General features: G+C 62.1%; 108 protein-coding genes, 2 other RNA genes and 5 pseudogenes (1 of these 115 running past the window's edge). 38 read left to right on the top strand and 77 right to left on the bottom strand.

The genetic code is table 11. From position 1 onward, the window contains the following. From hflC to NVV77_RS05720, 6 genes are all read right to left on the bottom strand, one after another. Positions 1-768: the 5' portion of a protease modulator HflC gene (hflC, locus tag NVV77_RS05745; RefSeq protein WP_295411525.1), read on the bottom strand. 300 nt of this gene lie to the left of the window's left edge; 768 of the gene's 1,068 nt are visible here — the first part of the coding sequence; the start codon lies at positions 766-768; its stop codon lies off the left edge, out of view. Positions 769-770: 2 nt separating this feature from the next. Further along, positions 771-1,868 (bottom strand): FtsH protease activity modulator HflK, encoded by a 1,098-nt coding sequence (gene hflK, locus NVV77_RS05740; protein ID WP_295411524.1) that lies wholly within the window; start codon positions 1,866-1,868, stop codon positions 771-773. A 64-nt stretch (positions 1,869-1,932) separates the two neighbouring features. Beyond that, on the bottom strand, positions 1,933-2,457 hold the full coding sequence (locus NVV77_RS05735; RefSeq protein WP_295411523.1) for a dihydrofolate reductase: 525 nt from the start codon (positions 2,455-2,457) through the stop codon (positions 1,933-1,935). 19 nt (positions 2,458-2,476) lie between these two features. Then, positions 2,477-3,523 carry a DUF4424 domain-containing protein gene (locus tag NVV77_RS05730; protein ID WP_295411522.1) on the bottom strand — a complete coding sequence of 349 codons (1,047 nt, stop codon included), beginning with the start codon at positions 3,521-3,523 and terminating at the stop codon, positions 2,477-2,479. A 34-nt stretch (positions 3,524-3,557) separates the two neighbouring features. Further along, on the bottom strand, positions 3,558-3,887 hold the full coding sequence (locus tag NVV77_RS05725; protein ID WP_295411521.1) for a phosphoribosyl-ATP pyrophosphohydrolase: 330 nt from the start codon (positions 3,885-3,887) through the stop codon (positions 3,558-3,560). Next, positions 3,884-4,678: a thymidylate synthase gene (locus NVV77_RS05720; protein ID WP_295411520.1), complete on the bottom strand. Its 795-nt coding sequence runs from the start codon at positions 4,676-4,678 to the stop codon at positions 3,884-3,886. The genes NVV77_RS05725 and NVV77_RS05720 overlap by 4 nt, the downstream gene beginning before the upstream one ends. Before the next feature lie 156 nt (positions 4,679-4,834). On the opposite strand from NVV77_RS05720, the gene NVV77_RS05715 reads away from it, so the two are divergent. Together NVV77_RS05715 and NVV77_RS05710 are read left to right on the top strand one after the other, a co-directional pair. Beyond that, the gene (locus NVV77_RS05715) at positions 4,835-5,233 is read left to right on the top strand and encodes a RidA family protein (protein WP_295411519.1); all 399 of its coding nucleotides are present in this window, start codon (positions 4,835-4,837) and stop codon (positions 5,231-5,233) included. Continuing rightward, entirely contained in the window at positions 5,230-5,469 is a 240-nt protein-coding gene (locus NVV77_RS05710; protein ID WP_295411518.1) for a YdeI/OmpD-associated family protein, read from the top strand. The genes NVV77_RS05715 and NVV77_RS05710 overlap by 4 nt, the downstream gene beginning before the upstream one ends. 3 nt (positions 5,470-5,472) lie before the next feature. Here NVV77_RS05710 and NVV77_RS05705 read toward each other — a convergent pair whose 3' ends face one another. Continuing rightward, entirely contained in the window at positions 5,473-6,021 is a 549-nt protein-coding gene (locus NVV77_RS05705; protein ID WP_295411517.1) for a thermonuclease family protein, read from the bottom strand. Between the two features lie 100 nt (positions 6,022-6,121). Here NVV77_RS05705 and ssrA point away from each other — a divergent pair. From ssrA to NVV77_RS05690, 3 genes are all read left to right on the top strand, one after another. After that, positions 6,122-6,476, top strand: a transfer-messenger RNA (tmRNA) gene (gene ssrA, locus NVV77_RS05700). A 113-nt stretch (positions 6,477-6,589) separates the two neighbouring features. Continuing rightward, positions 6,590-7,084, top strand: a complete 495-nt coding sequence (locus tag NVV77_RS05695) for an SspB family protein (RefSeq protein WP_295411516.1) — start codon at positions 6,590-6,592, stop codon at positions 7,082-7,084. Positions 7,085-7,099: 15 nt separating this feature from the next. Continuing rightward, entirely contained in the window at positions 7,100-7,330 is a 231-nt protein-coding gene (locus NVV77_RS05690) for a ribbon-helix-helix domain-containing protein (protein WP_295411515.1), read from the top strand. Here the strand turns inward: NVV77_RS05690 and NVV77_RS05685 are convergent. From NVV77_RS05685 to NVV77_RS05675, 3 genes are all read right to left on the bottom strand, one after another. After that, positions 7,311-8,195, bottom strand: coding sequence for an AsmA-like C-terminal region-containing protein (locus NVV77_RS05685; protein ID WP_367178594.1), 885 nt, complete (start codon positions 8,193-8,195; stop codon positions 7,311-7,313). The genes NVV77_RS05690 and NVV77_RS05685 overlap by 20 nt on opposite strands. Positions 8,196-8,218: 23 nt before the next feature. Continuing rightward, positions 8,219-10,939: an AsmA family protein gene (locus NVV77_RS05680; protein WP_295411513.1), complete on the bottom strand. Its 2,721-nt coding sequence runs from the start codon at positions 10,937-10,939 to the stop codon at positions 8,219-8,221. Positions 10,940-11,108: 169 nt separating this feature from the next. Next, positions 11,109-13,283: an esterase-like activity of phytase family protein gene (locus tag NVV77_RS05675; RefSeq protein ID WP_295411512.1), complete on the bottom strand. Its 2,175-nt coding sequence runs from the start codon at positions 13,281-13,283 to the stop codon at positions 11,109-11,111. A 199-nt stretch (positions 13,284-13,482) separates the two neighbouring features. On the opposite strand from NVV77_RS05675, the gene NVV77_RS05670 reads away from it, so the two are divergent. The 3 genes from NVV77_RS05670 to NVV77_RS05660 all read left to right on the top strand — a co-directional run bounded on the left by NVV77_RS05670 (position 13,483) and on the right by NVV77_RS05660 (position 18,633). Then, positions 13,483-15,819, top strand: a complete 2,337-nt coding sequence (locus tag NVV77_RS05670) for an ATP-dependent helicase (RefSeq protein WP_295411511.1) — start codon at positions 13,483-13,485, stop codon at positions 15,817-15,819. Positions 15,820-15,921: 102 nt separating this feature from the next. Continuing rightward, positions 15,922-17,667 (top strand): diguanylate cyclase, encoded by a 1,746-nt coding sequence (locus tag NVV77_RS05665; RefSeq protein WP_295411510.1) that lies wholly within the window; start codon positions 15,922-15,924, stop codon positions 17,665-17,667. A gap of 96 nt (positions 17,668-17,763) precedes the next feature. Further along, positions 17,764-18,633, top strand: coding sequence for a 50S ribosomal protein L11 methyltransferase (locus NVV77_RS05660; RefSeq protein WP_295411509.1), 870 nt, complete (start codon positions 17,764-17,766; stop codon positions 18,631-18,633). Between the two features lie 134 nt (positions 18,634-18,767). Here the strand turns inward: NVV77_RS05660 and NVV77_RS05655 are convergent, their stop codons facing one another. Together NVV77_RS05655 and NVV77_RS05650 are read right to left on the bottom strand one after the other, a co-directional pair. Beyond that, the gene (locus NVV77_RS05655) at positions 18,768-18,899 is read right to left on the bottom strand and encodes a hypothetical protein (protein ID WP_280114011.1); all 132 of its coding nucleotides are present in this window, start codon (positions 18,897-18,899) and stop codon (positions 18,768-18,770) included. Between the two features lie 119 nt (positions 18,900-19,018). Next, positions 19,019-19,153, bottom strand: coding sequence for a hypothetical protein (locus tag NVV77_RS05650; protein WP_295411508.1), 135 nt, complete (start codon positions 19,151-19,153; stop codon positions 19,019-19,021). A gap of 111 nt (positions 19,154-19,264) precedes the next feature. Between NVV77_RS05650 and NVV77_RS05645 the strand changes: the two genes are divergently transcribed. Then, positions 19,265-21,082, top strand: coding sequence for an aminopeptidase P family protein (locus NVV77_RS05645; RefSeq protein WP_295411507.1), 1,818 nt, complete (start codon positions 19,265-19,267; stop codon positions 21,080-21,082). A 122-nt stretch (positions 21,083-21,204) separates the two neighbouring features. Here the strand turns inward: NVV77_RS05645 and NVV77_RS05640 are convergent, their stop codons facing one another. From NVV77_RS05640 to ftsZ, 13 genes are all read right to left on the bottom strand, one after another. Continuing rightward, the gene (locus NVV77_RS05640) at positions 21,205-21,696 is read right to left on the bottom strand and encodes a hypothetical protein (protein ID WP_295411506.1); all 492 of its coding nucleotides are present in this window, start codon (positions 21,694-21,696) and stop codon (positions 21,205-21,207) included. Between the two features lie 251 nt (positions 21,697-21,947). After that, complete coding sequence (locus NVV77_RS05635) at positions 21,948-22,418, bottom strand: DUF3828 domain-containing protein (RefSeq protein ID WP_295411505.1); 471 nt, start codon at positions 22,416-22,418, stop codon at positions 21,948-21,950. A 64-nt stretch (positions 22,419-22,482) separates the two neighbouring features. Further along, positions 22,483-23,082, bottom strand: a complete 600-nt coding sequence (locus tag NVV77_RS05630) for a hypothetical protein (RefSeq protein ID WP_295411504.1) — start codon at positions 23,080-23,082, stop codon at positions 22,483-22,485. After that, a complete protein-coding gene (locus NVV77_RS05625; RefSeq protein ID WP_295411503.1) occupies positions 23,019-23,348 on the bottom strand; it encodes a hypothetical protein in 330 nt (109 codons plus the stop codon). Before NVV77_RS05625 ends, NVV77_RS05630 begins: the two co-directional genes overlap by 64 nt. Before the next feature lie 102 nt (positions 23,349-23,450). Next, entirely contained in the window at positions 23,451-23,972 is a 522-nt protein-coding gene (locus NVV77_RS05620) for a hypothetical protein (protein WP_295411502.1), read from the bottom strand. Next, the gene (locus NVV77_RS05615) at positions 23,972-25,258 is read right to left on the bottom strand and encodes a hypothetical protein (protein WP_295411501.1); all 1,287 of its coding nucleotides are present in this window, start codon (positions 25,256-25,258) and stop codon (positions 23,972-23,974) included. The genes NVV77_RS05620 and NVV77_RS05615 overlap by 1 nt, the downstream gene beginning before the upstream one ends. A 20-nt stretch (positions 25,259-25,278) precedes the next feature. Next, a complete protein-coding gene (ligA, locus tag NVV77_RS05610) occupies positions 25,279-27,480 on the bottom strand; it encodes an NAD-dependent DNA ligase LigA (protein WP_295412246.1) in 2,202 nt (733 codons plus the stop codon). Positions 27,481-27,629: 149 nt separating this feature from the next. Beyond that, entirely contained in the window at positions 27,630-29,300 is a 1,671-nt protein-coding gene (recN, locus tag NVV77_RS05605) for a DNA repair protein RecN (protein ID WP_295411500.1), read from the bottom strand. 263 nt (positions 29,301-29,563) lie between these two features. Beyond that, on the bottom strand, positions 29,564-30,241 hold the full coding sequence (locus NVV77_RS05600) for a class I SAM-dependent methyltransferase (RefSeq protein ID WP_295411499.1): 678 nt from the start codon (positions 30,239-30,241) through the stop codon (positions 29,564-29,566). 48 nt (positions 30,242-30,289) lie between these two features. Beyond that, positions 30,290-30,703, bottom strand: a complete 414-nt coding sequence (locus NVV77_RS05595) for a hypothetical protein (protein WP_295411498.1) — start codon at positions 30,701-30,703, stop codon at positions 30,290-30,292. A 226-nt stretch (positions 30,704-30,929) separates the two neighbouring features. Then, positions 30,930-31,775 carry an outer membrane protein assembly factor BamD gene (locus tag NVV77_RS05590; RefSeq protein WP_295411497.1) on the bottom strand — a complete coding sequence of 282 codons (846 nt, stop codon included), beginning with the start codon at positions 31,773-31,775 and terminating at the stop codon, positions 30,930-30,932. 88 nt (positions 31,776-31,863) lie between these two features. Further along, on the bottom strand, positions 31,864-32,820 hold the full coding sequence (lpxC, locus tag NVV77_RS05585; RefSeq protein WP_295411496.1) for a UDP-3-O-acyl-N-acetylglucosamine deacetylase: 957 nt from the start codon (positions 32,818-32,820) through the stop codon (positions 31,864-31,866). Between the two features lie 111 nt (positions 32,821-32,931). Then, positions 32,932-34,602 carry a cell division protein FtsZ gene (ftsZ, locus tag NVV77_RS05580; RefSeq protein ID WP_295411495.1) on the bottom strand — a complete coding sequence of 557 codons (1,671 nt, stop codon included), beginning with the start codon at positions 34,600-34,602 and terminating at the stop codon, positions 32,932-32,934. Positions 34,603-34,842: 240 nt separating this feature from the next. Here ftsZ and NVV77_RS05570 point away from each other — a divergent pair. Together NVV77_RS05570 and NVV77_RS05565 are read left to right on the top strand one after the other, a co-directional pair. Then, positions 34,843-35,305, top strand: a pseudogene (locus NVV77_RS05570) (VOC family protein). A 54-nt stretch (positions 35,306-35,359) separates the two neighbouring features. Next, positions 35,360-36,157, top strand: a complete 798-nt coding sequence (locus NVV77_RS05565) for an aminoglycoside 6-adenylyltransferase (RefSeq protein WP_295411492.1) — start codon at positions 35,360-35,362, stop codon at positions 36,155-36,157. Positions 36,158-36,273: 116 nt separating this feature from the next. Here the strand turns inward: NVV77_RS05565 and NVV77_RS05560 are convergent, their stop codons facing one another. The 25 genes and pseudogenes from NVV77_RS05560 to katG form a co-directional block, all read right to left on the bottom strand. Continuing rightward, the gene (locus NVV77_RS05560) at positions 36,274-36,852 is read right to left on the bottom strand and encodes an NADPH-dependent FMN reductase (RefSeq protein ID WP_295411491.1); all 579 of its coding nucleotides are present in this window, start codon (positions 36,850-36,852) and stop codon (positions 36,274-36,276) included. A gap of 106 nt (positions 36,853-36,958) precedes the next feature. Then, positions 36,959-37,342, bottom strand: coding sequence for a helix-turn-helix domain-containing protein (locus NVV77_RS05555; protein ID WP_295411490.1), 384 nt, complete (start codon positions 37,340-37,342; stop codon positions 36,959-36,961). Positions 37,343-37,371: 29 nt separating this feature from the next. Then, positions 37,372-38,670 (bottom strand): cell division protein FtsA, encoded by a 1,299-nt coding sequence (gene ftsA / locus NVV77_RS05550; protein WP_295411489.1) that lies wholly within the window; start codon positions 38,668-38,670, stop codon positions 37,372-37,374. A gap of 11 nt (positions 38,671-38,681) precedes the next feature. Beyond that, on the bottom strand, positions 38,682-39,563 hold the full coding sequence (locus tag NVV77_RS05545; protein ID WP_295411488.1) for an FtsQ-type POTRA domain-containing protein: 882 nt from the start codon (positions 39,561-39,563) through the stop codon (positions 38,682-38,684). Next, positions 39,551-40,471: a D-alanine--D-alanine ligase gene (locus NVV77_RS05540; protein ID WP_295411487.1), complete on the bottom strand. Its 921-nt coding sequence runs from the start codon at positions 40,469-40,471 to the stop codon at positions 39,551-39,553. Before NVV77_RS05540 ends, NVV77_RS05545 begins: the two co-directional genes overlap by 13 nt. Continuing rightward, positions 40,468-41,886, bottom strand: coding sequence for a UDP-N-acetylmuramate--L-alanine ligase (gene murC, locus NVV77_RS05535; protein WP_295411486.1), 1,419 nt, complete (start codon positions 41,884-41,886; stop codon positions 40,468-40,470). Before murC ends, NVV77_RS05540 begins: the two co-directional genes overlap by 4 nt. Then, positions 41,883-42,998, bottom strand: coding sequence for an undecaprenyldiphospho-muramoylpentapeptide beta-N-acetylglucosaminyltransferase (murG, locus tag NVV77_RS05530; protein ID WP_295411485.1), 1,116 nt, complete (start codon positions 42,996-42,998; stop codon positions 41,883-41,885). Before murG ends, murC begins: the two co-directional genes overlap by 4 nt. Further along, positions 42,995-43,150 carry a hypothetical protein gene (locus NVV77_RS21900; RefSeq protein WP_367178593.1) on the bottom strand — a complete coding sequence of 52 codons (156 nt, stop codon included), beginning with the start codon at positions 43,148-43,150 and terminating at the stop codon, positions 42,995-42,997. Before NVV77_RS21900 ends, murG begins: the two co-directional genes overlap by 4 nt. Next, positions 43,147-44,160, bottom strand: coding sequence for an FtsW/RodA/SpoVE family cell cycle protein (locus NVV77_RS05525; RefSeq protein ID WP_367178592.1), 1,014 nt, complete (start codon positions 44,158-44,160; stop codon positions 43,147-43,149). Before NVV77_RS05525 ends, NVV77_RS21900 begins: the two co-directional genes overlap by 4 nt. A 207-nt stretch (positions 44,161-44,367) precedes the next feature. Next, positions 44,368-45,453, bottom strand: coding sequence for a phospho-N-acetylmuramoyl-pentapeptide-transferase (gene mraY, locus NVV77_RS05520; RefSeq protein WP_295411484.1), 1,086 nt, complete (start codon positions 45,451-45,453; stop codon positions 44,368-44,370). Positions 45,454-45,626: 173 nt separating this feature from the next. After that, a complete protein-coding gene (gene murF / locus NVV77_RS05515) occupies positions 45,627-47,018 on the bottom strand; it encodes a UDP-N-acetylmuramoyl-tripeptide--D-alanyl-D-alanine ligase (protein ID WP_295411483.1) in 1,392 nt (463 codons plus the stop codon). 171 nt (positions 47,019-47,189) lie between these two features. Next, positions 47,190-48,632, bottom strand: a complete 1,443-nt coding sequence (locus tag NVV77_RS05510; protein ID WP_295411482.1) for a UDP-N-acetylmuramoyl-L-alanyl-D-glutamate--2,6-diaminopimelate ligase — start codon at positions 48,630-48,632, stop codon at positions 47,190-47,192. A gap of 3 nt (positions 48,633-48,635) precedes the next feature. Continuing rightward, the gene (locus tag NVV77_RS05505; protein WP_295411481.1) at positions 48,636-50,372 is read right to left on the bottom strand and encodes a penicillin-binding protein 2; all 1,737 of its coding nucleotides are present in this window, start codon (positions 50,370-50,372) and stop codon (positions 48,636-48,638) included. After that, on the bottom strand, positions 50,369-50,752 hold the full coding sequence (locus tag NVV77_RS05500) for a hypothetical protein (RefSeq protein WP_295411480.1): 384 nt from the start codon (positions 50,750-50,752) through the stop codon (positions 50,369-50,371). The genes NVV77_RS05505 and NVV77_RS05500 overlap by 4 nt, the downstream gene beginning before the upstream one ends. After that, positions 50,749-51,750 (bottom strand): 16S rRNA (cytosine(1402)-N(4))-methyltransferase RsmH, encoded by a 1,002-nt coding sequence (gene rsmH, locus NVV77_RS05495; RefSeq protein WP_295411479.1) that lies wholly within the window; start codon positions 51,748-51,750, stop codon positions 50,749-50,751. Before rsmH ends, NVV77_RS05500 begins: the two co-directional genes overlap by 4 nt. A 157-nt stretch (positions 51,751-51,907) precedes the next feature. Continuing rightward, positions 51,908-53,188 carry a saccharopine dehydrogenase family protein gene (locus NVV77_RS05490; protein WP_295411478.1) on the bottom strand — a complete coding sequence of 427 codons (1,281 nt, stop codon included), beginning with the start codon at positions 53,186-53,188 and terminating at the stop codon, positions 51,908-51,910. A gap of 45 nt (positions 53,189-53,233) precedes the next feature. Further along, entirely contained in the window at positions 53,234-54,334 is a 1,101-nt protein-coding gene (locus tag NVV77_RS05485) for a carboxynorspermidine decarboxylase (RefSeq protein ID WP_295411477.1), read from the bottom strand. A gap of 569 nt (positions 54,335-54,903) precedes the next feature. Then, on the bottom strand, positions 54,904-55,047 hold the full coding sequence (locus NVV77_RS05480) for a hypothetical protein (RefSeq protein ID WP_295411476.1): 144 nt from the start codon (positions 55,045-55,047) through the stop codon (positions 54,904-54,906). A gap of 190 nt (positions 55,048-55,237) precedes the next feature. Then, an RNA gene (gene rnpB / locus NVV77_RS05475) (RNase P RNA component class A) lies at positions 55,238-55,626 on the bottom strand. Between the two features lie 45 nt (positions 55,627-55,671). Beyond that, on the bottom strand, positions 55,672-56,418 hold the full coding sequence (locus NVV77_RS05470; protein WP_056309759.1) for a DnaJ family molecular chaperone: 747 nt from the start codon (positions 56,416-56,418) through the stop codon (positions 55,672-55,674). Positions 56,419-56,533: 115 nt separating this feature from the next. Next, a complete protein-coding gene (locus NVV77_RS05465; protein ID WP_295411475.1) occupies positions 56,534-57,328 on the bottom strand; it encodes a hypothetical protein in 795 nt (264 codons plus the stop codon). Between the two features lie 127 nt (positions 57,329-57,455). Continuing rightward, entirely contained in the window at positions 57,456-58,352 is an 897-nt protein-coding gene (gene metF / locus NVV77_RS05460) for a methylenetetrahydrofolate reductase [NAD(P)H] (RefSeq protein WP_295411474.1), read from the bottom strand. A 4-nt stretch (positions 58,353-58,356) separates the two neighbouring features. Beyond that, on the bottom strand, positions 58,357-59,307 hold the full coding sequence (locus NVV77_RS05455; protein ID WP_295411473.1) for a metalloregulator ArsR/SmtB family transcription factor: 951 nt from the start codon (positions 59,305-59,307) through the stop codon (positions 58,357-58,359). A 148-nt stretch (positions 59,308-59,455) separates the two neighbouring features. Then, positions 59,456-60,604, bottom strand: a complete 1,149-nt coding sequence (locus NVV77_RS05450; protein ID WP_295411472.1) for a DUF2336 domain-containing protein — start codon at positions 60,602-60,604, stop codon at positions 59,456-59,458. Between the two features lie 171 nt (positions 60,605-60,775). Then, a pseudogene (katG, locus tag NVV77_RS05445) lies at positions 60,776-62,972 on the bottom strand (catalase/peroxidase HPI). 94 nt (positions 62,973-63,066) lie between these two features. Between katG and NVV77_RS05440 the strand changes: the two are divergent. The 3 genes from NVV77_RS05440 to NVV77_RS05430 are packed head-to-tail and all read left to right on the top strand — an operon-like array spanning position 63,067 to position 67,211. Continuing rightward, a complete protein-coding gene (locus NVV77_RS05440) occupies positions 63,067-63,981 on the top strand; it encodes a hydrogen peroxide-inducible genes activator (RefSeq protein WP_295411471.1) in 915 nt (304 codons plus the stop codon). Between the two features lie 48 nt (positions 63,982-64,029). Then, a complete protein-coding gene (locus NVV77_RS05435) occupies positions 64,030-65,700 on the top strand; it encodes a tetratricopeptide repeat protein (protein ID WP_295411470.1) in 1,671 nt (556 codons plus the stop codon). Next, entirely contained in the window at positions 65,697-67,211 is a 1,515-nt protein-coding gene (locus tag NVV77_RS05430) for a tetratricopeptide repeat protein (protein WP_295411469.1), read from the top strand. Before NVV77_RS05435 ends, NVV77_RS05430 begins: the two co-directional genes overlap by 4 nt. Here the strand turns inward: NVV77_RS05430 and rarD are convergent. After that, positions 67,208-68,152, bottom strand: coding sequence for an EamA family transporter RarD (rarD, locus tag NVV77_RS05425; RefSeq protein ID WP_295411468.1), 945 nt, complete (start codon positions 68,150-68,152; stop codon positions 67,208-67,210). The two genes, NVV77_RS05430 and rarD, sit on opposite strands and share 4 nt — an antisense overlap. Before the next feature lie 191 nt (positions 68,153-68,343). Here rarD and NVV77_RS05420 point away from each other — a divergent pair, with 191 nt between their 5' ends. Continuing rightward, positions 68,344-68,793, top strand: a complete 450-nt coding sequence (locus NVV77_RS05420; protein WP_295411467.1) for a host attachment protein — start codon at positions 68,344-68,346, stop codon at positions 68,791-68,793. Positions 68,794-68,883: 90 nt separating this feature from the next. On the opposite strand, the gene NVV77_RS05415 is transcribed toward NVV77_RS05420, so the two are convergent. From NVV77_RS05415 to NVV77_RS05380, 8 genes are all read right to left on the bottom strand, one after another. Next, positions 68,884-69,720 carry an alpha/beta hydrolase gene (locus tag NVV77_RS05415; RefSeq protein WP_295412245.1) on the bottom strand — a complete coding sequence of 279 codons (837 nt, stop codon included), beginning with the start codon at positions 69,718-69,720 and terminating at the stop codon, positions 68,884-68,886. Continuing rightward, positions 69,720-70,052 carry a hypothetical protein gene (locus NVV77_RS05410; RefSeq protein ID WP_295411466.1) on the bottom strand — a complete coding sequence of 111 codons (333 nt, stop codon included), beginning with the start codon at positions 70,050-70,052 and terminating at the stop codon, positions 69,720-69,722. The genes NVV77_RS05415 and NVV77_RS05410 overlap by 1 nt, the downstream gene beginning before the upstream one ends. Next, positions 70,049-70,387 carry a hypothetical protein gene (locus NVV77_RS05405; RefSeq protein WP_295411465.1) on the bottom strand — a complete coding sequence of 113 codons (339 nt, stop codon included), beginning with the start codon at positions 70,385-70,387 and terminating at the stop codon, positions 70,049-70,051. Before NVV77_RS05405 ends, NVV77_RS05410 begins: the two co-directional genes overlap by 4 nt. A 137-nt stretch (positions 70,388-70,524) precedes the next feature. Continuing rightward, entirely contained in the window at positions 70,525-70,902 is a 378-nt protein-coding gene (locus tag NVV77_RS05400; protein ID WP_295411464.1) for a response regulator, read from the bottom strand. A gap of 73 nt (positions 70,903-70,975) precedes the next feature. After that, positions 70,976-71,569, bottom strand: coding sequence for a hypothetical protein (locus tag NVV77_RS05395; protein WP_295411463.1), 594 nt, complete (start codon positions 71,567-71,569; stop codon positions 70,976-70,978). Then, positions 71,569-71,970 (bottom strand): hypothetical protein, encoded by a 402-nt coding sequence (locus NVV77_RS05390; protein WP_295411462.1) that lies wholly within the window; start codon positions 71,968-71,970, stop codon positions 71,569-71,571. The genes NVV77_RS05395 and NVV77_RS05390 overlap by 1 nt, the downstream gene beginning before the upstream one ends. Beyond that, a complete protein-coding gene (locus tag NVV77_RS05385) occupies positions 71,967-73,181 on the bottom strand; it encodes a YeeE/YedE family protein (protein WP_295411461.1) in 1,215 nt (404 codons plus the stop codon). Before NVV77_RS05385 ends, NVV77_RS05390 begins: the two co-directional genes overlap by 4 nt. Positions 73,182-73,272: 91 nt before the next feature. Then, positions 73,273-74,178, bottom strand: coding sequence for a sulfurtransferase (locus tag NVV77_RS05380; RefSeq protein WP_295411460.1), 906 nt, complete (start codon positions 74,176-74,178; stop codon positions 73,273-73,275). 255 nt (positions 74,179-74,433) lie between these two features. Here NVV77_RS05380 and NVV77_RS05375 point away from each other — a divergent pair, with 255 nt between their 5' ends. Continuing rightward, positions 74,434-75,387, top strand: coding sequence for a tetratricopeptide repeat protein (locus NVV77_RS05375; protein ID WP_295411459.1), 954 nt, complete (start codon positions 74,434-74,436; stop codon positions 75,385-75,387). Here the strand turns inward: NVV77_RS05375 and ettA are convergent, their stop codons facing one another. The 9 genes from ettA to NVV77_RS05330 all read right to left on the bottom strand — a co-directional run bounded on the left by ettA (position 75,388) and on the right by NVV77_RS05330 (position 85,571). After that, positions 75,388-77,043, bottom strand: coding sequence for an energy-dependent translational throttle protein EttA (ettA, locus tag NVV77_RS05370; RefSeq protein ID WP_295411458.1), 1,656 nt, complete (start codon positions 77,041-77,043; stop codon positions 75,388-75,390). A 96-nt stretch (positions 77,044-77,139) separates the two neighbouring features. Beyond that, on the bottom strand, positions 77,140-79,311 hold the full coding sequence (locus NVV77_RS05365; protein WP_295411457.1) for an FdhF/YdeP family oxidoreductase: 2,172 nt from the start codon (positions 79,309-79,311) through the stop codon (positions 77,140-77,142). A gap of 70 nt (positions 79,312-79,381) precedes the next feature. Further along, positions 79,382-80,317, bottom strand: coding sequence for a polyphosphate kinase 2 (gene ppk2 / locus NVV77_RS05360; protein ID WP_295411456.1), 936 nt, complete (start codon positions 80,315-80,317; stop codon positions 79,382-79,384). A 60-nt stretch (positions 80,318-80,377) separates the two neighbouring features. Continuing rightward, positions 80,378-81,193: an ABC transporter permease gene (locus NVV77_RS05355; RefSeq protein WP_295411455.1), complete on the bottom strand. Its 816-nt coding sequence runs from the start codon at positions 81,191-81,193 to the stop codon at positions 80,378-80,380. Next, on the bottom strand, positions 81,190-81,981 hold the full coding sequence (locus NVV77_RS05350) for an ABC transporter ATP-binding protein (protein WP_295411454.1): 792 nt from the start codon (positions 81,979-81,981) through the stop codon (positions 81,190-81,192). Before NVV77_RS05350 ends, NVV77_RS05355 begins: the two co-directional genes overlap by 4 nt. Before the next feature lie 142 nt (positions 81,982-82,123). After that, entirely contained in the window at positions 82,124-83,143 is a 1,020-nt protein-coding gene (locus tag NVV77_RS05345; protein WP_295411453.1) for an ABC transporter substrate-binding protein, read from the bottom strand. A 165-nt stretch (positions 83,144-83,308) separates the two neighbouring features. Beyond that, positions 83,309-83,482, bottom strand: coding sequence for a hypothetical protein (locus tag NVV77_RS05340; RefSeq protein WP_295411452.1), 174 nt, complete (start codon positions 83,480-83,482; stop codon positions 83,309-83,311). 77 nt (positions 83,483-83,559) lie between these two features. Continuing rightward, entirely contained in the window at positions 83,560-84,060 is a 501-nt protein-coding gene (locus NVV77_RS05335) for a hypothetical protein (RefSeq protein WP_295411451.1), read from the bottom strand. 350 nt (positions 84,061-84,410) lie between these two features. Further along, positions 84,411-85,571 (bottom strand): hypothetical protein, encoded by a 1,161-nt coding sequence (locus NVV77_RS05330; RefSeq protein WP_295411450.1) that lies wholly within the window; start codon positions 85,569-85,571, stop codon positions 84,411-84,413. Between the two features lie 198 nt (positions 85,572-85,769). On the opposite strand from NVV77_RS05330, the gene NVV77_RS05325 reads away from it, so the two are divergent. Next, on the top strand, positions 85,770-86,408 hold the full coding sequence (locus NVV77_RS05325; protein ID WP_295411449.1) for a helix-turn-helix transcriptional regulator: 639 nt from the start codon (positions 85,770-85,772) through the stop codon (positions 86,406-86,408). 97 nt (positions 86,409-86,505) lie between these two features. Here NVV77_RS05325 and NVV77_RS05320 read toward each other — a convergent pair whose 3' ends face one another. The 3 genes from NVV77_RS05320 to NVV77_RS05310 all read right to left on the bottom strand — a co-directional run bounded on the left by NVV77_RS05320 (position 86,506) and on the right by NVV77_RS05310 (position 91,260). Continuing rightward, on the bottom strand, positions 86,506-86,832 hold the full coding sequence (locus NVV77_RS05320; RefSeq protein WP_295411448.1) for a hypothetical protein: 327 nt from the start codon (positions 86,830-86,832) through the stop codon (positions 86,506-86,508). 140 nt (positions 86,833-86,972) lie between these two features. Next, complete coding sequence (locus NVV77_RS05315; RefSeq protein ID WP_295411447.1) at positions 86,973-87,899, bottom strand: response regulator; 927 nt, start codon at positions 87,897-87,899, stop codon at positions 86,973-86,975. Next, positions 87,886-91,260 carry an ATP-binding protein gene (locus tag NVV77_RS05310; RefSeq protein ID WP_295412243.1) on the bottom strand — a complete coding sequence of 1,125 codons (3,375 nt, stop codon included), beginning with the start codon at positions 91,258-91,260 and terminating at the stop codon, positions 87,886-87,888. Before NVV77_RS05310 ends, NVV77_RS05315 begins: the two co-directional genes overlap by 14 nt. Positions 91,261-91,564: 304 nt before the next feature. On the opposite strand from NVV77_RS05310, the gene urtA reads away from it, so the two are divergent. The 5 genes from urtA to urtE all read left to right on the top strand — a co-directional run bounded on the left by urtA (position 91,565) and on the right by urtE (position 97,307). Continuing rightward, positions 91,565-92,806, top strand: coding sequence for an urea ABC transporter substrate-binding protein (gene urtA, locus NVV77_RS05305; protein ID WP_295412241.1), 1,242 nt, complete (start codon positions 91,565-91,567; stop codon positions 92,804-92,806). A gap of 77 nt (positions 92,807-92,883) precedes the next feature. Next, complete coding sequence (urtB, locus tag NVV77_RS05300) at positions 92,884-94,494, top strand: urea ABC transporter permease subunit UrtB (RefSeq protein ID WP_295411446.1); 1,611 nt, start codon at positions 92,884-92,886, stop codon at positions 94,492-94,494. A 157-nt stretch (positions 94,495-94,651) separates the two neighbouring features. Next, positions 94,652-95,851, top strand: coding sequence for an urea ABC transporter permease subunit UrtC (gene urtC, locus NVV77_RS05295; protein WP_295411445.1), 1,200 nt, complete (start codon positions 94,652-94,654; stop codon positions 95,849-95,851). A gap of 5 nt (positions 95,852-95,856) precedes the next feature. Continuing rightward, on the top strand, positions 95,857-96,606 hold the full coding sequence (gene urtD / locus NVV77_RS05290) for an urea ABC transporter ATP-binding protein UrtD (RefSeq protein WP_295411444.1): 750 nt from the start codon (positions 95,857-95,859) through the stop codon (positions 96,604-96,606). Next, positions 96,603-97,307, top strand: coding sequence for an urea ABC transporter ATP-binding subunit UrtE (urtE, locus tag NVV77_RS05285; protein WP_295411443.1), 705 nt, complete (start codon positions 96,603-96,605; stop codon positions 97,305-97,307). The genes urtD and urtE overlap by 4 nt, the downstream gene beginning before the upstream one ends. 54 nt (positions 97,308-97,361) lie before the next feature. Here urtE and NVV77_RS05280 read toward each other — a convergent pair whose 3' ends face one another. After that, on the bottom strand, positions 97,362-97,691 hold the full coding sequence (locus NVV77_RS05280) for a hypothetical protein (RefSeq protein ID WP_295411442.1): 330 nt from the start codon (positions 97,689-97,691) through the stop codon (positions 97,362-97,364). 77 nt (positions 97,692-97,768) lie between these two features. Here NVV77_RS05280 and NVV77_RS05275 point away from each other — a divergent pair, with 77 nt between their 5' ends. The 16 genes from NVV77_RS05275 to NVV77_RS05200 all read left to right on the top strand — a co-directional run bounded on the left by NVV77_RS05275 (position 97,769) and on the right by NVV77_RS05200 (position 109,044). Next, positions 97,769-98,623 (top strand): urease accessory protein UreD, encoded by an 855-nt coding sequence (locus NVV77_RS05275; protein WP_295411441.1) that lies wholly within the window; start codon positions 97,769-97,771, stop codon positions 98,621-98,623. A gap of 10 nt (positions 98,624-98,633) precedes the next feature. After that, complete coding sequence (locus tag NVV77_RS05270) at positions 98,634-98,936, top strand: urease subunit gamma (protein WP_061910895.1); 303 nt, start codon at positions 98,634-98,636, stop codon at positions 98,934-98,936. Between the two features lie 11 nt (positions 98,937-98,947). Beyond that, complete coding sequence (locus NVV77_RS05265) at positions 98,948-99,526, top strand: HupE/UreJ family protein (RefSeq protein ID WP_295411440.1); 579 nt, start codon at positions 98,948-98,950, stop codon at positions 99,524-99,526. 7 nt (positions 99,527-99,533) lie between these two features. After that, entirely contained in the window at positions 99,534-99,839 is a 306-nt protein-coding gene (locus NVV77_RS05260; RefSeq protein ID WP_295411439.1) for an urease subunit beta, read from the top strand. A gap of 102 nt (positions 99,840-99,941) precedes the next feature. Next, positions 99,942-100,361, top strand: a complete 420-nt coding sequence (locus NVV77_RS05255; RefSeq protein ID WP_295411438.1) for a hypothetical protein — start codon at positions 99,942-99,944, stop codon at positions 100,359-100,361. Positions 100,362-100,475: 114 nt separating this feature from the next. Next, positions 100,476-102,185: an urease subunit alpha gene (ureC, locus tag NVV77_RS05250; protein ID WP_295411437.1), complete on the top strand. Its 1,710-nt coding sequence runs from the start codon at positions 100,476-100,478 to the stop codon at positions 102,183-102,185. Further along, positions 102,185-103,318 (top strand): tetratricopeptide repeat protein, encoded by a 1,134-nt coding sequence (locus NVV77_RS05245; protein WP_295411436.1) that lies wholly within the window; start codon positions 102,185-102,187, stop codon positions 103,316-103,318. Before ureC ends, NVV77_RS05245 begins: the two co-directional genes overlap by 1 nt. 61 nt (positions 103,319-103,379) lie before the next feature. Next, on the top strand, positions 103,380-104,219 hold the full coding sequence (locus NVV77_RS05240; protein ID WP_295411435.1) for an SDR family NAD(P)-dependent oxidoreductase: 840 nt from the start codon (positions 103,380-103,382) through the stop codon (positions 104,217-104,219). Positions 104,220-104,321: 102 nt separating this feature from the next. Further along, positions 104,322-104,753, top strand: coding sequence for an MliC family protein (locus NVV77_RS05235; protein WP_295411434.1), 432 nt, complete (start codon positions 104,322-104,324; stop codon positions 104,751-104,753). A gap of 6 nt (positions 104,754-104,759) precedes the next feature. After that, on the top strand, positions 104,760-105,347 hold the full coding sequence (locus NVV77_RS05230; RefSeq protein WP_295411433.1) for a hypothetical protein: 588 nt from the start codon (positions 104,760-104,762) through the stop codon (positions 105,345-105,347). 20 nt (positions 105,348-105,367) lie between these two features. Continuing rightward, entirely contained in the window at positions 105,368-105,841 is a 474-nt protein-coding gene (locus NVV77_RS05225) for an urease accessory protein UreE (protein WP_295411432.1), read from the top strand. Next, entirely contained in the window at positions 105,838-106,494 is a 657-nt protein-coding gene (locus tag NVV77_RS05220; RefSeq protein WP_295411431.1) for an urease accessory protein UreF, read from the top strand. Before NVV77_RS05225 ends, NVV77_RS05220 begins: the two co-directional genes overlap by 4 nt. After that, entirely contained in the window at positions 106,491-106,922 is a 432-nt protein-coding gene (locus tag NVV77_RS05215) for a DUF3995 domain-containing protein (protein WP_295411430.1), read from the top strand. Before NVV77_RS05220 ends, NVV77_RS05215 begins: the two co-directional genes overlap by 4 nt. 15 nt (positions 106,923-106,937) lie before the next feature. Then, positions 106,938-107,570: an urease accessory protein UreG gene (ureG, locus tag NVV77_RS05210; protein ID WP_295411429.1), complete on the top strand. Its 633-nt coding sequence runs from the start codon at positions 106,938-106,940 to the stop codon at positions 107,568-107,570. Positions 107,571-107,572: 2 nt separating this feature from the next. Next, a complete protein-coding gene (locus tag NVV77_RS05205) occupies positions 107,573-108,037 on the top strand; it encodes a GNAT family N-acetyltransferase (protein ID WP_295411428.1) in 465 nt (154 codons plus the stop codon). A 152-nt stretch (positions 108,038-108,189) separates the two neighbouring features. Continuing rightward, positions 108,190-109,044: an alpha/beta hydrolase gene (locus NVV77_RS05200; RefSeq protein WP_295411427.1), complete on the top strand. Its 855-nt coding sequence runs from the start codon at positions 108,190-108,192 to the stop codon at positions 109,042-109,044. A gap of 39 nt (positions 109,045-109,083) precedes the next feature. Here NVV77_RS05200 and NVV77_RS05195 read toward each other — a convergent pair whose 3' ends face one another. From NVV77_RS05195 to NVV77_RS05175, 5 genes and pseudogenes are all read right to left on the bottom strand, one after another. Then, positions 109,084-109,812, bottom strand: coding sequence for a metallophosphoesterase (locus NVV77_RS05195; protein WP_295411426.1), 729 nt, complete (start codon positions 109,810-109,812; stop codon positions 109,084-109,086). Further along, a complete protein-coding gene (gene glgX, locus NVV77_RS05190) occupies positions 109,809-111,818 on the bottom strand; it encodes a glycogen debranching protein GlgX (protein WP_295411425.1) in 2,010 nt (669 codons plus the stop codon). Before glgX ends, NVV77_RS05195 begins: the two co-directional genes overlap by 4 nt. A 10-nt stretch (positions 111,819-111,828) precedes the next feature. Beyond that, positions 111,829-113,462: pseudogene (locus NVV77_RS05185) on the bottom strand (alpha-D-glucose phosphate-specific phosphoglucomutase). Then, positions 113,443-114,915: pseudogene (gene glgA / locus NVV77_RS05180) on the bottom strand (glycogen synthase GlgA). Before glgA ends, NVV77_RS05185 begins: the two co-directional pseudogenes overlap by 20 nt. Next, positions 114,915-115,343: pseudogene (locus tag NVV77_RS05175) on the bottom strand (glucose-1-phosphate adenylyltransferase); the annotation flags it as partial. The pseudogenes glgA and NVV77_RS05175, both read right to left, overlap by 1 nt.

Genomic DNA, 115,343 nt, shown 5'->3' with positions numbered 1-115,343 from the left:
GTAGAACTCGAAGAATTCAGCATCCTGGCCATAGGCGGCCGCGAAGATGCGGTTACGCTCGGCGTCACCGGTACCACGGATGATTTCCGCGTCGCGGGTAGCGGCAGCCACGATTTCGACGGCCTGACGATCGGCGATAGCGCGCAGGCTCTGGGCCTGTTCTTCACCGCGGGCGCGGAGGAGAGCGGCTTCGGCAAGACGTTCGGCGCGCATACGCTCGAAAGTCGTGGCCGAGACGTCTTCGTCAAGGTCGGTGCGCAGGATACGCACGTCGATGACGTCGATACCGAGGTTTGCCATTTCCGGACGGATCAGTTCGGCCGTTTCGCGCATCATCTGGGCGCGCTGGTCAGAAAGCGCCGCGCTGAACTCACGCAGACCATAAACTTCACGCAGCGCCGCATCGAGGCTGGCCCCGATACGAGCTTCGGCCACCGAGAGCTGGCCGGTTGCGCGTTCGCGGAAGAGACGCGCATCGGAGATGCGGTAGGTGAGGAAAGCGTCGACCTGATAGAAGGCGTTGCCCGAAACCTGCACGCGCATATTGGCGATGTCATAGCGCAGGAGCCGATCTTCGATGATCTGCACGCTGTCCACGATATCGGTCGGGATCTTGAAGTAAATGCCCGGTTCGGTGCGCACATCGGTGATGTCACCAAAGCGCGTGACGATGGCCTGTTCGCGCTCGTCTACGACATAGAGCGAGGAGAAGAGGACGTAGAGGGCCGCAACGATGACGGCGCCGATGATAAAGAGGCGGTTCGTCATGATCAGTTCCCCGTCGATGTCGTTGAGCCCGAGCGCAGCTCAGGCAGCGGCAGATAGGGTACGACACCGGAGCCAGCGGCACCGTTTTCGATCAGCACCTTTTCGGAGCCGCCCAGAACCTCTTCCATGGTTTCAAGGAACAGGCGCTTGCGGGTGACTTCCGGCGAGTTCACGTATTCGGCGTAAACGGCATTGAAGCGCTCGGCTTCACCGGTTGCTTCCTGAACGACGCGGTTCGTATAGGCCGCAGCGTCTTCGCGCAGCGCCGCGGCACGACCGCGGGCATCGCCGAGAAGCGTATTGGCATAAGAGCGCGCTTCTTCCTGAAGACGGGTTTCGTCCTGACGGGCACGCTGCACTTCGTTGAAGGCGTCGTAGACCTCGGACGGCGGACCGGCATTTTCGATCAGGATCTGATTGACCGAGACACCAAGGCCGTAGCTTTCGAGCGTTGCGAGCGTAATGCGCTGCACGTCGGCGGCAATACCGGAACGGTCGTCGCTATAGATGTCCTGCGCCGGGCGGCGGCCGACCACTTCGCGCATGGCGCTTTCAGCGGCGTAGCGAACCATGGATTCGGGATCGCGGACATTGAAGAGATAGGAAACCGGGTCGTTGATCGCCCAGAAGACCGAGAACTGGACGTTGACGATATTCTGGTCGCCCGACAGCATCAGGCCATCGCGGGCCGCAGCACGCGAGCCACCGCTGGCATTGGCAACGCCGATCTGGGTCTGATTGACCGTGGTGGTGGCGCGCTCGACGGTTTCGACCGGCCAGAACAGGAAGTGCAGGCCCGGGCCGGACAGTTCCGGCTTGGGCTGGCCGAAGCGAAGCTCGACGCCGACTTCCTGCGGATTGATGGTGTAGACGGAATTGACGCCCCAAAATGCCAGAAGCGCAATCACGCCGCCGACAATGGCCCAGCGGCCGCCGGGGACACCACCGCGAAACTGGTCGCGTCCTCGATTGAGGATGTCTTCGAGATTGGGAGTATTTCCACCGGGACGGCGCGGGCCGCCGCCACCTCCACCGGGTGCCTGGCCCCAGGGGCCGCCGTTATTGCGGCCGCCTCCGCCTCCATTATTCTCCCAAGGCATCTCGTTCCTTTCGGTTCCTGCGTATTTTTGGTTGCAAACTTATATAGGCAAGGCGCCGACGCGATCAATGCGTAGGGTGTTTGCGCCTTTCGTAGATTTTGATGCGATAGGGCGCAGCATCCTTTTCCGAGGGCGTTACCTCCGGCGTGTCGACAACCGCCCAGATTTCCGGGTCGATAGAAGGAAAACGGACGTCTCCATCGGGAGATAGCTCCACATGGCTGATATAGAGCCGGTCGGCCTTCATCATGGCCTGTGCGTAAATGTCGCCCCCGCCGATAACCATGATTTCATCGGCGCCAGCCTCGACGGCAAGGCGGGAGGCGAGCACATAGGCGGCATCGAGATCGTGGACGACATCGACGCCTTCGGCAGCATAGTCCTGCTGGCGAGTAACGACGATGTGTGGACGGCCGGCAAGCGGCTTTGGAAACGTCTCGAACTGCTTGCGGCCCATGATCATGGGCTTGCCCATCGTCGTGCGCTTGAACCAGGCGAAATCGGACGGGATGCGCCAAGGCATGTCACCGTCCTTGCCGATGACACTGTTTGCCCCTACCGCGGCGATGAGCGAAATGCGTGGGGTCATCCCCTGCCCTTTCTGCCGGTTATTCGGCTTCGACCTTCTTGAGCAGGAGGATTTCGAGCTCGCGATCATAGGGCGGCCACCAGTCGGTCGCCGTCATCTGGAAGGTCGTCGGGCCGATCTTCTTGACGTCCTCGCCACAGAAGGAGACGAAATTGTCGGTGCTACCCTTGTCGACGGTCAGGGTGAACTTGCCGATGGAGCCGGACCAGTTATTGCCGGTCGACCAGATGTAGGAAATCCAGTTTTCGTAATAGGGATAGTTCGTCCAGCCGTCCTGGGTGATACCCTGCTTGCGCACGGCCGAAACCAGATTGTCCTGGACACAATACTTCTTCACGTATTCGTCGTAGCGCTCCTGCGCGTAGTCGTCGCCTTCCTTGGGAATGAAGGTCGTGGCGACCGTCCCGCCGACGCTGGGGCGATAGGTGTGCACCACGTCAGAGACGCCCGGCTTGAAGGTCGCTTCCCAGCTATAGGTGGAGCGCAGGGTCCAGATCGGGACGACATCGACCTCCGTACCGTTGCCGCCGTCGAATTCGTACGAAAAGACGAGTCCCAGCCGGGTCAGGTTCTGGATGTCGTCGGCATCGAGCTTGGCCAGTGCGTCGGACGTCGCCTCACCGAAGGGCTCAAGCGGCACTCCGAGGTTTTTCAGGAGCTTGGTGTAGTCGATATTGTTGTTGAAGACATATTGGTGCAGCTCGGCCTCGACCGGCACGCCATTGAAGGTTGTGGCGAAGCCGAAAAGATTGTCGGGGTCATCGATCGGCTCAGCGCTGCCGTAGTTCGCGTTCTGGATCGGGACGTCGATCATGAAGTCGCCGCTGCCCTGAATGTCGGGCATGGGGAAGGCTACCAGAATGTGCTGGTCTTCCTCGGACGTGTTCTCGAACTCGTAGGTCACCCGCACTTCGGTGGGCGAAATATAGAGGTCTTCCGAGGCCATCTTGATCTGGTCATTGGTGACAAAGACCAGGCCACCCGTCCCCAACTGCGCCATCGTGTCGTTGCCGATTGCCGGCGCTGCAAGCATCAGTGCGATGGTCGCCGTTGCGAAAGCCCGCATGGCCTTACTCCCCTATCCCTCAATGTCGCTATTTCTAGCCGTTCTCTTTGTCGGCGCGAAGATAGGAGAACCATTTCCGATCGAGCGCCGCTTCAAGGTCGATGCCGTTTTGCCGGGCATAGAGCAGCAGGAAGGCGAGCAGATCAGCCGCCTCGTCGTCCCGCGCCTTGACAATCTCGGCATCGGAAAAATTCTTGCGGCGGCCGCGGCCGGAGAGGCGCAGGTGCTCGGCGATCAGCTCGCCCAGCTCTTCCTGCATTTTGAGCGCATACCAGTCGTCATTTCGCAACACGCCGGTCTCGCGCTCGTACATGTCCGAGACTTCTGCTGCGAGGGCAGTGAGATCGGCAAGGGTCCGGCTCATACCGAGACTTCGGCCTTGATATGCGGGTGCGGGTCGTAGCCTTCGAAGGAAAAGTCTTCGAAGACGAAATCTTCGAGCCGCTTTCGCTCGGGATTCATGATGAGACGCGGCAACGGGCGCGGCTCGCGGGTCAATTGCAGGCGAGCCTGCTCGAAATGATTGTTGTAGAGGTGCACATCACCGAACGAGTGCACGAAATCGCCGACCTGCAGCCCTGCTACCTGCGCCACCATGTGGGTGAGGAGCGCATAGGAGGCGATGTTGAAAGGCACGCCGAGGAAGGTGTCCGCGGAACGCTGATAGAGTTGGCAGCTGAGCTTGCCGTTGGCGACGTAGAACTGGAAAAGGCAATGGCACGGCGGCAGGGCCATGTCGTCGACCTCAGCCGGGTTCCAGGCGGTGACGATATGGCGGCGGGAGTCGGGCTTGTTGCGGATGGATTCCACCACCGCCGCAAGCTGGTCGATGTGGCGGCCATCGGGCGCGGGCCATGAGCGCCACTGCGAGCCGTAGACTGGGCCGAGGTCGCCGTTTTCGTCGGCCCATTCGTCCCAGATCTTTACCCCGTGCTCCTGCAGCCAGTGGACATTGGTCTCGCCGCGGATGAACCAGAGCAGTTCATAGATGATCGACTTGCGATGCACCTTCTTCGTCGTCATCAGCGGGAAGCCCTTCGAAAGATCGAAGCGCATCTGATAGCCAAAAAGGCTGCGCGTGCCGGTGCCGGTGCGGTCCGACTTGTCGGCGCCGTTTTCGAGAATATCGGAGAGAAGCTGAAGATAGGGCTGCATGGCCACACTCTATTCGATTCGCCGACAAATTGCCGCTAGGCTCGATTCCGTCAACAGGCCAACACATGCGGTAATAGAATACCGACAGACCTGCTGACAGGTGTCGGCAGCCGGTTCGCTTAGAACTGCGGCATCACCAGTAGCGAGGAGAAACTCATGGCCATCGAATATGTGAACCCGCAGGGAATGTATCAGAGCCCCGTCTTTTCTCAGGGCATCATCCTGCCGGCAAATGCACGCATCCTGCTCATTGGCGGGCAAAACAGCGTCAATGAAAAGGGCGAGGTCGTTCACAAGGGCGACGTCGTAAAGCAGACCGAACAGGCGCTGGCCAATATGCAGAAGGTGCTGGAGGCAGCCGGCGCGACGGTTGAAAATCTCGTGAAGACCACGATCATCATGCAGCAGGATATCGATTTGCGCGCTGCATTCGGCGCCTGGATGGCGGTCTGGGGCAATCGGCCCAATCCGCCGACGGTGACGGGCATACGCGTTGCGGGCCTCGCCAATCCCGATTTCCTTATCGAAATCGAAGCCCAGGCCGTCTTGCCGTGAGCCCGGTCCTGCGTCCCTTGCGCAAGCGCGAGGACATGCCCGAATTCGTGAAGGCCGCGCTCGAAGAGCGTGGTCTTCGCGAACAGTATGATGCGCGCCCGCCCTATCAGCGCAACGACTACCTGATGTGGATCAACAATGCCAAACAGGACGCGACCAAGCTCAAGCGCCTTGGCCAAATGCTTGAAGAGCTTGAGGATGGCTATGTCTATATGCGGATGAACTGGAACCGCTGAGGCCTAGCACCAGCTTTCCCGGCGGCCCCGCCATTCATGTGCGAGCCCTTCCGAGACGAGCATTTGTCCGACAGACCGCCCATCGCGCTCGACGATCCGCAGCTTGCGGCCATATTGGTCTTCGTCGCGGTCCGCAGCGCGCAGGTCGAGCGATGCGCCGCTGAGGAGTTCGGCGAGGCGAAGTGAGGCCTTGCGGCCCAGGGTAGCCTCGGCGGAGCACTGGGGCTGGCTTACTTCGGGGGTGTTGATATCGGCAACGCGGATTTTGGCGCCATCGAGCCAAAACGTGTCGCCATCAACGACGCAGGTGTGGCGTACCGGACCGGAGCAGAGGTCGAAATTGCGAGGCGAAACGCTACTGACGACGGTGGCCGGTGAATCGAGCAGGAAGGTCGACAGCCCGGTTTCCTTGACGCCAACGGTGGCAACGACGACCAGGATGCCGAACAGAAGCGGGGCCAGTGACCTGCTGCCAAGCCACGAACGCCTGCGGCGCCTGAGCCTGCCGCTCGTAAATTGCCTGCCAGTCCCCACGCCGAATCCATCCGCCATAGCCGGTGTCACGCTCTGGCAGATGACACCTGTGGCGTATATTCGGGGTTAATCCGGATGCTCGGGCTGGGAGGGCATCAAGCGGAATTAATTCCGCTTGATGTTTGCATCTGGGCCCACCCTCACCTATATAGAACCTGCCCTTCGGGGCTATGGCGATAAACTGTCATTGTAATAAACCCATCGGACCCGGGGGCGGTACCCGGCGTCTCCACCATCTCCCCTTCAGGGGGAGCCAATGGGGACGAAATAGGATCGACGAGGGCGTAAAGAGTGTGCTTTTGCTCGGTGAGGTACCACCGTTATCGGTCCAAAACTTATAGTTGCTAATGACAACCATAAGGCTCCGGTCGCTCTCGCCGCTTAAGCGGTGCTAGCACTGGGAATTCAAGTCCTCCGCTCCTAGCCGGGCGACAGGCGGGGTTCGCAGGCACCTGGCAACAGAAGCCTGCACTTTTCCTCTATTCCGCCCGACACTTGTGCCTTAGTCCTTGAAAAGTTCGGGAACGTAAGGCTGATATGGGCCGTTCGGGATTCTGCCGGGCAAAGCGACGACCAAGGAACTAAAATGGCCGAAGATCATCTGCGTTACGACATTCTCGCCCAGGAAGCCCTGCGCGGCGTCGTGCGCAAGGTTTTGGCCGAAGTGTCCCGCACTGGTCTTCCCGGCGAACATCACTTCTTCATTTCCTTCGCCACCCGCGCGCCCGGCGTGCGCCTGAGCGAGAAACTGCTGACGCAGTACGACAAGGAAATGACCATCGTGCTGCAAAACCAGTATTGGGACCTCAAGGTCAACGAGACCGGCTTCGAAGTCGGCCTCAGCTTTGACGGCATACCCGAAACGCTGGTGATCCCCTTTGCCGCCATCAAGGGCTTTTTCGACCCCTCCGTGCAGTTCGGCCTGCAGTTCGACCCGGCCACCGCTCCGCGCGAAGATGGCTCGGAAGAAGAAGCGGCCGACGCCAAGGCAGAACGCACCGAAAAGGGCGAAACTGCTGCTGATGGCGAACAGAGCGGCGAAAAAGTCGTCAGCCTCGACGCCTTCCGCAAGAAGCCCTGATTTCCGGGCCGCGTGATGCAGAAGCGGTCCTTTTCGATCGCCGGCCACCGCACCTCCGTAGCCCTTGAGCCCGAATTCTGGCTTGCGCTCGAAGAGATCGCTTCAGCGCGTGCGCTGAGCCTTGCGGGGCTGGTGCGCGAGATCGATGAGACGCGGGAAGCGGCCAACCTCTCTTCCGCCATTCGCCTCTCGATCCTCGCTTGGTATCGGGCGCAGGCGGCTGGACCTATCGAAAAAGCAGATTGACCGGACCCGTGGGCGAGTTGTTCACGCCGGGCTGAAAGCCCAGGTTAAGCGGCACGGTCGGTGTCGTGGGTGCCTGCGTTTCCGGTGTCTCGACCGGCGGGGTCGTGCCGGTGCCCTGCTGTTGCTCCAGCGCCTGACGGGCAGCCTCTTCGGCAGCGGCGCGAGCGGCAGCTTCCTCAGCGGCCTTCCGGCGCTGCTCCTCGATCAGCCGGTTGCGCTCGGCAGCAGCAGCACGTTGGCGTTCTTCATCTTCGATGCGCAGGGCTTCGAGCCTGTCGACCTCGAGTTCATTGGCGCGAACCTGGATGGCCGCGATAAGTTCGGTGGTGTCCAGTTCGACAACCGGCGCCAGGAACGTGCCACTGAGCCGCGCGACGATCCGCGCCGCGTCGTTTTCGATGAGGCCCGATGGATCGACATAGCTGAAGGGCGTCAGCACAAAGCTGCCATTGAGCCCCAGCGAGGAAAGGGCGAAATCAATGCCACCGGCCAGCCGGGCACCGCTGCCCTCGATGATCAGATTGGCCAGGCGCAAGGTGCCGCCGGCTATGGCAAAGGCGCCATTCGCCTTGGATGCCGTGAAAGGTCCCTGCCCCAGCGACTGGTCGATGAGAATATCGAGGGCCTCTGCGTCGATGTTGAGAACGTCCTGGAGCCCGGCCAGAGCGGGATAAACGCCCGGATTGAGTCGATCGAGCGACAGATCGGCAAGCGAGAAATTGCCTTCGCCCGCCAGGCTCGAAATGACCTCGGCAAGGGATGCACCCGTGCCCTCAAAGCTGCCGCTGCCGGTAAGGCGGGCCGAAAGGCCAGCGGCTGCCTCGGCGGTCACGAGGGCGGAAACCTGCACATTGTCGAGCGACACGCGACCGGCAATCGTCCGATCGGTCAGTGGACCGGCGCAGCAATGGCTGAGCGTAGCATTGAGACTCCCCCGCCTATCGAACCCTTGAGATTGGAAATGGCGAGGGATTGCTGGTCCCAAGTGAGATCAAAGGCTACATCCGTGAGCGTGGACGCACCTATTGCGATCTCGCCGGCCGTGACCTCGATTGTGCCGCGAGTAGTTCGGGTCGTGCTGCTGGTGGCGAGAGGACCTTCCGGCCACACTCCGTCACCGGGAACAAGGGCTGCCGGCGAGAGCAAGGCGCCAGCCAGGCCCTGGCCAGGCAGACGGTCGAAATGCAGCGCCCCCTGGACACTCGGGCGCTGCGCCACCTGATCCACGGCAATGTCGCCGGAAAAGGCGGTGCCGGAAGACCTGCCGGCGATGCCGGTGATAGCGATGGACTGGAGCCCGTAAAATTCGACGCCGGCGCTGGCCTCCAGCGAGCCAAGGCCGATGCCTGAACCACCGGCCAATGCGGCAAGGCCGGACCCGTCATCGAGTGCGATATCGAGAGTGCCGGTGCCTGCCAGTTCGCCACTTTCGAGCACCGACAGTTCGCCACCAAAGGCCAGAAGCTCGTTGCCCTGGCCGATGGAGAGGCGCGCATCGAAGCCGGCCGCTGCGTCGCCTTCGGCAAAAAGGCTAAGAAAGGCGGATTCATTGCCCGAGAACAGCGGCGTGTCCGACGCGTCCAGCTGGCGGACGAGATCGCCGCCATTGGCGGATTCGAGTGAACCGATAATCTGGACCCGGCCTTCTCCGACGCCGCTGAGGCCGCCTGCCATGTCGATGGCGAGGTCGAGATGCGCGATGCCCGCGGTGCCGTTGAGTGTAAAGCGCTGCGATCCGGGACTGTCGCCACCGAGGAGAGAAAAATCGAGCGAAGCCGGCACGGACCGGTCCAGCACCGGGCGCCAATTGGCGGGGACGCCAAGGAAGCCGTAGACCGCGCCGAGCGCCGGGGCATTGGCGGCGCCGACATCGACATGGCCAGAGCCGGTGAGCGCGGGCTTTGCCAGCGTTCCCGAAAGGTCGCCTGACGCATTGATGCCGATGCCGCCCCAATCGCTGCTGACGAGCTTGGAAAAGCGCAGGCCGGAGCCGGACCAGCTGCCCTCGGCTATGAGGTCCTGCGCTTCGAGGCCCAGAATGCGGATCGTCTGGCTGTTGAAGGAAAAGCTGCCTTCGGGAAAACTGGTGCCAAAAGTGCGGTCGCTGTTCGGATCAGGGAACATGGCCGCGAGAATGGCGCTGTCGCCGGGGGCGAGATCATCGAAGCGGCCGACGAGATCGAGGCGCGGCTCTTCGCCAAAGCCCAAGCGCAATTCGAGCACATGGACCTTGTCATTGAGCACGAGGCGGCCATGGGAGAAGCCAAGCGCATCGCCGGCCAGCATGACCTGGCCCGAGAGCTCGGCGGGAACGTTGAACAGCGGGCTGTTTTCGCTCGTCTTGCGCCAGAGCTGGCTCAGGGCATCGAGGCGCGTGGTGGCGACGGTGACGTCGCCATTGAAACCGGCGACGCCGCTATCGTTGCGCAGGGCGCCGGAGAGGTTGACCTTGGTGCTGCCGGGCAATTCGGCTTCGGCGCGGGAAATCGTCCAGATGTCGCCATTGGTGCTGGCATCCACGCGAACGTTTCGTAGCGCAGCACCGCGCAGCCCGATTTCGGCGAGGTCGATGCCGATTTCACCCGGAATGGGCGGCAGCGGCGGCGCGGGCAATTCGCCCAGCAGGCGCACCAGTTCATAGGGCATCAGGCTCGCGTCTTCCTCGGCATCGCGCGGCGGCAGGGTGAAGACACCGCCTGACACCACCGCCTCGAAGGAGGTGCGCGCACCGAGTTGAATACTGGCCGCCCCGGTCAGGCGCATGCCGGCCCGGTTCTCGTCGGGCAGCAATGTGTAGCCATTGAGCACGATGCGGTCGGTCGAGGCCGTGACCTTGCTCTCGAGCACCAGATTGCCGCGGATCTGCTCGGCCCGCTCTGCGGGCGGCGGCGCCTGCTTCAGGATCATCGTGCCGTCGAATTTGGGCGCCTGCCCCGTGACAAGGGCGCCATCGAGGGTCAGCGAGCCACGGCCGCCGACCTCGGCGATGAAGGCAGAAACGCGAGCTGAGCCGACGTCGTCCACCACGCCGCTATTGAGCCGCAAACTGTAAGCCGTGCCGTCGCGGGTTGCGCTGCCCTGGAACTGGAACGGCCCGGCAAAACTGCCAAGCCGCAGGTCGCCATTGATCGCGGAGAGTTCGTAGGTCGAGCCCGAGCGGCGATCGGCCAGCGTCAGGCGACCGTTCTCGATGCGGGCCTGATCGAGTGCTACGCCCCCGCCGGCCCCCGAGAGATCGACGCCGCTCGTGAGAAGGCCGTTTTCGTCGAGTTCGAAGGCGATAACGGGCGATTTGAGGATGAGAGCCGAAAGATTGTACTGGTCGCGCAGGAAATCCATCAGCGCGAACTGCGCTTCAACGGCGCCAACCGTGGCGGCGGGTCTTTCGGCAGGACCGATCACGACATCGGAGAAGGCCAAACGTGGCGCGGGCAGCAGGGCAAAATCGATATCGCCGCGAATGGTGACTTCGGTGCCGAAGACGCCTTCGGCCAACAGCTCCATGCGATCGCGGTAGTCGCCCCATTGGATGAAGCGCGGCGCGATGAAGGCACCGGCGAGGGCCAGGATCGCGATAATACCGACGATGATGTAGATCCGATTGAGCACGGCTTCTCGAACTGCCTGTCAGATTCCGGCGCGAGTGTAGGGACTTGCTGCCCCCGTGCAAGTGCGCCGGACACGAATCCTGCGCAAGATTCCGACATGAGAATCCAATCGGTTCAAATGATAACGGCCGGACTTTCGTCCGGCCGCTCATTATTCGTGTTGAGGCGTCTTATTCGAGGTCGATGGACCAGAAGAAGGTCTCGCCCGAGGAGTCATCAACGCCGTCATTGTCGGTGATGACATAGCCCTTGCCGGTGCTGTCCACGGCAAAACTTTCGACCTTGTCGACAACGTAGCCATTGTTGGAAGCAAGGTCCGGGATCAGGTCGCGGACCAGTTCCTTGGTCACGACTGGCAGCTCGCCGCCGAGTTCGGCACCGACGAGTTCGGCAACCGGCACGCGGTAGATGGCCTTGAGGCCGGCCTTGTCGGCGATCTGATTGTCGCGTTCGACGATATAGGCGTAGTCACCATGAACGGTGATTTCGCTGAGACCAACCCAGCCACCTTCCGGCGCGGCTTCGAGCGGGTAACGGACGGCAGCCCATTCCTTGGTCGACGGCTTGTAGGAGAGGAGCTTCACAAAGCCCTTCTCGTCATCGCCCCATTCGCGCTGCATGGCGACCCAGAGGGTCAGTTCGTCGCCCGAACCGATAGCGGCGACGCCTTCGGCGCCAAAGCGCTTCTGGCCAGCGAGGAGATCAACCGGGAAACCGACTTCGGCGAGGATCGCGCCTTCGGCATCAACATGGATCAGCGCGTGCGGCACGAGCTTGTCGCTGTCGCCTTCATTAGCGAGCCAGAAACCGCCTTCGCCATCGAGGGTAATGCCTTCGAGATCGAGCTTCTGTGCGGTTTCACCCTTGCGCGTGACGACGGTCTTCTTGACGATGCGAGCCGGGTGAGCGGTCGCGTCGATTTCGAAGATTGCCGGGGCGCCATAGAGGACGCTGTCGCTGACGGCATAGAGAATGCCGGGCTTTTCAGCATCGGCAACGGCGCCGGAAATGGCAGCCCAGCCGATCGGGTGACCGTCTTCGCCCAGCTCGGAGACGAGCTGCGGATAAGCGGCTTCGCCCTCGGAGAGTTCGTAGACCATGACATGCGAACCGGCGAGGCCGTCAGCACGAAGGTCGACTTCGTTGGCGGTGGCGAGAAGGTTACGCTCGGGAATGGCAACGAGGCCTTCCGGCGAGATGCCCGAGGGGATCGACTGGACGAATTCCGGCTCGGCGCCAGTGTCCTTGTAGACGGCGATCAGCGAGGCGCGTTCTTCGGCGATGAAGATGTACTGGGTGTCGCCAAAAGTCGCGACTTCGAGGCCTTCCGGCTCGACGCCCTTCTTGTTACGGAAGTCGGGATAGTGACCGAGCTGGGCGGCGTTCACATCGAGCGCATTGCCCGAGTCGAAGCCAACCGAACCATCGCGATTGAAGATGGTGAAGCCGCGCGAACCACCGTTCCAGTCGCCTTCATTGGCAACGACGAGACGATCGTTGTCGAGCCACTTGACGGCGTCGGGCTCACGCGGAACGACCTTGTTCTCGCCCGAGAAATCGATCTTGCCATCGTTCTTGGTGTCGACGCCGGCAACGCCGGTTTCGCCTGCTTCGAAGCCGCCGGTGACAGTGCCGGTCTTGGCATCGACGATCGCGATGTAGTTGTTTTCCTGGAGGGTAACGGCGACTTCGTCATTGTCGTTGAACGAGACGAACTCGGCTTCGGCGTCTTCCGGAGCGATGGCGCTGATACCGGTCAGGTCGACTTGTCTGATGCCGGCTTCGGTGACAGCACCGTCGGTCAGCGTCACGATGGTCAGGTAGCCGGTCGGCTCCTGCGGAATGGCGCCATCGTTGACCTCTTCATCGCGCTGGTTCTCGATGGCGATGGCAAGGATGGTGTTGTCCTTGTTGTGGGCGATCGAGTCAGGCTGGCCGCCGAGATCGAATTCACCATCAACCGACTTGCCGGCGATGTCGACGACAACCAGCTTGCCCGAGGGAGCGATGAGGTCTTCGGTGGTGTTGACGGCCACATAGGCCTTGCCGCCGATAACGGTGACGGAAGTGGGCTCGCCGCCCATATCCATGTAGCCGCCTGCCTTGGGGGCCGCAGCGTCGGTGATGTCGACGAAACCGATGCCGCCATTGGGGCTATCGGAATAGATCAGCGTCAGGCCGTCGTCTGTGGCAGTGATGATTTCCGAAGAGGTGCCTTCGGCTTCGGGCGCGTTGAGCGCAACCGGGAAACTGGAAACACGGTTGAAGTATTGGGCAGCATTGGCCGAAACAGTCGAGGCCAGAAGGGCAGCGGTCAGTGCACCCAGCAAACGTGGCGTATTCATGTGAGGTCCCCCTATGAATGGGCCCTCGCATAGAGGCGTGCCAAGACTCCTCAGTGACAGTCACATGACAGATCGGTGACGGCAGCGCGTCCTATACATCGCGGCGCCGGAACCCTATATTGCGAACGAGAACAAAATAAGATTCGTCAATCCCGCGCAGAGCGCCCCGCCCCGGCCCGCCGCGATGGAAAGGCCCTCAATGCCCGGTGAAACCCACCCCCTGCCCCGCCCCCAAGGCGGCCCGATCACGAGCCAGCTCAACCGGCAGGTGCCGGATTACTTGCACGGCCTGAATGCCGAGCAGCGCGATGCCGTGTTGACGACCGAAGGGCCGCTGCTGGTGCTCGCCGGAGCGGGCACGGGCAAGACGCGGGTGCTGACGACGCGTATTGCGCATATCCTCAACCAGCGCATGGCCTGGGGCAGCCAGATCCTGGCGGTGACCTTTACCAACAAGGCCGCCAACGAGATGAAGAAGCGCGTCCACGAATTCGTGCCGAACTTCGAAGGTCTGCCGTGGATGGGGACGTTTCACTCGGTTTCCGCGCGCATTCTGCGCACCCATGCCGAGTTGGTCGATCTCAAGCCGCAATTCACTATTCTCGACACGGACGACCAGATCAGGCTGATCAAGCAGCTCCTCGAGGTCGAAAACATCGACGAGAAGCGTTGGCCGGCGCGGCAGTTTGCCAATCTGCTCGATGCCTGGAAGAACCGGGGCTGGTTACCCAAGGACGTACCGGCATCCGAAAGCGGCCACTTCGCCAATGGCAGGGTTCCGAACCTCTACGCGGATTACCAGGCGCGTCTGAAGACACTCAACGCGGTCGACTTTGGCGACCTGTTGCTGGAGTGCATCCGGCTGTTCCGGGAGAACCCGGAAGTGCTCGCGGAATATCACCGCAAATTCAAATATATGCTGGTCGACGAATATCAGGACAGCAATACCGCCCAGTATCTCTGGCTGCGTTTGCTGGCGCAGGGGAAACCTGCCTCGGAAGCCAATATCTGCGTGGTTGGCGACGATGACCAGTCGATCTATGGTTGGCGCGGCGCCGAGGTGGACAACATCCTCCGCTTCGAGACCGATTTCCCGGGCGCAAAGGTCATCAAGCTCGAACGCAATTACCGTTCGACGGCTAATATCCTCAAGGCCGCATCGACGCTGATCGCCAACAACGAGAGCCGTCTCGGCAAAACCCTGCATACCGACATCGCCGAGGCCGGCGAGCCGATCTCCTTCACGCAGGTCTATGACTCCGAGGAAGAGGCGCGCACGGTCGGCGAAGAGATCGAGCAATATCAGCGCCTTGGCGAACCCCTGAACTCGATGGCCATTCTGGTGCGCGCCTCGTATCAGATGCGCGAACTGGAAGAGCGCTTCATTACTCTGGGGCTGAATTATCGCGTCGTCGGTGGCCCGCGCTTTTATGAGCGCAAGGAAATCCGCGATGCGCTGGCCTATCTGCGGCTCGTGGCGCAGCCGGCGGACGACCTAGCCTTCGAGCGCATCATCAATGTGCCGAAGCGCGGCCTCGGCGATTCCACGGTGAAGACGCTGATGGAAACAGCGCGCCATCAGCGCGTGCCCCTGCTGTCGGCAACGAGCATGCTGATCGACACGGAAGAGCTAAAACCCAAGCAGCGCACGACGCTGCGCGGCCTTGTCGACCAATTCCACAACTGGGCCTATCGCGCGGAGAGCCTGCCGCCCTATCAACTCGTCGAGCAAATTCTCGAAGAGAGCGGCTATATGGACATGCTGTCGGCCGACAAATCCGCCGAATCCCAGGGGCGCAAGGAAAACCTCAAGGAGCTCAGCCGCTCGATGGAAGAGTTCGAGACGCTTGGTGGTTTTCTCGAACACATATCGCTGGTGATGGACCGGGACAGCGCCGAGGCCAGCGACGCCGTCACAATCATGACGCTCCATTCGGCCAAGGGGCTGGAATTCAACACGGTTTTCCTGACTGGGTGGGAAGAAGGTTCTTTCCCGAGCCAGCGATCGATGGACGAAAGCGGTCGCGCCGGGCTCGAGGAAGAGCGGCGGCTTGCCTATGTGGGGATCACCCGCGGCCGGAAACGCGTCCGCATTTCGTCGGCGCAAAACCGACGCATCCATGGCCTGTGGCAGTCGGCTCTGACCTCGCGCTTTGTCGATGAGCTTCCGCCGGACGCGGTGGTCGTGACCGACCGTGGCTCGGCCTATGGCGGCTACGGTTATGGCGGCGGTGCCGCCAGCCGCTTCAACAAGGCTGATCCGTTCGAGAGCGTCTACGAAACCCCCGGCTGGCAGCGGGCTCGCGCCAATCAAGCCAATCGCAAGGGTGGCGGTCCCCTCACCATCGACGGTGAACTGGTGGCGCGCTCCGTTGACCTTGGCGGCCAGTCGAGCGGCTACAAGGTGGGCGAGCGCGTCTTCCACCTGAAATTCGGCTATGGCGATGTCATCAGCGTCGAGGGAAACAAGTTGACCATCGACTTTGAAAAGGCCGGCACAAAGAAGGTTTTGGAAAGCTTCGTGCAGAAGGGCTAGCGGCGACGGATTTGGGCCAAGTGTCGGATTGAATTAACCAATCGCGTTCACGCCTTATCAGAAGCACTCGTGCATTCATGGACGGAATGCGTGGGGTTCGTCGTGTTCAAAATTCAGCACCTGCAATGGATGGGTATCGCAGCGGCCGCAATTGGCTGCCTGCTGCTCGGCGGCACTGCGGTCCTCAACAATCTGAACGACTATCGGCGCCACAGCCATGGCGCCCTTGAACTCGAGCGCTTCAGCGTCCTGCTCGAAGCGGTGAACGCCATTTCGGCCGAACGCGGGCCGGCCAACTCGGCCATGGGCGCAACCGACGAAGAGGCTGCGGCCCGCCGTGCGGAATTGGCAGCCAAGCGCGCTGAAACCGATGCCGCCGTGAGCCGCATGGAGGCTGTATTCAAGGGCACTCTCGGCGATGAAGAATGCGGCGCCGCGCATGCGCGACTACATTCCGACCTCGCCAATGGTCGCCAGAAGGTAGACTTCGCCGCGAACACGACCTTTGCCGAGCGCAACCCGCGCGAGATTGCGCGGGGCATTCTGGCCATGTTTACCGCGGCCGACGCCGCGACCACGCTGCGCGATCTGGTGAGCGGCCACATCATGGTCGAGACCCCGAGCCTTGCCGGCGAACTGATGCTCGCCAATAGCGCCAGCACGCTGCGCGATCAGGAAGGGCGGCTGGGTTCCTTCGTCGTCATGGCACTGGTCGCTCCGCCGGAACGGGACCCGGTCTATCTGCAGCGCATGCAGGCGACCGATGGCATTATCCGCAGTCTTTGGTCCACCAGCGTCAGCCTGGCCGACAAACTCCTGCCCGATCCCGAAATCGCCGGCCTGGTCGAGGCGGTGCAGCGCGACTTCTTTGATGGCGCGCTGATTCTGGCGCTCGATGCGGCCGAAAACCATACGGCTCACAATTCGCTCTCCCCTGCCGTGCTGACGGCCGACTACGTTCCCGGTATGCGCAGTTCAGAACTGCTCCGGACGGCCGTGGTTACGCATTCCGTTGCGGCCATGAACCGCAATGCCGAGATTTCGCTGAAGGCATTGATCAGCGCGGCGCTGTTGACTGCCGCCACCCTGGCGGTGCTGGTAATTGTCGCAGTGGTGTTCCGGCGCACGCTGTTCTCGCCGCTGATGCGTCTGCACGATGATGTGCTGGCCCTCGCCAGCGGCGATCATAGCGAGCCGGAGCCGCTCAAGGGCATGGCCCGTGAAGTCGGTAACATCTTCACCGGCCTCGATGTTTTGCGCCAGAACCTGACCGAGAAGCGCGTTCTCGAAGAAGAGCAGCGCCGCCTCAATCGTCGTCTGCGCCGGCTCGCCGAGACCGACACGCTAACGGGCCTGCTCAACCGCCGCGCGCTCCTGAGCCGCGTCGGCGCCATGTTCCGCCGGGCAGATCGGATCGGGGAATCCCTGGCTGTCGTGCTGTTCGACATCGACCATTTCAAAGTGGTCAACGATACCCACGGCCATGCGGTCGGCGACGAGGTGCTGTCGGGCGTGGCGCGGCTGATCGAGGGCGCGCTGCGGACTGGCGATACTCTGGCGCGCATTGGTGGTGAGGAGTTCGTGCTGATCCTCCGCCGCGCCGATCACATCACGGCCTATAACCTCCTGGAACGCATGCGGCTTTTGCTGGGCGAGACGGCGGTGCAGGGCAAGCTCGGCCTGAAGGTCACGGCCAGCTTTGGTGTCGCCATGCGGTCGGCGGGCTCGGCACAGGACTGGGACGACATCTTCTCGCTGGCCGACCAGCGGCTCTATATGGCCAAGGGCGCGGGCCGCAACTGCATCGTCACCGAGGGCTTTTCGCCCCAGACGCGCCAGCGCGCCTGAGCCATTTCCTTGATAAATCAATGTGATATGGCGTGGCATTGACTCGTCGCGCTACCTGCCCCAACTAGGGCGGAAAATAACCTGGGATTACCTGTCATGTCCGTCGACCAGCTTTCCGCGACCCTCACCAAGGAACAGGCCTATGCCCTGGTCGATGCCGTCATGGAGCGCGACGACCTGGCCCTGACCGCCTCGGCGCATGAGATCGAGGAAACCGGCGAATGGGTGTTTGAAGCCACCTGCGACAGCCCGCCGAACATCGACGCCTTCAATGAACTGGCGAGCCAAGTGCTTGGTGGCGCTGTGGATTTCTCGGTCGAAGAAGTCGACATGGAGATCAACTGGGTCGCCAAGTCGCTCGAGGGTCTGGCGCCGGTGATCGCGGGCGGCTTTTATGTCTATGGCAGCCACGAGACTGGCCCAATCCCCGAGGGTCTGACGCCGATGAAAATCGATGCGGCTCAGGCATTTGGCACGGGGCATCATGAGACGACCACGGGCTGTCTCGAAGCCATCGAAATGCTGCTGGCCAAGACGACGCCGAAGGCCGTTGTAGATATCGGGACTGGTACGGGTGTGCTGGCGATTGCTGTCGCCAAGCGGTTGGGTGGGAAGATCCTTGCGACCGATATCGACCCGATCGCGGTGACGACGACCATTGAAAACGCTGAGGAAAATGGCGTTAGTGAGAACATCGACTCCATCGAAGCGACGGGGCTCGATCATCCCGAGATCGCGGCGCGTGCGCCCTATGACCTGATCGTCGCCAATATCCTTGCCGGCCCGCTGACCGAACTGGCGCCGGGCATGGGCAGAATTGCGCAATCGGGCGGCACGGCGATTCTATCGGGGATTCTCAATACGCAGGCCGATGGCGTCATCGCTGCCTATGAGCTTGCCGGGTTCCGTCTGGTGGACCACCTCAAGCGCAAGGACTGGACAACGCTGGTGCTGGAAAAGCGCTGAGTTCGTTAGCAGACTGGTAGCATCGAGGGGCGCGCAGGCGCCCCTTTCGTTATGGGTTTGCGGTCCGCAAAAAGCAAAATCCCCGAAGCAGGCTTCGGGGATCGAAAGATCGTCATCAGGTAACTAGCTGCCGTTTACGGGCGCTTGGTTACGGCGCCGATCAGCTGGTGCTGCATGCGGTAGCTGACCTGGCGAGACGCTTCGCGACCACGAGCGTCAATCAGACCACCCAGTGCGTTGCGGAAACCGTTCTTGCTCTCAGTCATCTCTTACTCCATGCGACGCTGGGTCTGTTGCCTAGCGTCTGGTTGTCTTTTAGCTAATTCGTCAGGCTTGCGTTAGAGGCCTAGCGACAGACCTGCCATGCCAATTGCGCAGGGCGCGGTTAACGCTTGTTCACTTTCGATTCAGACGGCATGTGATCGCGCTCATATTGAGCGACATAACGTTCCGCCTGACGGGCACGGCCCTCGACCAGAGCGTTGAGGGCGCGCTGGAAGAAATTACTCTCTTTGCTCATTTTTCGTCTCCTGGTTCCGAACAATAAGATAGGTTCTCCCGGCGCTTTCACCAGCGCAGGAACCACAAGCCAGCCATGACGGCCACGCAGTCCGGCACCGGGATGATACTGATGACCAACGCCCCCTTCCCTCCCGCAAAATTCCAGAGCTTTGAGGAAAAGTCCGACCCCGCCCAGGTGGCTCCGCGCCTTGCTGCGCTGCGTAAGGCGATGAAGGCAGCCGGTGTCGACTATTTCCTCGTGCCCCGCGCCGACGCGCATCGCGGCGAATCCGTGCCGGCGAGTGAAGCGCGCTTGGCCTATGTGACCGGCTTTACCGGATCGGCCGGGCTGGCGCTGGTGGGCCTCAAGGAAGCGCACCTCTTCATCGACAGCCGCTATACGCTGCAGGCGCCCGCGCAGACGGACACCAAGCTGGTGGATGTGCATGAGGTGGCGAGCCTTGCCATCGACCCAAAACCCTATGTGAAGAAGGACACGGTCGTTGCCTATGATCCTTGGCTTCATACGCCAGGCGAAGTGCGCGACCTGACGGACAAGCTCAAGGGCCATGCCAAGGTCGTTGCGCATGACAATCTCATCGACAGCGTCTGGAGCGATCGCCCGGCGCCGCCGGCGGGTGCCATCGAAATTCTCGGCCACAATCGCGCCGGCCAGACCGCCGAAGACAAGATCGCGCAGCTGCAGCAGACGCTGGGTGAGGACGGTGCCGATGCAGTGGTGTTCACCCTGCCCGAATCCATCTGCTGGCTGTTCAATATTCGCGGCCGCGACGTGCCGAACACGCCTTTCGTGCTCGGCTTTGCCGTGGTGCCGCAAAAGGGCAAGCCGACGCTGTTCCTTGATCCGGCGAAGGTGACGCCAGAACTGGAAACCGCGCTCGATGGCATCGCCAAGATCGAAGCGGCCAAGAAGCTGACCAAAGCGCTCGAAAAGCTGGGCAAGAACGGCAAGTCGGTGCTGGTCGATCCAGCCAGCGCGCCGATTGCCATTGCCGAGACGCTGACCGGCGCGGGCGCAAAGCTGATCGAAAAGCGCGATCCGGTGCTGCTGCCCAAATCGCGCAAGAACGAGGCGGAACTGGCGGGCATGCGCGAGGCGCATCGGCTCGATGGCGTGGCGCTGGCAAAATTCCTGAGCTGGTTCGATGGTGAAGCGCCCAAGGGTGAACTGACCGAGATCGGCATTGTCACGGCGCTCGAAGCCTTCCGGCGCGAGGAAGAAAGCTGCGTCGATGCCAGCTTCGATACGATTTCGGGCGCCGGGCCGAACGGGGCCATCGTCCACTATCGCGTTTCGACCAAGACCGATCGGCGGCTCAATGCCGGCGAAATCATGCTGGTCGACAGTGGCGCGCAATATCTGTCAGGGACGACCGACATTACCCGGACGCTGGCGACGGGCGAGGCGACGGCCGAGCAGAAGGATCGCTATACGCGTGTGCTCAAAGGCATGATCGCCATTTCCATGGCGCGCTTCCCCAAGGGCACCAGCGGCGCACAGATCGACGTGCTGGCCCGGCAATTCCTCTGGGCCGATGGCATCACCTACAACCATGGTACGGGTCATGGCGTGGGCGCCTATCTTGGCGTGCATGAGGGCCCGATCGGCATTGCGCCGCGCTATCCGCTGCCGCTCGAACTGGGCAATGTGATTTCCAACGAGCCGGGTTTCTACAAGGCCGGCGAATATGGCATCCGCATCGAGAACCTGGTGGTGGTCCGGGAGGCTGAGGGTTTTCCGGGCTATTTCGAGTTTGAAACGCTGACGCTGGCGCCGATTGATGTCAGGTTGATCGACGGGGGGCTTCTTACGGAGGCGGAGCGTGGGTGGTTGAACGATTTCCACGCCAAGGTGCGTTCGGAGATTGGGCCGAAGGTGTCGGGCGATGTGAAGGCTTGGCTGGAAGCTGCGACGACGGCGATTTAGGCCCGTCCTCCCCATTCCGCAAATCGTCACCCTCGGGCTTGACCCGAGGGCGTTACACTTACCTCTGCATCGCAAAGTGAAGTGTCCTCGGGTCGAGCCCGAGGATGACGTTCGGTGGCTGGTCACATCGCGTAGGGATCGGCCGCCAGCGCCCAGCTCAACAGCCATGGGACATCACTGCCCATCGAAGCAACATCATCGACCTTCCAGGCGCCCTCTTCCTCAACCAGCGAAATGGCCAGCAATCGGGGCTGGTCGAAATTGTGGTAGGTGACTGTCACCACGGCGCGGCCATCGAGGCGCGCAGGCTCGCCCACGCTGAGATCGAACAGCAGTACACTGGCATCGGGCAGGAAGGGATTGAAGGTCGGGTCGGCGACCGGGTCCAGCTCGGAGCCCGCAGTCTTGGTGAAGTGGGTGTTTTCCTCGGCCAGCTGGGCAATGCCCTTGAGCCGGGCTGAATAGTGCACCGTGGGATCGCCATGTGGCGCGCCGGGCCGGTAGCCGTCGTAGATGGCTTGCACCAACGCCTTGGGATCGGAATAGGTCTCTGCGGCCAGAGCCGGGGCCAGCGGCATGGCCAGCAGGACCAGAGCGAGAATCGCTGATTTCATCGTGCCCTCATTGCAAGATTGCAGGCACGATTGCCGCACGGCAGGGCCGAATTGCGGCTACTGGATTAATTCTTGGATAGGAAGGGGGGCGCATCCTCGCACGCACGTACTTATGGTTTTCACCGTGTCATCCCCGCGAAAGCGGGGATCTCTGTTTCAGGGCCCTTGAACAGGGATTCCCGCTTTCGCGGGAATGACGCCGTGGATGGAATTGGCGGCGGTTCAAGGGCTAGGGCAGCAAACGCAGCCCCTTACTGCCAGCGCGTCGCGGCCTCGGCAAAAATCTCGCTCAGGCGATAGGTGAAATCGGGGTTTTCACCCACGAGGTCATCGATGAGCCAGCCGCCGTTTTCGTAGACCAGCTCATAGGTGATGTGGCGCGGTTCACCAAAGTTGGTGAAGGTCACTTCCACCGTGGCCGCGCCGTCGCTCTCCACCGGCTCGCCGATGACGAATTCGGCAAGATCATAATCCTGGCCGTCGACATAGGGATCGAAATCGAGCGCGCCGATTTCGCCTTCGGGCGTGTTTTCGGCATCGGCCTCATAAAGCGCATTGAGCGCCTCGGAGCGGTAGTCGGCTTCGAATTCGGGGAAATCGCCGGAGAAATAGGGCTCGTAGAACGCCTCAAGCAGCTCCTGCGGGGTCTCGAAAGGCTGGGCGAAGGAGGCTGGTGCACCAAGGACCGCCATGGCGGCAAGAACGAAGGCAAAACGGCGCATCGGAAAACTCCCTATCCGGCAAAGCGGCCGGATACTGCTTCATGTCCCCCTTCCTGTCCACGGCCTATTCGTAGTCCAGACTCCACGAAATCTTGCCCGAAAGATCAGCGGAAACCTGGCCGGAATTGTGCGAGGCGGAGCCGTACTCAATACCGGTGGAGCCGGTCAGCACCTTGCCGCCGGTCGTTGCCTGACTGAGCAATTCGAGCGGCCCCTCGCCCTCGGCAAAAGCGGTGCTGCTCTCATCGGTGAAGGCGCCGGGTCCGAGGGTGACCGGGACGGGCAGGCCCTGCAGCGACAGGCGCAGGCTGACTTCATTGGTTGCGGTATCGACCGACACTTCCGCGGCGCAAAGCGTGTCGGTGACGGCAGAATCGGTCTGCGGCAGGTCGAGCGCGCCATCGCGGGAGAAGCGATAGGCCACGGCAGGATTGGGCGGCGGTATGGTGACGCCCTGAAGCACATCCTGCACCGTGACCGTGCCCTCGGCGCACGTGCCGGTGCGATCGCCGGCGAAATTACGATAGCGACCCGGCTGCATGCCGGTCATCGCGGCAAAGGGGTTTTCTCCGCCCTGCCCGCTCTGGGCGAAGGCCATCATCACCCCGGCAAGGCAGACCTGGCTTTCCCCGCAATCGGCAAGTTTCTTTTCAAGATCCTGCATGGCCGGCGGCACTGCCCTGCCGGCACGCCGCCAACGATGGGGAGGCCATCGTTGGCGACATCGACCAGCTCATAGGAGAGATCGAGTCGGCGCACGGCAGCAATGGCGGCCCATTCGACGCCATTGGGGAAATTTTCGCGGGCGCTGCCGGACAGCTCGATGCTGACGCGAAGCGTGGCCCGCGGATTGCCCGCGAACGGATCGGTCTGGGCGCTCGCCGGACCAGCCAGAGCGAGAAGCAGACACAAAGCAAAACCAGGACGCACTGGACCCTCCCGCACTGAACGGAAGCGATCACTAAAGGCCGGGCATCCCGTGCGGAAGCCGCGTTGATTTATGACGGGCAGCCGGACGCTTTGCGCGCCGGTCTAGGGGAGAAGCGGATCGGCCAGATATTCGGACAGAGGCCAGGTGCCCTCGGAATCGCCATTGGGCAGCAGGATTTCGTCGATCTTCCAGCCGCGGTCGGCGCCTTCGTCGACCATATGGAAGGTGATCGTATAGAGCGGATCGCCGGACTGCAGGATCTCCACATCGGTAACCGCGCGATCACCCTTCACCTTTGGATCGTGGATGACATAGGTCTGGCCGCCCGAATCCTGCCCATTGATGAAAGGCGAGAAATCGAGGGCGCCCATTTCGCTGCCGGTAGCGTGAACCTTTTCGTCCGCTTCCTGCAGCAGCGCGCCGAGATGGGTGGCGAAGGATTCCACGTCGTCGAAACTGGCGTCGGGGTCGAAGGTGCCGTTGGTGTAGGCCGCTTCGTAGCTTTCGATCTGGCCATAGATGGCTTCGAGCAGCGCCTTGGGCTCGTCGAAGACGGGAATGGGCGCGGCCAGGGCCGGCAGGACGGCGAGGGAAAGGCCGAGGATGGTGATGGTGCGCAGCATCAATTGAACCACAGGGCAAACATGGGCCACTCTTCGCCCATGACACGGTTGAGCTCGGCAAAAGCCTCGGCATCGGCGACCGGGCCATCGCTGAGATAGGGCAAGGCGTCGTGGCCAGTAAAGAGCATGACGAGGTCGGTTTCGGTAGCCGTCTCGAAGTATGTCTTGAGGTTAAAACCTTTGCTGAAGCGCCAATGCGGGATCAGCAGCTTGCCATCGACGATGAGATCGAGCTGGTCGAGCGTGGCGGACCACGCTTTCACCACATCCTCGGTGATGGCCTGATCGGGCACCAGGGAGGTCTGGGTCGGCGACGGCAGCAGTTCTCTGTCATCGTCGGTTTCGGCCATGATCATTTCCCAGTTCTGGCGGCTGAGAGCAGTGATGGCGTGAAGGCGCGCGGGCACCGCGGCGAGGCGGGCGCGGTCGACCACCGGGAAATCGGCCGTGTGGATGGCCGCGATGATATCGGCGATGAAAGCGTCGCTATCGGCATCCATCATCAAGGTGCCTTCGCCGCGCGAAAAATCCTGCATGAGCAGGCCCGCCTTGGGGAAGATGCGGTGGAAATAGGCGTTGAAGAAGTCGGAAAAATCATGCGCCAGCGTGATTTCGACCGGCGTGGCGCTGATGTTGGCGTAGCCGGCAAACCAGATCGCGTCGGCATTGTCGAAGCCGATGATCGTGCTTGGGGGCTCGGGCTCCTTGGACTTGCTCTTGCCCGACGGTGGCGCATCGGGCGCCGGGATGTCGATGAGGTCACCGGCATCGCCGAGCAGCGCCCCGAGGGTTTCGGCCGCGCTTGCCTCGCCATTGCCATCGAGGTCGATGCGGACTTTTAGCGGGTCGATATGGACGACGAAGGGCGTGCCGACGCCGGCCTGCTTCATGTGGGCGGCGGCGGTGTCGAGGCTCTTGGAGAATGTATCGAGGAGATCGCGGAACTGCTCGTAGGTCAGCGGTTCAGGGTTGGGATTGGTCGGCCCCGAGGGCGTATCGAGGCCCATGCCGAGGAGCATGCCCAAGGCGGGGGAATTTGGGGTGACTGCGCCGTGGCGATAAAGGCCCTGGGCGAAGGTTTCGTAGGCCGTGATAAAGCCATCAAGGCCCAGCGCAAAGCAGGCATCGCCCTCGCCCGCTTCACACGCGGCTGTCGAGCGAGCGGCGAGATCGGCGAGCGTGCCGTCGTAGAGACTTTGGGCGAGCTGGTCACCCGCCTCGCCGGCTTGTGCCGCACCAGCACTCAAGGCGAGTGCAAAACACGCAGCGACCCCAAAAAACCTCATGCGACCCTCTCCCTCGAAAACTATCTGCCGACGCGTGCGAACCACTCGTCTTCGGTGATGACTTCGACGCCATGCTCCTGCGCCGTCTTCAGTTTCGAGCCGGCGCCGGGGCCGGCGACCAGAATGTCGGTCTTGGCCGAAACCGAGCCGGCGACCTTGGCGCCAAGCCGTTCGGCCATAGCCTTGGCTTCGGATCGTGACATTTTTTCGAGCGTACCGGTGAAAACCACCGTCTTGCCAGCAATTTGGCTATCGGCGGAAATGGTGACGACATAGTCCTTCGGCGTCACTTGTTTCAGCAGCGCGTCGAGCGCGTCGACATTGCGCTGATTGCCGAAGAAGCTGACGAGCGCTTCCACCACCGTGCCGCCGATGCCGTCGGTAGAGGGGAAGACGGCCATGGGGTCTTCGGCGGCGACCATTTCCTTGCCGGCTTCTTCGAGCTTTTGAATCGAGCCAAAAGTGCGGGCGAGAACGGAGGCCGTGGTTTCCCCGATATGGCGGATGCCGAGGGCGAAGATGAAGCGGTCCAGCTCTGGATTGCGGCGCGCGTCTATCGCGGCGAACAGCTTGTCGAGGCCTTCATAGTTGCGGTCTTCGACGCCGCGGACGTTTTTGCGTGTCTTGCCGGAGGCGGCTTCGCGGGCTTTTGCCTGTTCCTCGCGGCGTTCGGCCAGGGCCTTTTGCACCTCGGGGCGACGGTCCCTGAGGGTGAAAATGTCGGCGGCGGTGCGGATGAGGCCGGCATTGAAGAAGGTGTCGATGTTTTCCGCGCCAAGGCCTTCGATATCGAGGGCGCCGCGGGAAACGAAGTGGCGCAGGCCTTCGACGGCCTGGGCGGGGCAGATCATTTCGCCGGTGCAGCGGCGGCGGGAATCTTCCTTGCCGGTCTTTTCGTTGATTTCGCGCACGGCGGGCGAGCCGCAGACCGGGCAGGTATCGCGCATCACATAGGGCTGCGCCTCGGCCGGGCGCTTGTCGAGGATGACGTCGACGATCTGGGGGATGACATCCCCTGCCCGCTGGATGATCACCGTATCCCCGATGCGGATATCCTTGCCCTCGCGGATCGGCAGGCCATTGCTGTCCCGCCCGGCGATATAGTCTTCGTTGTGGAGCGTAACGTTGACGACGGTGACGCCACCAACGCCGACGGGGTCGAGGCGCGCGACCGGGGCCAGCGTGCCGGTGCGTCCGACCTGAATTTCGATGTCGCGGACAACGGTCATGGCCTGTTCGGCGGGGAATTTGTGGGCGACGGCCCAACGGGGTTCGCCAGTGACAAAACCCCAGCGGCGCTGGAGTTCGAGCTGGTCGACCTTGTAGACGACGCCATCGATGTCATAGCCGAGCGAGGAGCGCAGCTCTTCGATCTTGTGATACTGGGCGATCAGTTCCTCGACCGACTTGGCGCGCGCCATCAGCGGGCTGATGGCAAAGCCCCATTCGGCGAATTTCTGCACGACGTCATATTGGGTCGGCGCCGGGTCTTCGGACGTCGCGCCCCAGGCATAGGCGAAGAATTTGAGATTTCGGCTGGCGGTGACGCTGGGGTCTTTTTGCCGAAGGGAGCCGGCGGCGGTGTTGCGCGGATTGACGTAGTTCTGGCCGCCGACCGCAGCCGAACGCTCCTTGAGAGCCTGGAATTCGGCATAGGTCATGTAGACCTCGCCGCGGACCTCGATGCTCTTGGGCCAGCCGGAGCCTTTGAGCTTGTGCGGGATATCGGCGATGGTGCGAAGATTGGCGGTGATGTCTTCGCCTACCGAGCCATCGCCGCGGGTGGCGCCGCGGACGAAGACGCCGTCTTCGTAGAGGAGCGAGGCCGAAAGGCCATCGATCTTGGGCTCGGCGGTGAAAGCGATCTCGAGGCCTTCATCCTGCTTGAAGAAGCGGCGGCCGCGCTCGATGAAGTCGACCACGTCTTCGTCGGTATAGGCCTTTGCGAGGCTGAGCATGGGCACGGCGTGGCGCACCTTGGCAAAGCCTTCGGCAGGCGCGGCGCCGACGCGGCCGGTGGGACTGTCGGGGCGCACCAACTCGGGAAAGACTTCTTCGAGCTCGGCATTGCGGATGACCAATGCGTCATAGGCCGCGTCGGTGATCTCAGGCGCGTCGTTCTGGTGGTAGGCGATGTCGGCCGCGGCAATGGCGGTGGCGAGCCGTTCGAGCTCAAGCCGGGCTTCGTCTTCGGTGAGATCGGCGGCGGGCTTTTGGGACAGGTCGGACATAGCTCACTCGGCACAGGCGGGACAAAGATATTTAGCCACGGTGTCATTCGCGCGAAAGCGGGAATTCCGTGGCGCAAAACATAGATTCCCGCTTTCGCGGGAATGACATGGTGGCGTGGACGCCTCGGCGCCGAGGTGGGTTATTTCACCGCGGCGAGCAATTTCTTGGCAGCAGCACGGGCTTCCGACGTGATTTCGGCACCAGCCAGCATGCGGGCGACTTCTTCCTGCCGGGAATCGGGTTCCAATGGGCGGACATGGGTGCGCATGAAGGCCCCCTCCTCCACCATCTGCTTTTCGATGAGCAGATGCCGGTTGGCACGGGCCGCCACCTGTGGGGCGTGGGTGACGGTGAGCACCTGCACAGTCTTGGCGAGGCGCGCGAGACGGCGGCCGATGGCGTCGGCCACGGCACCACCGACGCCAGTGTCGATTTCGTCAAAAATCAGGACCGGCGCAGAGCCGCGATCGGCAAGGACAACCTTCAGGGCCAGGAGGAAGCGGCTCAATTCGCCGCCCGAAGCAACCTTGAGCAAGGGGCCGGCGGCCGTGCCCGGATTGGTCTGGACGTGGAAGGCGATCTGGTCAAAACCGGCGGCAGCGACGCGGTCGGTCTCGATCTGGTGATCGACAATGAATTTGGCGGCGCCGAGTTTCAGGTCCGGCAGTTCCTCCTCGACGGCCTTGCTTAGTGCCTTGGCGGCTTTGGCGCGGCCCGAGGAGAGGGTTTCGGCGACTTCGCGATAGCAAGAGCGTGCGCGGGCTTCATCGGCCTCCAGCGCCTTGAGGCGGCTTTCCCCGCTCTGCAGGGTATCGAGGTCGCCCTGATATTTTCCCAGAATCGCGGGCAGTTCGTCACAAGTTGCCTGATGCTTGCGGGCGGCCGCGCGCAGCGAGAAGAGGCGTTCCTCGACGCCTTCCAACTCGGCCGGGTCATAGGCCATCTGGCGCTGCAGGTCCTCGAGCGCTTCCCCAGCGCGGTCCAGCGTCACCAACGACGCATCGAGCGCGTCGACGATGGGCTGGAAGAGTTCGGCGCCGCCATCGATCTTGCGCAGGAGACGGCGCATAAGGCCGGACAGCGCCGGAGATGGCGCGCTGGGACCGTTGAGAATTTCATCGATCTCGATGAGGTCCGAAGCGGACTTTTCGGCCTGCTGCAATTGCTGGCGGCGCTCGGCGAGTTCAGCTTCTTCGCCTACGACAGGCTTCAGCTTTTCGAGCTCTTCGACCGTGTGGCGGGCATAGTCTTCGGCCGCGAGGGCTTCGGCGACGCGGGTCTGCTGCTCGCGTACGGACTGCTGGATTTCGACGAGGTCGGCCCAGGCTTCGCGTACGGCGACGGCAGGCACAGCGAGTTCGCCAAAGGCATCGAGGGCAGCGCGATGAGTGGCGACATCGACGAGAGCCCGGTCGTCGTGCTGGCCGTGGATTTCGATGATCTGGCTGCCGATCTTTTGCAGAAGGGCGGCGGAAACCGGCTGATCGTTGATGAAGGCGCGGGTGCGGCCATCAGCGAACTGCACGCGGCGGAGAATGACTTCTTCGTCGTCGGCAATGGCATTGTCGCGCAGATGCGCGCGGGCTGGGTGGGCGGACGGAAGCTGCACCATGGCAACCACCTGCCCGCTCTCCTGGCCCTGCCGGACGAGCGAAGCGTCGCCGCGGCCGCCAAGGGCCAGGGTGAGCGCATCGAGCAGAATGGATTTGCCGGCACCGGTCTCGCCGGTGAGGACGGTCATGCCCGTATCGAGAGCCAGGTCGAGCTGGTCGATAAGGACAATGTTGCGAACCGAAAGCGCGTTCAGCATGCGGATCTATCCAAGGCCTGTCGGGCCTTCCTCATAGCATTTGAGGGCCGGCCCGGCGTCAGCGGCGATTAACTTTCGCACAGCAATGCGAATGGGAAGGCATGATAGAGAAAAAGAACAAAATGGCAACTAGGGTTGTTGCGAGTGAAGAGATGGATTGCCGGGACAAGCCCGGCAATGACGATGAAGGGGGTATTGCGGTTGAGCGGAGATTCCCGCTTTCGCGGGAATGACACCGCGGGTTGGGTAGCGGTCGGGCACGCCTACTCCGCGTAGGCCACCCAGCCGCGAAAACTGAAGGCGGCGTAGAAGAGGCTGATGTTGGAAAAACCGGCTTCGCTGAGCATGGCTTCTTCCTCTTCGGGCGCCAGAATCGTCAGGCGGGTGCCGATGGCTTCGCGGGCTTTGGCGGCGACTGTGGGATCGACATCGTCGGCCTGGCCATAGGCGACGTGGCGGGCGATCCAGGTCGAGCGCTCGGGTTCGGTCTGCGGGAAGCTGATATGGGCGAGGATGAAGGGCGCGCCGGGTTTCAGGCGGCGACGGATTTGACGAAGCGTTTCAAGGCGCTGATCGCGTGGGATGAAATGGAAGGTGAGAAGGCTGGTGGCCGCGGCGAAGGGGCCTTCAGGAGCGGCGTCGATATAGCCTTCGGTGAGGTCGATGCGCGTGGCGTGCTCGGCGGTGATCTGGCGGGCGAGTTGGAGCATGTCGGCCGAAGGGTCGACGCCGGAGAAACGCCAGCCGGGGCGAAAATCGGCCATGGCCTTCAGTTCGAGACCGCCCCCGGCGCCGAGGACGAGAACGTGCGCATCATCGGGCACCGTTTCGGCGAGGAGCAGGTTCATCATGCGATGGAGGCTGGTGAATCCGGGCACCTGGCGCGGCGGGCCTTCGGCATAGTGGCGGGCGGCTTGGGCGTCGAAGGGGGATGGGGGCATTGGTCTGGCGCTCCGTTTCCCGGGAAATGGGGCTTGGGGTCGCGGATGTCAAACCCGGACGTACGGACGCTTGGCGCCGATCAGCACGCGGTAATTTTCGTAGGCTGCGAAGTCTTCGATAGCCCAGTCGACGGGCAAACCGACGGCGCGGGACAGGTGTATCGCCCTATCCTCGCCGACATGAACAGCCACATGGGCGCCGAAGGCGTCGGAGGTTTTGCCGAAGAGGAGAAGATCCAGAGGTTGGAACTCGGTGACCACCCGTGAATGCTCTGTGTCGGCCCAGAGTTCGCTCGACCGCAGGGGTGGAAAGGCAATGCCGAAATGGGCGAGGAGCGCGTAGGCGAAAACCTGGCAATTGGCGCCAGTCGACAGATCGGCAGGATGCGCGACGCCGGGATGGATGGCGGCGTTGTACGGGATGCCAGCTAGTTGCGCGGGGATGGTGAGCTTTGGGGCCATAAACGGAGCTTAGCGCCCCGCGTCGCTGGCAGATACCCTCCCTTCGTCATTGGCCGGCTTGTCCCGGCAATCCACCTCGCCTCAGCATGGACCACCGGGACAAGCCCGGTGGTGACGATCAAGGTTAGGTTTTTGCCGACGAGAAACTCAGAGGCCCCTCACCGCAGGTGGGCAGCCAAAACAAAAAGGGCCCCGGGGGCCCTTTCAAAATTCCAGTGCTGAAAACTCAGCTCTTGTGGGCGGCTAGCCAGCTGCCGGAGTTGAGCTGGGGGGCAAGGCCCTGCTTGCCCAGAAGTTCGAAGGCGCGCTTGTACCAGTCGCTGGACGGGTAGTTGTGGCCGAGGACGGCGGCGGCGGACATGGCTTCGTTGGTGAGGCCAAGCAGCAGGTAGCCTTCGGTCAGGCGGTAGAGGGCTTCTTCGATATGCGTCGAGGTCTGCCACTTCTCCACGACTTCGCGGAAGCGGTTGATGGCGGCGGTGTATTCGCCATTGCCGAGATAGTAGCGGCCGACGGACATTTCCTTGCCCGCGAGCTGGTCATAGGCGACGAGGAGCTTTTCCTTGGCGTCCTTGGCGTATTCGGAGTTCGGATAGTTCGAAATCAGCAGGTTATAGGTGTCGATCGCATCGCGCGACAGCTGCTGATCCCTGGTGATGTCCTTGATCTGACCGTAATAGGACGTGCCCTTGAGCCAGAGGACATACGGAACGTCCTTGCCGTTCGGATAGAGCGCCATGAAGCGGTCGGCGGCCAGGATCGCTTCGTTGAACTTGCCGATGCGATAGTGGGCATAGACCTGCATCAGCTTGCTCTTCTCGGTCAGCGCATCACGCGGATGCTGGCGATCGAGCTGCTCGAGCTTCTTGATGGCGGTCTGGTAATACTGGCGATCCATATCGTCCAGCGCACCCTGGTAAAGGGCGGCGGCCGGAACGATCGGCTCTTCCTTGAGCTTGGGGGGCCCGAACAGATTCATGCCGGCGCAAGCGGTGAGAAGGGTAGCGAACAAACCCATGGCGGCAAAACGGGCTACCCGGTTCGCCATCTGGCTTACAACTTTAACAGTCACGAAGTGCCCCGTTCTCAAACTTCCACAAGCGATTGCGGCGTAATTAGCAATTGGATCAAAACTGTGGCGTGGCCGCCGGCAAGGCCAGTCAGCGCACAGACCGAAGATAGTGGCGAACGCCCAAACCTTCCGGGTGGTCGTCGAAAGCCTCGACTTCCAGCGGCAGATCCTCGGCGTTGACTATCTCATAATTGGCTTCGCTGGCAAAGAGTCCGGCCAGGACATGGGCATTGAGCGCATGTCCGCCCTTATAGGACCGGAAGCGGCCCCAGATGGGCAGGCCACCAAGCGACAGATCGCCAATGGCGTCGAGCAGCTTGTGGCGCACGAATTCGTCTTCGTAGCGCAGGCCGTTCGGATTGAGCACGCGGTCTTCATCGACCGTGATCGAATTATCGAGGCTGGAGCCGAGCGCATAGCCGGCCTGGCGCAGCGCCTTGGCGTCGCGGGCAAAGCCGAAGGTGCGGGCACGGGAAACGTCGTCGAGATAACGGCGCGGCGTCCAGTCGAAGATCATGCGCTGGCGGCCGATGACCTTGGAGTCGAAGTCGATCTCGAGGTCGAGCGCGCGGCCATTATAGGGCTCAAGCGCGGCGAAAGCGTCATTGTTGCGCACGGTAACGGCGCGAATGATCTTCAGGAATTTGCGCGGAGCCGGCTGGGATTCGAGGCCGATCTCCATGATGGCGGCGGCAAAAGGATGCGCGCTGCCATCGAGAATGGGGCATTCCGGGCCGTCGACGGTGATGAGCGCGTTATCGACGCCCATGCCGGACAGCGCGGAGGTGACGTGCTCGACAGTCGCGACGCTGACGCTGTCACCGAGGTCGAGCGTGGTGCACAGGGTCGTGCGGCTGACGCGCGAGAAATGCACGGAAACGGGCTGGGTAATACGGCCCTCGCCCAGATCCCGGCGAATGAGGAAGCCACTATCGGCCGGAGCCGGGCTGATCGTGAGATTAACAGGCGCAGCAGAGTGCACGCCGTATCCAGAGAAAGTGACTTCGCCGGAAAGCGTGCGCTGGCGTGTGGACATTTTTTTCATACTTTACTTACTCCACCCCCAAGGGTCTCACGCTCGCGCAACTGTTAGCCAAAAAAAACTCGGCGCGGAAGCCGCGCCGAGTAACGTTTACAGAGTTCTCTTTAAGAGACTTTAACCGTGCTTGCGGAGGAAAGCCGGAATTTCGAGGCTGTCCTTCTGGGGAGCGGCCGGCTGGCTGCGTCCCTGATTGTCGAGGTTGCCACGGGCGCCTTCGGCGGCCGGCGGAACGCGGGAAGTCCTTGCGCCGCCTGCTTCAATTGCACTGCGGGCAGCAGCGTCATCGGCCATGCTGGAGGCCGGTTCGCGACGCGGTTCGGACTGCGGCTGACCCAGGTTCAGACCCACATTGGAGGCAAGGCGCTTGAAGAGAGCGCGGGCATTGCGCGGCTCTTCGGCATGACGATCCTGCGCCTGCTGTGACTGCCGTGCAACAACCGGAAGCTCCTCGGTGCGCGGCATGCGGCGATAGCCATCGGGGCGGGCTGCATGCGAGGGCACATAGACGCTTGGAACCGGCTTTTCTTCAACCATGGGAGCCTCTTCCGGCTCCGCATGCATTTCAGCGGCGGGTACGTAGGGCTCAACGACGATGCCGTCATCTTCCATGTACTGCTGCTGGGGAGCGGCAGCGGGACGTTCGGCAGCGAAGGCCTGGGCAACGGCTGATTCGACTTCGAAACCGATGTCTTCGATCAGTTCGGCAGTCGGCTCTGGTGCCGGAGCAGCGGCGCGGGTCGTTTCGACCGGCACGTGGCGGCGAACGGCGAGCGGGGTGCGCGAAGCATGCGGCTTTGCCGGCTCGAGAGCCTGGACCATGGTGGCGTCAGTGCCGGTGGCAACGACGGACACGCGGATGGTGCCGGTGAGGTCCGGATCGTAGGTAGCGCCGAGGATGATGTTGGCGTCGGAGTCGACTTCCTCACGGATGCGGCTCGCAGCTTCATCGACTTCGTAGAGGGTGAGGTCGGGACCGCCGGTGATGGAGATGAGGAGGCCACGGGCACCCTGCATCGAAACATCGTCGAGGAGCGGATTGGCAATGGCGGCTTCGGCGGCGTGACGAGCACGATCTTCACCGGAAGCTTCACCGGTACCCATCATCGCCTTGCCCATGCCGCGCATGACGGCGCGGACGTCGGCGAAGTCGAGGTTGATCAGGCCCTCTTTGACCATCAGGTCAGTGATACAGGCGACGCCGGAGAACAGCACCTGGTCGGCCATCGCGAAAGCGTCGGCAAAGGTGGTCTTCTCGTTGGCGACGCGGAAGAGGTTCTGGTTCGGGATGACGATGAGCGTATCGACATGGCGGTGCAGCTCGTCGATGCCGTCTTCGGCCAGACGCATGCGGCGATTGCCTTCGAAATTGAACGGCTTGGTGACCACGCCAACCGTCAGAATGCCCTGCTCGCGAGCGGCGCGGGCAATAACCGGAGCAGAACCGGTACCGGTGCCACCACCCATGCCGGCGGTGATGAAGACCATGTGCGAGCCGGAGAGATGGTCGTTGATCTCATCCCAGCTTTCTTCGGCTGCTGCGCGACCCACTTCGGGGTGCGAACCTGCGCCGAGGCCTTCGGTGACGCCGACACCGAGCTGAATGATGCGCTGGGCCTTCGAGAGGGCCAGGGCCTGGGCGTCCGTATTCGCCACCACGAAATCGACGCCGCTAAGACCGGACTCGATCATGTTGTTGACGGCGTTACCCCCGGCGCCACCGGCACCAAAGACGGTAATGCGGGGCTTGAGTTCCTGGATATCGGGGATCGTGAGATTGATGGTCATTTATGGCTTGGCCCCATAGGTGGCGTGGTTAGGTAAAGATTTACCCGCCAATTCGTTAACCAGAGCCTAACAATTGTCCCAACCGCGTTAACTTCTACGCAAATTGCGAGACAACATGGTTACCCGTTCATGCCCTATTAACCGCGAGAGCACCCGCAAACCCGCTTGACAGCCGGGGTTTTATTTCATAACCAAATATGCATATAGCCTTTTGGTTATTTATTAAGAGAGGAGAATGTGATGACCAAGCTGACGCCCTGCCTGTGGTTCGATGACCGTATCGACGAGGCGATCAAGTTCTACACGACCACTTTCAAGGATCTCGAAGGTGATCGAGCTCGTACGCAATTCCCCTGATTCTGCAGCCTTCACGGCAGTGATCGAGCTGGCGGGCCAGCAGATCTTCCTGCTCAACGGCGGCCCGCGATTCCCCTTCACCGAGGCGGTCAGCATAATGATCGAGTGTGACGGTCAGGAGGAGGTGGACCATTACTGGAACACCTTCGTCGACAATGGCGGCGAAGAAAGCATGTGCGGCTGGTGCAAGGACAAGTTCGGCTTCTCCTGGCAGGTGGTGCCAAAGCAGTTCCGCGACACCGTATTCGGCCCCGACAAGGCCGGCGCGGCACGCGCCATGCAGGCGATGATGGGCATGAAGAAGCTGATCCTGGCGGACCTCCAGAAGGCCTATGCCGGTAGTTGAGGCGGAACTGGCCAATGGGCTGGCTCGTGGCTAGGCTCCCCTTGGGAGGACAGCATGAACCAGCAAGACATTATCGCCGCGGCAAAAACCGCGCTTGCAGATGACGAGGCTGTACGCGGCCTCTTTCTTTCCGGCAGTTTTGGGCGTGGGTCGGACGACGAATGGAGCGACGTCGACCTGTTGGCTGTTGTCGGCAAGGACGACCAGCGCGGTGTTGCGGATCGCTGGCACAAGGCTCTGAGCGCACTTGCGCCTGTGGTCTACTGGAACGAGCTGGAGCGCGGCGGATTTCTGATCAATGCGGTGACTGAGGACTGGCTGCGCTGCGATCTCTATATGGTCGAGCCGGGCCATATCGGACAGCGGGCAAAGAACACCGTCGCGCCGCTGATCGACCGGGACGGCATTTATGATGGCCTGCCGGCCACCCTGCCCCTCAAAACGCCCAATCCGCATGCCCTGCGTTGCCAGATCAACGAATTCATCCGTATCCTTGGGCTGACGCCGGTAGCGATGGGGCGTGGTGAGTATCTGACGGCCGTGATGGGCAACGGGCTGCTTCGTGGGCTGCTCGTCGACCTTTTCATGCAGGATGTCAGCGACCCCGATACCGGCGGCATCCTGCACATGTCCAAGCTCTTGCCGGCCGAGCAGATCAAAATCATGAGCGACCTGCCCTTTCCGAACGCCACGGCAGATGCGGTGATGGACGCCCATCTGGCGGTGGCACGGGTGTTTATGCCGCGAGCAAGGGCAATGGCCGAGCGGCTGGGCGTCGAATGGCCGGAGGCGTTCGAGGCGGCGACACGCAGGGTGTTGGAGGAGAAGCTCGGAGTAAAGGCGGACTGGTGAGGCCACGACAGGCCCTCTATTTCCACCGTGTCATCCCCGCGAAAGCGGGGATCTCCGTTTTGGAAACAGGGATTCCCGCTTTCGCGGGAATGACACCGTGGGAGGTGTAGAGAAGATCAGGCCGCCCGAGCGGTCTTCAATGCGCCAGCCCACCAGGCGAGGTCATCGAGCATGAGCTTGGCGGCATCGGCGAGGTAGGGGAAATCGCCAAAATCCTTTTCGTCCTTCATCAGCGGCAGCATTTCGTTGGCGTTGATGTGGACGGCGAATTTGAGAGTGGCGACCTGTAACTCGGCGAGGATCAGGCGGAGCTGCTGAACGGCGCGGGCGCCGCCGACGCCGCCATAGCCGAGGAAGGCCGCGGGCTTCTTGGAATATTCAGGATAGGCGTGGTCGAGGGCGTTCTTCAGGACGCCGGAGATCGAGTGATTGTATTCGGCCGTGATGAAGATGTAGCCGTCGAGCCCGGCCATGGTCTTGGCCCAAGCCTGCGCCACGGGGTGATTGACCGGAGCATAGCCCGGAGACATCGCTTCTTCGAAAAACGGCATGGGATAATCGCGCAGGTCGACAATTTCGACCTCGATGTCGTCGCGCGCCTCGGCAATGGCTTTGAGCCAATGGGTCGGCTTGTCGGCAAAGCGGGCAGCACGCGTCGTGCTGATGACAATGCCGATGCGGGGCTTGGTGGTCATAGTGAATTCCTGACTGGTGAAATAACCAGACCGGAAATGGTCCCTGCCCCATGGACCTCTCAAGATCGGGAGATTTTTGTTCGGAACGAACAAAAATGTACGCCAGTTACACGTTCCGATCGTCGAAGGCGCGACGTGACGCCTCGATCCCGTCACTGTGTTCCTCCGCCCAGAGATGGAGCGCCGTAAGCGGCGCCAATGCGCTGCGGCCGCGCGCGGTGAGTTCGTAATCCACCCGCGGCGGAATCGACGGCGTGACTTCCCTGGAAACGAGGCCATCGCGCTCAAGTGTACGCAAGGTCAGGGTGAGCATGCGCTGGGATATGCCCGGGATCGACTCTTCCAGCTCGGAAAACCGGCGGGGACCTCCATTCAGGTTTCCCATGACAAATATGGACCACTTGCCGCTGAACTGGGCGATGACGTCCACGGTCGGGCGGCAGAAATCGGGCACGTGGGCGGCCCGATCCTTGAAGATGTGTTTGCTCATGGCAGCAATCTAGGTGCCGCCGAGGCCGATTAAAAGCTGTGACGCAGCCAGTTGCCGACGCGGGCGAGGTAACCGTCGGTGCCGATGAGGCGACGGGAGTTGCGCGGCTCCACATATTCCTGCGCGCAGACCTGGGGATAGACCAGCATGCCGGCGACAGTCGAGAAGGCGGCGCTCTTGGCGATTTCAGGCAGGCCGGCAATGCCCATGGGGCGGCCGTTGCGGACGTTTCGCGCCAGAGTGCGGCGGGCGACTTCCGGCAGGCCCGTGAGCTCGCTGCCCCCGCCAGTGAGGACGAAGCGGCGGCCGCAGATATCCATCATGCCGGTGGCCTGCATGCGATCGCGGATGGCGGTGAGAATTTCCTCGATGCGCGGGCGCATGATGCGGGTGAGGACCGAACGAGCCACCTGCCCCGGCGCTTCGTCGAGCGCGGCGCCGACCGGCTGAATGGCGATCATGTCGCGCTCGTCGGCCTGGCCGGGCAGCACGGAGCCATAAAGGGTCTTCAGGCGCTCGGCATCGGACACGCTCACCGAAAGCTGGCGGGCGATGTCGAGGGTCAGATGATGGCCGCCAATGGCGATTGCATCGGCATAGACGAGATGGCCGTCGTTGAAGACGGAAACGGTGGTGGTGGCACCGCCGAAATCGAGACAGGCAACGCCAAGCTGGGCTTCGTCGTCAACGAGGCTGGCGAGGCCCGAGGCATAGGGCGTGGCGACAAGCGCTTCGATCTGCAGGTGGCAGCGGTGCAGCACCAGCTCGAGATTGCGCATGGCGAGGGTTTCGGCGGAGATCACGGCGACATCGACGCCGAGCTTTTCGCCGACCATGCCCTTGGGATCGCGGATGCCCTTCTGGCCATCCAAGGCGTAACCGATCGGTAGCGCGTGGATAATGGAGCGCTCGGGGCGGACGGAGCGCGAATTGACGGCTTTCAGCACACGGACGATGTCGGTCTTCTCGACTTCCTGGCCATCGAGCGAGACGGCGGCGGAGAAGGTCTCCGAGCCGAGGCGGCCGGCGGTGACGTTGACCAGGACCGATTCAAGTGTGAGACCGGCAGCGCGCTCGGCCATGCCGACGACATTGCGGATGGCCTGTTCGGCCTTTTCGATGTCGGTGACGACACCGCTTTTGACGCCCGAGGACGGCCCGTAACCAAAGCCGATCACTTCAGCCTGGTGCGAGCGGCCGCGCAGGGATTTGCCTTCGGCACGGGGCACGAGGCGGGCGATGACACAGCAAATCTTGGTCGAGCCAATATCGAGCACCGCGACAAGGGTAGCCTTGCCGAGCTGAACGGGCCGCAACCGAGATGTCATCGCATCGGTCATCATGATTTTTTGGGGTCTTCGCGTTTGGTCGGCCGAACGGCAACGACGCTATCGACACGCAGGTCGATGACGTCGAGGTCGCGCTGGAGCAGTTGATATTCGGATTGGTAAGCGGCGAGTTTTACGAGCGCCTGGGCGACGCCCTGCTCGGGAAGCTGGATGCGGAGGCCGGTCTCGTAGATCATGTCCCAGCGCCGGTCGGCGATGCGGGACAGGGCGACGAGACCGTCCTGCAATTGCGGGACGTGGCCGAGGGCGCGGATCATGACAAGGGCATCGTCGGCAGCGCCATCGCCGATGACGAGCGGCAGATCGCCATAGGCGCCGCTATCTTCGCCGATCTGTGCACCGGTGGAATCGATCACGAAGGTGATGCCGTCGACCCGCCAGCGCGCGACGGGCACGTGTTCGGTTACGGCTACCGAGACATCAGCCGGATAGGTCTTGCGGACGGTTACGGTGTCGATGGCCGGAAGCTCGGAGATGCGCTCGCGCGCCGCCTCGACGTCAAAGGCCAGCGTTGACGTATCGGGCTGAATGCCGAGGGCGTCGAAAATCGCCTGTTCGGAGGTCAGGGTCTGGCCGGAAATGGAAATCTCGCCAACCGAGAGGCCAGCTTCGGTAAAACCGCCCTGGGCCAGGGTCGAGAGCGCGCCGATGCCGGTGCCGATGGGCTCATGGGCAGCATAGACCGCCGTCGCGCCAGCCAGCAGGCCGGCAACCAGGAAGGAGCGACGAATGGCGGCGCCATGAAGGACGAAGGCGCGATTGAAACGGTTATTGACGCGCTGCAGGGGGGAGCGGCGTGCGGGGACAGGTAGTGTGCGGGGATCGACGGGACGGGCCCCGGCGAAAAATGCCTCGCTCTTTACCTGTTGCAACTCGCATCCTCCACCAGCCAGGCACATAGCTCCGAATAGGAGTGGCCCGCATGAGCAGCCTGTTCGGGCGCCAGAGACACCTCGGTCATACCCGGCTGGGTGTTGATTTCGAGGAGTACCAGTTCACCATCCTCGCCTGCCGCATCATTGTAGCGGAAATCGCACCGCGTCAGTCCGCGACAGCCGAGTGCCGCATGAGCGGCTAGACTGAATTGTTGCACTTTGTCGTAAATTTTCGGTTTCAACTGAGCAGGCAGAACGTGGACGGCGCCACCTTCGCTGTACTTGGCTTCGTAGTTGAAGAAGGTGCGGTCGGTGACGATTTCGGTCACGCCAAGGGCCACGTCACCCATGACGGCGCAGGTGAGTTCGCGGCCGGGAATGAAGCGTTCCACCATCATCTCTTCGCCCGAGGTCCAGTCTTCGCGCAGCAGTTCCTGCGGCGGGTGGCTGGTTTCGGCCTTGACGATGAAGACGCCGAAGCTGGAGCCGTCGGCGATGGGCTTGATCACGTAGGGCGGCGCCATGGCATGGGCGCGGGCGGCTTCGGCGCGTGATACGATGACGTGATCGGTGACCGGGATGCCGGCTGCCTTGAAGAGGATTTTCGCCTGATGCTTGTTCATGGCGAGGGCCGAGGCCAGCACGCCCGAATGGGTATAGGGGATTTCGAGAAGTTCGAGCACGCCCTGGATATAGCCGCCTTCGCCGAAGGGGCCATGGAGAGCGTTGAAGGCGACATCGGGTTTCAGGGCCGCAAGGACCTGGACGACATCGCGGCCGACATCGACTTCGGTTACCTGGTAGCCGGCCTTGCGCAGGGCGGCGGCGCAGCCGGCGCCGGTGCGGAGGGAAACGGGGCGCTCATTGTTCCATCCACCCATGAGGACGGCGACGTGCTTGGTCATTTCGTTTCCTCGCCGATGAGTGCGCCAAGTTCACCTGGCAAGGCGGCGGCCCATTGGGTGATGTTGCCGGCGCCGAGGCAGACGACGTAGTCGCCATCTGCGACGCGCGAGGCGATCAGGGCGGCAAGGTCTTCGGGCTTGTTCAGCACGCGGGCGTCGCGATGGCCTCGGGCGCGGATGCGGTTGACCAGTTCTTCGTGGGTGACGCCCGGCAGCGGCTGTTCGCCGGCGGCGTAGATCGGGGCGACGATGACGGTGTCGGCATCGTTGAAGCAGGCGGCGAAATCATCGAAGAGATCGTGCACGCGGGAGAAACGGTGCGGCTGGACCACGGCGACGACATCGCGGCGGGCGGATTGGCGCGCGGCCTTGAGCACGGCGGCGATTTCGACCGGGTGGTGGCCGTAGTCGTCGATGACGGTGACGCCGCCGACTTCGCCGGTCTTGGTGAAACGGCGCTTGACGCCCGTGAAACCCTTCAGACCCTTGCGGATGGCTTCGGCGGGAACGTGGAGCTGATCGGCCACGGCGATGGCGGCAGTGGCGTTGAGAGCGTTGTGGATGCCGGGCATGGGCAGTTCGAGGCCGTCGATGCGGAGCTGCGTCTGGCGGATGCGGTCGCGGATTTCGACGGAGAAATGCTGCACGCCGTCGCGGTTCTCGATATCGAGGAGGCGCACGTCGGCCTGCGGGTTGCGGCCATAGGTGATGACGCGGCGATCACGGATTTCGCCGACGAGCGACTGCACCTCGGGGTGATCGAGGCACATGACGGCGAAGCCGTAGAAGGGCACGTTTTCGACGAACTGGTGGAAGGCCTTTTTCACGCCTTCGAAGTCGCCGTAGTGGTCGAGGTGTTCGGGGTCGATATTGGTCACCACAGCGACGTCGGCGGGCAGCTTGATGAAGGTGCCGTCGGACTCGTCGGCTTCCACGACCATCCATTCCCCTGCCCCGAGGCGCGCATTGGTGCCGTAGGCATTGATGATGCCGCCATTGATGACGGTGGGGTCGAGATTGCCGGCGTCGAGGAGCGTGGCGACAAGGGTCGTCGTCGTGGTCTTGCCGTGGGTGCCGCCGATCGCGATGGCGGTCTTGAAGCGCATGATCTCGGCGAGCATTTCGGCACGGCGCACGATTGGCAGCGCGCGGGCGCGGGCAGCGACCAGTTCGGGATTGTCTTTCTTGATCGCCGAGGAGACGACGACGACTTCGGCTTTGCCGAGGTTATCGCCGCTCTGGCCGATTTCGACCTTGATGCCCATATCGCGCAGGCGCTGGACATTGGGATTGAGCGAGGCGTCGGAGCCCTGGACCGTATAGCCCTGGTTGTGCAGGATTTCGGCAATGCCGCTCATGCCGATGCCGCCGATGCCGATGAAGTGGACCGGGCCGATATTGCGGGGCATTTTCATGAGGCGGATTCCAGTGTGTTTGTGCCCTGGCCGGCCAGGCTTTCAGCGAGGTCGGCGAGCTTTTCAACGGCGCGGGGCTGACCAAGGGCTTGCGCGGCCTTGGCTGCCTTGGCGAGGCTTGTGGGGTCGGTAAACAGTGCTTCGAGGCGAGTGGCAAGCGATTGCGGCGAAAGCGCGGCCTGTTCCATCACCCAGCCGCCGCCGCCCGCTTCAACCACAAGAGCATTGTTCTTCTGGTCGGCATCGAGCGCGCCGGGCAGCGGAATGAGGATCGAGGGGCGACCGATGACGGTCAGCTCGGCAATAGTCGACGCGCCGGAGCGGCCGATGACCAGATGGCTTTGCGCAATGCGCTCGGGCAGATCGGTGAAGAAGGGTGCAAGTTCGACGCTGGTGCGCGACTGGCGATAGGTTTTGGTGACGCGGTCGAGATCTTCCTGACGCACCTGCTGCACGATGCGAAGGCGCGAGCGCAGGGTATCGGGCAGGAGCGAGATCGCTTCGGGCACGATGTCCGAAATGGCGCGTGCGCCCTGGCTGCCGCCGAAGACGACAAGGTTGATCGGGCTGGTTGCGGAAAGCTCGGGAAAGGGGCTGGCGGCGATGGCACGAACGCGGTCGCGGACGGGATTGCCGGTGAGCACTTTTTCAAGGCCCTGATCATCGGCAAAGCGGGTTTTGGCAAAGCTCAGGGCGAGCACGTCGGCAAAACGGCTGAGGGCGCGGTTGGCGCGGCCCATGACGGCGTTCTGCTCGTGGAGAATGCCCGGCACGCTGAGGAGGCTGGCCGCAATAAAGGGCGGGAAGGTCGGATAGCCGCCGAAGCCGATGACTGCGTCCGGCCGCAGCGCACGCAGGATGCCGAAGGATTTGGCGACGCCCTTGGCAATCGTAAAACTGGCACCGGCGAACTTGAAGGGATTGGTGAGGCTCGGCGTGGCCGAGGGGACCATGTGGATGCGACGGGCCGGGAAATCCTGGCCGTAGCCTTCGACGCGATGGTCGGTCATCAGCTCGACAGCATGGCCGCGCCGGATCAGTTCCTGCGCAAGCGCCATGGCGGGAAAGAGATGGCCGCCGGTACCGCCGGCCATGAGTACAAAAGTCTTCATTCGGCGGGAGCGACCACGGCGCTGCGGTAGGATGGGATGCCGGTAGTCATGCGCTCCTCGGGCTTTGTTCTTGTCATGGCCAGCATCAACCCCATGCCGAAGGCGACGGCAAGCATGGACGTGCCACCATAGGACACGAATGGCAGCGTCATGCCCTTGGGGGAATCAGGTTGAGATTCACCGCGAGGTTGATGCCCGACTGCATGGCAAACTGGATGGCGATTGTGGAGGCGGCAAGGCGGGCAAAAAGGCTTTGCTGGCGCTGCGCACCCATCATGGCACGGAGCACGATGAAGGCGATGAGGCCGACAAGCGCCATGCAGAAGAGAATGCCGTATTCGCCGGCAGCGGCGGAGAAGACATAGTCGGCATGCGCGTCGGGGATGAGCTTCTTGGCCATGGACTCGCCGGGGCCGCGACCGAACCAGCCGCCCTCGGCGAGCGACTGCAGGGCGCGGTCGATCTGATAGGTATTGCCGCCGCCTTCGGGGTTGAGAAAGGTATCGATACGGCGCGCGAAGTGCGGGAAGAAGGCATAGGCACCGACGAGCAGGCCACCGGCAGCACCGGCGAGGCCAATGATGATCCACCAAGAAATGCCGGAGAGGAACAGCAGCACGGCCCAGGTGGCGAGGATCAGTGCGGTCTGGCCGATGTCCGGCTGGAGCAGCAGGCCCGCGACGATGACGAGCATGAGCGCCGTGGCGATGAGACGGCCGGGCACGTTGCGGTGGATCATGTATTCGGAAAAGAGCCAGGCGCCGATGACGGCAAAGGCGGGTTTTACGAATTCCGATGGCTGCACGGATTGGCCGGCAAAGGACATCCAGCGGCGGGCGCCCTTCACTTCGGTGCCGAAGCGGAGCGTGGCCCATAGGAGGATCGTCATGACGATGAGGGTGCCGAGGGCTGCGAAACGGGCTTGTCGATGGCTGAGGAGCGAGGTGGCCAGCATGACAGGCACGGCGAGCGCGCAGAACATGGCGTGGCGAATGACGAAGTGCCATTCGTTGAGACCGATGCGCTCGGCGACCGGCGGGCTGGCGGCGAGGCTGAGGACCATGCCGCAAATGAGGAGCAGGATCAGGCCCGAAAGCAATTCGCGGTCAATCGACCACCACCATTCGGCGAGGGGCGTTTTTTCGGCGCGGGAGAACATCATGTGGCTGGGCCGGCTACTCGATACAAACTGTATTGGATTGTACCGAGTGGTGGTTACCGATTTGGTAAGGGATTTCGCGTTTTGCGAGTCAGAATGGCCATCTCGGTGTCATTCCCGCGCAAGCGGGAATCCCGGTTTTGTGGCCGGAAACAGAGATCCCCGCTTTCGCGGGGATGACACCGTGGGTTTGGATAGCTTGCGGTTCGCCTAGCGCAGCTTGAGGCTCGACAGCCCGATCAGCGCCAAGACGAACGAAATAATCCAGAACCGTATGACCACCTGACTTTCGGTCCAGCCGAGGTGCTCGAAATGGTGGTGGATGGGCGCCATTCGGAAGACGCGCTTGCCGGTCAGGCGGAACGACGTCACCTGAACGATCACCGAGACGGTTTCGAGCACGAAGAGGCCGCCGATGATGGCGAGGACGATTTCGTGCTTGGTGGCAACGGCGATAGTGCCGAGCGCGCCGCCAAGGGCCAGGGAGCCGGTGTCGCCCATGAAGATCTGAGCCGGAGGGGCGTTGAACCAGAGGAAGCCGAGGCCGGCGCCGATTAGTGCGCCGCAGACGACGGCGAGTTCGGCGGTGCCGGGCACGTTGTTGAGCAGCAGGTAGTCAGCATAGTTCACGCTGCCGACGAGATAGGCGATGAAGCCGAAGCAGGCGGCGGCGACCATGACCGGGACGATGGCTAGGCCATCGAGACCGTCGGTGAGATTGACCGAGTTACCGGCCGCAACGACGACGAAGCCGCCGAAGAGGATGTAGAAATAGCCGAGGTTTACGGCCAGATCTTTCACGAAGGGGAAGAGCAGCGAGGTACCGTAGGAGCCGGCAGCGAGCTGGGAAATGGCGAAGGCGGCGATGCAGCCGATCGCAGCTTCGAGGAGCAGGCGCTGTTTCGAGCCGAACCCCTTGTGGCTCATACGCTTGACCTTGAGGTAGTCGTCGTAAAAGCCGATGGCGCCAAAACCGATGGTGACGAAAAGCACCACCCAGACATAGCCATTGCTCAGGTTCGACCAGAGCAGGATCGAAAAAACCGCGCCCGACAGGATCATCAGACCGCCCATGGTAGGCGTGCCCTTCTTGGTGAGAAGGTGGGTCTGCGGACCGTCTTCGCGGATCGGCTGGCCCCTGCCCTGCTTGAGGCGCAGAAGCGCGATCATGCCGGGGCCGAACATGAAGACGAAGAACAGCGCCGTAATCACGGCTCCCGCGGTACGGAAGGTGATGTAGCGGAAGACGTTGAACGCGGCGAGGGAGTCACCCAACTGGCCGAGAAAATAGAGCATGCTCTCTTAAAGTCCTGCTTGGGCGGCAGGACCAATCGACCTTCAGCTGATGCTGGCCTGCAAATGGAAGTCTTCTCTGCGCTTCCGGTGCTCACGTACTTAAACGTACGCTCCGCTCCGGTTCTCGAAAACCGCCATTTTCGTCTCAGCCTGAGCTGAAGGTCGATTGGTCCTTAACGCTGTTCAAACTTGTCTTTGATGGCGGCAACAAGGCGGGAGAGCCCAATGCCGTTCGATCCTTTGACCATAACTGCATCACCATAGGCAAGCGCCGCAAGTAGTTCCGGCAGGCCTTGTTCTATGCCTGTGAAATGCCGGGAAAAGAGGGCTGCGGGCAGCGCTTCGGCGAGGCGCGCCATATTGGGGCCAACGAGATAAACCTTGTCCGCACCGCTCGCCCGCACGGTGTCGGCCAGCCCCGCATGGAGGGCAGGACCGGCTTCGCCCAATTCGAGCATGTCGCCGAGTACGACAACCTTCTGGCCATTGGGCGCGAAGACGGAACCGAAGACGTCGAGGGCGGCCGTCATCGAGGCGGTATTGGCGTTGTAGCTTTCGTCGATGAGGAGAAGCGGTTTTTCTTTTGGCCCCAGGTGGATGCGTTGGCCGCGCCCTGGCTGCGGACCGAAGCCAGCGAGCGCGCGGAGGGCCGTTTCTGGAGCGATACCGGCAAGGCTCGCGACAGCAAGCGCGGCGGTGGCATTGCTCAGCATATGCCGGCCGGCAACGCCAATGGTGAGGGCATAGCGACCCTCGCCATTGAGCACTGTGGCAAAGCTATGCTCGCCTGCCGTCTCGGCGTCGACAATCTGCCAATCGGTGCCGCGGGCAAAGCCAAAGGTGACGACGCGCCCGACGCCAGCCGCCTGGGCGGCTTCGAGGAGGATGCCGATCTGGGGATGGTCGGCATTGATGACAGCGGTGCCCCCGGGTTCCAGACCATCGAAAATCTCGGCCTTGGCGCGAGCAATGGCTTCGAGGCTCCCGAGCTTTTCGAGATGTGCGGCAGCGACGGTGGTGATGACGGCGATGTGGGGGCGCACCAACTGGCTGAGGGGGCGGATTTCGTCGGGGGCGTTCATGCCCATTTCGAAGACGCCGAACTGGGCCGTTTCGGGCATGCGGGCTAGCATCAGCGGCACGCCCCAGTGGTTGTTGAAACTCTTGATGGAAGCGTGGGTTTCGCCCGCTGCCTCGAAGACGATGCGGAGGGCTTCCTTGGTGGTGGTCTTGCCGACGCTTCCGGTGACACCGACGATCAGGGCCCGGCTGCGGGCGCGGGCGGCGCGGGCGAGGTCGACGAGACCGCCCAGCGCGTCCGGGACAGTAATGCGCCCTGCCCCGGTGCCGCGGCTGACGAGGGCGGCTGCGGCGCCATTGGCGAGAGCGGTATCGACGAAATCGTGGCCATCGAAGCGATCGCCCTTGATGGCGACGAAAAGCGCATCGGGGCCGATTTCGCGGGAATCGATGGAAATGGAGCGGATGGCGTCGGCTTCAATGCCCTCGGCGCGGCCGCCGGTGGCTTCGAGGACGGCGTCGATTGTGTAGAGAGGTTGGGTCATGGCGTCTTCCGCGTTGGCACCGCGTCGAACTCGATGTGACACCTCCCCCTTGACGGGGGAGGATGGGAGGGGGTGCTCACCACCCTATCGTTCAGGGCGCGCCATACCCCCTCCCCGCCCCTCCCCGCAAGGGGGAGGGTGAAGAAGGGTCGAGCGCGCCGGGACGTCTCGTTAGCCCTTGATCGCTTCAGCGACCACTTCGTGGTCGGAGAAGTGGTGCTTGGTGGTGCCGATGATCTGGTAGGTTTCGTGACCCTTGCCGGCGACGAGCAGGACGTCGCCCTTTTGCAGGGACTTGATGGCCGACTCGATAGCCTTCTTGCGATCGGCAATTTCCCCGGCCCCTTTTGCCTCGGCCAGGATCTGGGCGCGAATGGCAGCGGCGTCTTCGGTGCGCGGATTGTCGTCCGTCACGATGACGTCATCGGCAAGTTCGCTGGCAATTGCGCCCATTTGCGGGCGCTTGCCCTTGTCGCGGTCGCCGCCGCAGCCGAAGACAACGCGGAGCTTGCCCTTGACGTAGGGACGCAGCGTGCTGAGCGCGGTGCGCAGGGCTTCGGGCTTGTGCGAATAGTCGATGAAGATTGCAGCGCCCTTGTACTCGCCGACGAGTTCGAGGCGGCCGACGGCGCCAACAAGCTTGGGGAGAGCGGCAAAGGCATCGTTCTTGTCGACGCCGGAAGACATGGCGAGAGCCGCTGCGATCAGGGCGTTCGAGACCTGGAATTCGCCGGGAATGTGCAGGTGGAAGTCCACCAGCTCGCCGATATGGCGGATCTGCACGCGCTGGCCATAGGCCTCGGGCTTGATCGAGATGATCTCGATATAGGCCCCTTCCCGGCCGACGGTGAGCAGGGTCGCGTTGGCCGAGAGCGCGGCGAACATGAAGGGTTCGTATTCGGGATCGTCGACATTGACGATGGCGGCACCACCATCGACCAGGAGATCGGAGAAGAGGCGCAACTTGGCGTTGCGGTACTCGTCCATGTCCTTGTGGTAGTCGAGATGGTCGCGGCTGAGATTGGTGAAGGCAACGGCTTCGAAGTGAATGCCATCGAGCCGGCGCTGGTCGAGGCCATGGCTGGAGGCTTCGACGGCGACGTGGTCGACACCCTGGGCGCGGAGGGCGCGGAGAGCCTGGTGCAGCGTACGCGAGTCAGGCGTCGTCAGTGCACCTTCGATGGTGCGGGTGGCGGTCTGCACGCCAAGGGTGCCGACGCTGGCGCCGGGCACTCCGGCATGATCCCAGATCTGGCGCACGAAGGAGGCGACGGAGGTCTTGCCATTGGTGCCGGTGACGGCAACCGAGATTTCCGGCTGCGGTTCGAACACGCGCGAAGCAGCGCGGGCATAGGAGGCGCGCACGTCCTTGACCACGATCACCGGCACGCCGGGATCGCCCACGGGGGCCGTATCGGTCACGATAGCGAGGGCGCCGCGATGCACGGCGTCTTCGATGAACTCATTGCCGTGGACCTTCTGGCCCGGCAGAGCGAAGAAGATATCTCCCGGCTCGATGCGACGGCTGTCCGAGTTGAGGCCAAAGACCGTGCCCAACCCCTTCTTGGGGCGGGCGCCAGAACCTTCGAGCAGTTGCGAAACGCTAAGAGACACGAATCAATATCCTTCTGGAAAGATCCGCCTGACTTCTGGCGGAACGATCTGCTGATCAAGCAATCCCTGGAAATCCGGGGCAATACCAAGCATGGGTGCCACACGCTGCACAACCCGGCCGGTCAGCGTCCCGGCGTTCCAGCCGGCGGTGGTGCCGGACTGTGGGTTCTCCGCCTTCGGCTCGTCCACCATGATAACAAGCGCATAGCGCGGGTTATCGAGGGGGAAAGCCGAGGCAAAAAAGTTGGTGACCTTGTTGGACGAATAGCGGCCGTCGACGACCTTTTCGGCCGTACCGGTCTTGCCGCCAACGCGATAGCCCTGCGCGGCCTTGTTCATCTGCGAACCGGAGCCGCCAGTCGAGATGGCGTTGAGGCGCATGAGGTAGCGCATGTAGGCGCTGGTCTGGGGCTGGATGACCCGCTCATAGAGGGGTTCGGCGTCAGCCACGCTGCGCTTGTAGAGGGTCGGCGCGATGTAATTGCCGCCGTTGACGAAGGCGGCATAGGCCGTGAGCATATGGAGCGGTGAAACCGAAAGACCGTGCCCGAAGGAGGCCGTAGCGGCGCCGACTTCGGAGAGTTCCTTGGGAACGCTGGGGACACGCATTTCAGGCAGTTCGAACTGCACGCGCTCATCGAACTTCATGCGGCTCAGGAAGGCGCGATAATTGTCCTTGCCCATCGCCTGCATGATGCGGATCGTGCCGATATTGGACGAGTATTTGTAGACCTCGGGCAGGCTCAGGATGCGGTGCTTGCCGTGGAAATCGTCAATGGTGTAGCGGCCGAAACGAACGCCATAGCGGGCGTCGAACTCGTCGGTAATCCCGACCATTCCGCTATCGAGCGCACCGGCCAGCGTGACCGTCTTGAAGATCGAGCCCGGCTCGAAAATGCCCGAGGTGACGCGGTTGAACGTGTCTTTGACCAGCGCGGAGGCAGGGTCGTTCGGATTGAAATCCGGCAATGACGCCAGGGCGACGATTTCGCCGGTATAGATATCCATCATCGCGCCGGCGGCGGCGATGGCCTGATAGCGGGTCATGGCATCGGTAAGCTGGTCGTGCAGCACGTGCTGCACACGCATGTCGATGCTGAGTTCAACCGGAGTCAGCGCATTGCCACGCGCCAGGCCCAGTTCCTGCAGCAGCGCGATGGATTCGGTGTCCATGTGGCGTTCGATGCCGGCAATGCCCTGGTTGTCGACATTGGTCGAGCCGAGGACGTGCGAGGCCTCGTTCATGGCCGGATAGAAGCGCTTGGATTCGGTGATGAAGTCGATGCCTGGAATGCCGAGGCGCATGACCTGCTCTTCGATCGCCGGGGTCAGCTCGCGCCTGAGCCAGACAAAGCCCTTGTCGCCGGTCAGGCGGTTGCGCAGCCAGGCCTCGTCGAGATCAGGCAGCACTGTGCGGAGTTTTGTCACCGCTTCTTCGATATCGATGATGCGACGCGGCTCGGCATAAAGCGAAGGCACGCGAATATCGACGGCCATTTCGAGGCCGTTGCGATCAAGGATCGGCGGACGAGTCGCGGTGATGGCGTCGCGCGTCTGGCCTTCGATGGTGGTGTCGGTTTCGGCCATGCCGAGCTGGACAAGGCGCCCGCCAACGGCAGCAAAGCCGAGAACCAGCGCCAGGATCATCCAGCGGATGCGGGCCTGGGTGAGATTGCCGCGCGCCTTGCGCACGCCGTCGAGCGAAATGGTGGGGGCAAGACCGTCTGCGGTGATGGTCATTCGATCCCCTCCAATTCGAGAATTGCGTCAATCGGATCGACACCCGCATCGATGGCGAGGAACAGCGCATCCATAGCGGCTGTGTCGGGCTTGGCTGGGCGCATGGGCAGATCGGCAAACGAACCGAACTGTTTCTGCTGCACCTGGCTGACACCGAGTTCGGCCTCGTGGCGGCGCACGATGGGCTCGACATAGCCGGGCTGGTTGAGCACCGCCCAATCGGCCTTGAGCGTGGTCAGATCGTCTTCCTGCTCGGAAATATGGATCTGCAGTGCAGTGCGCTCGGCGGCGGTGCCTTCGATGGAGAATTTCAGCATATAGACGCCGACCAGCATGACGATACTGGTGCAGATCAGGAAAATATTGAGGCGCCGGATCATGCAGCCCCCCTGACGACGGGCACGCCGAGCTGATCATGCGATACCGCGCGGGCATCGACGCCGGTACGGACGGCGCTGCGCAGGACCGACGAGCGAGAGCGCGGATTGCGGTCGAGCTCGGCAGCACCGGGCTTGATCGCCTTGGCGACGGGATCCCAGCGACGCGGATCGAGTTTGACCTGCGGCAGGTGGCGCGACTGGGCGGGGCCGCCCTTGTCGGGGTCGAAGAAGCGTTTGACGATGCGATCTTCCAGCGAATGGAAGCTGACGACAGCGAGAATACCGCCCTCGCCCAGCAAGCGCTCCGCGGCAAAGAGACCTTCGACGAGCTGATCGAACTCACCATTGACGGCAATGCGCAGGGCCTGGAAGGAGCGCGTGGCGGGATGCGCGTCACCCGGCTTGCGGCCGATGGCCTTTTCGATGATGCGAGCAAGTTCGAGCGTCGTCGCTATCGGGGCAGTTTCGCGGGCAGCAACGATGAACTGAGCGATGCGGCGCGACTTGCGCTCTTCGCCGAAGGCAAAGAGCAGGTTTGCCAGCTCTTCCTGTTCGAGATTGTTGACGAGATCGGCAGCGCTTTCGCCCGACTGGCTCATGCGCATGTCGAGCGGCCCTTCGCGCATGAAGGAAAAGCCGCGCTCACTCTCATCGAGCTGCATGGAGCTGACGCCGATATCGAGCACGACACCATGAATGGGCGCGTGGGGCGTCGCGAGCACATCGAGCTCGGAAAACGTGCCGGGGACGAACTGGAATCGACCCGGAAAATCGGCCGCCAGTTTGTCGGCATGCGGCTTCACATTGGGATCGCGGTCGATGGCAATGACTTCGGCGCCGGCTTCGAGCAAGGCGCGCGAATAGCCGCCTGCGCCAAAAGTGCCATCAACGACGCGCCGGCCAGCAAGCGGCGCAAATGCAGCCACAACCTCGTCCAGAAGGACGGGGATGTGAGGCGCATTCATCACCGGGGATTCGGGCAGGTGCCGCTTGCCCATACTGACCAAAACTCCACTTCAGGCCGCAGTAAAACGACCATGCAGACCATTCCCGACAATTGCATGGGGACGCTTAAGATTCTGTTTCCCATTGGCCGCCAGCGCCCGCGGCAAAGGAAAAATGGCCCGGCAAAACCGGGCCATTTCAGAGAGTTACTCAGGAAGCGCCCAACCGGGCTTTCTTCTGCTGGGGCAGTTTTTCGCCAGCAAAGCTGCGATCGCCCTTGGCGTCGCGCAGGCGAGTCGGCAGCCCCATGGTTTCGAGCAGACCCAGGAACGGCACGGGCGGCAGCTCCTCGATATTGGCCATGTGGTGGCAATCCCACTCGCCTTTGGCGATCAGCATGGCCGCCGCAACAGCAGGAACGCCGGCCGTATAGGAAATGGCCTGGCTGCCCGTCTCGGCAAAGGTCTCTTCATGATCGCAGATGTTGTAGATCAACATCTCGGCGTCGGCGCCGTTGCGCTTGCCCTTGATCAGATTGCCGATGAAGGTTTTTCCCACATAGTCGGGGGCGAGCGAAGCGGGATCCGGGAGAACGGCTTTCACGACCTTGAGCGGCACGATCTCCTGGCCTTCGGCGGTGAGAACCGGCTTTTCGGAGAGCAGGCCTAGGTTTTTCAGGACCGTGAAGACGTTGATGTAGTGCTCGCCAAAACCCATCCAGAAGCGGATGTCGGGCACACCGAGATTGGCCGAAAGCGAGTGCACCTCATCGTGGCCGGTGAGATAGGTCTTGTGCGAACCGACAACGGGCAGATCGTCCGTGCGGCTGACCTCGAACATCTCGTTTGATGTCCACTGGCTGTTCTGCCAGCTCCAGACCGTGCCGGTAAACTCACGAAAATTGATCTCGGGATCAAAATTGGTCGCGAAATAGCGGCCATGGCTGCCGGCGTTCACATCGATGATGTCGATGGAATCGATCCGGTCGAAATAGTGCTGCGAGGCCAAGGCCGCGTAGGCATTGACGACGCCGGGGTCGAAACCTGCACCCAGAACGGCGGTGATCCCTTTACGCTCGCACTCCTCGCGGTGCTTCCACTCGTAATTGCCGTACCAGGGCGGCGTTTCGCAGATTTTTGACGGGTCTTCGTGGATAGCCGTGTCGATATAGGCCGCGCCCGTCTCGATGCAGGCGCGCAGAACCGACATGTTGAGGAAAGCCGAACCGGCATTGAGCACGATCTGGCTTTTGGTGCGCCGGATCAGAGCCTTGGTGGCTTCGACATCCATGGCGTCGAGCCGATGGGCGGCGATCAGCCCAGGGCGCTTCAGCACCTTGCGCTCAAGGATGCCGGCAATGATGGATTCGCATTTTTCGACGGTGCGGGAGGCGATGTTGATGTCACCCAGGACATCATTGTGCATGGCAGCCTTAGCAGCTGCGACCTGCGCGACACCTCCGGCACCGATGATCAGAATGTTCTTTTTCAATTGGCACGAAACACCTTCTTGGTGGTGGACATTGCCCAGCCGGGATCAGGAGAGGCTGGAGACGTAATCGGCATAGTCGAACTCGCGCACGAGCTCGATTTCACCGTTTTTCCGACGGATGGCGATACCTGGCATGTTGACGCCGTTGAACCAGTTCTTCTTCACCATCGTGTAGCCGCCCGCATTGAGCAGCGATATGCGACTTCCAACGCTCAAAGGCTCCGGAAAGTCGAATTCCCCGAACACATCGCCCGCGAGACAAGACTTGCCGGCGATGAAGTAACGGTGTGGGCCAGCGTCGGGCGCAACAGCGGCGCTCTGCCGGTAGATCAGCAGATCGAGCATATGCGCTTCGACGGCGCTGTCGACGATGGCGACAGGTTTGCCGTTTTCGACGATGTCGAGAACGCTGACTTCCAGCGTGGTCGTGTCGGTAACGGCCGTGTCGCCGGGTTCGAGATAGACCTGCACGCCGAAGCGCTGGGCGAACGCCTTGAGGCGCACAGCAAGGCCTTCAATGGGATAGCCGGGCTTGGTGAAATGAATGCCGCCACCAAGGCTGACCCAATCGAGACGCTCAAGCAGATAGCCGAGCTTGGTTTCGAACTGGTCGAGCAAAGCCGAAAAGGCTTCGAGCGAGTCGTTCTCGCAATTGCAGTGCAGCATGAAGCCCGAGACGCGATCCATCACGGATTCAACGCGATCGAGATTCCATTCGCCGAGGCGGCTGAAGGGGCGTGCGGGATCAGCAAGATCGAAATGGGAGTGGCTGACGCCTGGATTGACGCGGAGGCCTACGGGCAGATGCCCTGCCCTTTCGGCAAAGCGCTCGAGCTGGCCAACCGAATTGAAAATGATCTTGTCGGCATTGGCGATGGCTTCGTCGATCTCGCCATCGGACCAGGCGACGGAATAGGCATGGGTCTCGCCGCCGAACTTTTCGCGGCCGAGTTTTACCTCGTTGAGCGACGAGGAGGTCGTGCCATCCATGTGGGGGGCCATCTGGGCGAAAGCGGACCAGGTAGCAAAACACTTCAGGGCCAGCAGGCACTTGGCGCCTGATTGTTCCCGGAGCTGGTCGATAAGTTTGAGGTTCCGATCGAGGGCAGTTTCGTCGATCAGATAGTATGGTGTGGCCAGAGGCATCGCGCTCAAACTCCTACAGCGTGTGCCGCCGGTCTACGGCGGAAAAAAGCGAAGGGTTCGCCTTAAAGCCATGAGGGGGAGCGCGCAAGTGCGGGGCGCCGCGCATCACCTATGCCAGAAAAGGAAAAGCCCCGGGCCGGGAGGTCCAGGGGCTCAAACATTGGCGCTGATGCGCACTACGATCGATCAGACGACAGCCGGGGGAGTAGGCGTGTCTTGGTTCGTTGTCGGCGACAGCGATTCCGTCGCACAGAGCGAGCTGTCCTTGAATACGCAGTCGTTCACGTCGGTCGTGGATGCTGCAAAGGTCGGGGCCGCAGTGGCCGAAATGAGGAATGCAGCGACAACGCCTGCAAGAAGGGCTTTCATAGGGGATGGCCTTTTTTTGGAAACGACGAGGCTTCTAGAGCCCTCGTCTTGCTCAAGCGTTACCGCAAAGAGCAAAATTGACCCGCGGCGGCTCTGATCGCGTAGCTCTGGCTGGCTACTCTCAGGGCCGTCGCCGGATGTGCCAGACACTCAAGCGAAGGCTCGAGGGTCTCAGTGTTCAGGCCCTAAGGCCGAAGCGTTTAGACGGTTGGGACCAGCGACTCGGTCTTGCAGAGGGTCTTGTCCTTGAAAACGCAATTGTCGCCCGAGGTCTGGGCGAAGGACGGGGTAGCAACGCCGGCAACCATAACCGAGGCGACGACGAGAGCGATGATCTTCTTCACTTGATGTCTCCGTGTGTGTTGACGAACGGAGATTAGCTATCCCAGCATTGCAGCAACATTGCGTGTGGCTAAAATCAGACAATAAAATCATGAACTTACCGCAATGTACCGGCAATGTAGATTAACCCAAAGTCACGACTGTGGCGTGTCGCGGGCTTTTTTGTGGCGATATGATGACAGGAAGGAGGTCAGCGCCAGTTGACCTATAAGCCGGGTTCTGTAGGGCCGCGCCGAGGCGCGACGTGGTGACCATTCATCTGAGGCGCCTGTTGCCAGGACGCTCGTGCAACCAACCCGGATGATCTGGCCTCAAAACAGGCTGGGGCCGAAACCCCGCGTCATCCCTATTTGGTCTTGCTCCCGGTGGGGTTTACCGTGCGGTCCCTGTTGCCAGGCACCCGGTGCGCTCTTACCGCACCCTTTTCACCCTTACCTCGGCAGGCCGAGGCGGTTTGCTTTCTGTGGCACTTTCCCTGGGGTCGCCCCCGGCGGCCGTTAGCCGTCACCGTGTTTCGAAGGAGCCCGGACTTTCCTCCGGCAGCAGGTTACCCCACTGCCAGCGGTCACCCGGTCAACTGGCGCGCCGATGTAGGGGCGCACCCTGCCCCGCGTCAAGCGCGAAGATCAGGTGAGGAGCGGCTGCGGGCGCGGCTTGGTAATGGCCTGATAGGCAAGGTTGATCGCGGCCATGCGGGCGGTGGCAACGTCGATCAGCTCTTCGGGCACGCCCTTGGCGATCAGGCGATCGGGGTGATGCTCGGCAACGAGCAGGCGATAGACGCGGCGGACTTCTTCCGGCGGCGCTTCATGCGACAGGCCGAGAACCACGTATGGGTCGACGCCCTCTTCGAGCATGACGTGCTGCGAGGCGATCTGCTCGAAGCGCACTTCGTCGAAGCCGAAAATCGTGCTTACGGAGCGCAGGTAGTCGAGCTCGGCTTCGTGCACGAGCCCATCGGCCGTGGCAATGAAGAACAGGCCATCGAGCACATGTTCCAGCGTCTCGGGCGTATCGGCAAAGAAACGCGCGACCTTGCGGGCATAGGCTTCGTAGCCGGCGACGTCTTGCTTGGCGAGATTGAACAGGCGCTCGACCTGAGGCTCCTGGCCCTTGGTGATTTCCACGGTGGCGTTGAAGGCGCGCACTTCGGAGGCGGTCACGGCGCCATCGGCCATGGCCATCTTGGCCGAAAGGGCGATCAGGGCGAGCGTGAACGCAGCCTCGCGCCCACCGGGCAGCCAGGTGTCGGGATCAAGGATATTGGCAATGTGGCCCGCTACGCCCGTGCGGCGCGAAAACGAGCCGAGGAAGCTCGAAAGCTTCTGCCAGACATCGCGATTTTCTTCCGCCTTGCGTACGCAGCACAACATCTGCTTGGCCCTCACGCCGGTCGAGTCAGCCCAAATGATAGGACGCGCAGATTATCTGTGCATTGCGCCGCGGTCCATGCCCTCTCGTGCATGGGAGCCGCTCGCTCTTTGCCGATCAGAATGGCGTGTAATAGACATCGTCCTCGCTATAGCGCCGGATGGGACGATCGTTTTGCGGGCCCTCGTCGAGCCAGAAGCCGTTGCTGTCATAGGCCGGCACATTCTGCTGCACCCGGTAAGTGGCGCTGCTCTGCTGGCCGCGACGGGCGAGGAATTCGTTGAGAGGGCCTGATTCCCAATCTTCGAGATCTTCGGCGCTGACGAAATCGGCCGGCTGCTGTTGCGTCGGCATGATCGGCGCAGCTGTCGGCTGATCGATGATCAGAGGCTGGTTCGAGGCCAGCGGAACCGAAACGGGCTGCGGCCGCATGGAAAGCGGCATCGGCATCGGTGCGGCCTTGGCCGGCAGGGCGGCAACCTGCTCGGCGGGGGCCGGAATTGTGGTGGCAGGCGACGTCGTTACGGCCTGCGCGGGCTGTTCGGCGGTTGGCGTGGTGACGGGCTTGGCAGGGGCCGCGGTCGCAGGAGCATCCGCGCCTGTAATATAGCTCGGCAGCGGCTTACCGGACTGCAGGAAACCGGAAACTGGGTCTGAAGCGCTGGCAACTACCTGCGGCTTGGCAGCAGGCGTCGGAGCGGTCTTCGGTGTGTCGGCCACCACGGGCTTGGTCACGGCCGGCGGCACGACGGCAGCGACCTCCGCAGCAACGGGTGCCGCGTCGACAACCGCAACGCTGGGCGTATCGGAACCAGCAAAGGTACCGGTGAGATAATCGGCAACAGGAATGCCAATGACGAGCAGCGCCCCGGCCCAGGCGAGGCCATTGGTCAGGCGGCGATCCATCTTCATAGGTCTAGTCGGCTCCGCTTTGCGTCGCGAGTGATCCGCCCTTCAAGGCGAACTTGGTGGCCATTTTATGAACCACCAGTTCACATTCTTTTGCCGCCAACAAGCTGAATGAAAGCTGAACGCCGGTTTAGTCAGGCCGGCGACCCAGCAAACGTGCCAGTGCCAGCACCAGATTGGAGCGGTTGAGCGTGTAGAAGTGGAACTCGGTGACACCCTCATCGAGGAGCTCCGTCACCTGTTCGGCGGCGACCGCCGCGGCGACCAGGGCATGCGTATCCGGGTCATTCTCGAGGCCCTCGAAACGCTCGGCCAGCCAATCGGGAATCGATGCGCCACAACGGGCCGCGAAACCGGAAATCTGCTTGAACGAGTGGATCGGCTGGATGCCGGGCACGATGGGCGCCTTGACGCCGGCCTTGCGGGCACGATCGACGAAACGCAGATAGTCCGAATTGCGGAAGAACATCTGCGTGATGGCGCGATTGGCGCCGGCGTCGATCTTGCGCTTGAGGTTGTCGATATCCTCGGCCCAGCTCCCGCTTTGCGGGTGCTTTTCGGGATAGGCGGCGACAGAAATGTCGAAGTCGCCGAGCTTGCGAATGCCGGCCACGAGGTCGGCGGCGTTCTGGTAGCCCTGCGGGTGCGGCGAGAAGGGCTTGCCGATGCCTTCCGGCGGATCGCCACGCAAGGCGACGATGCTTTTCACGCCAACTTCGGCAAAGCCGCGGACAACCTCGTCGATTTCATCGCGAGTGGCGCCGACGCAAGTGAGGTGCGCAGCCGCCGGCACACCGGTGTCGGAGGTGATGTGACGCACCATGCGCAGGGTACGTTCGCGGGTGGAGCCCCCTGCCCCATAGGTCACGGAGACAAAGCGGGGCTTTAGCGGGGCGAGTTTGCCGATCGATTCCCAGAATTTTTCTTCCATCGCATCGGTCTTGGGCGGGAAGAATTCGAAGGAAATCTGCAACTCGGGGCGCTTGTCGGCGGTCAGGCGACTGGCTCGGAGGTCGTCGTCGATCATTGGTCTATTCCGTCTTTGCGCGGTCGCTGAGGCGCCAGAGGCATACCGTCAGCCCGCCATCCATGTTCTTGCTGGGGAATTCGCGCATGGACTGCACGTGCAATCCCGCCGCTTCCGCCCAGCCGGTCATCTGCTCCTGCGACAGGCCAAGCCGGCGATGGGCATGTTCGCTGCGCAGGAATTCGAGGGCATGCGGGGCAAAATCCACGATCAGGATTTCGCCGCCGCTTTTGAGCAGGCGTCGCGCCTGCCCCAGCATTCGGCCGGGATCGTCGAAATAGTGCAGCACTTGATGGATCACCACCACATCGGCAAGGCCGATGGCGGAATCGAGGGCAGCAATGTCGCCAAGACGCACCTGGGCCTGGTTGAGCCCGGCAGCAGCAAGGCGCGAGCGCGCGACGGCGAGCATTTCGCGGCTCGAATCGACGCCGATGGCGCGCTTGTAGACGGGCGCCAGAAGTTCGAGCATGCGGCCGGTGCCGGTGCCGAGATCGACGAGGAGGTCGACGACACGATCCCTGAGGGCTTCGAGCAGTGCCGCTTCGACGGCCTCCTCGGGCACATGCAGGGTTTTGAGCAGATCCCAGCTTTCGGCAACCTTGGCGAAATAGGCTGTCGCCAAAGCCTGCTGCGCGGCGAGCGCGGCGGCCTGCCGGTCGCGGTCGCGCTGGCGCTCGGGATTGTTGTGATCGATGCGGGCGACGAGCCAGCGGGCCAGTTCCGCGCCATGGCCGTGCGGGGCGAGACCATAATAGGCCCAGGCGCCTTCGGCGTGGCGCTGGATAAGGCCGGCATCGGCCAGAAGCTTGAGGTGGCGGGAGACGCGGGGTTGGCTCTGGTCGAGGATCTCGGTAAGATCCTTGACGGAATGATCGCCATCGGCGAGCAGCGCCAGAAGCCGCAAGCGCGTGCTCTCCCCCGCTGCCTTCAATACACCGACCAGTTCAGACACACTCTGCCTCGCGCACAAGATATAAAGATATCTTTATATCTAGCTGCAAAGCGAGGTCTAGTGTTTTTTCATCTCCGACGCGTCGTGGAGATTGATAGCGGAGTGAAGGCAGACGAAAACGCCGCGGCAAGGGCCGCGGCGATTGAGGCTAGGCCGTCATTGCCTGTGGCTCTTGGATATGAGCCGTCGCCGCTGCCGGGTTTTTGCGCCGGAAGGAATGGGCGCGCCACAACTCGAAGATGTTCCGGGCCTCTTCCTCATCCAGCGCCTCGAAGCGGCTGACCATCATGGTTTGATGATCATCGGTGGGCAGATCGCGCCAGGGCAAGGTGGGGGCAATGGCCCCGAAAAGGTCGGACTGGAGACCCGCGGCGCGCAGGGCAACGGTAACGGCGGCATAGTCCTGGCTGGCGAGCCACTTCACCACGATTTCCGGAGCGACGCGCAGCATGACTGCGATGGCGGCGGCGGCGTGGTGGCCATAGCCGAAGCGGGCAAAGCGGGCCAGAGCACGATCATCAAGTTGCTTGCGGTCGGTCAGTGCGCGCACTTGATTATAGGCGACCTTCCACTCCTGCGCATTGAAGCCAGCACGGTTGCGGATGCGCTTGTAGACAACGGCATTGACCTTGCCGGCCGTAATCGGATCGAAGCGGCCATCGACCTCGCCGAGCGTTTCGAGGACTTTGTCGGCCACCGAGTCGATTTCGCCGCGCAACGATTTCCAGTCGATCTCGGCGCGATTGCGAAGATCTTCGGCAATGGCGGCGTCGTGGCTGGCCCGTTCGACGAGCTTTTCAAGCGCGGTGCGGCCGATCTCGGCATTGGCATTGCGAACCAGCTTGATGACCGAGGTGGCGTCGCCGTGTTCGACGACGGCCTCGCTGACGCGTTCGGTAACCGCGGCGCGACCGGCAATGGCGGCACGATGCGCTTCGGACTGTTTTTCGATGATGTCGATCAGATCGTCATCGCTGAGCACGTTGGAAAATTCCAACAACGGCCGGGCGACTTCGATGTCGTCATTGGCGAGCTTGACCACCACCGTGCCGGGAGCACGCTGTAGCGGCGCCAGGATTTTCGCGACATGGGCGCGGGCTTCGACTTCGACCAATTCGGCGAGGAGACAAAGCGCCTCGTCGTACTGCACAACTTGCTCATCGTCGCACCGGTCGGAGACAAAGCTGAAGAGCTTGGCCATGTTGCGGAACAGTTGATCCCGCTCCGAATGGCTATCTTCGCCATTCAGCACACGAAAGCTCGCAAATGCTCGGCGGCCTTCTTCAAATTCACTCATAACCTTCTCCGGGCGGGATGCCGCATAGATGGAGTCAGGGTGCTCGCAGAGTCGCTTGGGAGTACTGAAGGCAGCGAAAGGCAATTGATTCAAATTGCTGGATTCACAGGGGCCAAGAAAAAGGGCCCCGGAGATTTCCCCCGAGGCCCAATTTGTTCTCGCTAGTACGAATTAGAGCAGATCGAAGCGGTCCGCGTTCATGACCTTGGTCCAGGCGGCCACAAAGTCGGTGACGAACTTGGTCTGAGCATCGCCGCTGGCATACACTTCGGCCAGGGCGCGGAGCACCGAGTTGGAACCGAAAGCCAGGTCAACGCGCGTTGCGGTCCACTTGACTTCACCGCTCTTGCGATCGGTGCCTTCGTAGAGCGTCTTGGCATCGGAAGTCGCCTTCCACTGCGTGCTCATGTCGAGGAGGTTGACGAAGAAGTCGTTCGTCAGAACGCCCGGACGCTTGGTGAAGACGCCATGCTCGGTGCCGCCGACATTGATGTTGATGGCACGGAGGCCACCCACAAGCACGGTCAGTTCGGGCGCCGTGAGCGTAAGGAGCTGTGCGCGGTCGAGCAGCACGACTTCGGCGGGAGCCGCCAGAGCCGGGTTCTCGTAGTTGCGGAAGCCATCGGCGGGCGGCTCGAGGTAGTCGAAGCTCGCAGCATCAGTCTGCTCGGCAGACGCGTCGGTGCGGCCGGGCGTGAAGGGCACGGTCACATCGTGTCCTGCAACGCGAGCGGCCTGTTCGATACCGGCATTGCCGGCCAGAACGATCAGGTCGGCGAGCGAGATCTGCTTGCCGCCACGAGCGTTCTGGTTGAACTCGGTGCGGATGGTTTCGAGGGCTTCGAGAATGCGTGCCAGTTCGAGCGGCTGGTTGACCGCCCAATCCTTCTGCGGAGCAAGGCGAATGCGGGCACCGTTGGCGCCACCGCGCTTGTCGCCACCGCGGAAAGTCGAGGCGGAAGCCCAGGCGGTGCCGACGAGATCGGAAACCGACAGGCCCGAGGCCAAAACCTTCTGCTTGAGGTCGCTGATGTCAGCGGCGTCGACGAGAACGCCAGTGGCGGCCGGGATCGGGTCCTGCCAGATCAGCTCTTCCTTCGGCACTTCCGGGCCGATGTAGCGCGTACGCGGGCCCAGATCGCGGTGGGTCAGCTTGAACCAGGCGCGAGCAAAAGCCTCTGCAAAGGCCTGCGGGTCTTCGAGGAAGCGGCGCGAGATCTTTTCGTAGATCGGGTCGAAACGCAGCGACAGGTCCGTGGTCAGCATGGTCGGACGGTGCTTCTTGGCCGGATCGTGAGCATCCGGAATGACAGCATCAGCGTCCTTGGCTTCCCACTGGATGGCGCCAGCCGGGCTGCGGGTCTGCACCCATTCGAACTTGAAGAGGTTCTCGAAGAAGAAATTGCTCCACTGGGCCGGAGTCTGGGTCCAGGTGACTTCGAGGCCGCTGCCGATAGTGTCAGCGCCGTGGCCCGTGCCATAGGAGCTGGTCCAGCCAAAGCCCTGCTCGGCGAGATCAGCCGCTTCAGGATTGACGCCCTTGTAGGATTCAGCCGAAGCGCCATGGGTCTTGCCGAAGGTGTGGCCGCCGCCGATCAGGGCAACGGTCTCTTCGTCATTCATCGCCATGCGCTTGAACGTTTCGCGGATGAATTTTGCGGCCGAAAGCGGATCGCCATTGGCGCCCGGACCTTCCGGATTGACGTAGATCAGGCCCATTTCGGTGGCGCCGAGACCGCGGTCGAACTTGTCGAGCGGACGGTGCTGCAGCCACTCGGTTTCGGTGCCCCAGTTGACGTCTTCATCCGGTTCCCAGGTGTCTTCGCGACCACCGGCAAACCCGAAGGTGCGGAAGCCCATGGTTTCGAGCGCGACATTACCGGCGAGGATCATCAGATCGGCCCAGGAAATGCTCTGGCCGTACTTCTGCTTGATCGGCCACAGCAGGCGACGCGACTTGTCGATATTGACGTTGTCAGGCCAGCTGTTGAGCGGGGCAAAACGCTGCTGACCACGGCCACCGCCGCCGCGGCCATCGCTCAGGCGATAGGTGCCGGCGCTGTGCCAGGCCATGCGGACGAACTGCGGACCATAGTGGCCAAAATCTGCCGGCCACCAGTCCTGCGAGTCGGTCATGAGCTTGCGCAGGTCGTTCTTGAGCGCCGCATAGTCGAGCTTCTTGAACGCTTCGCGATAGCTGAAGCCGGAATCGAGCGGATCTCGACTTGGACGAGTGCTGGTTCAGCAGGTCCGTTCGCAGCTGATTGGGCCACCAGTCGCTGTTGGCGCGCACCTTTGCGGCGCCATGATCCACCGGGCACTTGCCGGCGGGGGCCTCGCCGTGGGGAGAATTCGTCGTATCGGTCATATAGGGGCTCCTTTGCTGCTGAGGCGCGTTATATTCAGGTGACAACCATTGGGCCAATCGATAATTCTTTCTCCACCGATAGGAAGAAATTATCGTGACAATCACCCTCAGACAGATGCGCTACGCGCTTGCCGTCGCGCGGACCGGCCATTTCGGACAAGCGGCGGATGAATGCGCCGTTTCGCAGCCGGCCTTGTCTCAGCAAATCCTGGCGCTGGAGACGCTTTGCGGTTCGACGATTTTTGACCGGCTGAAAACGGGCGTGCGGCTGACCCCATTCGGACGGGACTTTGTCGAGCTGGCACGGCCCGCCGTGGCGGCGTCCGAGGCGCTGGACAATTTTGCCATGCGCAGTGTCGGCAAGCCCAATCGGCCCATCCGCTTCGGGCTGATCCCAACCGTTGCGCCCTATCTGCTGCCCGAGATTTTTCCGGCGCTGACACAGCACTTGCCGGCGCTGAAGTTCACCATCAGCGAAAGCCGGACCGAGGCCATGCTGGAGAGCCTTGCCGACGGGAGCCTCGATATTGCGCTTATCGCATCCGAGCCGCCGGCAGGTGGTCCCAAGCTGGTCGTGTCGCCGCTCTTCGAGGACCCATTCGTGCTGGCGACGCCGAGCAGCGAATTGACCGCCGAGCCGGTGTCGCTGGCAGCGCTCGAACCGGAACGCATCCTGCTGCTCGACGAGGGGCACTGCTTTCGCGATCAGACCATTTCCGCCTGCCGGCTGGAGGGGGAACGTTCGACGCGCACTTTTGCGGCGACGTCACTCTCCACCATCGTGGAGTTCGTCGCCAATGGGCAGGGCGTGACGCTGCTACCGCAGATTGCGCTCCGCAAGGAAGCGAGCGATCCGCGCATTGCGGTGCATCAGTTGGATGATCCCCGCGCTGGGCGTCACCTGGCGCTCGTTTGGCGCGAGGCCACCCCGCTCGGCCGGACCTTTGAAGAAATCGCCAGCGTGATCCGCAAGACCCGCGCGCAAGCCCCTGTTCACCCTGCAATTTAGGCAATATGAATTTGACGGACTGTAGCGTTCCGCCGGAGTTCGTTGCACATGGCGCGTGCCCCCGCCAAGCCTGCCGCGCGGCCGGCTCGCCGAAAGACCGCTACGAGCGGCACGCGAAAAACCGCCGCCCCGGCAACGCCGGCGGCCGAACCGGCACCACCGCCAAAACGCCGGCTCGCCCTGCCCTCTCTCGATACCGGCGCGACGCTGCTCCGAAACATCATCCTCAACGTGGTTTTTGTGCTGGCGGCAGCGCTCTTCATCGCGGTGATGATCGGGCAGTTTCTTTATGATCAGGTGGTGATCGAGCCTATCGCGGTGCCCAAGGCGCTGATCGAACAGGGCATCACGCCGGAGGTAGCCGCGAGCCGGTTGTGGGACGGCCTGCGCGATGCGCAAACGCAGGCGCGGACCTCCAAGGCCAGCGTCAGCGCCATTCCCGATAGCCAGCGCATTCAGTTCGCCCTGCCCGACGTCGGCCTCTCGCTCGATTCCATCGTCCGGCAGACGCGGCAATTCTTCAACCTGCACCAGACCCGTATCGGCGGCGAGATCGTCTGCAAGACCGAGGCCTGCACGCCCGGCGAGATGCAATTGCGCCTGCGTGTGCTCAAGGGCACCAATGAGGTGATCGACCTGCCGCCCATGGAAGGGGTGGACCAGCGCGGCTATTTTACCAATGCCGCGGTGCAGGTGCTTTCGGTGCTCGACCCCTTCGTGGCCGTGGCCGCCATCGCCGATGCGCAGCCGGTGCGTGCCACGGCGCTGGCGCGGCGGCTGGTGCGCCAGCGGCACAGCGATGCCAAATGGGCGCACAACCTAATCGGCAATGTCCACACCAATGCCGCGGACTACAACCGCGCCATCAGCGAGTATCGCGCGGCGCTCGCGCTCGATCCGGAATTTCTCATCGCCCGGATCAACCTGGCCCGAGCGCTGCGGCAGGCCGGTGAACTCGATGCCTCGCAAAGTGCATATGACGCGCTATCGGCCGCCTATCCGGACAATCCTTCGGTGGTCGAAGGCCAGGCCGAGCTGCGCAATGTGCGTGGCGATGCGGATGGCGCAATCGCCCTTTTGCAGCAGGCAGCGGCGCTCGATCCGGCCAGCCCGCACTATTTTGCCCGGATGGGCCAGATCGAAGAGGCTCGGGGCAAGGGCGACGAAGCATTGGAGTGGTTCAAGCGGTCGCTGGAAATCGACCCGGCCTATGCTCTTGCCGTCGAACCGCTCTTCATCGCCCATGCCGGCCGCGGCGACCTGGCCGGTGCCGAGGCGCTGATGGGAGCCGCGGCGCGCTATCAGCCCATGGATGCCAATTCCCAGGCCCTGCATGGCGCGGCGCTGGGCTTCCTCGGGCTGCAGGCCGAGGCGCTTGAGGCCTATGACCGGGCGCTGGCGATTACGCCCGATGACTTCGACCTGCTCTATCAGTCGGCAAGCATATTGCAGGAACTCGACCGGGTACCCGAGGCGATCGAACGGTTTGGTCGGGCGATAGCGCTAAGACCCTATGACCCGTCAGCGCGTTTTGGGCGCGGCGCGGCCTATGCGATTTCCAGCCAGAATGACCTCGCGCGGGCCGACCTTGAACGCGTCCTCGAACTCGACACCTCCGGCACACAATATGGCAATCTCGCCACCGGCTTCCTCGACATTCTCGATGGGCTGGATGCCACGGCTGCCGAGGCCGGCAAGGCGGAGGAAACCAAGCCATGAGCGAGGAATCCGGAGGTCTTGGCCTGACAAAACTCGATGCCAGCCTTTCGACGCTGCGCACCATGATCGTCAATATCGGCTTCTTCATCGCCATGATCCTGCTCATTCCCACGATGGGCGCGCAGATCGTGCGCAATCCGATCGTCATCGAACCAATCGGCGTGCCGGAGGCATTGGCTGATCGCGGGCTCACTTCGGCCGTTGCTGCCAATCGCGTCTGGGACGGGTTGCAGGATTTTTCGCAGACGGCCGCCATCGCAAGGCAGAGTTTTGTCGCCGTGCCCGATAGCCAGCTCGTCGAATTCTCCCTGCCCGGCAGCGGCCTTTCGGTCGACGCCATCGTCAAGCAATTGCGTCAGTTCTTCGGCAGCCAGGAGACGCGCATCGCGGGTGAGATCATCTGCCAGACTAGCGACTGCGCCCCGGAGGGGCAGCGGCTGCGGCTACGCGTGGTCGGGCGCAGTATCGAGATCATCGACCTGCCGCCTTTGGGTACGACGCCGGTTCCGGTCTATTTTCGCGAGGCAGCCGCGGGAATTTACGACGTGTTGGATCCGCTGATCGGCGCCGCCGCGCGCGCCGTCACCGATCCAGAGGGCGCCATCGCCCGAGCCAGACGCATTGCCACAGCCGGCGGGCCCGATGCGCGCTGGGCCCATGTTCTGCTCGGCGACATCGCCCTGTCGCAGGGCCATGGCGAGGACGCCAAGACCCATTATCTCGCGGCACTCGTGGACGACCCAGCCTTCATTGAGGCGCGTATCGGCCTCGTCCGGGCAGCCCTTGCGCTTGGGCAGAACGAGGATGCGAGGACAACACTCGGCCAATTGCCCAGCGACGGCGACAAGGCGGCAGTGATCATCCGTCTTCAGGCCGACCTTGCGGCCGCCGAAGGTGATCTCGATGGCGCGAGGCAGCTGGCCCGCGCGGCGGCGGAAGCCGATCCGCTCTCGCCTGCGCCGCTTGTGCATCTTGGCACGCTGGCTCTTGAAGCAGGAGAGGTAGAGGACGCACGCGCAGCGTTTCGCGAGGCTTTGGCGATTGATCCTGGCTATGGCGCCGCCTTACAGGCCCTGGGCGAAATGCACCGTGCTGAAGGTGATCTCGAAGCCGCCGAAGCGCTGGTGCGCGATTGGGCCGATTATGCCCCGGACGACAGCGAGGCCCTGCGCGCGCTGATCGCCGTGCGGCTCGAACGTGAGGATTTCGAAGGCGCGGCCGAGATCTATGGCAAGCTGACGGACCTGACCGTCCCGACCCCGGATGAAGCCATTGGGCGAGCGCAGGTGCTGCAAAAGCTCGGGCGCTACGCCGAGGCCGGCGACGCCATCCTTGCCCTGACAGAAGCAACGCCGCCCCTGCCCGAGGCGGTGCTGCTTTTGGCTCAGCTTCACGACGAGGCAGGCCGGGCCGCCAAGGCGCGACCGCTCTATGAGCACTATCTCACGCTTGGTACCGAACTGCCGGGCATCGAGATGGCGAAAGCGGCGCTGGAACGCCTGGGCGACTAGGCTCGCGCCAGGCTGCGTTGCCTGAAACTGTCGTAGGAAAAAACCATCAGCGACAGCCAGATCAGCACGAAGCTGAAAAGGCGCATGCCATTGAGCTCTTCGCCAAAGAGGAAGACGGCGACGAGAAACTGAATGGACGGGGCCAGATATTGGAACATGCCTATCGTGGTGAGCCGCAGGCGGCGGACGGCATAGGCAAAGAGCAGTAGCGGCACAGCCGTGGCCGGCCCGGTCAGGACGAGCAGGAGCATGGTCTGCGGATCGGCATGCGGGCCAAGGCCGCGCGTGGCGAGGTCGAAAGCCACATAGGCCAGGGCGAAGGGTGCGGCGATGACTGTTTCGGCAAAGAGGCCGGTGGCCGGGCCCGATGGCGCCGTCTTGCGGAAGAAGCCGTAAAACCCGAAGGAGAAGGCAAGGCTCAGCGCCACATAGGGAATGCTGCCGAGGCCGACGGCCTGAATGGCAATGGCAACGACGGCAATGGCGATGGCAATCGTCTGCAGCCGGTTCTGGCGCTCGCCGAGCAGGATCATGCCTATGGCGACATTGACCAGCGGATTGATAAAATAGCCGAAGCTCGCCTCAAGCACCTGCCCCGATTCCACGGCCCAGACATAGATCAGCCAGTTGACGACCAGCAGCGCCGTCGAGAGTGCCACGACGCGGAACGTCTTCCAGTTGGTCAGCAACGCCTTGGCTTCCCGGAACCCGGCTCCGAACGCCAGGATGCCGATGAGCAGAACCAACGAGAACAGCGTCCGTTCCGCCACGATCAACACCGACCCGGCGGATTCGAGCAGGTGGAACAGGATCGGCAAAAAGCCCCAGAGCAGATAGGCACCGAGCGCGGCAACAACGCCGTTACGGGTTTGGCTGGGATCGGCTGGCAGCGAGGACGGTGCAGGCGCGACCGCGTCGGGCGCCTGTTCGGGCAAGGTCATGGACGGACTCCGCGCCACCGGGGCGCGAGGCCAGCACTAACAGCCCCGGCGTTTGCGGGCCAATCAGAGTTTGTGATCGCTTTGTCTTGCATTGCTGATCGAAAAGGCCAACCTTTCAGAGTGTTGGACGTTTGGCCTCAGGGAGCCGCACAACACTCGGTTCCAGCCAGACCAACTTGCAGGAGCAGCGAATGAAAAAGACCGTCACCTGGATCTTGATCGCCGATGGCACGCAGGCCCGAGTGCTGGAAAATACTGGCCCTGGAAAGGGGCTAGCCAGCGTCAAGGGGCTGGATTGGGCCATCGAGCCGCTCCAGAGCAAGGACATCAACTCTGATCGCCCCGGCCGCGGCTTTTCTTCCGCCGGCTCCGCACGCTCCGCGATGGAGCCCAAAACCGATCCCGCGCAGCACCGGGAAGCCGAATTCGTTCGCACGGTGGCAGCGGCCCTCGACCGCAAGGCCCAGGACGGCGCCTTCGACCGGCTGGTCATCGCCGCTGCCCCACTCGCCCTGGGCAATCTGCGCAAGGTGCTCTCCGACCATGTGAAGAAGACGATTGTCGCGGAGCTCGACAAGGACCTGACCAACCTGCCGACCCTCAGTATCGACAAGCACCTCGACGGCATCATCGCGGTGTAAAAGCAATCGGCCGGAGCGACACTCGCTCCGGCCGATCTTTGTTTTCAATAGCTTGGGACGAAAACCGGAATCAGTGTCGCACCTGACCTTCTATTCGTCGTCGTCCGGTTCCAGATCCTCACCCGCCAGCGCATCGAGGAATTCCTCGAGCATCCGATTGATGAGATCGGGCCGTTCGATGCTGGGGATATGGGCCACGCCTTCGAGTACGGCAGCGAAGGAATTGGGCATGGTCTCGGACAGATGCTCGTGCCGGTCGATGAGCGCAGAAAAGTCCTCGTCGCCCACGATCAGCATGGTCGGCGACGTCACTGCGTCTACACGGCTCCAGGCATCAGGCCGCGGCTCTTCCTGCGTGAGTTCGGGCTTCGCGAGAGCCTTGGCATTCATATCGAGAAAGAGCTCGCGCACCGAACCGCCGACGCGGCCGCTCTGAGCGCGCGGACCATCGAGCCATTCGTGGGCCTGCACCTTGTTGAGCAGGTCGAGATCGCCGCGCTCCCAGGCATCTTCCTCGGCCATTTCGATAGCGCTTTCCTCGGCCGTAGCGCTCCAGGGCGCCCCGGTGACGGAGGTGCCAATCAGCACGAGGCCGATGACGCGGCCAGGATGGCTCAAGGCAAAATCGATCGCCAGCCCACCACCCATCGAGCAGCCGACAAAGATCGCCGCGTGAATGTCGAAGGCGTCAAGAATCGCTTCGAGATCTTCGAGATGGCTGAAGGGCTCGTCGGGGCTCTCGGCATCGCCATAACCCCGTCGGTCGTAGGCAATGGCGTGCCAGCCATTGTCGGCAGCAAGCCGCATCTGGTCGTGCCACATGCGGTTGTCGCAAACACCGGCATGGAGGAAAACGACCGGCAGGCCGTCACCCATTTCGACACCCGTCAGCGTGGCGCCGTCGATATCAATCGTGAATTCGTCCATTACCACGCGCAGATTTCCGTTTCAGTCGCGTCGCTCTTCCAGCAGGCCTGGTCTTTCTTGGCCCTGAAATAGGTTCCCGGCAGGGGCACCGAGCGGCCGCCTTTTTCATAGGTGGCGCTAACGAAGCCCTGCCCGTCTGCCTCGATCCAGAGTTCGAAGGTCGGTTTGCCTGCCGCCGAAATGCGGAAGCTGCCAGCCTCGTCAAGCCGCTGGAAATCGCACGAATATTCGCCATCGTCAGTGGTGAAACAACGCGCTTCCTTTGCCATCGTTGCCGACGACATCACCAGCATGGCCAGTAATGCGGCGAAAGTGGCGCGCGCCGGTTTCATTCGAACACCAGGGCGCAGAACTTCGTGTCGTCCCGCTCCGCCTGCCAGCAGCCGGGCTCTTCCGGAAGTGGGGCGAATGCGCCCAGTTCCTCAGGGAGCTGACCGGGCTTGGCGTCGGCAGCAATGAGGTAGCCGAGTCCTTCATTTTCTTCGACAAGGGCGAAAGCGAAAGTCTGGCCGTCGGGCAAGGCAAAGGTCAGTCCGCCGCCATCGGTCTCCACATCGCATCCAAACTCATCGTAACCCGTCAACGAGCACTGGCCCGATACGGCCAATGCCGGAGCCGCGAGGGCAAGGCTGGCTGCCAGCATCGCCCCCGTGATCATAATCTTCATGCATTCCCCCAGAACGCCAGATAACCAAAGACCCTTGGGCCCTGGAAACCAAGCTTATGGCAGAAATCGCAGCAAACCCAATGTGTATTATTGCGCTTTGACGACGATGGTAAAGGCCGACTTCTTGGGAAAGCGGCCTATTCGTCGGGGCGGCCGGCAAGCAGCGGGGTCAGCGCACGCTCGATATCCTGCAGCGAATAGGGTTTGACGATGACGGCATGGCTCTGCCACTCGGGTGGCAGCCCGGCGCGGCCATAGCCAGTCGCAAAAATCAGCGGCACGCCGCGCTCTTTCAATATCTGCGCCACCGGAAATACCGTTGTGCCACCGATATTGACGTCGAGAATGGCAACATCAACCGGCCCCAGGGTTTCTGCCATGGCGACAGCCTGATCGAGGCGCATCGCCTGTGCCACCACTTCGCAGCCGAGATCGGTAAGGACATCTTCGAGACCGAAGAGAACCAGCGTTTCGTCCTCGACGACAAAGGCCCGGCTACCGGTAAACTTGGCCAAGAACGGCTCCTGTGCGCAATCGAAGGCCGACTCATCTGGCCGTCGCGAAACTAACTGGCAGGCACTTTAGGGCTCAAGACCCCGGGCGCAACGCGACAACGAATTCCGACGTGACTTCGAGCGCCCTATCCTCCCGCACCGCTATTCCGTCAGGCGGAACATGGGCGGCAAGCAGCGCATCACGAGCCCGGATCAAGTCAGCGATCTCGCTTTCGTAAGCCACAAAGATAGCGGTAAGCCAGCGATTAACCAGATAGGACGGCGACGGCATCTGCATATCAAAGCGCGTGATCAGGTCTATCGTCCTGTCCGCATCGGCCCAGTCGTCCCCCACCACCCACTGATTGACCGTGAAGAGCCGCAGCAAGCGGCCGTTCGCATCGACGCCAATGGCGATCAGATGGTGGATGGCGCCTTCGGGGCCATCGGGCCGCAGGAAGCAATGAAAATGGCCATGCTCGGCTGAGCCTTCGCTGGCCGGATGGCAGTGGTAAAACCACTGCGCATTGCTGGCCGGGTCGAAAACATCGCCGGCCGGGTAGTGCTCCCAGGCCTCGATATCGGACACACCGCGAAATGTGTCGCTGAGGACGTTGAGACCGCCCTTGGCGAGCACGGTCTCGCAAAAGACGATTTCGCTGAGAGCGTGCTCGCGGGCTGTGGTCATCAGACGCCTTCCACCGCCAGATCAGGCGCTTCTTGCCCGGCAGGTTTGGAAAGTGGTGGCGCCGGCGGCCCAGCCTTTGCGGGAGCAGCTTCCGCCGGACGCTGTGCCGGCGGTGGTGGTGGCGGTGCCTTTTGCGCCGGCGGCTTGGCAGGCGGCGGTGGCGGAGCCGCCTTGGCCGGCGCACCGGCGGCACATGGTGCGACAGGCGCTCCTGCGGCACAGGGAGCAACGGCACCGGCAGCGCAAGGCGCAGCCCCGGCGGCGCAAGGTGCCGAGCCAGACGCAGCAGCAGTCTGAGCCGTCGGGCGCGGCGGCACGGGGTTGGTCACATGGTCATAGGCGATGGCGGCAGTGGTGACGGCGAGTGCGGCGCCGAAGAGAAGAGTGTTGCGAGCGCTCATTTCTTGGCGAACCCATCAAGACCGAAGAAGGGACGTAGCCAGACGCCCACGAAAGAGCCGACAAAGGCAGCGGCAAACCAGAGCCAACCATGCAGGCTCCCCGTGGCAATGCCAGAGAACAGCGCCCCGATATTGCAGCCGAAGGACAGGCGCGCGCCATAACCCATGAGCAGGCCACCGACGACGGCCGCCAGCAGCGAGCCGAGCGGTAGCGCGGCCTTGGGCGCGAACTTGCCCGCAATTGCTGCGGCCAAAGCCGCGCCGAGCACGAGACCGAAATCCATCACCGAGACCGTATCGGCCAGCACGCTGGAATTCAGCGCCTGGGCCTGGGCCGGCCAGGTCCAGAACTCCCAGCTCGCGACCGGAATGCCGACCGCCGAAGCGATCTTGGCGCCCCAGAGACCAAAGCCATAGGTGATCGACCAGGGATGGCCCGCGAGCAGCAGCGTCGCGATGTTGAGAAGGGCAAGCACCAGCCCTGCCCCGACCAGCGGCCAGGGACCATAGAGAATCCAGGTCCAGCCCTGCCGCGCCGGAGCCGGTTCAGGCTCGATATTGCCGTGCACGCGCTTTTCGATCACCGCCGTGATCAGCGCCACGATAGCGAGACCAGCAATGGTTGCCGCGATGGCAAAGCCGACGCCAAGCTCGGCACCGAGGCTGATGGCCGGCAAAGCGGGCTGCAACAGCCAGAACGGCAGATGCGCCGTGCCGATCACCGCACCGACGATAAAAAACACCAGCGTGACCAGCATGCGCGCGGAACCACCGCCGACGGTGAACAGCGTACCCGAACCGCAGCCACCGCCCAATTGCATGCCGAGGCCAAAGATGGCGGCGCCCAGCAGCACCGACACGCCGACCGGCGCCATGGCGCCAACCATGGCCTGACCGCCAATGTTGCCGGCGGCCACCAGCGGGATCATGGCGAGCGCCGCAACGCCGATCGTCAGCATCTGCGCCCGCATGCCGCGGCCGCGCTTTTCGACCACCATGCGCTTCCAGCCGCCCGTAAAGCCGAACGAGCCGTGGTAAAGCGCCACGCCCAGACCACCGCCGATTAGAAACAGCGTGCCCTGGCGCAGGTCGACCTGCCAGGTGATGAAAGCAAAGCCAGCCAGCAACATGGCGGCGGCTACAAGAAGCGGCGCCCTATCCGCCACGGCGGGCGGCAGGAATTTTGGCGCGGGTGCGGAAATATCGCTCATGATTCTCAAAATGCAGATGTTCTAAAAGGTTTGGATGCTGCAGCCTTGCGGCGCAACATCCAATCCAGATCAGTGATGAAGAGCCGCGATCTTACTGGATCGGGCGGGCCGGATCGGCAGCCCATTCAGCCATCGAGCCGTCATACATGGCGGTGTTCTTGTTGCCGCCAACTTCATGCAGGGCGAACCAGGCGATCGAAGCCCAATGGCCGGTATTGCAGAAGACGATGTTCTTTTCGCCTTCGGCCAGACCCGCACCCTGTGCGAGCGCGGCGACGGTTTCGGGCAGCGCGAAACTGGCATATTCGGCGCTGTAGAACTTCGAGTGCGGAATGTTCACGGCGCCAGGAATGGTGCCTTCGATACGAACGACCGGGCTCTTGGACTGGCCGAGGAACTGCTCTTCCGGACGGCCGTCGACGAGCTTGGTGCCGGCAGCGAGTGCCGCTTCGACGTCGGGCGTCGTCGCGCGCAGTTCGGGGCGGACATTGACCGGGAATTCGGCCGCAGCCGGAACGGCCGCTTCGGCAACGCGCTCACCGCCAACGGCGTCATACTGGCGCCAGCCGCCATCGAGGATCGAAACGGCGTCATGGCCAAGATACTTGAAGGTCCAGTAGACGCGGGTCGCACCACCGAATTCAGAGGAATCCGTGCCCCACGGCACGATGACCACGTGGTCATCAGCATCGACGCCAAGGCTGCTGATCAGCGCTGCGATCTGCTCGGTCGGCGGGATCTGGCCCGGCACGCCATCGACCTCGGTGCGCCAGCCGGCGCTGGCATAGGGAGCTACCGCGGCATTGGCGATAAAGGGCAGATCGCCGAGATCGGTCTCGTCGACCTTGTCGCGGATATCGATGATGGCGATGTTCTCGTCACCGGCATGCGCCTTGAGCCATTCGGCCGTCACGAGCGGCGTAACATCTGCCGCAAAGGCAAAAACGGGAACCGCAACGACAAAAGCAGCGGCGGCGGCAAACGATGCGAGACGCATGGCAATCCTCCAATGAAATATGGAGAGAAATCTATACGGGATAGGTAGAGAAATCGAAGCGCAGCGGCCCAAATGTCGCCACAAGAGAGCAAAATCCCGCTCCTGGTGCTGCACCAGATAGAATTGCTTTCTAGGCGAGAATAGCCGCCCCGCAGACAGGCTCAAGGCGGCGCGGTTGGGAACGCCAGCACTTGATGAGTCCCAGCCGATTTGACAAGCTGATGACACAGTCGTTCAAGGGCAAGAGCATGCGCCATGCGTATTGTGTTGGCTGTCCTGTCTGCATTGCTGTTCGTCCAAACCGTGCATTCGACGGCCCAGGATTTGTCGAACTACGAAGCCGGGATTTCAGCCCTTAACAGTCACGACTATGATCTGGCCTTCGACTTGCTCCTCCCCCTGGCTGAAGCGGGAAATAGCGACGCGCAAAGCAAAATTGCCCATATGTACTATTGGGGCGAAGGCAGAGCGCCGGACTATGCGGAGCATTTCAGATGGTCGCTGCGGTCCGCGGAGGCAGGTAATCCAACCGGACAATTCGACGTCGCCACCGACTATTACAGCGGGCGCGGCGTAGCCCAGGACATCAAGGCCGGGTTGAAGTGGACGACGCTCGCGGCCGAAGGCGGCGACGACTATGCCCAGCTGGCCTTGGGAATACGGTACCTGAACGGCCTTGGCGTGTCTTTGGACCTGGAGCGCGGGAAGCACTATCTGGCGCAGGCCGTGGAGCAAAATGAACCCCGGGCACTGATGCTTACGGCCTCGGCACACATTTTCGGCGAGTTCGGGTTTGCCGCCGATTTCGACAAAGGCATCGGCTTTCTAAAGCGCGCCGCCGAACACCACCACGCCGGCGCTCAATTGTCCTACGGCATGCATCTGCTCAACAAGGCGCAGTCCGAAGCGGAACTGTCGGAGGGCCTCAAGTGGCTGACACTATCTGCGATGGTGGGTTGCGAGAAGGCGATCAGCGCGCTCGTGCCATTGCGGGCGAGTGTCAGCGACAGCGTCGCCGAACGTGCAACGGAATTGGCCGATCAATGGCTGGTCGCGCAGCCGGCAAGAGCACCCCACGACCATCGGGACTACAAACAGGCCTTTTGCAGCACAGCGCCGATAGTCAACGCCTTGACGGCGACAAGGGATAAGGAAGGGAGCGAAACCGCTCTGCATGCGCACACACAGAACGGCCCGCTCCCACTGTAGTTATCGGGTCAGCGGCTTATACGTTGCGCGCTTCGGATTGACGGCATCGGCGCCAAGACGACGGACCTTGTCGGCCTCGTAGTCCTGGAAGTTGCCTTCGAACCATTCGACATGGCTGTCGCCTTCGAAGGCCAGCATGTGGGTCGCCAGGCGATCGAGGAACATACGATCGTGGCTGATGATCACGGCGCAGCCGGCGAATTCCTCCAGCGCTTCTTCGAGCGCAGCGAGGGTTTCGGTGTCGAGGTCGTTGGTCGGTTCGTCGAGGAGCAGGACGTTGGCGCCGCTCTTCAGCATCTTGGCGAGGTGCACGCGGTTGCGCTGGCCGCCCGAGAGATTGCCGACCTTCTGCTGCTGATCGCCACCCTTGAAGTTGAAGGTGGAGGTATAAGCGCGCGAATTCATTTCGCGCTTGCCCAGAAGCAGCACTTCGTCGCCGCCGGAAATTTCTTCCCACACGGTCTTGTTCGGGTTGAGGGCATCGCGGCTCTGGTCGACATAGCCGAGGTGCACGCTTTCAGCGACCGTGATCGAGCCGCCATCGGGCTGTTCCTGGCCGGTCAGCATCTTGAAGAGCGTGGTCTTGCCCGCGCCGTTCGGGCCGATAATGCCCACGATACCGCCCGGGGGCAGCTTGAACGAGAGATTGTCGATCAGGAGGCGATCGCCGAACGACTTTGAGAGGCCTTCGACGTCGATGACGTTGTGGCCGAGGCGTTCACCAGGCGGAATGATGATCTGCGCCGTGTGCGACTGGGTACGGGCGTCGTTGATCTTGACCAGTTCGTCATAGGCCTTGAGACGGGCCTTGGACTTGGACTGGCGCGCCTGCGGGCTCTGGCCCATCCATTCGCGTTCGCGTTCCAGCACCTTGGCGCGCGCTGCGTCTTCGCTCTTTTCCTGCGCAAAGCGCTTGGCCTTGGCATCAAGGTAGGCGGAATAATTGCCTTCATAGGGCACGCCGCGGCCGCGATCGAGCTCGAGAATCCAGCCCGTGACATTGTCGAGGAAGTAGCGGTCGTGGGTGATGATCAGCACCGCGCCTTCGAATTCGCGCAGGTGCCGTTCGAGCCAAGCCGTGGTTTCGGCGTCGAGATGGTTGGTCGGTTCGTCGAGCAGCAGCAGGTCGGGCTTGCTCAGCAGCAGCGCGCAAAGCGCGACGCGGCGCTTTTCACCGCCCGAGAGATTGTTGACGTCGGCATCGCCCGGAGGGCAGCCGAGCGCTTCCATAGCGACTTCCACCTGCGATTCCAGATCCCACAGGTTCTGGCTGTCGATGATGTCCTGGAGCTTGGACGCCTCGTCGGCGGTCTCGTCGGAATATTCCATCATCAACTCGTTGTAGCGGTCGACGATGTCCTTCTTTTCCTTGACGCCGGTCATGACGTTGCCCAGCACGTTCAGCGCCGGATCGAGCTGGGGTTCTTGAGCAAGGTAGCCGACCTTGGCGCCATCGGCAGCCCAGGCTTCGCCGGTGAATTCGGTATCGATGCCGGCCATGATTTTCAGCAACGTCGACTTGCCCGAGCCGTTCGGGCCGAGAATGCCGATCTTGGCATCGGGGTAGAAGGAGAGATGGATATTATCCAGCACCTTCTTGCCGCCAGCATAGGCCTTCGACATTCCGTGCATGTGATAAATAAACTGGCGCGCCATGGGCGAAGACCTCTTCAAGGGGTTTTCGGGAGTTGGCGCCTATGTAGGCCATGCGGGAGGTTCGGGCAACGGGGGCAAAGCCGTCGCCCAGAGGAACTATGCCGCAGCCACTTCCACGGGCACCGATTTGAACGCCGGCGTCTTGCTGCGCGGGTCGACTTCGGTGCCGATCAGCACATTGGCCTCGGGGTAATAGGCGAGCACGGAGCCGGGCGGGAGGTCGAAGCTGGTCGCGATCCCCTCCATTTCACCCACGGAAGAACGCACGCGTACTTTTTGCCCTTCGGCCAGCCCGCGCTCAGCCATATCTGCCATGCTCAGGAAGACCGAATAGCGCCCCGCCTTGCCGCGATAGCTGTCGGTTTCTTCGTAGATGATGGAATTGAACTGCCCCTCGCTGCGCACCGAGGCAAGCATCAGCTTGCCTTTTTCGAGCTTGGGAATTGGCGTGACGACGAAATGCGCCTTGCCGTCCAGCGTGCCGAATTCGGGTACATGCAGCACCCGGTTGCGGATATGGAATTCGCGCTTGGCGACGTCGATATCGGCCAGTTCCTCCATCCCCGGCACAATGGCAGCGATGGCGTCGCGCAGTTTTGCGTGGCCGGAAAAGGCGTCGAAATCGATCGGAGAATCCGGCAGGACACGCTTGCCGATCTGGCCGAGGATCCAGCTTTCGGGTCGCACGGTGCTGATGCGGTCGATGCCGCCATCGGAAAGCCGCACGAAGTTGAACATCGATTCCTGGGTCGTCGGCTCCCATTCCTCGTCACGCGCCGTGACGGGAAGAATGAGCACTTCGCCATCGCCGAGGCCATGCACATGACCCTGGTTCAGCGTCGTCGTCAGGAAAAGCTTGAAGCCGATGGCGCCCATGGCGCGGCTGGAAAAGGCTGTGTCCGGCGTCGCGGCCCAGAGATTGCCGCCCATGATGACGGCGGCATCGACTTCTCCGGCCTCGGCCCGCTTGAGGCAGGCCATGGTGTCGAGGCCTTTTTCTTCGGGGAAACTGACGCCAAACACGTCTTCCATGCGCTTAAGAACATCGCGCGCCAGCACCGGTTTGACCCCGATGGTGCCGATGCCCTGCACGTTGGAATGGCCACGCAGCGGTAGGAGGCCGGAGAACCGCTTGCCAATCATGCCGCGGATGAGCGCCAGATTGGCGATGGCTTCGACATTGGTTGTGCCATGGACGTGGTGCGTCATGCCCATGCCCCAGGCAAAGACCGCATGCTGCGAGCGGCCATAGGCGGCGGCAACGCGCGAAATCTCCTCGCGCGACAGGCCGCAGGCCTCGGTGACTTCATCCCAGCCAAGCGTATCAATGTCGTTACGGAAGGCATCGAAATCGGCGCCATAGGCAGCGATGAAGGCGCGGTCCTCGGTCCCCTGCTCCAGCACGGCTTTGGCGAGCCCCTTGAACAGCGCAATATCCGAGCCGATCCGCGGCTGCAGATAGTCAGATGCGATATCGCTGCCGCCCTTGAGCATTGAGAGAGGCGATTTCGGCACGGCGAATTTGACCAGCCCCGGCTCCTTGGCCGGATTGATGACGATCACCTGTCCGCCCCGCTCGCGGCAGTTTTTCAGCATGTGAATGAAGCGCGGGTGGTTCGACGAAGGATTGGCGCCGATGACGAAGATCAGGTCAGCCCCGGTCAGGTCTTCGAGTTCGACAGTAGCCGTGCCCTTGCCGATCGTGGTGGCCAAGCCCTCGCTTGTCGCCTGGTGGCAATAGTAGGAGCAGTTGTTGACGTTGTTGGTGCCATAGGCCCGCGCCAAAAGCTGGAATAGGAACCCCGCCTCGTTGGACGAGCGTCCCGAGGAATAAAAAAATGTCCGCTTGGGATCGGTTTCAGCGAGCCGATGCGCTGCATGATCGAGCGCGGAGTCCCAATCGAGCGGCTCGAAACGATCCGAGCCGGCGCGCCGAAAAAGCGGCGTGCCAAGGCGCCCAAGTCGCTCCATTTCTCTCCCCGAGAGTTCGGAAAGTTCGGCAATTGTGTGCTCGAAAATCGGCTCTGGAATGGGTGGCTGAATATCGGTCGATTGCGCCTGCACCGACTTGTTGCAGACCGAGGGAAACTCATCGAGTTCATTGGTCATGCCGCCATGTTGGCCGCCCATGCCATAGGCACAGGCCTTGCAGGTATTTTTCGCCGTCAGCGCCTTGGCGGCCTTGCCCACGCCCATCTTACCGATGGTGGACAGGGTATAGAGAACTTTCTTGGGGCCGCCGCCCACGACGTTACTGGTATCGGCCAAGGCCAAACTCCGACTTGCTGCGCCGCCATTGTCGGCTCATGACGCGGCGCAGGCAAGCCTTGAGGGGCGCTTAGTAGATCGCCTTCACATACATCTCCTGCGGCACAGGCCCGCGGTGGTAATCGGGGTGACGGATGCGCTCGGGCAGAACAATGTCCGGCTTGGGCACTTCGTCATAGGGAATGGCTTCGAGGAGATGCGCGATGCAATTGAGGCGCGCGCGCTTTTTGTCATCGGCCTGCACCACCCACCAGGGCGAATCCGTGGTGTGGGTTCGCGCCAGCATGTCTTCCTTGGCCTTGGTGTAGTCTTCCCAGTGGCGGCGGGATTCCATGTCCATGGGCGAGAGCTTCCACTGCTTCAGCGGGTCCTGAATGCGCATGCGGAAGCGGAATTCCTGCTCTTCATTGGTGATGGAGAACCAGAATTTGATGAGGATGATGCCCGAGCGGATGAGCATCTTTTCGAATTCCGGCACGGTGCGGAAGAACTCTTCCAGCTCGTCCGGCGAGCAGAAACCCATGACGCGCTCGACACCGGCACGATTGTACCAGGAGCGGTCGAACAGTACCATTTCGCCGGCCGCCGGGAGATGGGGCACATAGCGCTGAAAATACCACTGGGTCTTTTCGCGGTCGGACGGCGCGGGCAGCGCAACGACGCGGCAGACGCGCGGATTGAGCCGCTGGGTGATGCGCTTGATCGCCCCGCCCTTGCCGGCGGAATCGCGGCCTTCGAAAATAACCGCAACCTTCAGTTTGTTATGAACAATCCAGTCCTGCAGCCGCACCAGCTCGTGCTGCAGGCGGAATAGCTCGCGAAAATAGACATTGCGGTCGATCGACTTGCGCCCTGCCCGCTCGCCTTCTTCGGCAAGCGCCTCGAGCTGATCGTCCTCGAACTGCAGCTCGAGCTCTTCGTCAAAACTGTCGGTAATCTCTTCGCGAATGCGGTTCAGTTCCGCCTCGAATTGTTCGAAGCGCGCGTTTTGGTCGAAGTCGTTCACTTGAGAGCCCTCCGGATGCGGCACCATTGGCCACACCAGGATTGCACTTTTGTGACACTCTTAGTTGGCCATTGTTGAACGATGCGCCCAGCCGGTCATGCGCTTTTCGACCCAGGCCATCAGAGCATACATGGCGATGCCTTCAACGGCGAGCATCAGCAGACCGGCAAAGACCAGCGGCACGTTGAAGTTGGACTGGGCCGAGGCCATCATATTGCCGAGGCCGGAATTGGAAGCCACCGTTTCGCTGACCACCGAGCCGACGAAGGCCAGCGTGATCGCTACCTTCAGTGAGCCGAAAAAGTAGGGCATCGAGCGCGGAATACCGACCTTGAGCATGATGTCCATCTTCTTGGCCCCAAGGGCGCGGAGCACGTCCTCGGTTTCGGGTTCGATGGTCGCGAGGCCTGTCGCGACGTTCACGACGATGGGGAAGAAGGAAATCAGGAATGCCGTCAGTACGGCGGGCACAGTGCCGATGCCGAACCAGATGACGAGAATGGGAACCAGCGCCACTTTCGGGATGGCATTGAAGCCGACCATGATCGGATAGAGACCGGCATAGATGGTCCTGGACCAGCCGATGAAGAGACCGATACCAAGACCTGCCACCACGGCAATCATGAAGCCGAGCACGGTGGTGTAGAGCGTCTGGAGCGAGTTCTTCCAGATGGGCGACCAGTATTGAATGATCGCCTCAAACACCCGCGTCGGCGTCGGCAGGATAGTATGCGGTAGACCGGAAATGCGGACACCGATCTCCCAAATGACAAAGAGGCCGACGGTGTAGAGGAACGGCGCCAGCCGCACCCAATCGACCTTGAAGGCCGGCTTTGGCGGCACGGCAACCGGCGTTGTCGTATCGAGCGTCGTCATGCGGCAGCCCTCGCGGTGGCGATTTCCCCGTGCAGCTTCTGCACCATTTCGTTGAAAGCCGGCTCGTAGAGCAATTCGAGCTGTCGCGGCCGTTCGAACGGCACGACGTGTTCGGAAATCACCCTGCCCGGCCGCGCCGACATCACCACGACCTTGTCTGCCAGGAACACGCTTTCGCGTAGATCGTGGGTGACAAGAACGATAGTGACATCCTGGCTGGCATGGAGGTCGCGGATGACGCACCAGAGTTCTTCGCGGGTAAAGGCGTCGAGCGCACCAAAAGGCTCGTCGAGCATCAGCAATTCGGGTTCATGGATCAGCGCGCGACAAAGATTGGCGCGCTGCTGCATGCCTCCGGAAAGCTGCCACGGGAACTTCTCGCCAAAACCTTTCAGCCCAACTGTCTCCAGCAGCTTCTCGGCCTTGGCCACATATTCAGCCTTATGGCTTCGCAACCGATGCCGATGCCTCTCGACGATTTCGAGCGGCAGGAGAATGTTTTCGAGCGTCGTGCGCCACGGCAGCATGGTTGGGTTCTGGAACGCCATGCCGACAATGGAAACGGGCTTGGTGACCTGTTGATTGGCAACGATGACAGCGCCTGTCTGCGGAATATGCAGCCCCGTCGTCAGCTTCATCAGCGTGGACTTGCCGCAACCCGAAGGACCAACCACGGCAACAAATTCACCGCGATTGATTTTCAGATTGAGCCCGCTCACCGCCAGCGTGCCGGTCGGCCCGCCGTAGCGCATGTCGACATTTTCAATGGAGACCAGCGGCGAAGCCATGTCGCACCTCGAAGAATAAGAGGGTCCGCCCCGAGCCATCCCCGTTCCCTCGAAAGAACGGCCCGGAGCGGAAGTACCCGGGCGTCCCTTAATCGCCCGGGAATTCGGCCTTCTCCCCTTGGGGGAGAATGGCGATTGTGTACTAGGGCAGCATGCGCTCTGCGGCCGGGGCCAGGTACTGTGCGTCGAAGACGTCGGCGGCCGTAACATTGCCCTTGAGGCCCATCGAGATCTTCAGCGTTTCTATGGAGGCAGCGAGGCGCGCCTCGTCGATGCCGCCAAAGCCGTTTTCGACGACATAGGGCGTCTTGATATTCATCTCATTGGCCATGGTCAGGCGCTCGGTCTCGGTGTCGATATTGAGCGTCTCATTGCGAGCGAGAACGGCGGCAGCACCTGCGGCCGGATCGCTGACGGCATCAGCAAAACCCTTGGCCAAGGCGCGGAGAAACCCCTTCACCGCCTCCGGGTTTTCGTCGGCAAAGGCCTCGTTGACCATGATGGCATTGCCATAAAGGTTCAGCCCGTGGTCGGCGAAGAGAATGGTGGCGATATCGTCGTCCGGCACGCCATTGGCCTTGAGATTGAGGATCACCGAGAAGGCAAAGCCGAAGACACCATCGACATCGCCAGAGGCCAGCATGGGCTCACGCACCGGGAAACCGATGGATTCAAGCGTGATTGCCGAGGTGTCGATCCCGGCGACTTCCACGAAGGCGGGCCACTGGGCGAAGGCGCCATCCGGTGGCGGCGCGCCGAGCTTCTTGCCTTCAAGCGACTTCGGATCGTCAGTGACCCCCAGAGACTTGCGACCGATGACCGAAAACACCGACTTGTCATAGACCATCATGATGGCCTTGACCGGCTGGGTATTGTCTTCGTCGAGGAACTTGATCAGCGAATTGATGTCACCAAAACCGAACTGGTAGGCGCCGGTCGCAACACGCGGGATCGCCTCCACCGAGCCATTGCCGGTGTCGATCGTGACGTTGAGCCCCTCTTCGGCGAAATAGCCCTTGTCCTGGGCCAGCAGGAAACCAGCCGCAGGACCTTCGAAGCGCCAGTCGAGCGTGAGCTTGATATCGGTCTGCGCCATGGCCGGCGCGGCAAAGGCCAACGAACCCAGCAGGATGGCGGCAGTGAAATGCCTGCGATTGAGCATGAATGACGTCCCCAAATGAAATTGCGAGAGCAAGACAAGCGCAGCATTTTCGGGGGCGCAAGCAAAAACTGATTACAAATAGGTCATTTTTGCATGTCGCCTAATTTGTAGGCGACATGCTGAGATATTGGGTCCAAACTTGCTTAAAGCTGGCGCAGGCTAGCCCTAGTAAACGAACACAGTCAACTGGTTGCCACGCTGTTGGACGGCAAAGACCCGGTTTGAATTGTAGGAAGACCGGTCGATCGAAGCGCTCAGCAGGCTATCGCTGTTGATCGCCGAACGTAGCGAATTGCCGAGGCCGGAGTTGGTCAGCGCGGCGGCAAGCCAGGTTTGCATCTCCGGGCACATATCGACACGACGGATCTCGACATTGCTGGCGCGCTGCCACGAACCGCCGATCTGCGTGCCCTGGATCAGGCGCTGAACATCACCAGGGCTGGTGCCAACACAGACTGGCGCCCCCCGCCGTTGGATGCCGAGAAAACCGGAACGCCGCCGTTGCCGACGCCGCCACCGTTTCCACCGCCATTGCCGGGATTGCCGCCATTGTCCGGAGCGCCGCCCCCGCCGATCGACACGCCAATATTGGCGAGACTGCTGCCGCCCACGGTAGCACCAACGCCGACAGCGCCGTTGAGCAGCCCGACATCGGCATCAAGCAGACTGCCGCCACCGCTACCGACCGTGGCGTTGGCGATATCAGAGCCGCCCCCGATTTGCGCATCGAGCAACTGGTTCTCGCCACCGAGACCGACATTGACCAGACCCGAGTTCGAGGCATCCCCCGAACCGAGCGTGATCAGCGCCTCTTCGCCACTTCCGCCAATGATTCCAAGCAAGTTCTGCGCCTGAGCGGGCGCCGAAACACTCGCGATAAAGACCAGAGGCAGAAACGAAAGAACTGTTCTTTTCATAACTCATCTCCATCTTCGCGACCAATTGCCGCATAGAAGTGACGAGCGAAGACCAACTTGAGTTGCATTTCGAAGCGACAACTAAGTCAACTGGTAAACAATGGATCAATACATAAATATAGACAAAAATTAACCGGTCTATACGTCAACAAAAAAGGCGCGGAACCGAAGTTCCGCGCCCCATCGGGGCTACAGCAAAGGAGCGTCAGCCTTCCTGCCACCGCCGACTTATCGGGCTGAATCCCTGCCGGGACCGCCGCGTGGCTCGCCACAGCAGAACTGTGGTTCGCCTGCACAACGACCCATTTCCCACATCAGTTCCCCGAAAGCCGTTCACATCGGCGACCGCGCTAAAATTGCGTAGAGATCGCCAGGGTGAAGCGGTCGACGTCATAATTGTCGCCGCCCTCCTCCACCCATTTTCGCAAGGCAGCCAGCGACAGGCTCGCCTGATCCGCGATGGCATAGTCGAGGCGCAGGCTGGCCGTCTGAACCCGCCGGGTCTGGCTTGCATCGAAAATCCCCATCTCGTCGCTGCGGCTGACCGCCGCCGAGACCGAAAGGGCATCGGTCATGCGATACCGCGCCGAAAGCTCGACCTCGCTGATGCTGCTGGCAACGGGATCGAGCGGATCGTCCAAATCCACGCTCTTTTCGGCCCGCAGGGCGACAGTCCACCTATCACCCAGGGCGAGTTCCGACTGCATCGCCAGATAAGGCAAAATCTCGCGCAGGCCCGGATCGATCAGCGGCCAGACCATTGTCGCCCCAGCCAGGAACTCGACGAAAAGATTGCCCGCCTTGGCGCGAACGCCGCCAGCGGCGGTTCCAGCAGTTCCCGGCAGGCGGCCATAGTCGAGCTGGTCAGGCTCCGGAACGTTGGAAAAATCGCCCTTGAGCCGGCCGAGCACAGCCATGGTGCCCGTTACAGCCTTCTCCCAGTTCACCCCTACGGCGACAACGCCCACTTCAGGGTCGAGCCGAACAGGCGGCAACGTGATCGGCAGGCCGGAAATGATGGCATCCCCTGGATAACGCCAGCTTGCGTTCACCGTCACGTTGACTTGCTGGTCGGTTCCTATGACCGCCAGTTCCATCATGGTTTCGTGGGTTACTTTCCCGTTTGCAACGCCGATCATCGCGCCATTGAGCGGCAAACCTTCCCCGATCCAGTCGCGCGTCAGGGCATAGCCGGCGCGCAGCACCATGCCCTTGTCGAGTTCCAATGCGGCCTCAACGCCGGCCGCCGCCGACATGTCATCCTCCACGGCGATGGTGGCAAAGCGCGTCTGCTCGAACAGCAGAGTGCCGCGCAGCGACAAGGCACCCATGGAATGCGACAGCGACAGCTCATGCTTGTGTTCGACAAACAGGTCGGACGGCGCATCGACACTTTCCGTGACATTGCTGGTCCAGCCCGTCTCGACAGTGCTCTTGAGCGCAAAAGCATCCTCCCCGAGGACCGCCGAAACACTGACCACCCATACCGCAATGCAAGAAAACCGTCGCATCTCAATCTCCGGCGGAGCTACCGGATGAGAATGCTCATAGTTCAGTAACCAATATTTCACGTAGAGGGTCAGTACATTTACCTGCCCGGCAGCGTTGAGATTAAGCCTTAATGCTGGAAGTTGCTCGCGTAAGTATTCTATTAACTATGATCTTCGGCATCACTCCGGGATTTTGGCTCCACTCAAAAGGAGCTGGCCATGCCAAAACCGAGTGAACTTTGCACCGCCCTGCGCAATTGGCGCATCCGCGCCCGCCTGCAACAGGACGCCGTCGCCAAAAGCCTCGGCGTCACGCAGAGCCAGGTCAGCCGCTGGGAAAGTGGGCGAGACGCCCCCCGCCCGCACAATATCGAAGCCATCCGCCGCCTGATCTGGGGCCCCGAGGCCGATCCGCTGGTAGCCCTGCGCTATTTCGTGGAAGAGTCGCACCAGAACCTGCTGCTGATGGATGCCAGCCACACGATCATCGCCTGCAGCCGGCCACTGAAACTTTCATCCGGCCCGCTCGATCGCTTCGGCTGGGTGATCGACCCGCAGAAAAATCCAGCCTTTGCTCCGGTTCATGCCCGCTTCTGCGAATTGCTGGCTCGACCGGCCGGCGTGGTGAGCCTCAAGATCACCATCCCCTTCGTGGAGAATGGTCGCGACTGGTGCGCGATCATCACCAAGACCATTCACACGGTGGTCGGCACGCGCCTCTGTCTGGTGGAACCGAGTTTTCGCGAAGCAACCGGCCTCGAAGGCAAGGAAATCCGGCTTGAAGAGGTTCGCCTGACACCTGACGAAGGGGAGCGGCATTCCCTCACGCTTTGGCGGCAGATGGCCCCCGCCTCCTGATCCCTTGTGCCTTCGCAGTAATAAAAACCCGCGCCGGGGGGCTCCGGCGCGGGTCTGGCGTCCGTGGCGGGTTGGAGGTAACACCCCGCCGCAGGAGCTACCAGCCGTGCTTCTTGGTCTGGTTCTGGCCGCCGATGCCCAGGATGCCGTTGCCGTTCAGCACGCCATTGAGAATGGAATTGCCATTGGCAGTGTTGTTGCCGCTCAGAATGCCCGAGAGAATGCTGCTGTTATTGCCCACGGCGACGGTATTGCCGTTGAGGACATTGACATTGCCCACTTCGGCGACATCGCCCACCGTCGCGACGAGGCCGGTGATATTGCTGAGAACATTGTTGGTGCGCTTGGCGAAGAAGCCGCCGGCATGAGCGCCCGAAGTCATCGCCATGGCAGCCACGACGGAAAGTGCGATCACAGTCTTCATACTCGTTACTCCCTTGAAAACATGTCGGTTTCGACACGAGCGAGAGAACCCGAGGGCGCCACTTTGGGCAATTGAGGAGGCTTAGAATATGCGTTTCATGCGCACTAAACGCGTTTGCAGACCCAAACTAGGGGAAAGCCCTAAAGCTCGAAGCTTGCCTGCATGGCCTGAATGACCTTGATGGCGGCCGAGGCGCGGTTTTCAACACCGAGCTTGGCATAGACCTGTTCGAGGTGCTTGTTCACCGTCCGCGGGCTGAGGCCGAGAATATCGCCGATATCGCGGTTGGATTTTCCCCGCGCGATCCAGAGCAGCACTTCGCTCTCACGCTGCGTCAACCCAAAGTGCTGGCGGAGATTGTCCTCCTGCCCCTCTTCCTGCGCACCGGTGAGGCGGAAGAGATATTCATCGCCGCCAACGACACCGAGGAAGGCAAATTGCAGTCCCGGCGCGCCCGGCAGGTTGAGATCGAACCCACTGCCCGGTGCCGCATCGCCATGATCGAGGCGCCAACGAGAGAAACCGCCGGACATATCGGCTTGATGGTCCGAATCCATGCCGGAGCGTTCAAGCAGCTTGTTTGCCTGCGGCGTCGACCAGAGCACTGCAGCATCGGCGCCAAAGGCCACCAGATGCCGGCCGGCCGCATCGAGCGCAATCCGCGCGCTCTGGGCGCGGCGGGCATTGGCGAGGTGCACCCGGATACGGGCGCGCAATTCGTCGACATTGATGGGCTTTGAGAGATAGTCCACGCCGCCGCTTTCGAGCGCATGGACGATGTGCTCGGTTTCGGTCAGCCCGGTCATGAAGATGACAGGCACGTGGGTCAGCGGCGCCATGGCTTTCAAACGACGGCAGGTTTCAAAACCATCGAGCCCGGGCATGACCGCATCCATCAGCACCACATCGGGCACGACGCGCTGCACGATATTGAGCGCCGCCTCGCCGCTGCGCGCCACCAGCACGGTCACACCCGCTTCTTCAAGCGCGGTCGTCAGGAAGCCCAGGGACTCCGGCGAGTCATCGACAAGCAGGACAATGTCTTGGTCCTTCTCAATCCGGCTCATGGCTGACCCGTTCGAGCAGTTCCGCATAGCCGTCGAAATCGAAGCTCTCCATGTGCCCGCGCAAGGCGGTCACCAAGGGCTCGTTATTGGGATCGACGGCCAGTTCGGTCAATTTCGCTTCTATCCCTCTGATATGGCCGATTTGCCCCAGATTGGCCAAGTCACGCAAGTGCTCAACCCCAGGCGAACGCAGCTTTTTCGTCCTCTTTAGCTTGGGCGTCTGAGCCTCGAAATAGGTCCAGTCCAGCGCCAGTTGCGCCCCGATCTTGTCGAGCAATTGCGCGAGGTCGAAGGGCTTTGCCAGCGCGTCATTGTGTCCGGCATCGCGACTGGCCGGCCCTGCCCCATCGCCGATATTGGCCGAGAGCATGACGATGGGCTCGGCAATACCCCGTTCGCGCAGGGCCGAGACGAGATCCCATCCGCTCATGCCCGGCATGCGGATATCGACGAAAAACATATCAGGCCGCGTGGTAGCGACAAGATCGAGGCACGCAAGACCATCGGCCGCCGTCAGCACGACAAAGCCCAAAGGCGAGAGCATTTCGCGCATCAATTCGCGATGGTCCTGATTGTCGTCGACCACCATGAGCACCCGCGCCGGCCCGGCATAACCGACGATGCGGCGCAGATCGGCCCGGCCTTGGCTCAGGCGCTCGACCTTCGCCAGCATCAACCGCGCCTGAAAGCGGGTACCGACGCCAACCGTGCTCGACACGGTGATTTCGCCACCCAGCGTTTCCGTCAGCAGTTTTGTGATGGTTAGCCCAAGGCCAAGGCCCGGCGTAAAGCGATTATGCTCGGCTTCACCACGCACGAAGGGCTCGAAGATATGGTCGAGATCGCCAGGTGAAATACCGCTGCCGCTGTCCGAGACCGTGAACGTCGCCACCTGCATGCGATAGGTGACCTCGAAGCTGACATGGCCCGAGCTGGTGAACTTGATGGCGTTCGAGAGCAGATTGACCAATATTTGCCGCAGCCGCTTTTCGTCGGTCCGCACATAGATCGGCAGGGCCTTGGCGCGCGTATGGCGAAATTCCAGCCCCTTGGCTCCCGCCTGCAGCCGGAACATGTCGACGATCTGATCCAGAAAATCCTGGATATTGATCTCGTTCGAATAGACGTGCAGCCGCCCCGCCTCGATCTTGGAAATATCGAGCAGGCCATCGATCAGCCCCGACAGATGCTCGGCACTGCGGCGGATGACTTGCACTGAGCCACGCCTGTTCTCCGGCACTTCGGGATCGCGCTCCAATATCTGCGCATAGCCCATCACCGCGTTGAGCGGCGTGCGCAATTCGTGGCTGAGGCCGACGACGTAGCGCGACTTGGCCTGATTGGCCGCCTCGGCCTTTTCCTTGGCGCGCTGCAACTCGGCATCGGTCTTGCCGTGGGCGTCGATTTCCTTGAGCAGCAGCGTGTTTTGTCGCGTGCTCTCCTCTTCGGCAACCAGCCGGCTGTCATGCGCCAGCACGAGGAACCACGTCATGATCCCCGCGGCCACCGCGAAGACGAAGAACACCACGAGTAGTGTGCCGCCCACCACATCGGCCGTATGCGGCGCCGATTGGCTGGCGAAATAATAGATCAGCCCAAGGATGCCGCCGAGGATCGCCGTCGCAATGCCCATGGACATGCCGTAGCGCCCAAGCCGGGTTTGCAATTTCTCGATCGCCCATTGCGGCAGCACGCTCGAAGCCACCGCATGCGTCTGCGCCCGGAAATGCGCGTGCGGCTTGCACATGTCATGGCAACGCGCATCGAGCGAACAGCAGAGCGAACAGATCGGCGCCGCATAGGCGGGGCACCAAGCCATGTCCTCGGGCTCGAAGGGGTGTTCGCAGATCGAACAAGTCAGCGAGGTCTTGTTCGCCCATGCTTTCCGCGGTTTGCGGGCGAGGTAATATTTCCCCTTGGTGGCCCAGGCGATGGCCGGCGATGCGATGAAACAAACCACCAGTGCGATATAAGGCGCCAGCGCCGCAGCCATCTCGCCAAAAGCACCAAAATGCGCCGCCAGCGCGATCACCGCCGACAGCAGCATCGACCCGACACCGACGGGATTGATGTCATAGAGATGCGCGCGCTTGAACTCGATACCGGGCGGCGACAGGCCCAGCGGCTTGTTGACGAAAAGATCGGCCGAAATCGAGCAGAGCCAAGCCATGGCAATGATGGAAAAGATGCCGAGCGTCTCTTCCAGCAGCCGATAGATGCCCAGCTCCATAAGAAGCAGCGCAATGGCGACATTGAAGAGCAACCAGACAACCCGACCCGGATGGCTATGGGTCAGCCGCGAGAAGAAGTTCGACCAGGCCAGCGACCCGGCATAGGCGTTCATCACATTGATCTTGAGCTGGCTGACCACCACGAAGACGGCCATCAGCATCAGGGCAATGAACTCATTGGGGATCATGTAGCCAAAGGCTACGGCATACATGTAACCGGGCTCTGACGCATGCTCGGGCGAAACGCCCGCCGACAGCGCAAGAAAAGCCAGGAACGACCCCGCGATCAGCTTGGGCGCACCAACGACAACCCACCCTGCCCCAGCCAGAAAAATCCCGACCTTGTGCCGCCACTTCGGCGCACCCTCCGCCGGCAAAAATCGCAAAAAATCGACCTGCTCACCGATCTGCGTCATCAGCGCCAGGATCACCGCCGAGGCCGCCCCAAACTTGGCGATGTCAAAAGGCGCAATGCTGCCCGCCGCCCCTTCCGGCTGCCCCAGCCCAGCAAAGGCCCGCCAAAGGTCGAACTTTTCCCAATCCAGAAAGGCGATGAAGAAAAAGGGAAGAATATTCAGCACGAGCCAGATCGGCTGCGTCAGCACCTGAAAGCTCGAAATCATCCTGATGCCATGCGTCACCAGCGGAATGACGATCAGCGCCGAAATGATGTGCCCTATCCAGAGCGGAATGCCGAAAGCCAATTGCAGCGCGCTCGACATGATCGAGGCTTCAATGGCGAAGAGGATGAAGGTAAAACTCGCGTAGATCAGCGAGGTGATCGTCGAGCCGATATAGCCAAAGCTCGCCCCGCGGGTGAGCAGGTCGACGTCCACGCCATGCCGCGTCGCATAGCGCGAGATGGGGATGCCAACAAGCAGGATGGCGATTGACGCGACGACTATCGCAATCAGCGCATTGGTTGTCCCATATGACAACGTAATGCTACCGCCAATGGCCTCCAGCGCCAAAAACGAGATCGCGCCAATGGCCGTCTGCGAGATTCGATCGTTTGAAAAACGCCGCGCCGACTTGGCGGTAAAACGCAGCGCATAGTCCTCAAGCGTCTGATTGGCGACCCAGCGATTGTATTCGCGCCTGATGGGAATGATCCGTTGCCGCGCCATTATTCGCTCAAGCCTTAACCAATTCGCCGCGCTGCCCAAAAATTCGCCACGCCTGTCTTAGCACGGTTTTTGGCAAAATCACGCGGTTTTTCAGGCCCTTCCGGCACTAGGCGGAATCTGTCTGTCAGGCAGTTACGTCAATCGACGTATAGGGCAGCGTTAAAAAATCGTCTCAGGTGCCCCCATCGAGGCGCCTCCCTTGGCTGTCTCCTGGGGTCAACAAAGTTAGAGGGACGAACTTATGAACTTCACCCGCGCAAAAAGCGCCCTGCTCGCCGCGGCACTCGCCGGCAGCATTTCCCTGCCCATGGTTGTTCCGACCATGGCACAGGAAGACACCATCAAGGTTGGTATCCTCCACTCGCTTTCGGGCACAATGGCGATTTCGGAAACCACCCTCAAGGACACCATGCTGTTCCTGATCGAACAGCAAAACGCCAAGGGCGGCGTTCTGGGCAAGAAGCTCGAACCCGTCGTGGTCGATATTGCTTCGGACTGGCCGCTGGCCGCCGAACTCGCTCGGCAGCTGATCGAAGTCGACGGCGTTGACGCGGTTTTCGGGTGCTGGACCTCGGTCTGCCGCAAGTCCGTTCTCCCGGTCTTTGAAGAACTGAACTCGCTGCTCTTCTACCCTGTCCAGTACGAAGGCGAAGAATCCCAGCGCAACGTGTTCTACACCGGCGCTTCGCCGAACCAGCAGGCCATCCCGGCCGTCGATTACCTCGCCGATGAAGAAGGCGTGGAACGCTGGGTGCTCGCAGGCACCGACTATGTCTATCCGCAGACGACCAACAAGATCCTCGAGCAGTACCTGCTCGATAAGGGCGTCGCCAAAGAAGACATCATGATCAACTACACGCCCTTCGGTCATTCCGATTGGCAGACCATCGTCTCCGACATCAAGGCCTTCGGTTCGGAAGGCAAGAAGACCGCCGTGGTCTCGACCATCAACGGCGACGCCAACGTGCCGTTCTACCGTGAGCTGGGCAACCAGGGCATCAAGGCCGAAGACATCCCGGTCGTCGCCTTCTCGGTCGGCGAAGAAGAACTCTCCGGCTTCGACACCACCCCGCTGGTGGGCCACCTCGCCGCATGGAACTACTTCATGTCGGTCGACACCCCCGAAAACGAAGCCTTCATTGCTGATTGGCAGAAATTCATCGGCTCCGACACCCGCGTCACCAATGACCCGATGGAAGCCCACGTGATCGGCTTCAACCTCTGGGTAAAGGCCGTGGAAGCTGCCGGTTCGACCGAAGCCGATGCTGTCATCGACTCGATCGTCGGCCTCGAAACCCCGAACCTGACCGGCGGCGTCGCCAAGATGCTCCCCAACCACCACATCACCAAGCCCGTGCTGATTGGCGAAATCCAGGATGACGGCCAGTTCTTCGTGGTCTGGGAAACCGAAGACCTCGTCCCCGGCGACGCATGGTCCGACTTCCTGCCCGAATCCAAGATGCTGGAAGCCGATTGGACCGCCCCGGTCAACTGCGGCAACTACAACACCGAAACCAAGTCCTGCGGCGGCGCTGTCGCAGCACAGTAAGCCCAGCGCTTAGCTCCCGGCAGGGGCGGCCTCCGCCCCTGCCTCTTTCTCTCGCAGCGACAAGGACTTTCCAAGCGATGCTGACTCAACTTCTCCGCCTGGCCCTGCTCACCCTGTCGCTTCTGCTCCCCACGCAAATTGCCCGCGCGCAGGATGCCGTGGACATTCCGGCCCAGATCGCCGCCATGGGTGAAGCGAGCCTCAAGGAACTCACGCAGATCGTTGTCGAGCTCTCCTCCACCGGTGACAACAGCGTGGTCCCGGTTCTCACCGCCCTCGCCGACGGCAATCTCTATCTCGATGAAACCTCCGGCCGTGTTATCATCCAGACCGGCTCGGCCATCACCGATCCCTTGACCGGCGAGGCCGTCGATCTCGGTGCCGAAGCCGACCTCTCCCGCATCCGCGTCAACAACGGCCTGAGGCGCGATATTTCCGCTGCCCTTTCCGGCATGACGCTGATGAGCGACAATCCCTCGACGCGCCTGTCGGCCGCCCAGGGCTTTCTCGCTAAGCCCGACGCCGCCAATCTGCCACTGCTCGACGAAGCTATCGCTGCCGAAACCGACGCCAATGTCCGCTCGGCCATGCAGGCTGCTCGCGCCGTAACGATCCTGACGAGCGAAGACGCCAGCATCGAAGACAAGAACGCCGCCGTGCCACAGGTCGTGGCTGGCGCCGGCCGCAATGCCATCACCATCCTCACCGGCGCCCTCTCCAATGCGCCCGACGAGGTAAAGCCGACCATCGAGGCCGCCATTGCTGGTCTCGAACAGGGCCGCGCAGTCTGGGGTGCACTGCAAAACGTCTGGTTCGGCGTCTCGCTCGGCTCGGTGCTCCTCCTCGCCGCCATTGGCCTTGCCATCACCTTCGGCGTCATGGGCGTCATCAACATGGCCCACGGCGAAATGGTCATGCTCGGCGCCTATACGACCTTCCTCGTCCAGCTCGTCATCCGCCAGAATTTCCCGGGCCTGCTCGATTATTCCCTGCTCATCGCCCTGCCCGTCGCCTTCCTTGTCACCGGCGCCATCGGCGTTGGCATCGAGCGCGGCATCATCCGCTGGCTCTATGGCCGTCCGCTCGAAACCCTGCTCGCTACCTGGGGTCTGTCGCTGATCCTGCAGCAGACCGTGCGCTCGATCTTCGGCCCAACCAACCAGATGGTCATCGCCCCCACCTGGATGTCTGGCTCGACCGAATTCTTCGGCCTCGCCATCACCTACAACCGCTTCTGGATCGTCATCTTCGCGCTGATCGTCTTCTTCGCGCTCCTGCTGGTCCTCAACCGCACGCCGCTCGGCCTGCAAATGCGTGCAGTCACCCAGAACCGCCGCATGGCCTCTGCCATGGGCATCCGCACCCCATTCGTCGATGCCATGACCTTCGGCCTCGGCTCGGGCATTGCCGGCCTCGCCGGCGTCGCACTCACACAGATCGACAACATCTCTCCCAACCTCGGCCAAAACTACATCATCGACAGTTTCATGGTCGTGGTCTTCGGCGGCGTGGGCAATCTCTGGGGCACCTTTGTCGGCGCACTGACGCTCGGCGTCGCCAACAAATTCCTCGAGCCCTATGCCGGCGCGGTGCTCGGCAAGATTCTGATCCTGGTGCTGATCATCCTGTTCATCCAGCGGCGTCCGCGGGGCCTCTTCGCCCTCAAGGGACGGGCGATCGAACAATGAGTTTGAAAGCCCCCTCACCCGTCTCGGGCTTCGCCCGATCCACCCTCTCCCCAAGTGGGAGAGGAATGGTGCTCCCCTCTTATTCTTCTCCCTCTCGGGGAGAAGGTGGCGCGCAGCGCCGGATGAGAGGGTTTCTCAATCTGACTGGATATTGCCCATGCTGACCCAAGCCCTGTTCCGCGCGCTCGACAAAAAGGCCGTCTGGGTCATCGGCATCTTCCTCGCCGTTGCCGTACTCGTGCCGATGGCCAATCTGCTTATTCCGCCCGGCCAGTTCGGCCACGTCCCGACCTACCTCGTCTCCCTGCTCGGTAAGTATCTCAGCTACGCCATCCTGGCGCTCGCACTGGATCTCGTCTGGGGCTATTGCGGCATTCTCTCGCTCGGCCACAGCGCCTTCTTCGCGCTCGGCGGCTATGCCATGGGCATGTATCTCATGCGCCAGATCGGCACCCGCGGCGTCTATGGCAATCCGACGCTGCCCGACTTCATGGTCTTCCTCAATTGGAAGGAGCTGCCCTGGTACTGGTACGGCTTCGACAATTTCTGGTTCGCCATGGCCATGGTTGTACTGGTGCCCGGCCTCCTCGCCTTCATCTTCGGCTTCTTCGCCTTCCGAAGCCGCGTGACCGGCGTTTATCTCTCCATCATCACCCAGGCGATGACCTTCGCCCTGCTGCTTGCCTTCTTCCGCAACGACATGGGCTTTGGCGGCAATAACGGCCTCACCGACTTCAAGGACATCCTTGGCGCCCCGGTTCAGGCCCAAAGCACCCGCGTCATCCTCTTCGCCGCGACCGCAATCGCCCTGGCTCTGTCGGTCCTCATCTGCTCGATGATCGTCAATTCCAAACTCGGCAAGGTCATGGTTGCCGTTCGCGACGCCGAAAGCCGCACCCGCTTCATTGGCTACCGCGTTGAATACGTGAAACTCTTCGCCTTCACCGTCTCAGCCATCATGGCCGGCATTGCCGGCGCGCTCTACGTGCCGCAGGTCGGCATCATCAATCCCGGCGAATTCGAGCCCGGCAATTCCATCGAAGTGGTCATCTGGACCGCCGTCGGTGGGCGCGGCACGCTGGTCGGCCCGATTATCGGCGCCATCGTCGTCAATCTCGGTAAATCCTGGTTCACCAGCGCCCTGCCCGAATTCTGGCTCTTCGCGCTCGGCGCCCTCTTCATCTTCGTCACCCTGTTTCTGCCCAAAGGCATTGTCGGGCTCTGGAAGCAACTCTTTGGCGCCAGCCGCAAGAAGGCCGAGGAACCGGCGGCGCCGACCCCTGCCCAATCCGCTGACATCGAGCGCGGCGAAGACCCTTCAACCTTCGACAATGTCCAACCCCGGCCGGCGGAGTAAAGCCAATGAGCAAAGCTCAGGACACGATGCTCTACCTCAACGGCGTCTCGGTTGCCTTTGACGGCTTCAAGGCCATCAACAATCTGTCCATCATCGTCCGCCCCACCGAAATGCTTGCTATCATCGGCCCCAATGGCGCGGGAAAGACCACGATGATGGATATCATCACGGGTAAGACCCGCCCCGATGACGGCGACGTCATGTTCGATGGCCGCACCGACCTCACCAAGCTCGACGAAGCCGCCATCGCCAATCTCGGCATCGGCCGCAAGTTCCAGAAGCCTACCGTCTTCGAGAGTCACACGATCTGGGACAATCTCGAAATGGCGCTTAAGAAGCCGCGCGGCATCTTTGCTGCGCTCTTCTACACGCCCAGCGAGGAAGACGTGGCCCGCATCACCGAAATCCTCGAAACCGTGAGGCTCCTCCACCGCAAGGACGAATACGCCGCCAATCTCAGCCACGGCCAGAAACAGTGGCTCGAAATTGGCATGCTGCTTGCACAAGATCCTAAGCTCCTGCTCGTCGACGAACCCGTCGCCGGCATGACCGACAGCGAAACCGAGGAGACCGCGAAACTGCTGCGCGAAATCGCAAAAACCCGATCGGTCGTAGTGGTCGAGCACGACATGAGCTTCGTGCGCGAGCTGGGTTCGCGCGTCGTGTGCCTGGCCGAAGGCGCAGTACTGGCCGAGGGTTCTCTCGATCAGGTCAGCGCCAATCCCGTCGTGATCGAAAGGTATCTTGGACGATGACCGCAGCCCTCTCGATCTCAACCATCGACCTCCACTACGGCGCCGCACAGGCGCTCAAGGGCGTCTCCATCGACTGCCAGCCTGGCAAGATCACCGCTGTGCTCGGCCGTAACGGCGTCGGCAAATCGTCGACCCTCCGCGCCATCACAGGCATCAACCACATCTCGTCCGGTGCCATAACTTTCGGCAGCGAAGTGCTCAAAAAAGCGCCACCGTATAAACGCGCGCGCATGGGTATCGGCTACGTGCCGCAGGGCCGCGAAATCTTCCCACTGCTCACGGTCAAGGAAAACCTCGAAACCGGCTATGCCGGCCTCCCCCGCGGCGAACGTAACATTCCCGAATACATCTTCGAGCTGTTCCCTGTCCTGAAATCCATGCTTAGGCGGCGGGGCGGCGACCTCTCGGGTGGCCAACAGCAGCAGCTTGCAATCGGCCGCGCTCTGGTCACCCGACCCAAGGTGCTGGTCCTCGACGAGCCTACCGAAGGCATCCAGCCCTCGATCATCAAGGATATCGGCCGCGCCCTGCAATTCCTGCGCGACGAAAAGGGCATGACCATCCTCTTGGTCGAACAATTCCTCGATTTCTGCCGCGAAATTGCCGACGACATCTATGTCATGGACCGCGGCGAAATCATGCACCAGGGCCCGGCGAGCGATCTCGACCGGCCGGACGTGCGCAAACACCTGATGGTATGAAAAAGGGCATCTGACCGAAGCCAGATGCCCTTGCTAGCCGCTGAAAGCGACCGATTATTGTTTGACGAAGCCGCCATCAATGCAGGCCTGCAGGTCGATCGTGTCGAGATCGATCGTCGCAGTCGCGGCCTGGGCTTCGTTGACAGCAGGAGCGTCCACAACTGCCGCATCAGTGCCACCGGCGGTGCTGTCTTCGCTGGAATCGCTCGATTCCGTCAGCGACTCCGTGGCTTCGGCATTGGCCAAGCCATCGCAGCGCTCCTGGACGGCTGGCTGGTCGGCTTCGGAAACGGCAACGCCGTTGATGGTCATACCCTGCGCAAAAGCAGCACCAGTGAGAGCGATAGTAAGCGCAGCAACAGACAAAGCAGATTTGATGGTCATTTGAATAACCTCTTGAAAATTCTTTATGAAAGAGCGTTTGCTCGCTTCAATAACGAGATGATCGCAGGATCGTTGCAATGAATTTCGCCACGATGCCCAACCCGGAGGCGTTTTCGCTCCCGCCCGTTCTGCAGCGGGCGCGGGGCATTGCGCGCATCGGTACCAAGCAGCGTGACGGAAAGACTTGTCTCGACACGCTTTTTCAGGAGGGGTGCGGCAAGATCCGTCTGCCGCGTACGCACTCTTCTGCGCTTGAGGCCGTATTTATCAATACTGCCGGCGGCATTACCGGCGGCGACCATTTGCGCTGGGGCGCCGACATTGCCCCGGGCGGGCGGCTTGTTATCACCACCCAGGCCTGCGAGCGCAGCTATCGTTCAACGGGCGACACGGCGCATGTCGAAGCCGACATCACCGTCGGCGCTGGTGCCCACCTCGATTGGTTGCCGCAGGAAACCATCCTCTTCGAAGCGAGCAAGCTCGACCGGCGTCTGACCATTCATCTCGAAGCAGGCGCTACGCTGACGGCCATCGAAGCCGTTCTCCTCGGTCGCGACGCCATGGGCGAGGAAGCGCGCGATGCCCAATTCTCAGACACCTGGCGCATCTATCGCGAAAACCGCCTGATCCACGCCGAAGCGACCCGTCTCACGGGTGATGGCAGCGAGCGTGATGGCCTGTCGCTGCTACGCGGCTGCCGCGCCTTCGCCTCCGTGCTCCATGTGGCGGCAAATCCAGATATGGCGGCACTCTTGCTGGACCGCGTCCGGGCCCTTCACCCCGCCGATGGCCTTGTCGCTGCCAGCGCCAACGGCGAGCGGCTGGTCATCCGGGCCATGGCGCGAACCGGCCTTGCCTTGCGAAAACTTCTGGTTCCAACTCTCATCGAACTGACCGGCGCCGGCTCTTTGCCGCGCCTGTGGCATCTCTAGGAAACGGCCGATGAACCTTACCCCCCGCGAAAAAGACAAGCTTCTCATCGCCATGGCCGCCATTGTGGCGCGCAAGCGCCTCGAGCGCGGCGTCAAGCTCAACCATCCCGAAGCCATCGCCCTGATCACCGACTTCGTCGTTGAAGGCGCCCGCGATGGTCGCGCCGTCTCCGAGCTCATGGAAGCCGGGGCCCACGTCATCACCCGCGCCCAGGTCATGGAGGGCATCGCCGAGATGATCCACGACGTACAGGTCGAAGCCACATTCCCCGACGGCACCAAGCTCGTCACCGTTCACCAACCCATCCGCTAAGAGGCAACACCATGCTCAAGCGCATTTCCCTGGCTCTCGCCATCACCGCCGCCGCCACCCTGCCCGCCTTCGCCCATCTCGATCCCGCCGAGCACGGCTCCTTCGCCGCAGGTTTCAGCCATCCGCTCTTCGGCCTCGACCATATCCTCGCCATGGTCGCCGTCGGCCTCTGGGCCGCCATGCAGGGTGGCCGCGCCGTCTGGATCGTCCCGGCCGCCTTTGTCGGCACCATGGCCGTCGGCTTTGCCGCGGCCATTGCCGGCGTCCCCCTGCCCTTCGTGGAACCGGTCATTCTCGCCTCGGTGATCTTCATCGGCATCGCTATCGCACTAGCCCTGCCCATCCCGACATCAGCTGTCGCCGCCATGGTTGGCTTCTTCGCCCTCTTCCATGGCCACGCCCATGGCGGTGAACTCGGCGAAGCCGGCGCCTGGCAGTTTGCCATCGGCTTCATCCTCGCGACCGCCGTTCTCCACGCGGTCGGCATCGGCCTTGGCCTCGCTCTCGGCCGCTTCGGCGGCAAGGCACTGTCCCGCATCGCTGGCGCCGCGACCGCCCTCGGCGGCCTCTGGCTCGCCTTCGGCGCGTGAGGCAATCATGATCCCGGGCCAAGTCATTCCCGCCACCGGCACCATCGAACTCAATGCCGGGCTCGAACAGCTCACCATCGAAGTCGCCAATACGGGAGACCGGCCGATCCAGATCGGCTCCCACTACCACTTCTACGAGACCAATGCCGGCCTGAGCTTTGACCGCGAGAAGACCCGCGGCATGCGTCTCGACATTGCCGCCGGCACAGCCGTGCGCTTCGAACCAGGCCAGAGCCGTGAAGTGCGTCTCATCCCCATCGGTGGCGATCGCAAGATTTACGGCTTCCGCCAGAAGGTCATGGGATCGCTGTGACCATGCGGGCACGCTTCGGCAAATCTTGGCTCACGCCATGGCAATCGCAGCAAAATGGTGGTTTAACCCCCGCCACAGAGAACTGCCTTTGCCTGGATGATCATGACTGCCGAAGCCCCGACCACAGAAGTCCGCAACGCCGAATTCAAGCAGCGCTTCGCCGCAGTCCTGGCCGACGTGCAGAAGACTGGCGCGGAGGACGGCGAGGCTCTGGCGTTGATCGGCCATCTCGCCCACGATCTGGCCACGAGCCTGCAGCAGCCGAACTGGTCCAAGGCCAAGTCGGTCATCACCACGCAGACCTACAACGACCTGCTGAAAGTCTTCGAGCAGCGCGGCAACGAGTATCATCAGGCCGGCAAGAGCAAGCACGCCTACGCCATTCAGGCATTGGCAATGTCGCTGATCGCCGGCACCATGCGCGCCGACCAGCAGATGGCCCAGGGCGAGAAATTCCTCGATGCGGTCATCGATCGCTCGGTGGCGGTCTATCAGTCGCTCAATCCGGTCAAGCTCAACTAACCGCTCCCAAAACCTCTCATCGCAACGCGACCGCACGCGCGGCCCTTCCGGGCCGGGCGCTTTTCGCGTTTGCCGCATCCATTCAACGCCTCTCCTGATTTCCGGAGTTTCGCCATGCCCGCCCGCATTTCCCGCGCCACCTATGCCGACATGTACGGCCCCACCACCGGCGACAAGGTGCGTCTGGCCGATACCGAACTCTTCATCGAGGTGGAGAAGGACTTCACCACCTATGGCGAGGAAGTGAAATTCGGCGGCGGAAAGGTGATCCGCGACGGCATGGGACAATCCCAGCGCACGCGTGCCGAGGGCGCGGTCGACACGGTCATTACCAATGCTTTAGTGGTCGACTACACCGGCATCTTCAAAGCCGATATCGGCCTCAAGAATGGCCGCATCGTCGGCATCGGCAAGGCCGGCAACCCCGACACCCAATCAGGCGTCGACATCATCATCGGCCCTTCCACCGAAGCCATTGCCGGTGAGGGAAAAATCCTCACTGCCGGCGGGATGGATGCCCATATCCACTTCATCTGCCCCCAGCAGATCGAAGAAGCCCTGATGTCGGGGATGACCACCATGCTCGGCGGCGGCTCCGGCCCCGCCCATGGCACCCTCGCCACCACCTGCACTGGCGCCTGGCATATCGAGCGCATGATCGAAAGCTTTGACGCTTTCCCGATGAACCTCGCCCTCGCCGGCAAGGGCAATGCCGCCCTCCCCGCGCCGCTCGAAGAAATGATCCTCGCAGGCGCCTCGGCGCTGAAACTGCACGAGGACTGGGGCACGACCCCGGCGACAATCGACAACTGCCTCTCCGTCGCCGACGCCTACGACGTGCAGGTAATGATCCACACCGACACGCTCAACGAGTCCGGCTTCGTCGAAGACACGGTCGGCGCCTTCAAGGGCCGCACCATCCACGCCTTCCACACCGAAGGCGCCGGCGGCGGCCACGCGCCCGACATCTTAAAAGTCGCGGGCCTGCCCAATGTCATTCCCTCCTCGACCAATCCGACCCGCCCCTACACGGTCAATACGATTGCCGAGCATCTCGACATGCTCATGGTCTGCCACCACCTCGACCAGTCGATCCCCGAAGACGTCGCCTTCGCCGAAAGCCGCATCCGCAAGGAAACCATCGCGGCCGAAGACATCCTTCACGACATGGGCGCCCTCTCGGTCATTTCCTCCGACAGCCAGGCCATGGGCCGCGTCGGCGAAGTGCTGATCCGCACCTGGCAGACCGCCGACAAGATGAAGCGCCAGCGCGGCAAACTCGCTGAAGAAACCGGCGACAACGACAATTTCCGCGTCCGCCGCTACATCGCCAAATACACGATCAATCCCGCCATCGCCCACGGCATGAGTCAGCACATCGGCTCGGTGGAAGTCGGCAAGCGCGCCGACCTCGTCCTCTGGAATCCCGCCTTTTTCGGCGTAAAGCCCGAAATGGTCCTCATCGGCGGCTCCATCGCTGCGGCCCCCATGGGCGACCCCAACGCCTCGATCCCGACGCCCCAGCCCATGCATTACCGCCCCATGTTCGGCGCCTATGGCAAGCTGGTCAGCCGCTCCTCGGTCACCTTCATCTCCCAGGCCGCGCACGACGCGGGCCTGCGCAACCGCCTCGGCGTCGACAAACAACTGCTTCCCGTCTCCAACACCCGCGGCGGCATCGGCAAATCGGCCATGAAGCTGAATTCGGCCACGCCCAACATCGAAGTGCACCCCGAAACCTACGAAGTGCGCGCCGACGGTGTACTTCTCACCTGCGAACCGGTTACGGTGCTGCCTATGGCGCAACGATATTTCCTGTTCTGATGAAAAAGCCGACCGGCACAATCTCTCGAGGTCTACCCACCGATCCCATCCTGGCCCTGCGCGCCAACGAGCTTCTAGCCGAGGGCCGGCAGCTCGAGCAGCAGGGCAAGATCGCCGATGCGGCCCGGATCAGTGCCGAACTGGTCAATGTCGCGCCCGATCTTCCCGAGGCCCATCAGTTCATGGGCGTCATCGCCATGCGCACCGGCGCCTCGGACATCGCCGCCGTAAGCTTTGAGCGCGCACTCCGTTTGAAACCGCGCTCCGCCGATCTGTACATTGCCCTCTCCCAGGCGCTGCTTGCCCTACAACGCCCGGCAGATGCCGCGACAATCCTCGACAAAGGCCGCGCCCTGCACCCCAACGATGCCGGGATTTTTCGCGAGCTCGGTCAGGCGCAGCTCGATCTCGGCCAGCCCGCCGCGGCGCTGAAGAGCTTCTCCCGCGCCGTAAAACTGCAGCCCGATGATCGCTATTCAGGGCATATGGCCTCGGCGCTAGCAACAACGGGCGTCCCCGAATCCGGCTATGTCGCTGAACTCTTCGATTCCTACGCCGATACTTTCGATGCTCACCTGACGGGCAAACTCGAATACCGCGTACCGCAGGCTATTGCCGCGATTCTCGCGGAGCACGGCCTGACCAAAGGCACAACGCTCGACGTCGGCTGCGGCACCGGTCTCATGGCCGCGGCGCTGCCCGAAGGCATGCGTCCGATCGACGGGATCGACATCTCGCCCAAAATGATCGCCAAGGCGCAGGAGCGCGACATCTATCGCCATTTGCAGACGGGCGACGCCGCTACGCTCTTGGCCGAAGCCCCCAACTTCTCAGGGCCATACGACCTCGCCGTCGCCGCCGATGTCTTCATCTATGTCGGCGAAATTCGCGTTCTCTTCACCGCTCTCGCGCAACGCCTCGCCGCCGGAGGAATGCTCGCTTTCTCGATCGAACTGAGCGAGGGGGAAGGCATAGCAATCCGTTCCAGTGGCCGCTTCGCCCATAGCTCAGGCTATGTCCGCGACCTGGCGGCCGCCAACGGTCTAGCGGTCCTTGCCGAAGTACCAAACCAAATCCGGCTCGAACGGGAAAAACCCATTCCCGGTGCGATCTTTCTCCTTCAGCGAGGCTGACCAACACATTTCGCGATATCAGTGTTCATGATATGTTCAAACCGACTCGGAGGAGGTCATCATGAACACCAAGACGGTCGCGCTGGTTACCGGCGCCAGCCGCGGTATTGGCCGCGGCATCGCTCTGGCCTTTCTCGCGAAGGGCATGACGGTCCACGTCACCGGCCGCACGGTGACCGATGCCCAGGCGTCCGTACATCCTCAGCTTGAAGGCTCGCTCGATGGCCTACGGGCGGAAGCAAAGGACCTGCCGGGCGAACTGATCATCCAGGTTTGCGACCATGCTGACGATCGGCAGACCGAAGCCGCCGTCGCCTCGGCGCTCAGCCAATCAGGCAAGATCGACATCCTCGTCAACAACGCCTGGCCCGGCTACGAGAGCATGGTCGAAGGCGATGACTACACCTGGGAAAGGCCATTCTGGGAGCAACCCGTCTGGCGCTGGGATGCGATGGTCGGCGTTGCCCTGCGCACCAGCTTTGTCGCGAGCCGCGCCGCCGCCCCCAACATGATCGCCCGAAAAACGGGCCTGATCGTCAACATCTCGTTCTGGGCCGCCCAGAAACACCACGGCAACGCCATCTATGGCATCGCCAAGGCCGGCACTGACAAGATGTCATCCGACTTCGCGCATGAACTGCGGCCCCATGGCGTGACCGCGGTCTCACTCTATCCCGGCCTCGTCCGCACCGAGGCAGTCATGCGCAATGCCGAATACTTCGACATGTCCAATTCGGAATCGCCGCAATTCGTCGGCCTCGCCATTTCGGCGCTCTGGGCCGATCCGAACCGTCTCGAAAAGTCCGGCAAGGTCCATGTCACCGCCGGCCTCGCCCGCGAATATGGCTTCGTCGATATCGATGGCAAGAAAATCATCCCCGCAACCCTCGGGGACTTCTAGATTTCATCACGCTGACACCTTGCCAGAACAATCAATCACCATGATTGTGGAGACAGACTCCTGGGTGCTTCGCACTGTTTCCAACGAAATCGAGGAAAAGCCATGATCGATTTGAGGAGCCTCATCGCGGGCGGTATTCTCTTGCTCGCCGCCGGCGCGGCGTCGGCGCAGGACGCAACCGCGCCCGCTGAAGCGCCAACAACGCCGCCGGCACTGCCAACCGTCACTGCCACGCTGTCGCTGACCCTCGACGCAACCAGCGACATCGAGCGCCGCACCGTCATCTACCAGTGCGACAATGGCGAGGGCTTCCGCGTACAATATGTCAATGCGGCCCCGAACTTCCTCGCTATCGTGCCCGTGGAAGGCGAAACGCACATCTTCGTCACAACCATTTCCGGCTCGGGCGCCCGCTACGTGTCGGGCCCCTATGAGTGGTGGGATAGCGGCGACGAAGCCACGTTGCGCGACCTGCGCTCCGAAGAAGACGCGGCCCCACTCGCCACCTGCCTCGCGGCCGGCAACGCGCCCTAGGCTGCCATGGAACCATACACGACTGCCGAAATATTCCCGCATATCCGCATCGTCATGGGAACGGTGGTCGGGTTGGGCATTACTCGCCTGCTCATGACCTTTGCCAACATGGTGCAGCACCCGGACCGGCGTGATCGCTCGGTGCTGCATCTTCTCTGGATGGGTTCGATCCTGCTCGAACTCGTCCTCTTCTGGTGGTGGGAACTGGCCCTGTTCCGGCTCGCCACCTGGAATTTCGGCATCGTCATCTTCATCATCTTCTACGCCGTCACCCTGTTCATGATGGCGGCACTGCTCTGCCCGGACAACATTTCCGAATACAAGGGCTATGGGGATTTCTTCCTCAAGCGCCGGCATTGGTTCTTCGGCCTGCTCGGCACAACCTTCGTGCTGGATACGCTCGATACGTTCATCAAGGGCGGCGCGCATTTTTCGCGCTTCGACGCTTCCTATTTCATGCAGGTGCCGATCGGCATCGTCCTATGCATCATCGCCTGGCGGTCGACGGATAGGCGCGTGCATTTGTTTGTGGTCGGGGTGCATATCGTCTACCAGTTCTTCCTGATCGGACGCTTCTTCTACGTCACCCAGTGATTCAAGGACTGACCTCGACCATGCTTCGTGCCGTCGCCCATTTGCCTGCCCATCACGGCCGTGGCGCCGCCATAGACAGCATCACCCTTGCCCATGACGAACGGCGCCTGCGCCGCAAGCTGCTCACGGGCAAGAATGGCACTGAAGTCCTTGTCGACTTCCCCAATACCGTGACGCTCGACCACCAAGGCGCACTGGAGCTGGAAGACGGCCGCCTCTTCGAAATCATCGCGGCCAAAGAAATCCTCTACGCCGTCACGACCACCGACGCCGCGCACCTCCTGCGCCTCGCCTGGCACATCGGCAATCGCCACACGCCAGCCCAGCTCGACGCCAACCGCATCCTCATCAAGCGCGACCACGTTTTGAAGACCATGCTCGAAGGCCTCGGCGCCAAAGTCACCGATGTGACCGAGCCCTTCTTTGCCGAACACGGCGCCTATCACAGCCACAATCACGCCGAACCGGCCCACGCCCTCCTCGCCCGCAAGTGACCTCTGACCTGCAAAAGCTGCTGACCTGGCTTTCCCCCGCCTTTCCGGTGGGCGCCTTCGCTTGGTCCGCCGGCCTGGAAACCGCCATCGTCAGCCGCCTCGTGCACGACCGGAAAACGGCCGAGGACTGGATATCAGGCGTGCTGCTCCACGGCAGCATGCGCACAGACGCCATCATCCTCGCTCACGCACAAAAATCGCCCCGCGCGCCCGAAAAGCTGCAGGAGCTGGCCGACCTCTGCCGTGCGCTAACGCCGGCAAAAGAACGTCACGCCGAAACCACCATGACCGGTAACGCCTTTGCAACGGCCGGCGCCGCCTGGCCGGTGGATCCGCCGCTCGACCTGCCTCGCCCCTGCCCCTATCCGATTGCAGTCGGCGCGCTGGCCGGCGCTCACGGCATCGGCCTTCTCGACACGCTCGTCGCTTTCCTCACCGCCACGGTCCACAGCCAGGTATCCGTCGCGGTGCGTCTCGTGCCCATCGGCCAGACCGACGGTCTCGCCATCATGGCTTCTCTCGAACCCGAAATCGGCAAACTGGCCGCTCTGTGCCAGCATGCCACACTGGACGAAATCGGCAGCGTCGCCTATGGCGCCGATATCGCCCAGATGCAGCACGAAACGCTGCCCACAAGGATCTTTCGTTCATGAACATGTTCATCGCGTCCATGATGTTCATCGCCCTCTTCGCCGTCTCGCTGGCGCACTTTCTCTGGTCGATCGGGCGCACCTGGCCGATCCGCAATGAAAAGCTGCTCGCCCAGACCGTAGTGGGTTTCAAGGACATCGAGCGTATGCCCCCGCGCCTCGCCTCCTTCGCCGTTTCGGTGGCGACCATTGCCGCCGGCATCTATGCCCTGGCGCTGGCCGACCACGACAGCGGCGGCATTCTGCTTGATCTTGGCGGCGTCGCGCTGGCCGCCGTGTTCCTCGCCCGCGGCATTGCCGGCTACACCACCTGGTGGAAAGGCCTGACGCCAGAACCGAATTTCCGTCTTAATGACGCCCGGGTCTATTCTCCCCTCTGCCTCGCCCTGGGCCTGGGTTTCCTCACCCTCGTCGTCTTCCGCTTTCTCTGATCAAGGAAACTTGCCATGACCAAAAGCCTCAATGGACCGCTGCGCATCGGCATTGGCGGGCCCGTCGGGTCGGGCAAGACGACCCTGTGTGAAATGCTGCTCAAGGCCATGCGCGACCGCTATTCCATGGCCGTGGTCACCAATGACATCTACACGCGCGAGGACGCCCTGATCCTCGCCCGCGTCCAGGCCATTTCCGAAGACCGCATCGTCGGCGTCGAGACCGGCGGCTGCCCGCACACCGCCATTCGCGAAGACGCCTCGCTCAACCTCGCCGCCATCGACGATCTCAACCGCAAGTTCCCCGATCTCGACATCGTCCTCATTGAAAGCGGCGGCGACAACCTCGCGGCGACCTTCTCCCCCGACCTCGCCGATCTCACCATCTACGTGATCTCGGTGGCCCAGGGCGAAAAGATCCCCCGCAAGGGCGGCCCCGCCATTTCGCGCTCGGATCTGCTGGTCATTACCCACACCGACCTCGCCCCCTATGTCGGCGCCAGCCTCGAAGTCATGGAAAGCGACACCCAAAAGGTGCGCGAAGGCCGGCCCTATGTCTTCACCGACCTTTTGCGTCGCGAAAGCCTCGATGAGATCATCGGCTTCATCGAGAAGCACGGCGGCTTCCAGGCCGTAGCCGCGGAATAGTCTTGGCTGACCACCTCCGCCTGCGGAAACTGCTGGATGCGCCGGTGACACTGCCGGCGCTCCCGGATGGTGTATCCATCACGCCGCTCCACCAGACGCGCCCTGTCGAACTCCATGCCCTCCTCCGCGCCGCCTATGCGACCGGCGGCGGTGCGGTCGGCGACTTCGATAGCTGGTGGTGGCCGCTGGTCGAGGACGAAGAGTTCGACCCCGCCCTGCTCATCGTCGCCACCTCTGGCGAGCAGCCCATCGGCCTCCTCCAGTGCTGGACCAGCAGTTTCGTGAAAGACCTCGTCGTCGCGCCGCAATGGCGCGACCGCGGCCTAGGCGCCTATCTCCTCCATGCCGCCTTCGCAGAATTCCGCCGCCGCGGCGCACCGCATGTTGACCTCAAGGTTGAAGCATCAAACCTCGCCGCCCAGCGCTTCTATCACCGCCATGGCATGGTGCCCGTCGACCCGGCCTGAACGGTCACTTCAATAAATCTACTAACCCAATAGACATTCTTGTCATAAAAGTTTCCGGCGCTGAATTCGCCGGCAATGGTGTTCCTTGCCGAGAAAAGCGACCGCCACCTATCCTTGGTCATCCTGAAAGACAGGCCTTGGGGACTGACCACATGAAGATCTTTGCCACCGCCATCACCGGCCTCGTTGCCGCCACGCTGGCCTTCTCGCCCGCCCTCGCCGCCGAGCGCTACGAGACCCTGCCCTATGCGCTCTCACCCTCCTCGGCTCCCGCCGAGACCGGCACGGTCACCTCAAACGGCGCCGAGATTTACTATGAAATCTACGGCAAATCGGGCGATCCGATCCTGCTGATCCATGGCGGCGCCGGCAATACCGAGACCTGGGGCAATCAGGTCAATGCCTGGCTGCGCTCCAATCGCGTCATCGTCGCCGACACTCGCGGCCACGGCAAATCATCGGCAGACGACCAGCCTTTTAGCTACCAGCTCTTCGCCGACGATTTTATCGCCCTGCTCGACAAACTCGAAATCGAAAAGACCGCCGTGGTCGGCTGGAGCGATGGCGGCATCATCGGCATCGACCTCGCCCTGCGCCATCCCGAGCGCCTGACCAAGGTCGTCGCCTATGCCGCCAACGTGACCACCGATGGCGTGCAGTCAACCGTTCTCGAGAACCCGACATTCCTGAAATATCTCGACCGCGCCCGCGGCGAATATGCGCGCCTCTCACCCACGCCAGATGGCTACGATGCTTATCTCGAAAAGATCGGCCAGCTCTGGGCCACCCAGCCCAATTGGACCGCCGAGGAACTGGCCAAGATTACCACGCCGATCCTCGTCCTCGCCGGCGACCACGAGGAAGCCATCAGCGAAGACCACACCCGCAAGATCGCCGAGCAGATCCCCGGCTCCGAACTGGTGCTTCTCGAAAACACCAGCCACTTCGCGCACCTGCAGGACGCGACCGGCTTCAACAAGGCCGTGGCCGATTTCCTCAAGGAATAAGAACAAGAATGCCCGGCCCAGAGCCGGGCCTTCGCCCCTTCAGTCGACCATCACCACATGGCTCACCAGATTGCCATCGGCAAAATGGTGCAGCAGCAAGCCCGGCGGATCGACGATCTCGCTCTCCCGCCCATCGAGCCGCAAGCGGTTCGCCTTGGTCACCGATGGCGCCATTGTCGCGTGGCGCCCGGCAAAACGCGTAAACAGGGGCCGATGCACATGGCCGCAGGTCAGCGCCACGACCTTGTTTCCCGCCGCCTCGATCACCGCCGCAAGCCCGTCACCATTGCGGCAGATATTGCGATCCTTACCGTCAACGCCGCTCGGGAACGGATGCTGGTGCTGAAAAATCAGCGTCGGCAAATCGGAAGCAGCCAGTTCCGCCGCGAGCCAGTCGAGCAGCGGCCCGGCGTCGCCGTGATGCGCACCTTCTACGGTCACGTCGAGCCCAATCAGCCGTAGCCCTCCAACCGTCCCGACGATATTGAGCGGCCGATTGCTCGTCCAGCCAAACCGGTCGCCAAAGGCCTGCCGCATGTCACTGTGGTCATCGACATTGCCGGGCACGACGAAATAAGGGCAGTCGAGGCTTTCGAGCCGATCCTTCACCGCCCGATAGCTGCGGTCATGCGCCTCTTCCGCCAGATCGCCGCTGACGATGACGGCGTCAGGCCGCATTGGACGAAGCCAGCCCAGCACCTTGTCGAGCCGGTCGAGCCTTTCGCCCGACCCATTCGCATGGATATCGCTGAGCTGGGCGACAATCATTGCGCAGTCGGCCTCACAAGGGCGAGCACGGTGCGCGCGCCGACCTGAACCCGACCATCTGCAATGGTGACTGATGTATCCGGGTCGGAATCGATACCCACCACCCAGTCCCCTTCCGGCAGCTTGGCGGAAACAGGGTCGATCCGGCGATTGAACCAGATCAGTACTTCGTCGGCCTTGTGCTTGAGATACATCCCGAGCACCGACGCCCCGCCATCGTTCCAATCGCCCTCGGTCATCTCGCGTCCATCCGGATGCAGCCAGACGACATCGCGCACCCCGTGGCGATCTTGCCCGGTAAGGAAATGATCGTGGCTCACGGCCGGATGCGCCTTGCGGAAGGTGTTTATGGCGGCCACGAAATCAACCAGCGCGCCGTCAGCGCCTTCCCAGTCGAGCCAGGTTATCTCGTTGTCCTGCGCATAGGCATTATTGTTGCCCTGCTGCGTCCGATACATCTCGTCGCCCTGCTGGATCAGCGGCGTACCGCGCGACAGGAACAGCGTCGCCAACACGGCCCGCACATCGCGCTTGCGCGCCTTGTTGATGGCCGGATCGTCCGTTTCGCCCTCGACGCCGCAATTCCAGGACTGGTTATTATTGTGCCCGTCGCGATTGTTCTCGCCGTTCGCCTCGTTGTGCTTGTCGTGATAGCTGACGAGATCGCGCAGGGTGAAACCATCATGCACGGCCAACATGTTGACGCCATTGCTCGGCTTGCGCCCATCCATGTTGAAGATTTCCGATGACCCGGAAACCTTCCCTGCCAGCGCTCCGATCTTGGCCGGTTCGCCCTTCCAGAAGGCCCGCACTTCATCGCGGAACGTGTCGTTGTGCTCCTGGAATTCCTTGCCGAATTTGCCAAGCGCATAGCCGCCCGGACCCGGATCCCAAGGCTCGGCCACAAGGATAGCTTTGCTCAAGACCGGATCGGCCTTGATCTTCCTCAGCATTTCCGCTTCAGGATTGAACCCCGGCTCGCGACCCAGGACGGTCGCCAGATCGAAACGGAAACCGGATACGCCCATTTCCTCGACCCAATAGCGCAGGCTCTCGATCACCAGCCGCTGAACGGCCGGATGATCGCAGCGCAGCGTATTGCCAGTGCCGGTGTCATTGACGAGGTGCTGCTTTCCGTCGACTTCCACAAAGCGATAATAGGTATGCGCATCGAGCCCCATCATGCTCAGCATGGGGCCATTGGCATCGCTTTCGCCGGTGTGGTTGTAGACCACGTCGAGGATCACCGAGATGCCGTTCTTGCGATAGAGATCGGTCATCACCCGCAATTCCTGCGGCCCGCGCGGCGCCAGCCGCGGGTCCACGGCGAAATAGGCCACCGGATTATAACCCCAGGCATTGGTCAGCCCGAGTGCCGGCAGATGCCCCTCGTCGATCCACGCCGCCGTCGGCATGAGCTGGATCGTATCGACGCCCATATGCTTGAAATGGTCGATCACCCACTTGGTGGTCAGCCCGGCAATGGTCCCGCGCAGCGGCCCCTGCACACTCGGATGGCGCATGGAAAAGCCGCGCACATTGAGTTCGTAGAAAAGGCTCGGTGCCTTCTTGCGCGGCAGGATGTTTTCATTGCCCTCCCCGACCACAATGGCCTTGGGGATCAGCGGCGCCGTATCCACCGCCTCTTCACGCGGCAGGCGCAGGCGCGGCGAGCGCACGAAGACCCGATCAAGCCGCCGCGCATAGGGGTCGACCAGCAGCTTGTTTGGATCGAAGAAATAGCCTTGGTCTGGGTCATAGCGCCCATCGGCCCGCAAACCATAGCGCGCACCAGCCCCGATGCCGGCGATCAAACCGGCACGGATATTCTCGGCATGCACATCGAGCTCAAAACGCTCGATTTCCTGGTCCTGCTCATCATAGAGCGAGACCCAGATTGCCGTTGCCGCCTCGGAATAAACGGCAAAGTTGACGCCCTCGGGCGTGATCGTGGCGCCGAGTTTTTCTATGCTCCCGGCGCCGGGAACGAGATGTGGGCCCGTCACTTTTGTGCGCTCAAGTGATGACGCTGGGCTCGGTGCGCCCTGTCCGCGCTTTGACGCCTGCGAGGTCTTCGGTGATCCCGATAAGAGGCTCGAGGGCGCGCTGGACATCGAGATCGTGGTTTCCATTGGGGGGCTCATACTGTTCGAGGTAGACCCGCAACGTCGCGCCTACCGTGCCAGTTCCTGAGAGCCGAAGGACAATTCGCGAACCGTCCTTGAACCCGATGCGAATGCCCTGCTTTGCGCTCGTCGAGCCATCCACCGGATCGTGATAGGTAAAATCATCCGCATAGGCGACTTCGAGCCCGCTGAGCACCTGCCCCGGCAGCGTCGAAAGCCGTCCGCGCAGATCATCGACCAGCGCATTGGCGATGGCGCTGTCGACTTCCTCATAGTCATGGCGCGTATAGTAATTGCGCCCATAGGTCGCCCAGTGCTCTCGCACGATGGTGTCGACGCTTTCCTTGCGCACGGCCAGGATATTGAGCCAGAGCAGCACGGCCCAGAGCCCGTCCTTCTCGCGCACATGGTTCGAGCCCGTGCCGGCGCTTTCCTCGCCACAAATCGTCACGCGGCCGGCGTCGAGCAGATTGCCGAAGAACTTCCAGCCCGTCGGCGTCTCGTGCATCTCGATACCGAGCTTCTCCGCCACGCGGTCGGCGGCAGCGCTCGTCGGCATGGAGCGTGCGATCCCCGCAATCCCGGCCTTGTAGCCCGGCGCCAGATGCGCATTGGCCGCCAAGAGCGCCAGCGAATCCGACGGCGTCACAAAGCGGTTCTTGCCGATGATCAGGTTACGATCCCCGTCACCATCCGAAGCCGCGCCGAAATCCGGCCCCGCCTCGGTCATCAGCAGGTCATACATATCCTTGCAGTAGACGAGGTTCGGATCGGGATGGCCATGGTTGAACGTCGGCGACGGCACGCCGTTCTTGACCGTCCCCACCGGAGCACCAAGCAGCCCCTCAAGGATCGCCTTGGCATAGGGCCCGGTGATCGCGTGCATGGAGTCGAAGGTCATGGTGAAGCCCGACTTGAACAGCCCGCGAATGGCTTCAAAATCGAACAGCGTCTGCATCAGCGCTGCATAGTCCTTCACGGGGTCGATCACCTCGACCACCATGTCGCCTACCTGTTGCGTACCGATCTTGCTCAGATCCACATCGGGCGTATCGAGCGTCTTAAAACTGTCGATCACCTTCGTGCGGGCAAAAACCGCGTCGGTAATCTTCTCCGGCGCCGGCCCGCCATTGCCGACATTGTACTTGATGCCGAAATCGCCTTCCGGCCCGCCCGGATTGTGACTCGCGGACAGAACAAGTCCGCCGAAGGCCTTGTAATGCCGAATGATATTACTGGCGGCCGGCGTCGAAAGCAGGCCACCCTGCCCGACCAGCACCTTGCCGAAACCATTGGCTGCGGCAATGCGGATCGCCTTCTGGATCGCAACGTCGTTGAAGAACCGACCGTCCCCGCCGATCACCAGCGTCTTGACCGTCGAGCCCTTCCAGGCTATCGAAGATCGACTGAATAAAGTTCTCGACATAGTTGGGCTGGCAGAAAACCGGCACCCCGCTTCCGAAGGCCCGAAGTACCCGGCTTCTGGTCGGCATAGGGCGTCGTTTTAATGATCTGGGTCGTCATTGGCTTTCAGCCCAATCAGCGATGCGTAGAGCTGGGCATAGCGGGCGGCGCTGGATTCCCAGCTCACGTCCGATTTCATTCCCCGCCGCTGGATTTTCTTCCAGCTTTTTTCGTCGTGGTAGAGTTCGAGCGTGCGCCGCGGATCGCCTTGAGCGCATGGGCGTCTTCGCTCGGCGGCGCAAACACCACACCCGTCGCAACCTCAGCCTGCAATGCGGCGGCCGGATTGGCGTCGATCACCGTGTCGTCGAGCCCGCCAATGCGGCTCACCACCGGCACGCAGCCATAGCGCAGCCCATAAAGCTGGGTCAGCCCGCAGGGCTCGAACCGCGAGGGATGAGAATGGCGTCGCATCCGCCCTGCACCAGATGGCTGAGCTGTTCATTATAGCCGGTAACGATGCTCACCTTGCCGGGATGGCGCTGCCCACATGGTGCGGAACCCGTCTTCCAGTGCCGCCTCACCCGAGCCCAGCACGGCCAGCCTGCGCGCCCGCATCGACCAGCCCGTCCACGGTCTGCAGCAGCAGATCCATGCCCTTCTGGTCGGTCAGCCGGCTGATCACAGCAGAACAGCGGTCCATCGGCGCCATCCAATCGCAAATTCCTCCACCACCGCCCGCTTGTTGACCTGCCGCGCATGGATCGTATTGGCCGAATAGGTCTGCACCAGCGCCCGGTCCGTCGCCGGGTTCCAGGCATCCACGTCGATGCCGTTCAAGATGCCCACCACCGTCTCGGCCCGCCCGTTCAACAGTCCTTCCAGCCCCATGCCGAATTCAGGCGTGCGGATTTCGTCGGCATAATTGGGGCTGACCGTGGTCACGTAGTCGGCGCATTCCATGCCCGATTTGAGATAGGAAACCCCGCCATAGAATTCGACGCCGCCCATTTCGAAAGCATGCGGCGGCAGCCGCAACTGCCAGAAGATTTCCGGCCCAAACGATCCCTTGAAGGCGATGTTGTGGATGGTCATCACCGTCTTCACGTCATCGGTCGGTCCGAACTTGATATAGGCCGGCGCCAGCCCAGCCTGCCAGTCATGGCAATGCAGCAGGTTGGGGCGGTAACCGTCGACCAGCCCATGAGCCAGTTCGGCCGCCACCCAGCCCAGCGCCGCGAAGCGCTTCCAGTTGTCCGGCCAGTCCCAGCCGTCGGGGCTCACATAGGGGTTGCCCGGCCGGTCATAGAGTGCCGGCGCATCGATGACGATGACGTCGAGCCCCTCCACCCGCGCCGCGATCAGCTTGGCCGGCACGCCGAACAGGTCATCCAGTTCGCGTACCACGCGCCCGCCGCTGAGCTTGCCCAGCACCGCCGGATAGCCCGGCACCAGCGTCCGCATGGTGACGCCGCGCCCGGCCAATGCAGCCCGGCAGGGCGCCCGCCACATCGGCGAGCCCCCCGGTCTTGATCAGCGGATAGACTTCGGACGCAACCGAAAGAACTTCGATCATCGGCCCGCCAGATACTTGTTGACCATCGCCTGGGTGATCAGCGTCACCCCGTCATCGCTGCGCCGGAACCACTTGGCGTCGAATTCGGGATCCTCGCCCACCACCAGCCCCTCGGGGATGCTGACGCCGCGATCGATGACGACCTTCTTGAGGCGCGCATTCCGCCCGACATCGCAATAGGGCAGAACCACCGCCTCTTCGAGCACCGAATAGGAATGCACCCGCGAGCCGGTCGAGAGCAGCGTGCGCTGCAAATGCCCGCCCGAGATGATGCAGTCGCCCGAAACCAGCGAGTTCACCGCCGAACCGCGCCGCCCGTCGAAGTCATGCACGAACTTGGCAGGCGGGGTGATTTCCGCATAGGTCCAGATCGGCCAGTCACGGTCATAGAGATCGAGCTGCGGCTCGATATCGGTCAGGTCGAT

This window comes from Devosia sp., assembly GCF_024707125.1.
Lineage (GTDB): Bacteria > Pseudomonadota > Alphaproteobacteria > Rhizobiales > Devosiaceae > Devosia.
Note: the sequence above shows the minus strand (reverse complement) of the source record. Positions and strands in the feature narration are given on the sequence as shown.

Coding starts and splice junctions, on each gene's coding strand:
- NVV77_RS05350 (WP_295411454.1), bottom strand. CDS start 81,981: ATGGCTTCGCCGCTGGTCTCCATTGAAAATGTCGACATGCGCTACGGC.
- NVV77_RS05215 (WP_295411430.1), top strand. CDS start 106,491: ATGAACATGTTCATCGCGTCCATGATGTTCATCGCCCTCTTCGCCGTC.
- NVV77_RS05260 (WP_295411439.1), top strand. CDS start 99,534: ATGATCCCGGGCCAAGTCATTCCCGCCACCGGCACCATCGAACTCAAT.
- ureG (WP_295411429.1), top strand. CDS start 106,938: ATGACCAAAAGCCTCAATGGACCGCTGCGCATCGGCATTGGCGGGCCC.
- NVV77_RS05660 (WP_295411509.1), top strand. CDS start 17,764: ATGTCCGTCGACCAGCTTTCCGCGACCCTCACCAAGGAACAGGCCTAT.
- hflK (WP_295411524.1), bottom strand. CDS start 1,868: ATGCCTTGGGAGAATAATGGAGGCGGAGGCGGCCGCAATAACGGCGGC.
- murG (WP_295411485.1), bottom strand. CDS start 42,998: ATGAAGACTTTTGTACTCATGGCCGGCGGTACCGGCGGCCATCTCTTT.
- NVV77_RS05540 (WP_295411487.1), bottom strand. CDS start 40,471: ATGACCAAGCACGTCGCCGTCCTCATGGGTGGATGGAACAATGAGCGC.
- NVV77_RS05275 (WP_295411441.1), top strand. CDS start 97,769: ATGAATTTCGCCACGATGCCCAACCCGGAGGCGTTTTCGCTCCCGCCC.
- urtE (WP_295411443.1), top strand. CDS start 96,603: ATGACCGCAGCCCTCTCGATCTCAACCATCGACCTCCACTACGGCGCC.
- NVV77_RS05595 (WP_295411498.1), bottom strand. CDS start 30,703: ATGGCCCCAAAGCTCACCATCCCCGCGCAACTAGCTGGCATCCCGTAC.
- NVV77_RS05410 (WP_295411466.1), bottom strand. CDS start 70,052: ATGAAACCGGCGCGCGCCACTTTCGCCGCATTACTGGCCATGCTGGTG.
- NVV77_RS05230 (WP_295411433.1), top strand. CDS start 104,760: ATGGAACCATACACGACTGCCGAAATATTCCCGCATATCCGCATCGTC.
- NVV77_RS05735 (WP_295411523.1), bottom strand. CDS start 2,457: ATGACCCCACGCATTTCGCTCATCGCCGCGGTAGGGGCAAACAGTGTC.
- NVV77_RS05675 (WP_295411512.1), bottom strand. CDS start 13,283: ATGAATACGCCACGTTTGCTGGGTGCACTGACCGCTGCCCTTCTGGCC.
- NVV77_RS05265 (WP_295411440.1), top strand. CDS start 98,948: ATGCTCAAGCGCATTTCCCTGGCTCTCGCCATCACCGCCGCCGCCACC.
- NVV77_RS05725 (WP_295411521.1), bottom strand. CDS start 3,887: ATGAGCCGGACCCTTGCCGATCTCACTGCCCTCGCAGCAGAAGTCTCG.
- urtA (WP_295412241.1), top strand. CDS start 91,565: ATGGTTGTTCCGACCATGGCACAGGAAGACACCATCAAGGTTGGTATC.
- NVV77_RS05630 (WP_295411504.1), bottom strand. CDS start 23,082: ATGCAGGATCTTGAAAAGAAACTTGCCGATTGCGGGGAAAGCCAGGTC.
- NVV77_RS05395 (WP_295411463.1), bottom strand. CDS start 71,569: ATGACCACAGCCCGCGAGCACGCTCTCAGCGAAATCGTCTTTTGCGAG.
- NVV77_RS05385 (WP_295411461.1), bottom strand. CDS start 73,181: ATGAGCGATATTTCCGCACCCGCGCCAAAATTCCTGCCGCCCGCCGTG.
- NVV77_RS05600 (WP_295411499.1), bottom strand. CDS start 30,241: ATGCCCCCATCCCCCTTCGACGCCCAAGCCGCCCGCCACTATGCCGAA.
- NVV77_RS05505 (WP_295411481.1), bottom strand. CDS start 50,372: ATGACCATCACCGCAGACGGTCTTGCCCCCACCATTTCGCTCGACGGC.
- urtD (WP_295411444.1), top strand. CDS start 95,857: ATGAGCAAAGCTCAGGACACGATGCTCTACCTCAACGGCGTCTCGGTT.
- NVV77_RS05420 (WP_295411467.1), top strand. CDS start 68,344: ATGAAAAAGACCGTCACCTGGATCTTGATCGCCGATGGCACGCAGGCC.
- NVV77_RS05635 (WP_295411505.1), bottom strand. CDS start 22,418: ATGCGCCGTTTTGCCTTCGTTCTTGCCGCCATGGCGGTCCTTGGTGCA.
- rsmH (WP_295411479.1), bottom strand. CDS start 51,750: ATGGGCAAGCGGCACCTGCCCGAATCCCCGGTGATGAATGCGCCTCAC.
- NVV77_RS05720 (WP_295411520.1), bottom strand. CDS start 4,678: ATGCAGCCCTATCTTCAGCTTCTCTCCGATATTCTCGAAAACGGCGCC.
- NVV77_RS05555 (WP_295411490.1), bottom strand. CDS start 37,342: ATGAGCAAACACATCTTCAAGGATCGGGCCGCCCACGTGCCCGATTTC.
- rarD (WP_295411468.1), bottom strand. CDS start 68,152: ATGACCTTGCCCGAACAGGCGCCCGACGCGGTCGCGCCTGCACCGTCC.
- metF (WP_295411474.1), bottom strand. CDS start 58,352: ATGATCGACGACGACCTCCGAGCCAGTCGCCTGACCGCCGACAAGCGC.
- NVV77_RS05345 (WP_295411453.1), bottom strand. CDS start 83,143: ATGCTCAATCGCAGGCATTTCACTGCCGCCATCCTGCTGGGTTCGTTG.
- NVV77_RS05405 (WP_295411465.1), bottom strand. CDS start 70,387: ATGAAGATTATGATCACGGGGGCGATGCTGGCAGCCAGCCTTGCCCTC.
- NVV77_RS21900 (WP_367178593.1), bottom strand. CDS start 43,150: ATGACGCTGCCATTCGTGTCCTATGGTGGCACGTCCATGCTTGCCGTC.
- NVV77_RS05380 (WP_295411460.1), bottom strand. CDS start 74,178: ATGCGTCTCGCATCGTTTGCCGCCGCCGCTGCTTTTGTCGTTGCGGTT.
- NVV77_RS05485 (WP_295411477.1), bottom strand. CDS start 54,334: ATGCCTCTGGCCACACCATACTATCTGATCGACGAAACTGCCCTCGAT.
- NVV77_RS05320 (WP_295411448.1), bottom strand. CDS start 86,832: ATGAAGACTGTGATCGCACTTTCCGTCGTGGCTGCCATGGCGATGACT.
- NVV77_RS05560 (WP_295411491.1), bottom strand. CDS start 36,852: ATGACCACCAAGCCCCGCATCGGCATTGTCATCAGCACGACGCGTGCT.
- ettA (WP_295411458.1), bottom strand. CDS start 77,043: ATGGCGCGCCAGTTTATTTATCACATGCACGGAATGTCGAAGGCCTAT.
- NVV77_RS05195 (WP_295411426.1), bottom strand. CDS start 109,812: ATGATTGTCGCCCAGCTCAGCGATATCCATGCGAATGGGTCGGGCGAA.
- NVV77_RS05670 (WP_295411511.1), top strand. CDS start 13,483: ATGCCCGGTGAAACCCACCCCCTGCCCCGCCCCCAAGGCGGCCCGATC.
- NVV77_RS05525 (WP_367178592.1), bottom strand. CDS start 44,160: ATGATGTTCTCCCGCGCCGAAAAAACGCCCCTCGCCGAATGGTGGTGG.
- NVV77_RS05240 (WP_295411435.1), top strand. CDS start 103,380: ATGAACACCAAGACGGTCGCGCTGGTTACCGGCGCCAGCCGCGGTATT.
- NVV77_RS05315 (WP_295411447.1), bottom strand. CDS start 87,899: ATGAGCCGGATTGAGAAGGACCAAGACATTGTCCTGCTTGTCGATGAC.
- recN (WP_295411500.1), bottom strand. CDS start 29,300: ATGCTGAACGCGCTTTCGGTTCGCAACATTGTCCTTATCGACCAGCTC.
- NVV77_RS05730 (WP_295411522.1), bottom strand. CDS start 3,523: ATGCGGGCTTTCGCAACGGCGACCATCGCACTGATGCTTGCAGCGCCG.
- NVV77_RS05235 (WP_295411434.1), top strand. CDS start 104,322: ATGATCGATTTGAGGAGCCTCATCGCGGGCGGTATTCTCTTGCTCGCC.
- NVV77_RS05470 (WP_056309759.1), bottom strand. CDS start 56,418: ATGTTGTGCTGCGTACGCAAGGCGGAAGAAAATCGCGATGTCTGGCAG.
- NVV77_RS05435 (WP_295411470.1), top strand. CDS start 64,030: ATGGCGCGTGCCCCCGCCAAGCCTGCCGCGCGGCCGGCTCGCCGAAAG.
- NVV77_RS05715 (WP_295411519.1), top strand. CDS start 4,835: ATGGCCATCGAATATGTGAACCCGCAGGGAATGTATCAGAGCCCCGTC.
- NVV77_RS05340 (WP_295411452.1), bottom strand. CDS start 83,482: ATGCAAACCTGGCTTGCCGCCGCGCTGACCAACTCCGGCCTCGGCAAT.
- NVV77_RS05430 (WP_295411469.1), top strand. CDS start 65,697: ATGAGCGAGGAATCCGGAGGTCTTGGCCTGACAAAACTCGATGCCAGC.
- NVV77_RS05325 (WP_295411449.1), top strand. CDS start 85,770: ATGCCAAAACCGAGTGAACTTTGCACCGCCCTGCGCAATTGGCGCATC.
- NVV77_RS05415 (WP_295412245.1), bottom strand. CDS start 69,720: ATGGACGAATTCACGATTGATATCGACGGCGCCACGCTGACGGGTGTC.
- NVV77_RS05705 (WP_295411517.1), bottom strand. CDS start 6,021: ATGGCGGATGGATTCGGCGTGGGGACTGGCAGGCAATTTACGAGCGGC.
- lpxC (WP_295411496.1), bottom strand. CDS start 32,820: ATGAAAAAAATGTCCACACGCCAGCGCACGCTTTCCGGCGAAGTCACT.
- NVV77_RS05565 (WP_295411492.1), top strand. CDS start 35,360: ATGAACCAGCAAGACATTATCGCCGCGGCAAAAACCGCGCTTGCAGAT.
- NVV77_RS05615 (WP_295411501.1), bottom strand. CDS start 25,258: ATGAGGTTTTTTGGGGTCGCTGCGTGTTTTGCACTCGCCTTGAGTGCT.
- NVV77_RS05270 (WP_061910895.1), top strand. CDS start 98,634: ATGAACCTTACCCCCCGCGAAAAAGACAAGCTTCTCATCGCCATGGCC.
- urtC (WP_295411445.1), top strand. CDS start 94,652: ATGCTGACCCAAGCCCTGTTCCGCGCGCTCGACAAAAAGGCCGTCTGG.
- NVV77_RS05245 (WP_295411436.1), top strand. CDS start 102,185: ATGAAAAAGCCGACCGGCACAATCTCTCGAGGTCTACCCACCGATCCC.
- NVV77_RS05390 (WP_295411462.1), bottom strand. CDS start 71,970: ATGAGCGCTCGCAACACTCTTCTCTTCGGCGCCGCACTCGCCGTCACC.
- NVV77_RS05225 (WP_295411432.1), top strand. CDS start 105,368: ATGCTTCGTGCCGTCGCCCATTTGCCTGCCCATCACGGCCGTGGCGCC.
- murF (WP_295411483.1), bottom strand. CDS start 47,018: ATGACCCAACCTCTCTACACAATCGACGCCGTCCTCGAAGCCACCGGC.
- NVV77_RS05655 (WP_280114011.1), bottom strand. CDS start 18,899: ATGACTGAGAGCAAGAACGGTTTCCGCAACGCACTGGGTGGTCTGATT.
- NVV77_RS05695 (WP_295411516.1), top strand. CDS start 6,590: ATGGCCGAAGATCATCTGCGTTACGACATTCTCGCCCAGGAAGCCCTG.
- NVV77_RS05255 (WP_295411438.1), top strand. CDS start 99,942: ATGACTGCCGAAGCCCCGACCACAGAAGTCCGCAACGCCGAATTCAAG.
- NVV77_RS05375 (WP_295411459.1), top strand. CDS start 74,434: ATGCGTATTGTGTTGGCTGTCCTGTCTGCATTGCTGTTCGTCCAAACC.
- NVV77_RS05500 (WP_295411480.1), bottom strand. CDS start 50,752: ATGATCCGGCGCCTCAATATTTTCCTGATCTGCACCAGTATCGTCATG.
- ftsZ (WP_295411495.1), bottom strand. CDS start 34,602: ATGACCATCAATCTCACGATCCCCGATATCCAGGAACTCAAGCCCCGC.
- NVV77_RS05640 (WP_295411506.1), bottom strand. CDS start 21,696: ATGAAATCAGCGATTCTCGCTCTGGTCCTGCTGGCCATGCCGCTGGCC.
- NVV77_RS05335 (WP_295411451.1), bottom strand. CDS start 84,060: ATGAAAAGAACAGTTCTTTCGTTTCTGCCTCTGGTCTTTATCGCGAGT.
- mraY (WP_295411484.1), bottom strand. CDS start 45,453: ATGCTCTATTTTCTCGGCCAGTTGGGTGACTCCCTCGCCGCGTTCAAC.
- NVV77_RS05280 (WP_295411442.1), bottom strand. CDS start 97,691: ATGACCATCAAATCTGCTTTGTCTGTTGCTGCGCTTACTATCGCTCTC.
- NVV77_RS05450 (WP_295411472.1), bottom strand. CDS start 60,604: ATGAGTGAATTTGAAGAAGGCCGCCGAGCATTTGCGAGCTTTCGTGTG.
- NVV77_RS05645 (WP_295411507.1), top strand. CDS start 19,265: ATGACCAACGCCCCCTTCCCTCCCGCAAAATTCCAGAGCTTTGAGGAA.
- NVV77_RS05200 (WP_295411427.1), top strand. CDS start 108,190: ATGAAGATCTTTGCCACCGCCATCACCGGCCTCGTTGCCGCCACGCTG.
- NVV77_RS05650 (WP_295411508.1), bottom strand. CDS start 19,153: ATGAGCAAAGAGAGTAATTTCTTCCAGCGCGCCCTCAACGCTCTGGTC.
- NVV77_RS05355 (WP_295411455.1), bottom strand. CDS start 81,193: ATGACGACGCTCGATACGACAACGCCGGTTGCCGTGCCGCCAAAGCCG.
- NVV77_RS05620 (WP_295411502.1), bottom strand. CDS start 23,972: ATGCTGCGCACCATCACCATCCTCGGCCTTTCCCTCGCCGTCCTGCCG.
- ftsA (WP_295411489.1), bottom strand. CDS start 38,670: ATGACATCTCGGTTGCGGCCCGTTCAGCTCGGCAAGGCTACCCTTGTC.
- murC (WP_295411486.1), bottom strand. CDS start 41,886: ATGAAAATGCCCCGCAATATCGGCCCGGTCCACTTCATCGGCATCGGC.
- NVV77_RS05330 (WP_295411450.1), bottom strand. CDS start 85,571: ATGCGACGGTTTTCTTGCATTGCGGTATGGGTGGTCAGTGTTTCGGCG.
- NVV77_RS05690 (WP_295411515.1), top strand. CDS start 7,100: ATGCAGAAGCGGTCCTTTTCGATCGCCGGCCACCGCACCTCCGTAGCC.
- urtB (WP_295411446.1), top strand. CDS start 92,884: ATGCTGACTCAACTTCTCCGCCTGGCCCTGCTCACCCTGTCGCTTCTG.
- NVV77_RS05465 (WP_295411475.1), bottom strand. CDS start 57,328: ATGAAGATGGATCGCCGCCTGACCAATGGCCTCGCCTGGGCCGGGGCG.
- ureC (WP_295411437.1), top strand. CDS start 100,476: ATGCCCGCCCGCATTTCCCGCGCCACCTATGCCGACATGTACGGCCCC.